Origin of the sequence: Psychrobacter sp. KCTC 72983, from assembly GCF_014280455.1 — a bacterium.
Lineage (GTDB): Bacteria > Pseudomonadota > Gammaproteobacteria > Pseudomonadales > Moraxellaceae > Psychrobacter > Psychrobacter pacificensis.
This window is the reverse complement of the sequence record NZ_CP060390.1, coordinates 1,499,459-1,614,801: the sequence shown is the minus strand read 5'-3', so window position 1 is coordinate 1,614,801 and position 115,343 is coordinate 1,499,459. Positions and strand designations below refer to the sequence as shown.

Sequence of the window (115,343 nt, the reverse complement as noted above, 5' to 3'; positions counted from 1 at the left end):
ACTTCAGGATAGTAGTCATCAGGCAATGTGCGCTCACGTTTGCTCAGCGTTGCCTCTTCAGCTGACAACCCATACCGGTTTTGAATCGCTTCTGTTAACTGAACACCGCCAAACAATTGCTCGCGACTATAAATAAACTCACCATTCTTTGCGATATATAAAGTGGTTTGATTATGGCCGATATCAACCAAAGCGACCAGTTCTGGCATATTTGGCAGATTGTCTGCCATCAGTCCAAAAGCGCGCTCTATTGCATGTGACTCGATATCCATAACCTTGGTTTGCATACCACCAAAGGCCAACGCATCAACACGCTGATCAACGTTTTCTGAGCGAGAGGCCGCAAGCAGTACTTGTACCATATCCTCACTCACTAAAGATGGACCTAGCACCTCAAAATCTAAATTGACATCTTCTAATGGATAAGGCACATATTGATCAGCATCCAAACGTATTTGTGCTTCACGCTCAACATCGCTTAGCATCATATCCATATCAATAATTTTGGTGATGACGGCAGATCCTGATACGGCGGTTGCAGCATTACTGCCCGCAACTTGGCAACGTCTTGCTAGACTCGTTATAATGTTGCCAACCGCCTCTGTATCAACTAGGAGTTTGTCGACGACTACACCTTCCGGTAGTCTCTCAATACCGTAAGATTTTAGGTGGAACATGCCTTGTTGACGCTGTATGTCCACTATTTTTACTGAAGTGGCACAAATATCCACACCAATCAAATGTCGACTTTTTGAAGTAAATAGCCTCACAAACTCTATACCTTATATTAAGTGTACAATCTGATAGTTATTTGTAATAATTGAGTACAATACTTTACTTAATTGATAGATTCAAGCGTCTAAAAATATATTAAGGCCTACTTACACATTTATTATGACCTGTTGATTTTGTTCAATGTATAATAAGTTATCCGCTACAAATTCTAATGAATAAGTCTTATTATGGCCAAAAAAAATGCTACCGCTCGTCTCATTCATTTCTTGGTGGGACTTTTCGTCGCTTGCCTAGCATTGGCAGTTATCTTAGCGCTTGCTGTACCTATTGGTTTTTATGGGATGGCGATGTATTTATCGCCAACTTTGCCAAGTATTCAAGAGATAAAAACTGCCAATTTAGAAATGCCATTGCAGATTTATAGTAGCGATGACAAATTAATTGGCCAATACGGCAATCGTTTATCGTTACCAGTCACATTTGATGAAATTCCTGAAGATTTGACTCACGCTTTTTTAGCGGCAGAAGATGCTTCTTTCTTTCAGCATAGTGGCATCAGTATCAAAGGTCTTGGACGCGCGGTCACTGAAGTGGTGACTGATGATGACAGTCAGACTGGTGGCTCAACTATTACAATGCAGGTCGCCAAAAATTATTTTTTAAGTCCTGAGCGCACACTAAACCGCAAACTGACAGAGCTGTTTGTGGCGCGAAAAATGGAAGATGAGCTTAGCAAAAATGAGATCCTTAATCTCTATGTCAATAAGATTTATTTGGGTGAAGGCGCTTATGGTATCCGCGCTGCTGCCAAAAAATACTATAGTAAATCACTAGATAATCTTACTATTGCTGAAATCGCAATGCTTGCCGGTTTACCAAAAGCCCCTTCTAAATACAATCCTGTTGCCAATCCTAGCCGCGCGTTGACTCGGCGTAACTGGATCATTGGCCGTATGCATGAGCTTGGCTATATTACTCAAGCTCAGTATGATGAGGCCGTTAACTCCCCCGTTGGCATTAAGCTATATCAAGAAAAACTCGACGTTAATATGCCCTATTTAGCAGAAATGACGCGTGCGACCTTAGTTGAACGCTATGGGGAGCAAGTCATGCACAGTGGTTGGCGCGTTCGTCTCACGGTCGATAGCAAGGCACAAACGGCGGCAGAGGCTGCCATATTAACTGGGCTGATTGCTTACGAGCATCGTCATGGTTGGCGCGGCGCAGAGGCAAATGACGAGCCTCTCGAAAACTTTCAACACTATAGCAATATGTCTCCTGCCAAAGTTACCAAAGTCAACTCTCGTAGTTTTGAAGCGATATTACAGTCTGGTGAAAGTGTAACGGTCAATTGGTCTGGCATGAGCTGGGCACGCAAATACATCTCTGCCAATCGTATCGGTTACTACCCTAATAATGCTAGCCAAATAGTGAGCAAAAACGATATTGTCCGCGTGATACCTACCGCAAATGGTAATTGGCAACTAGGGCAGATACCCAAAATACAAGGTAGTCTGGTTTCATTAAATCCAGAAACCGGCGCGGTTAATGCATTAGTAGGTGGTTTTGATTTCAAACACAGTAAATTCAACCGAGCCTTACAAGGATGGCGCCAACCTGGCTCAACCATCAAACCATTAGTCTATACCGCCGCTTTGGAAAAAGGCTACCGCCCAGACAGTATTGTTTCAGATCGCCCTATTCAAGTAGGCGACTGGAAACCTAAAAACTCTGATGAACGTTTCTTAGGTGACATTACCTTACGTCGTGGTTTGTATTTATCTCGCAACTTGGTTTCTATCCGTCTCCTACAAGCCATTGGTATCTCTGATGCGCGCAACCTCTTAGATGAGTTCGGCCTAGATAAAGAAAAACTACCAACAACTTTATCGTTGGCTCTAGGGGCAGGACAAGCAACCCCATTGCAAATGGCAACGGCGTATTCAACCTTTGCTAATGGTGGTCACCGCGTACAACCTTACTTTATTGAGCAAATTTATAACTATAAAAACGAGTTATTATTTCAGGCCAATCCACTTCAGGCTTGCGCCTTATGCTTCAATGAGCAACTTGAAGCGGTTAATAAAAACCTGATAGAAGAATATAACAAATCATTAGAAGACGAAAACAGTACTACTGAAGAATCAGCTAACGAGAGCACAGAGCTAGAAAATAGTGAAAATGTAGAAGAAACGGATGAAGCAATCGATCTTACTGTCTATGACGCTGGTCCACAATCAGATCGCCTAAAAGCACCTGTCGTACAATACATAGCAGCCAAACAAGCACCAAGAATATTAAAGCCTAGAGTAGCATTTGAAATGGCAGATATTTTACGTGATGTGGTGCAGCGTGGTACTGCAGTACGAGCAAAAGCCTTAGGCCGTGATGATATTGGCGGCAAAACCGGTACAACCAACGAAGCCAAAGACGCTTGGTTTGCAGGGTTTCATCCTACCAATGCAACGGTTGTATGGATGGGGTTTGATCAGCCAACATCTATGGGTCGCAGAGAGTATGGTGGTGTGGCTGCCCTGCCCGTCTGGATGGACTTTATGAAAGCTCAGCTCAAAAACACACCAAACCAATGGGTGTCTATCAATAACCGCTCAAAATCTAAAAAGCAGCAACAGCAAATTATAGAAATGACCGATGATGGTATTATAACTGATGATGACGACATCTCTGACAATAGCGCACCAGCAAAACCGGTCAAAACTCAAATTCAGCAGCGTAAGCCGACCCTACCTGAACCAACTGCAGATACTAGCAACTCAGCAGCTCAAGCAAACAATAGCCGTAGTAACGATAGCGTGCCGCAAAACCCTTTATCGGTCACGCCGGTCCAGCGTATGCCCCCGATGCCAGAGTAATCTACTGGTATCTCTAGCTACCGATATAATAAAAGGCTTGTTCAGTCATCACTGAATAAGCCTTTTTTGTAGATATTATATTTCAGATAGACTCATCCTGCTAAAACTCAACCATCCCTGCACGTAGTTGCTCGATCAGCTCTAAAAGCTGATTACGCCATTCTCTTATCGTTGCCTCATCAGGTAACCATTGATTTGACAAAGTAACGACATTCACAATAAGGTCGGGCGCGGCTAAATCGCTACTTGGTTTTTCATCCACCACCGTATCTGGTGGTACCGCATAGAGGCAACGCTCATAAGCGCGCTCTATATTTGCAATAAAGCCTTGCTGCTGCAATTGCTGCAAGCGCTGAATCTCAGGAGATACCTGCGTGCGCTCGCCTAGTGCTTGCTCAATATCTGACAAAGTTGGTGCGGTCATATTTAAGCTATAAAAATGACCCAACTCTTGAATAAATGCCAACAATGCCCCGTATAAATGAAAAATAGCCGTTTCACAATGAGCCTGATATAGCTGCTTATCATTGGTGCTGCCTGCTGCTTGACAAGAGAGACGGCAGAAATAGAGTTTTTGATTGGTACGATCTGCTTGATATTTGGCAACGCGAGTTTTACCTGCCATGTGCGACTTATCCTTCTATAGATAGTAAATTGAGGCTTATTTTCCAGTGTACTATTTTTTTAGATAATAGCACCATGCCTTTCTCAGTTTTTATACACACAAAAAAGCCAGCGACTTAGGCTGGCTTTTTCTTAAATTGGGAATGAAACAAAATACTCAATACGATTAATTATTTTGATTTAACTCTTGAGCAAAGGCCTCATCAAAGCTTGCAAAGTCTTTGCTATCAGTGCTTGCAGTCATATCAAACGCTGCATTTAGATCACTGTCTTGTAGCTTCTGATCCGCTGTCTCTTTGCGTGCCTTGTGATAAGCAAGACCCGTACCTGCAGGAATCAAGCGACCAACCACCACGTTTTCTTTCAGACCACGTAGCTCATCCACTTTACCAGTCACAGCCGCCGCCGTTAGTACACGGGTTGTTTCTTGGAAAGACGCCGCTGAGATAAAGCTTTCAGTTGCAAGACTTGCCTTAGTGATACCTAATAATTGACGCTCAAACTGTACTGGGAATTTGTCTTCCGCTTCTAGTTTCGCATTCAACGCTTTGATATCTGCATACTCGACCTGATCACCTTTGAAGTGGCTTGAATCGCCGCCATCAGTGATTTCAACTTTACGCAGCATCTGACGAATAATAACTTCGATGTGCTTATCGTTGATTTTTACACCCTGCAAGCGATAAACGTCCTGTACTTCGTTGACGATATAATCAGCAAGTGCAGTCTGACCTTTCAAACGCAAGATATCATGCGGGTTTTGTGGACCATCTGCAATAATCTCACCACGTGCTACCGTCTCGTTTTCAAAGACGTTGATTTGACGCCATTTCGGAATCAGCTCTTCATGTACTTCGCCATCTTCATTGGTAATAATGAAGCGGTTCTTACCTTTGGTCTCTTTACCAAAGCTTACGACACCTGTCATTTCTGCCATGATGGCGTGATCTTTTGGACGACGTGCTTCAAATAGATCAGCAACACGTGGTAGACCACCGGTAATATCTTTTGTACCAGAAGAGGCTTGTGGGACACGGCCTAGAATCGAACCTGCTGCTACTTTTTCACCATCGCTCACGCGAATGATCGTTTCAGCTGGTAAGAAGTAAACCACTTCTTTGCCTTCGTCAGTGTTCAAAATAATGGCAGGACGTAAGTCTTTTGCTGAACTTGAACGGTCACGAGTCGCTAGAATCTCAAACGAGCTCATACCAGTGGCATCATCAACCTTAACGGTCGCCGTTGAACCATCAACGATATCACTGAAACGTGCTGTACCAGCAAATTCTGTGATAATTGGATGGGTATGCGGATCCCATTTAGCGATGGTTTGACCGCTTTCAACCTGCTCTTCGTCTTTCACAAGAACGCTTGAACCGTACGGTACTTTATAGCGCTCACGCTCACGGCCAAGCTCATCAGTCAACGCGATTTCAGCTGAACGCGATACGATGACTAAGTGACCATCAGTATGCTGTACCGTTTTCATGTTTTCAAAGTGCGCTTGACCAGCATTACGTACAGAGATGCTGTTGTCCACAGATGCTGAACTCGCGGCCCCGCCCACGTGGAACGTACGCATGGTCAACTGAGTACCTGGCTCACCGATAGACTGAGCGGCCATAACACCAACTGACTCGCCGATATTCACTTTGTGACCACGTGCAAGGTCACGACCATAGCATTGTGAACACACACCATGTTCGATATCACAAGTAATCACCGAACGTACCCAGATATCATCGATTGCGTTGTTATCAAGGACATTAACCCAATACTCATCAATCAAAGTACCCGCTGGAATCAATACTTTATCAGCATCATCGTTATACGTCACATCACGTGCAGTCACACGACCAAGTACGAGATCACCTAGCTTCTCAATGATTTCACCACCTTGGATATGTGGCTTCATGAGCAAGCCTTCTTCGGTACCACAGTCTTCGCTGGTCACAACCAAATCTTGCGCCACATCGACCAAGCGACGGGTTAGGTAACCTGAGTTAGCCGTTTTTAGTGCTGTATCCGCTAGACCTTTACGTGCACCATGCGTTGAGATGAAGTACTGTAGTACGGTCAAACCTTCGCGGAAGTTCGCTTTAATTGGTGTCTCAATGATTGAGCCATCTGGTTTCGCCATCAAACCACGCATACCGGCCAACTGACGAATCTGTGCCGCACTACCACGAGCGCCAGAATCCGACATGATAAAGATCGAGTTGAATGACTTCTGCTCGTCTTCTTCGCCTTGGGCGTTGATAACTTTATCTGTTGCCAAATTATCCATCATCGCCTTAGCGACTTTGTCATTGGTACGTGACCAGATATCAACGACTTTGTTATAGCGCTCACCAGCGGTCACAAAGCCTTGCTCAAATTGATCTTCGATTTCGCGAACTTCGCCTTCTGCCATTTCGATGATTTGTTTTTTCAGTGGTGGAATGACCATATCATCGATACCGATAGACACACCAGATAGCGTTGCTTGAGCAAAACCAAGATACATCAATTGGTCAGCAAACATAACGCTTTCTTTGACGCCCACTTTACGGTAGCAAGAGTTGATCAAACGAGAGATATTTTTCTTCGTCATCTCTTGGTTACACTCATCAAACGTCATACCTTTAGGCATGATGTTCCAGATAAGTAGACGACCAGCAACCGTATCTTTGATACTGGTTTCTTTGGTCTCGTTACCGTCTTCGTCAATTTGCGTTTCAGTGACACGCACTTTGATCTTCGCGTTTACATGCAAATCATTTGAACCAATTGCACGCAAAGCTTCATTGACGGTCGAAAATATCATGCCTTCGCCTTTGGCATTGATAGACGAGCGACTGATGTAATATATACCTAGTACAACATCCTGTGAGGGTACGATGATCGGATCACCGTTCGCAGGTGACAAGATGTTGTTAGTAGACATCATCAAGGCGCGTGATTCAAGCTGTGCTTCAAGGGTCAATGGCACGTGAACGGCCATTTGGTCACCATCGAAATCGGCGTTGAATGCAGTACAAACAAGCGGATGCAACTGGATTGCTTTACCTTCGATCAATACTGGCTCAAATGCCTGTAAACCCAAACGGTGAAGTGTTGGCGCACGGTTGAGAAGTACTGGATGCTCACGGATAACCATGGCCAGCATATCCCATACTTGTGGCTCTTCACGCTCTACCATCTTTTTGGCAGCTTTAATCGTAGTCGCTAAACCATGAGACAATAGTTTGTTATAAGTAAATGGCTTGAATAATTCTAGAGCCATTTTCTTCGGTAGACCACACTGATGTAAACGTAATGTTGGGCCTACAACGATAACCGAACGACCAGAGTAATCGACACGTTTACCAAGCAAGTTCTGACGGAAACGACCTTGCTTACCTTTGATCATATCAGCCAAAGATTTCAATGGACGCTTGTTACTACCAGTGATGGCACGACCGCGACGACCGTTATCAAGCAACGCATCCACTGATTCTTGCAACATACGTTTTTCGTTACGTACGATGATATCAGGTGCGCTCAGCTCAAGCAGACGCTTAAGACGGTTGTTACGGTTGATCACACGGCGATATAGATCGTTTAGATCTGACGTCGCAAAACGACCACCTTCTAGCGGTACTAACGGGCGCAAATCTGGTGGTAGTACTGGCAAGATATTCATTACCATCCACTCAGGCTTGTTATTAGAGTCACGGAATGCTTCTAATAATTTAAGACGCTTAGACATCTTCTTAAGCTTGGTCTCAGAACCTGTTTGTGGAATCGCTTCACGCAGCTCATCAATCTCAAGATCCATATCGATATCTTTCAATAGGTCTTGGACAGCTTCCGCACCCATCTTGGCAGTGAACTCGTCGCCAAACTCTTCAAGTGCTTTGTAATAATCTTCATCATCAAGCAACTGATACTTTTCTAAAGAAGTCAGACCAGGATCAGTCACGATGTAGCTTTCAAAATACAGGACGCGCTCAATATCGCGCAATGTCATGTCTAGCAATAGACCGATGCGGCTTGGTAGTGATTTTAGGAACCAAATGTGCGCCACAGGACTGGCTAGGTCAATATGACCCATGCGGTCACGACGAACTTTCGCAGTGGTGACTTCAACACCACATTTTTCGCAGATAACGCCTTGGAACTTACGGCGCTTATATTTACCACATAGACATTCAAAATCTTTTACTGGGCCAAAGATTTTGGCACAAAAAAGACCATCACGCTCAGGTTTGAACGTGCGATAGTTGATGGTTTCAGGTTTTTTTACTTCGCCATGCGACCATGACTTGATGACGTCAGGTGAGGCTAGAGTAATTTGAATGCTATCAAACTCTGTATTACCGTTGCCGGTAGGGCTTTGCATGATATCGAGTAAATCTTTCAAGTTGCTTCTCCGTTATCTTTATAATCATCTGACAGCGTACCATTGACGCAGATAAGATGAATGAAGGCAATGAATAGGGTTGAGACAAATCACTAAAAGCAGCAGCAATAAAGCAGACTGCCTTTAGTGGACAACTAAGTTAAACAACGGGCTAGTTGCTTTGTTTTAACTCAATATTAATACCCAATGATTTGATTTCTTTGGTCAGTACGTTGAACGACTCAGGCATGCCTGGATCCATATACTGCTCACCATCAACGATGTTTTTGTACATACGAGTACGGCCTTCAACGTCATCCGACTTCACCGTTAGCATTTCTTGCAACGTATAAGTCGCGCCGTATGCTTCTAGTGCCCACACTTCCATCTCACCGAAGCGCTGACCACCAAACTGCGCTTTACCGCCGAGTGGCTGCTGCGTGACTAGAGAGTAAGAACCCGTTGAACGCGCATGCATTTTGTCATCAACCAAATGGTTAAGCTTGAGCATGTACATGTAACCCACGGTCACTTTACGGTCAAATTTCTGACCTGTACGACCATCATATAACGTCTGCTGACCATCGCGATCCATACCAGCAAGCTCAAGCAAATCTTTGACTTGGCTTTCTTTTGCGCCGTCAAATACTGCTGTGCCCATTGGTACACCGCCACGTAAGTTGTCTGCTAGCGCCATGATGTCATCATCACTTAAGCTATCAAGATCAACTTGCTCACCGCCTACTTGGTTATAGATTTTATCCAAGAAGTCACGTAGCTCTTTGATCGCTGCTTGAGATTTGAGCATACCATCAATCTTCTCGCCCAATCCTTTCGCTGCCATACCCAAATGCGTCTCTAGAACCTGACCAATGTTCATACGAGATGGTACACCAAGTGGGTTCAATACGATGTCAACGGTATTACCATTTTCATCATAAGGCATGTCTTCAACTGGCATGATGCGCGATACCACACCTTTGTTACCATGACGACCAGCCATCTTATCACCAGGCTGAATACGACGCTTAACCGCTAGATATACTTTAACGATTTTTTGTACGCCATGTTGCAAGTCATCACCAGCAGTCAATTTGCGTTTTTTCTCAGCAAACTTCACATCGATGTCTTTTTGCTTATCAACCAAGTAATCAGCGATTTGCGTTAGACGCTCAGAGATTTCTTCTTCTACTGGTTGAATATCAAGCAAGGTCTCAAGGCTCATATCTTTCATATCAGCCAATGCCATAACCGTACCAGCTTTTAGACCAGCACCGCCGCTGACTTTTTGGCCATCTAAGAGATTACCAATACGGCCACGTGCTGCTTCTTCAAAGATACGTAGCTCTTCTTTCAAATCTTTGCGATAGCTATCAAGCTGCGATTTTTCAATCGCTCTTGCGCGTGCGTCTTTTTCAACGCCATCACGGGTGAAGACCTGTACATCAATAACCGTACCTTTACTTGAAGTTGGTACGCGTAGTGAAGTGTCTTTTACATCAGCAGCTTTTTCACCAAAGATAGCGCGTAGTAGTTTCTCTTCTGGCGTTAGCTGCGTTTCACCTTTTGGCGTCACTTTACCAACGAGAATATCACCAGCATCAACTTCAGCACCGATATAGACGATACCTGCTTCATCAAGACTTGATAGTGCTGCTTCACCAACGTTTGGAATATCAGCCGTGATCTCTTCTGTACCTAGTTTGGTATCACGAGCCACACAAGTCAATTCTTGGATATGAATCGTAGTGAAACGATCTTCTTTTACGACTTTTTCAGATAGTAAGATTGAATCTTCAAAGTTGTAACCATTCCACGGCATAAATGCGATGCGGATGTTCTGACCAAGTGCTAGCTCACCAAGATCCGTTGATGGACCATCAGCCAAGATATCACCCAAAGCAATCTCGTCACCTTGGTTAACGATGATACGTTGGTTGATACAAGTATTTTGGTTAGAGCGCGTGTATTTGATCAAGTTATAGATATCAATACCCGCTTCACCAGCAACCATCTCGTCTTCGTTGACACGAACCACGATACGTGATGCATCAACATCTTCAATCACACCGCCACGCTTAGCGATGACACACACACCTGAGTCACGAGCAACGTGTCGCTCCATACCGGTACCTACCAATGGCTTATCAGCACGTAGGGTAGGAACCGCCTGACGCTGCATGTTCGAGCCCATCAAGGCACGGTTAGCATCATCATGCTCTAGGAACGGAATCAGACCTGCTGCAACCGATACGACCTGACTTGGTGATACATCCATATGCGTCACTTTTTCTGGCGGCATACGAACAAATTCACCATAGCTACGCACACTGACCATCTCGTCAGATAACGCGCCATCCTCAGTCATCGGAGAGTCAGCCTGTGCAATAACAGTACCGACTTCTTCGATTGCTGATAGATATTCAATATCATCAGTCACTTTACCATCAACCACACGGCGATATGGCGTTTCTAAGAAGCCAAAGCTGTTGGTTTTAGCAAATGTCGCTAGTGAGTTGATCAGACCAATATTTGGACCTTCAGGAGTCTCAATAGGACATACACGGCCATAATGCGTATCATGTACGTCACGTACTTCAAAGCCTGCTCGTTCACGAGTTAGACCACCAGGTCCTAACGCTGATACACGGCGCTTATGGGTAACTTCAGACAATGGGTTGTTCTGATCCATAAACTGTGACAACTGGCTTGAACCAAAGAACTCTTTAACCGCCGCCGCTACTGGCTTAGAGTTAATCAAATCTTGTGGTGACAAGTTGTCTGATTCTGCTGAGCTTAAACGCTCTTTTACCGCACGCTCAACACGTACTAAACCAACACGGAATTGGTTTTCTGCCATCTCGCCTACTGAACGAATACGGCGGTTACCTAGATGGTCAATATCATCGACATCGCCGCGACCGTTACGAATTTCGATAAGTTCTTTTAGAACATTAACGATATCATCGTTGGTTAATACACTGCGCTCGCGCTGTACGTCTGGATCATCGGTGTTTTCAAATGGCAGACCAAGACGACGGTTGAACTTCATACGGCCGACGTTAGATAAGTCATAACGATCTGCGTTGAAGAACATGCTCTCAAACAGTTTCTCAGCCGTTTCAACCGTTGGTGGCTCACCTGGACGCATGACTTTATAGATTTCGATCAATGCTTCTTCACGGCTTGAGGTGCTATCAGCACGTAGCGTATCGGCGATATAACTACCTTGGTCGATATCGTTAGTGAACAGAATGCTGAACTCTTTGATGGCACCACTGGCTTCAAATGAGTTCAATTTCACCAATAACTCGTGGTCGATTGGCGTGTTCGCTTTAGCGATGATTTCATCATTAACAATGATGTCTTCAGCTAAAATACGCTCATATAGATATTCATCAGGCACAGCAATTTTCGTCATACCTGCTTCTTCAAGCTGACGGATACGGCGTGCGTTAATACGTTTGCCCTGCTCTACAATAACGTCACCTTCAGGTGATACGATATCAAACTGCGCCATTTCGCCACGTAGACGATCAGCAACTAGATCAATTTCAAACGTCTCTTCAGTTTTATAAACAGCGACTTTATCAAAGAACAAATCTAAAATTTCAGATGTAGTCAGGCCAAGTGCACGTAGAATGATAGAAGCCAATAGCTTACGGCGACGGTCAATACGAGCAAAGACTAAGTCCTTTGCATCAAATTCAAAGTCTAACCATGAGCCACGATAAGGGATGATACGCGCGTTATAAAGCACTTTACCACTTGAATGCGACTTACCTTTATCATGGTCAAAGAACACACCAGGTGAACGATGTAGCTGAGAGACGATAACACGCTCAGTACCATTAATAATGAAAGTACCGTTAGCAGTCATCAAAGGCATCTCGCCCATATAAACGCTTTGCTCACGGATATCTTTGATAGCGGCTTTGCTATCTTTGTCTTTGCTATCTTTATCTTTGATGATCAAGCGAATTTTGACACGCATCGGCGCCGCAAACGTTGAACCACGTAAAATACACTCACGCTCATCAAATTCAGGCGTACCTAAATAGTACTCAACAAATTGCAACTCCGCGTTACCAGAGTGACTCTCAATTGGGAAAATAGAGGAATACGCAGCTTGCAAACCAGTATTCTCACGAGCTTTTGGCTTTTTATGCTCTTGCAAAAATTGCTCATAAGAATCTACTTGAATAGACAGTAAATAGGGAACGTCCATTACAGTGGGCAATTCAGCAAAACTTTTGCGAATACGCTTTTTTTCAGTATAAGAATATGCCATCGAGAGTCCTTACAGTAAACGTGGAAACAAATTAAAAGCGTGGCCAGTATGCATAAATACGATGCACACTTAGCGACGTAAACGATAATATAAAACGGGTTTTCGTGTTCAGTTCATGTCTTTTCTTTCAATTACTACTTTACTCATCAGTGCTTACCTAGCACACTTCACTTAATCTCGTCGTTGCTTGCTAAATTCATGGTAAGTGAATCAATCTATATGACTGTTGCAACCAAAAAATTCAATATTATATAATCTATAATGCATTGCCTATGAGGCTTAATTTACAAATACATTGCTGGAAAATAACGTCTATTAAGATTGCATATAAGCCACTTGCCATCTAGACTGCTTATTACCGAACTATGTTCCCTACACATACAAACTGTCTATAAGGCTTAATAACGACAGTCATGCCACACCAAGTAGGCAACTTATGATCAACAGCTTTTTCAGAATACCGCTTTTTTCAGGATTAATAATCGGGGTAACTATAACTTTAAGAATCAGTATAAACTATAGTGTTGATAGGAAAGCATGCAGACACAAAAAAATGCCAAACATCTACAGACGTTTAGCTGATATTAACTGATTTTAAAAACTGGTATGTGTACTTGCATGTATATCGTCTGTCCTTTTGATGGGTATCCACCGTTAATGCATACGTATGTTGGCAGACACAAAAGGTCAAGCTACGAATTATAATAAAAAAAAGCTGGCAATGCAAGGCATTACCAGCTTTTTTTCTGTACAGTGTTAAACTTATTTTAGTTCAACAGTTGCACCAGCTTCTTCAAGTTTCTTTTTCAACTCTTCAGCTTCAGCTTTAGATGCGCCTTCTTTGATTGGAGCTGGAGCGCCTTCAACCAAATCTTTCGCTTCTTTTAGGCCAAGACCAGTTGCTTCACGTACGGCTTTAATTACGCCAACTTTCTTGTCGCCGAAGCTAGCAAGAACTACGTCAAACTCGTCTTTTTCTTCAGCAGCAGCAGCGCCACCAGCAGCAGCAGCAGGTGCAGCAGCAGCAACAGCAGCAGTTACGCCGAATTTTTCTTCCATATCGCTGATTAGCTCAACGATATCCATTACTGACATTTCAGCGATTGCGTTTAACACATCTTCTTTAGATAGTGCCATGAGAACTCTCCGTTATCTGATAAAAATTAATTGATTTTAATATCGCTTTGATCGTTTGCCAAATATACAAATAGAATTGGCAATACAGTACAACCAGCGATGTCAAAGTTACGTTAAAACAAGCAATTAAGCAGCTTCTTTTGCGTCTTTGATTGCCGCTACAGTGCGAACGAACTTGCCAGGAACAGCATTCATAGTCTGGACAAGCTTGGTCACTGGTGCATTCATAGTAGCCATCAAGATAGAGATTGCTTCGTCGCGAGTTGGTAGCTTCGATACGCGCTCTAGCTCTTCTGGACCATAAACTTCACCACCGACTGATACTAATTTGGTCTCTAAAGCTTTGTTATCTTTGCTAAAGTCGAAAACGACTCGTGCTGCAGATCCCAAATCTTCCATAGAGAAAGCCAAAAGTAGTGGACCAGTCATACGGTCTGACATGCTCTCAAACTTAGTGCCTTCAAAAGCGCGTTTTGCAAGGGTATTTTTTACCACTTTCAAAACAACACCTTTATCACGAGCTTGTTCGCGAAGCTGAGTAAGCTGTGCAACACCAATTCCGTGATACTCGGCAGCTACTGCTGAGTAAGCATTAGCAGCAACTTCAGACACTTCAGCCACAACTTGTTGTTTTTGCTCTAGCGTTAATGCCATAAGTTGACTCCTTTAATCTTATCAATCTGCTTATCATAAAAGCGCTAAAAATCGAAATTTCTGCAAGCTTAAATTTTAAGCTGGGACTGACTTGATACGACACATTACCAGAGGATTCAATTAATGAAAAAAGCATCTACTGGTAACGACTGATTACGGCACCGTTATCAGAATGACGTTGAGTAATAGTTTGAAGATTATATAAATAACCTTACCGCCCTATTCGCTCGTGTCTTAAACTGTGTGGGCCACCGTCTGCGTAGGACAACTAAGATTTTCATCTGTCGTCGATTAACAAAAGTGACTCAGTATCATATTTAACCATTCGAAAATTGTTACTTATGACGCTAAACCACTCTCTACCTACGGTCTTAGACAGCGTAGCAAATACTACGCTGACCTAATATTTTAAATATAGTATGTGCTCATCATTCAAAATACTTGAAGTTCAAGTACTCAAAAATAAAGACTTTAATTATTTTGCAGTACGATAAGGAACAGCGTCGATCGTTAGACCAGGGCCCATCGTGCTAGACAAGGTAATTTTCTTAATAAAAGTACCTTTAGAAGTAGCAGGCTTAGCACGCTTTAGATCAGAAAGAATCGCTTGCGCGTTTTGCTCGATTTGATCAGCAGTGAAACCAACTTGGCCGATAGTTGCATGGATGATACCAGCTTTATCAACACGGTACTGGGCTTGACCCGCTTTCGCGTTGGTCACAGCTTCAGCAACGTTTGGCGTTACCGTACCAACTTTTGGGTTAGGCATTAGACCACGTGGGCCTAGGATCGTACCCAATTGACCAACAACACGCATAGCATCTGGAGCTGCGATAACAACATCAAAGTCCATGTTCCCGGCTTTGATTTGCTCTGCTAGGTCTTCAAAACCAACGATGTCTGCACCAGCTTCTTTGGCGGCTTCAGCAGCAGCGCCTTGAGCAAATACAGCAACGCGTTTGGTTTTACCAGTACCAGCAGGTAGATTGGTTGCACCGCGAACGACTTGGTCAGATTTACGTGGGTCAACGCCCAAGTTTACTGCAATGTCGATAGACTCTTTGAATTTTAGCGCTGGCAAATCGTTTAGGATTTGAACGGCTTCTTCTAGCGTGTATTGTTTTTCGTTATCAACACGGCTTTGAATTTCTTTTTGACGTTTGGTTAGCTTAGACATTATACACCCTCCACGGTAATACCCATTGAACGTGCAGTACCAGCGATGGTACGGACAGCAGCGTCAAGATCAGCAGCCGTTAAGTCTGCATTCTTAGTCTTAACGATTTCTTCTAGTTGTGCACGGTCCACTTTACCGACTTTAGCAGTGTTCGGTGTACCTGAACCTTTAGCGATGCCAGCAGCTTTACGTAGTAAGTACGCAGCTGGTGGTGACTTCATGATGAAGGTAAAAGATTTATCGTTATATACTGTGATCTCAGTTGGGATCGGTAGACCTGGCTCCTGGCCTGAGGTCGCAGCGTTAAATTCTTTACAGAACGCCATGATGTTCACGCCTTTTTGACCCAAAGCTGGACCAATCGGTGGTGAAGGATTTGCTTTGCCTGCAGGCACTTGCAGTTTGATGTAACCATCAATCTTCTTAGCCATGATACTCTCCTAAATGGGTGATAGCGCCAAATCAACGTGATATGACATATACCTGGTTGACTAACAGCTCCCCGGTTGATTAACTTTTTGCTGATTTAGTCTAGTTTTTCAACTTTACTAAACTCAAGCTCAACCTGCGTAGGTCGATTAAATACGTTTACCGTTAAATGTAGTTTAGACTTCTCATAATCCACTTTTTCTACCAACCCTTTAAAGTCAGTAAATGGACCATCGATAACCAATAACTCTTCGCCTGGCTCAAATAGAGTCTTAGGACGTGGGTCAGTTTCAGTCTGGTTCAAACGGTTTAAAATGCGATCAGCTTCTACTTGCGTAATCGGTGCAGGCATCTCAGGCGTACCACCGACGAAACCCATAATACGAGGGCAATCTTTTACGATGTGCCAAGTATTATCGTTCATCTCCATTTGAATCAATACATAACCTGGAAAGAATTTACGCTCACTCTTACGCTTTTTGCCGTCTTTCATTTCGACGACTTCTTCAGTAGGAACCAGTACATCACCGAATGACTCAGCAAAGTCACTACGGTTAATACGATCAGTTAACGAACGTTGTACTTGTTTTTCATATCCTGAAAACGCTTGGACAATATACCAACGCATATCACGCTCCTGATCATTATAAATAAGTCGTTATAAGTAAATCTCTCGTTAATAGTCACTAATACGTGCTATTAACCGATAAAGATACCAACGAACCAATTAAAGAAATTATCTAATAACCAAATAAAAAACCCAACAATTCCGATCACGACAATGACTTGCCATGTGTATTGAAAGGTTTCGTCTTTACCTGGCCATGTCACTCGGCGAAGCTCAACACCTGCGTCTCTTAATAATATTTTAAAAGCACGACCTTGATGCGTCAGCGCCAAGCAAATTAATGCAAATACAACAAGTGCAACAATAATACCAATACGTACCCAGACATCGTTGGCAGGTTGCCAATAGCCTGGTAAATATTGATTAACGAGAGTCGCACCGATCAAAACAATTGCGGCAAGTAGCCACAAAATCAAATCTTTGATTGAGCCAGTCTTAGCAACTTCAACAGCAGAAGTACCGCTCGCTGAGATGTGCTTATTTTTAGACAGCATTCCACCAGCAACCGCCTTGGCATCAGATAACTTAGTCTCGAGGTTATCTTGATTATTGCTCATAAAGAACTCGCTTCGGAGATGATGGGGTACAACAAAGATGAGATAAGAAGATGGCAGGCGATGTAGGACTCGAACCTACAACCCTCGGTTTTGGAGACCGATGCTCTACCAATTGAGCCAATCGCCTATGGATGTAAAGGACAGCATTATACAATATCCAGCATAGAATGCAAGCCTTTGGCGGTAAAATTGTTAATTTTTACCTGATATTACATCTATCAAAAGTCACTATATTAATTATAGGCTTTCTCGTTATGGTTTAGATTAACCATACACGTTAAATGCAGCGCTAATATAGCAAGCTATGCGGCAAATTACAATACAGTGCACTATAAATAAATAGCCAGTATCAAATCAAAAGTCACTCCATCAAAAGAACCATTCTACCAAAGCTTAGATCTAATGCTGCAAATACCCCTATTTATCTCCAAAAAAAAAGCCACCCTAGATAGGATGGCTTTTTTATGACTAATTCATAATCTCATTACTGAGACTTAAGTCTTAGTTCAATACGTTAGCAACAACACCAGCGCCTACAGTACGGCCACCTTCACGAATTGCGAAGCGTAGACCTTTGTCCATAGCGATTGGGTGGATAAGCTCTACGCCCATCTCAACGTTATCACCAGGCATGACCATTTCAGTACCGTCTTGTAATTGGATTGCGCCAGTTACGTCAGTGGTACGGAAGTAGAACTGTGGACGATAGCCGTTTAGGAATGGTGTGTGACGTCCACCCTCTTCTTTTGACAGTACGTATACTTCTGCGTCAAATTTGGTGTGAGGCGTGATTGAACCTGGCTTCGCTAGTACTTGGCCACGTTGTACGTCTTCACGCTTAGTACCACGTAGTAGTACGCCACAGTTTTCGCCAGCACGACCTTCGTCAAGCAGTTTACGGAACATCTCTACACCTGTACAGGTGGTTTTTTGAGTGTCACGGATACCAACGATTTCGATTTCGTCACCAACTTTTACGACACCAGATTCAACACGGCCAGTTACTACGGTACCACGACCTGAGATTGAGAATACGTCTTCGATTGGCATTAGGAATGCTTTGTCAACGTCACGCTCTGGCTCTGGGATGTAGGTGTCTAGTACGTTTAGTAGTTCTACAACGGCTGGTTGGCCGTATTTTTCTTGTGAGCCTTTTAGGGCTTCAGTAGCAGAACCGTGGATGATTGGGGTGTCATCACCTGGGAAGTCATAGTCGTTCAATAGTTCACGAACTTCCATTTCTACTAGTTCTAGTAGTTCTTCGTCATCTACCATGTCACATTTGTTCATGAATACGATGATGTATGGTACGCCAACCTGACGTGATAGCAAGATGTGCTCACGAGTCTGTGGCATTGGGCCGTCAGTTGCTGATACAACTAAGATTGCGCCGTCCATCTGAGCGGCACCGGTGATCATGTTTTTAACATAGTCAGCGTGACCTGGGCAGTCTACGTGTGCGTAGTGACGTGTGTCTGTGTCATATTCTACGTGTGAGGTGTTGATGGTGATACCACGTGCTTTTTCTTCTGGTGCTGAGTCAATAGACGCGTAGTCTTTTGCTTCGCCACCAGAGGTGATTGCAGCTACGGTTGCGATTGCAGCGGTAAGGGTGGTTTTACCATGGTCAACGTGTCCGATGGTACCGACGTTGACGTGTGGCTTGCTACGTTCAAACTTGGCCTTTGCCATGGGTATTTCCTCTTTTTTTTGGTTCCAAGGCTTAATTCATATAAATATGACAATTAAGAAAATCTTGGTCACCTTAAGATAATTGTTAAAAGGTTACACATACTAATGTGCAGATATTATAAGAAAATTGCGACCAATAACAAGTCTTTTAACAAGTTATTGGCCGATTCTTTAGTGACAATACACAGAGATACTCTATATTGTCACCTTTAGTAAGTTTTATTTACTCGTCATCATCTTTAGAGTTGTACTTAGAGATGATTTCAGCAGCAACTGATTTTGGAATTTCAACGTACTTTTGGAATTCCATTGAGTAAGTTGCACGGCCTTGTGACATAGAGCGCATTTGAGTGGCATAACCAAACATTTCCGCTAATGGTACTTCAGCACGAATCTGTTTAGTGCCACCAGGTAGGTCTTCCATACCCTGTACCAAACCACGACGACGGTTAAGATCACCCATGATGTCGCCCATGTAGTCTTCAGGTGTTTCAACTTCTACTTTCATCACTGGCTCAAGTAGCGCTGGATCAGCTGCTAAGAAACCTTTTCTGAAGGCCATAGAACCTGCCATCTTAAATGACAATTCATCAGAGTCAACGTCATGATAAGAACCATCATACAAAGTCGCTTTTACGCCAACAACTGGGTAGCCTGCAAGTACGCCGTTTTTCATGCGCTCTTGGATACCTTTATCAACAGCACCGTGGAATTCTTTTGGTACCACACCGCCAACAACTTCTTCAGCGAATTCATATTCAGTGTCGCCAGCTGGATCAAGTGGTTCAAGACGTAACCATACGTGACCAAACTTACCACGACCACCTGTTTGACGTACGAATTTGCCTTCTTGTTCAACAGTGTTACGAATCGTCTCACGATAAGCAACCTGAGGTGCACCGATGTTTGCTTCAACGTTGAATTCACGCTTCATACGGTCAACAAGAATCTCTAGATGCAGCTCACCCATACCACTGATAATCGTCTGACCAGATTCTTCGTCAGTGTGTACACGGAACGATGGATCTTCTTTTGCCAAACGGCCAAGCGCGATTGACATTTTTTCTTGGTCAGCTTTGGTCTTTGGCTCAACCGCTAGAGAGATAACTGGTTCTGGGAATTCCATACGCTCAAGCGTGATCACGTTGTCTTCGTCACATAGCGTATCACCAGTCGTTACATCTTTCATGCCGACTAGGGCTGCGATATCACCTGTACGAATCTCTGCAAGCTCTTCTTGAGAGTTTGCCATCATCTGTACAATACGGCCAACACGCTCACGCTTCATTTTAACTGGGTTATAAACACTGCTACCCTGCTTCATGACACCAGAATAAACACGTACGAAGGTTAAGTTACCAACGAACTTGTCGTTCATGATTTTGAACGCTAGTGCTGAGAAAGGTGCTTCATCTGATGCTTCACGGCTGCCTTCGCTTTCGTCTTTGTCATCAAGAATACCTTTAATAGCAGGTACGTCAATTGGTGCTGGTAGATACTGGATAACCGCATCTAGCATCTTTTGTACGCCTTTGTTTTTAAAGGCAGTACCACAAAGAAGTGGGATGATTTCGTTATCAATAGTCAACTGACGAATAGCACTGTGGATCTGCTCTTCAGTCAATTCACCGTTTTCTAGATATTCGTTCATCAACTCTTCATTGGCTTCAGCAGCACTTTCTACAAGGTACTCGCGATACTCGTCCGCTTTGTCTTGTAGTTCAGTTGGGATATCACGCTCATCATACTGCATACCTTGAGACGCTTCGTCCCAATAGATAGCTTTCATAGTCACTAGATCAACAACGCCTTCGAAGTCATCTTCTTTGCCAATTGGAATAACCAATGGTACTGGCTTACCGCCAAGACGGGTTTTGATCTGTTCGATAACACGATAGAAATCAGCACCAACACGGTCCATTTTGTTTACAAATGCAAGACGTGGTACTTTGTATTTGTTCGCTTGACGCCATACGGTCTCAGACTGTGGCTGAACGCCGCCTACTGCACAGTAAACCATGCAAGCGCCATCAAGTACGCGCATAGAACGTTCAACTTCGATCGTGAAGTCAACGTGACCTGGGGTATCGATGATGTTGATACGGTGTTCGTCAAACTGTTTAGCCATACCTGACCAAAAACAAGTTGTTGCTGCTGAGGTAATAGTAATACCACGCTCTTGTTCTTGCTCCATCCAGTCCATAGTGGCTGCGCCATCATGTACTTCGCCAATTTTGTGGCTAACACCGGTATAGAATAAAACACGCTCAGTAGTGGTCGTTTTACCAGCATCGATGTGCGCTGAAATACCAATATTGCGATAGCGTTTTAGGGGAGTTTTACGAGCCATAGTGTTTTCCTAGGAAAAGTCGTGTATATAATAATGTATTGTGTCTCTACCTCATACTCTATGACAAAGCGTTCAGCTTCGTAATATTACTTACTGATTATTGAGCCTAATACGGACAAAAAAAGAGCAAATACTAAGAATAGTGTGGCATCAAATTTGGGATGTTCTCTAATGAAAGGATGAAAGTCATACTTGTTAAGAGAGACATCTTGATAGATGTCCGCCACCCCAGTCATTAATAAATAACATTTATATATGACCGAATGATGATGGCGGCAATCAATAGAATAAACAACAATGTAAGATTAATGAGTATGAGCTATTAATCTCAAGCTACTGTTAAAAAGTAGCTTAGAAACGGTAATGAGAGAATGCTTTGTTAGCATCTGCCATGCGGTGAACTTCGTCACGCTTTTTCATAGCAGCGCCTTTGCCATCAGCAGCATCATTCAATTCACCAGCTAAACGCAAAGCCATTGATTTTTCAGAACGCTTAGCAGCAGCTTCAGCTAACCAACGCATAGCCAAGGCAGTACGACGGGAGGGGCGTACTTCCATTGGTACTTGATAGGTTGCACCGCCAACGCGGCGAGCTTTTACTTCTACCATTGGGCGTACATTTTCAAGCACTTCTTCGAAGAAAGATACTGGATCTTCAACTTTACGCTTCTCACTTACTGTCTCAAGTGCACCGTAAACGATACGCTCAGCAGTAGATTTTTTACCATCACTCATTACATGGTTGATGAATTTTGCAACAGTTTGGCTACCAAACTTAGGATCCGGTAGGATCTCACGGGCAGCAACGACGCGACGTCTTGGCATAATAAATTTCCTTATCTTCAGGAGTGTCTAACATTCACAACATCGACTACTCATCATTAGGGTATAGCAGCGAGTTATCAGTTAGCCTTACTGCATGGTGGTATGTTTTAAGAGCAAATCACTTATATAAAAGTAATATGACTACTGACACCAAACCCATGCACAGTTATTGGGTAGTACAAAAAGCTTTGTTAATAACGTTTAGTTATTAAACTTTAGGCTTCTTAGCACCGTACTTAGAGCGACCTTGCTTACGGTCTTTAACGCCTGCACAATCTAATGCACCGCGAACAGTGTGATAACGTACACCTGGTAGATCTTTCACACGACCACCACGGATTAGAACAACACTGTGCTCTTGTAGGTTATGACCTTCGCCGCCGATATAGCTTGATACTTCATAGCCTGAAGTCAAACGTACACGACATACTTTACGCATGGCAGAGTTAGGTTTTTTTGGCGTGGTAGTATATACACGAGTACATACACCGCGACGCTGTGGGCACGCTTCCAACGCAGGAACTTTTGACTTTTCCTTGATGGTTTTGCGACCTTTACGAATCAATTGGTTAGTTGTTGCCATAAGGCATCCTTCTCCCGTTTGGTATAAAACAAAAAAATGGGCCAATGCACCATCTATCTGACAATAATTGCAGATTTCTGGGCACCCATTTTTAGGACAGTGTATTATAAAGAGTTGTTGCTGCTATTTCAACCACTTATGAATGGTTTCGCTTTACAACATTTGATAGATATGCATTCATCCTCGCATTATATCACTTTATCGTTTTTTCGCCGAAAAACAGCGTCATAAATAAAGTAAACAAGGCAACCTCAAGCATCATTAAGAAAAAATATTCGAATATAAATGCTACTTGATAGTAACTAAGTGGTGGTATTTATCCTGATTTCAAGTCACCCTACTCAACCGAACCAAAATAAATACCATTTTGCTTATTAATATACAACCTAACTAGCAAATAATATGTCTATTACTTGGCTTTTTTATCAGACGTTTGCTTGTCTGAGTCTTTTTTGCTACTGGTTTCTTCTGTATCGCTATTTTCTTCTGTCTTTTCTGTGTCTTTCTGCGCATCGTTATTACTGGCTTTTTTTACTTCAGCCTCGCTACTACTGTCATCAGTAATGGCACGATTGGCAAGTTTTGCCTCTGGCGCAAAAGTCGCTTTAGCAACGCCAATCACTTCATCAATCAACTGACTGTTATAATGTACGCCGATGGCTACTGCTGTAACGGGAATAAAACGGCGAACCCATAATAGGTTTATTTTGTCCAAATCAATTCCTACTTGTCTAGCAATACTGTCTATTTGCTCAGCATAGTAGTTTACGTTTTGATTTTTTAGACCCAAGTTCTTCAGCTCGCTATGCAACCCGTGGCTCTGAGCATTATCCAGCAAACCTTTACCGATACCCATACCTGCTAGCAATGCTTGTTTTTCTTGCATTTTGCTTAGATCGGCACTTGAGAGCAATTCGTATGCCATTTTCACACCTTGTTTACCTGTGAGCGGCTTATTGTATATAGCTGCAATTTGGTAGACAGTGCGTAGAGATACCAATAATAGCCATAAGGTATCAGCAAGTAGACCTGGCAGTCCTGCTAAACCCGTAAGGCCGCCCATTGCTGCAAGTGCACGGTTTTGGTTAGCGATGTCAGTTGCAAGTGCATAACGCTCTTCATCATCTAAACTAGCAATATTGGCAAAGCGATGCTCGTTCGGTAAGTCTAATTGACTCCAGTTTGATGCAAGTTTCGCAACTTGAGCAAACGCGCTATCTACTGTCGATTGAAAAAAGCTGTTTGGTACGACTTTTTTGGCATATTTGCCATAAGTAGCAAAACGTGGACCTAATAATTGCTGCGTAGCCTTTAAGGTTTGCTCACGAAATAAGTCTTGTTGATAATCCTCATCGCCTAAATCTACCGCTTTGTATTGGCGCGGTTTGCCTGTTTTGGCATTCATGCTATCAATCATGGAGCCCACGCGCTCTAGGTTGTTGCGTGTGAAAGAGCCAATAGTATTGATACTTTTTGAAAGAGTGCTAGGCTTTGCCATTGTGATGTCCTTAATATGATGAATAATAATGTGATGAATAATTTTTTTAGTAATAGTGATATGAATGTGTTTAATCTTCAAGCTGTCAGTGTAATAAGTCAAGGCCGTTCCTGTCAGTGCGAACAATGTTATCGCAATCACAAATTTTGTATCTAAAAGTACAACTTAATTTTTGTCCGACTTAACCATAGCCTTTAGCTTGCCCACATTGTTTTTCATAAACAATAAAGCGATTGCTCAAACAACAAGGTTTCATAGCCACTCAATTTCTCATTACCTTGTAGCGATAGAGGCTATTTCGCCATTATTTTACACTTGTCCAAAGATTTTCACTGCTTGATACGTTATCATGTGCCGTAAGTGAGAGCATAATTGTACACTGAAATGACATTGTCTTTAATAGTCTGGCGTTAGCTAAATTCATGCTATCGTTATCTACATAGGCTGTTTTTTCATTATAATGCTCAAATTCATTCATCGTTAAACATTACATATAGATTTACAACGATTATTGCAACCAATTGCTAGCAAGTCGTTACTCATAAGGAATAGCATATGCGCCGCGTCGTCATCACTGGAGCAGGGATTGTCTCTTGTATCGGACATGATCTAGACACTGTCACTACCGCTCTCAAAGAAGGGCAATCTGGTATCACATATAATGATTCTTACGCTGAGCACGAGTTTAAATCACACGTGAGCGGTAGTATCAATCAATCAGAACTGGATACTAGTGGTATCGATCGTAAACTCAAACGCTTTTTTAGTGATGCCAGTCTGTACGCTTATGTCAGTGCACTAAACGCCATTGAACATTCAGGACTGTCACTTGACACCATTAATAACAATCCACGTGTGGGTGTGGTCGCAAGCTCAGGCGGTGCGTCAACAGAAAACATCGTGAACGCTGTGGATGCCATGCGTGAAAAAGGTCTACGCGGTGTCGGTGCGATGGCTGTACCTAAAACCATGGGCAGCTCAGTATCAGCAGCCCTAGCCACTGGTCTAAAAATCCAAGGTGTCTCCTACTCGCTTTCCTCTGCTTGCGCGACCTCGACTCATTGTATCGGTCATGCCGCTGAGCTTATCCAACTGGGTAAAGCTGATGTAATATTGGCTGGTGGTAGTGAAGCTGAGCATTGGACACAGTCTTGTATGTTTGATGCGATGGGTGCAGTGAGCACTCAATATAACGACACGCCAACACTCGCTTCAAGAGCTTATGATAAAGATCGCGACGGGTTTGTGATTGCTGCTGGTGGCGCGATGGTTGTGGTAGAAAGTTTAGAGCATGCTCAAGCACGTGGCGCCAATATCTTGGCTGAAATCGTGGGTTACGGTGCTACCTCTGATGGTGCCGAGATGGTTGCCCCAAGTGGCGAAGGCGCTGTACGCTGTATGCAACAAGCCTTAGCTGAAGCTGGCTTAAAAAGCGTAGATTATATCAATAGCCACGGCACCAGCACACCGCTGGGCGATATCACAGAACTCAAAGCGATTGCCAAAGTCTTTGATAATGATGTCAGTAAAGTACCTGCTATCAGCTCAACCAAATCGATGACAGGTCATAGCTTAGGCGCTGTTGGTGCGCAAGAGCTGATTTACTGCCTACTTATGCTACAAGACGGCTTTATTGCCCCAAGTATCAACGTTGACAACCTAGATCCTGCAGCTGAAGGTTTCGATATTGTTACCCAGATGCGCGAATCAAACCTTGAAACCTTGATGAGCAATAGCTTCGGCTTTGGTGGTACTAACGCCACGCTCATCATCAAAAAATTCGACGCTTAAATGATGCCTGTACCAAATTCTAATATAACTGGGCAGACAGATTCTGCGCCATCGCCAGCTAGTAAATCTAGCTGGCGTTTTGGTGATTTGTCAGCGGCTGAATTAATGCCACAGCTAAGACGCCATTTACTTAACCAAGATGATGCAGCAAATTGGCAATTGGCTTGGTTAAATAATGATGGACGACCAGTAATTGGTTTGCTGCCTAAAGTCAGCTGGTCGGTTTATCCAACTGATCAAAAACCTGCTAAAGATTCAGTCAATACTTATAGAGTGGTTAAAAACTGCCGTGATAACTGCTCTACTCATAGCGAAAATACCATGACAGCCTATATGAGTTATCTAGAATGGCAAAATGAGCTTATTGCTTATAGCAAAGCTTATGATACCGATAATAATAGCTCAAATAACGTAAACCCGAAAAGCACAAAACCCTGTTATCATCATGGTCTGATTGGTTTTATCGGTTACGATATCGCTGCTTATGAGTTAAGTCCTGCAGACAGAATCGAATTGGCAAATCAGCCTTGTGCCTTGTTAGGGCATTATGATATCTATCTAACACCTGCTGCCGTTACTGATACCGGTTGGGAGCTAAAAAGTATTCAAACCAATAGTAGCTCTAATGAGGCTGTCGGCAACAAGTCAAAAGATGAGTTCATAGTTGCTCTGACATCCTACCTAGATGAACTGGATAAAAAGCTATCCGACAAATATCTCAATCAAGCACAATCTAAGCACACATCACATACTATACCTGTCGTCCTAACGGCACGATGGAGTAAGCGTGATTATCAGCAAGCATTTGATCGTACTCAAGACTATCTAGAGCAAGGCGATTGCTATCAAATCAACCTGACGCAAACGTGGTCGGGCTACTTGCCGCGTAAGGATGATGCCAATCAACAGCCTTTAGCGCTTATCGATTATCTGCCTGCGCTACATCATAATACCAAAGCACCTTTTGCAGGCTATTTGAGCGTTGATGGTGCAAGCGTTGAGCACGTTGATACCTTTAACCACAGTTTTGAGTTATTAAGCTGCTCGCCTGAGCTGTTTTTTACTTTTACCAAAGACAAGGCTACTAATAAACACTATATCCTGACCAAGCCAATCAAAGGCACTATGCCTCGTGGCTCCACTGACAAGCAAGATGAATCGTATAAGCAACAACTGGTCGATAGCGAAAAAGACCGTGCCGAAAATGTCATGATTGTGGATTTACTACGCAATGATTTGGGTAAATATGCCAAGATCGGTAGCGTAAAAGTGCCGCAACTGTTTGCGATTGAAAGCTTTAGTAACGTGCATCATATGGTCAGTACCATCACTGCTGAGCTAAAAACTGACACTCACCCATTGGCTGTCCTGTTTGGTAGTTTGCCTGCTGGGTCTATCACTGGCACACCAAAAAAACGAGCCGTCGAAATTATTGCCGAACTCGAATCCACACCGCGCGGTGCTTATTGCGGCACCATGGGTTATATGAATTTTGATGGCAGTGGTCAATGGAATGTGTTAATTCGCACACTACAGGCCAATGGTTCGTCAAATAATGCATCGGTCAAAGAGAGACCTATCAATCTATGGGCTGGTGGCGGTATTACGGTTGCCTCAGACTGTGATGCTGAATATCAAGAGTGCCTAGACAAAGTAGGTAATTTGCTGGCGGTGTTAGCGCAAAAAGTATAAGCGCCTGCAAAAATTATCCGACATTATACAGAAAAAAAAGCCTGCTCAACGCCACGTTAAGCAGGCTTTTTATACTAACTGGCATCACCAAAATGAGTAAATCATCACTCAGCGGAGATACTCGTCTCTGTATGCAGCTCTTTTAGCGTATCAATCAAGCGCTCATGCTGCTCGGCGGTACCAACAGTAATACGCAAATACTCATTAATGCGCGGCTTATCAAAATGGCGAACGATAATCCCTTGATCACGCAATGCACTCGCCACAGCACTTGCATTACCATCTTTTGGACGGGCAAAGATAAAGTTGGCATGCGAGGGCAATACTTTATAGCCCAGCGTCGTCAACTCTTCGGTCAATGACGTACGCAAACCAATGACTTGCTGACGAGTCTGCTCAAAGTAATCTACATCTAGCACACTTGCCGTCGCACCAGCTTGCGCTAGCTTATCCAGTGGATAGCTATTAAAGCTATTTTTCATACGCGTTAATGCTTCAATCAACGAAGCACTACCAAAGGCCATACCGACACGCAGACCAGCAAGTGACCGTGATTTTGAAAAGGTCTGCGTCACGATAACGTTGTCACACTCATTGATTAAGCTGACCGCTGAGACTTGCGAGCCTGTACTGTTTGCATCAGCCTGAGCAAAATCAATATATGCCTCGTCAATTACAATCACGGCATTAGAATGCTCGCTGGCTAGCTTACGGATATCAGCAAGTGATAGAAGTAAACCTGTTGGCGCATTTGGGTTGGCAATGATGATACCGCTACAAGGCTGGCGATAAGCATCAGGATCAATACTAAAATCGTCTTCTAATGGGATTTTGACGAGATGCACACCAAAAGTCTGTGCATAGACAGGATAAAAGCTGTAGCCAATATCAGGTGATAAAAGCGGACGCTCTTTTAGGAAGAAACTGGCAAATATAAGCGCCAATACTTCATCTGAGCCATTACCGACAAACACTTGGCTGACATCAAGGTCATATGCTTGTGCCAATGCAGCACGCAGGTCATTGGACTCAGGTGCCGGATACAAACGCAGCTCTTGCGCTTGCTGGGTGAGTACTTTAGCGATTGCCTCTCCTACTTTTGGCGAGGGCGGAAATGGGTTTTCATTGGTGTTCAGTTTGCATAAATTGTCGTGCTTTGGCTGCTCACCCGGTACATAGGGTGATAAGTTGCGTGCTTTAGACGACCACAGCCTATTATCTATCTTTGACTCACTCATAAATTATCCTACTAATTAGCCATACAGACTATTAAAAATATCTATCAAAAGTAAAAATGAAGACGCTCAAAATATCTTACTGATAACGATAACGGGCTGAGCGCGCATGGGCTTCTAAGTCCTCTCGCTGCGCTAAAATATCAGCCGTCTCAGCCAATGGCTTGCTGCCGGATTCACTGCAATAAATAATTGATGATTTCTTCTGAAAGTCATAGACACCTAAAGGTGAAGAAAAGCGCGCAGTACCAGAGGTTGGCAATACATGGTTCGGTCCTGCACAGTAATCGCCAATCGCTTCGGGCGTGTGACGACCCATAAAGATAGCACCCGCATGACGAATATCCTCTAACAATGCATCAGGGTTATCAACGGATAACTCCAAATGCTCAGGGGCAATACGATTAATCAGTGCCATACCCTCGCTACGATCTTTTACCAAAATAAGTGCACCACGATTTTGCAGCGAGTCACGCGCGATATCTGCTTTTGGCAGCTCAGCGAGTGCTCTTTCTATCTCTAACTCGACTTCTTTTAACTGCTCTTCACTGGTCGTCACAAAGATAGCTTGAGCGATACGGTCGTGCTCTGCTTGCGATAACAAATCCATCGCGAGCCAATCAGCTCGATCTTGCGCTTCACCCTCTGCATATACCAACACTTCTGAGGGGCCTGCAATCATATCAATGCCGACTTGTCCAAATACTGCGCGTTTGGCTGCCGCGACATACTTGTTACCCGGCCCTGTGATTTTATCCACCGCTGGAATGGTTTCGGTACCGTAGGCTAAAGCTGCTACCGCCTGTGCGCCGCCAATGGTAAAGACACGGTCAACTTGAGCCAAATGAGCGGCTGCTAATACCAATGGATTAAGCACGCCTTTAGGTGCTGGTACGACCATGATAACTTCAGTAACCCCAGCTACTTTGGCAGGAATAGCATTCATCAATACTGATGATGGATAAGATGCCAAACCACCCGGCACATAAATACCAACGCGATCAAGTGGCGTGACTTTTTGACCTAAGCGATTGCCTAGCTCATCTTCATATTGCCACGTTTCTTGTACTTGGCGCTCATGAAAAGTCTGTACCCGAGTAGCTGCTGTGGTCAATGCCGTTTTTACATTCTCATCCAGATTGGCAAATGCATCGGCAAGTGCTTCTTTAGACAGCTCTAACTCTTGCATCGTTGTCGCTGGATGCTGATCGAATTGCTGAGTTAATGCCAATACGACGCTATCACCATCCGCACGTACTTGTGCGATGATATCGTCAACGGTATGCAATAATTCAGCATCATTGACGGTTTCAAAGGCAAGCAGTTGTGTCAATTGATTGTCAAAATCGGCATCTTGGGTACTTAACTGGCGCATGACCTAATCCTATATCTGAGCATAAAATACTGCTGAAAATAAACGGCGTGAATATAACTAAAGTATGCCTAATGTCCACAGAAATATCGATGGATACGGGCGTCTTATTGCTAATATTTTATAATGATTTTATTTTTCGCAAGCTAAGACAATAAAACCAGTTTAGCACGCTATATCACTCATAGCCTGCTAAACTGGTTTAAAAATTCGTATCACCATGCTTTATATTACCAATGATTAACACTGGCTGACTAGGCATTGGCAATACTGTTTTTAAAGCTATCTAAAATGGGTTCTAGTAACGCAAATTTGCGCTTATAGCTGACTTGATTGACGATAAGACGTGATGATACATCACAAATATGATCGCGTGCTTCAAGTCCATTCGCGCGTAGGGTATTACCCGTATCAACCACATCGACAATCAAATCGCCCAAGCCCACCAATGGCGCAAGCTCCATTGAACCGTAAAGCTTGATGACATCAACTTGCTGACCTTGGCTCGCAAAATAAGCGCGCGCTACATTGACATATTTGGTCGCGATACGCAGACGACGATTGGGCAGTGGTGCGTCTTTTACGCCAGCGGTCATCAATTTGCATTGAGCGATTTTTAAATCAAGCAGTTCATACACGTGGTTGGCGCCATGCTCAAGCAGCACATCTTTACCCGCTACACCAAAATCAGCCGCGCCGTGTTCGACGTAGGTCGGTACGTCGCTTGCACGCAAAATTAATACACGTACATTTGGGTTTGAGGTTGGAAAAATAAGTTTGCGCGAGGCTTCAGGGTCTTCTAAAAGATCAACACCCGCTGCACGTAGCAGTGGCATCGTCTCTTCTAAAATACGGCCTTTTGATAACGCCAACGTTAGACCTGAAAACGCATCGTTTACTTCGTTTAGTAGACCGTCGGCTGGTGCAGGTTTGCTTGTCTCAGTCATAATGACATCGTGTCCATATGCAGTTAGCTTCCCCATTCAAGGGAAGTTTTAATGTATAACGTAATTCATGTATAAACTACGGTTGACCTATCAGTATTAGCCGTTGGTATTGACACGCTGGATATTCACACCAAGGCTACGCAGCTTGTCTTCGACATGCTCATAACCACGGTCAATATGATAAATGCGGTCAATCAAGCTCTCGCCTTCTGCCGTTGCAGCCGCCATTACAAGTGACATAGAAGCACGTAAATCTGTTGCCATAACTGGTGCCGCCGTAAAGTTCTCGACGCCTCTGATCACCGCTGTATGCCCATCCACTTGGATAGAAGCCCCTAAACGATTAAGTTCAGGTACGTGCATATAGCGGTTTTCAAAGATGTTTTCGATAATGGTACTGGTCCCATCAGCCAGACAGCAAATCGCCATCAACTGAGCTTGCATGTCTGTTGGAAAACCTGGATGTGGCTGAGTCCGAATATCCACTGGCTTTGGACGACCTTTCATCTGCGCGCGAATCCAGTCATCACCTGTCGTAATCACCGCACCCATCGCTTCAAACTTCTCAAGCACTGGATACAATAAAGAGGCTGTAGTTTTTTTGGTCAACACATCCCCTTGAGTCATCAAGGCTCCCGCAAGATATGAGCCTGTCTCAATACGATCCGGTACCACTGAATACTCACAACCGTGTAGACGTTCGACCCCTTCAATGGTCATGGTTGAGGTACCGATACCGCTGATTTTGGCGCCCATCGCAACCAGCATATTGGCTAAATCGACTACTTCTGGCTCTAATGCACAGTTAGCCAAAACGGTCGTGCCTTTAGCCAATGCCGCTGCCATGATGACGTTTTCCGTACCGCCAACTGTCACCATATCAAATGAGAAGTGGCAACCAATCAGCTTACCACCTTTAGGCGCTTGCGCTTTCACGTAACCGTTCTCTACGCTGATTACCGCACCCATCGCTTCAAACGCTTTTAGATGCTGATCAACAGGACGTGAACCAATCGCACAGCCACCTGGCAACGACACTTCAGCTTCGCCAAAACGGGCCAGTAACGGCCCTAATACCAAAATTGACGCGCGCATGGTTTTTACCAAATCATACGGCGCATAAAAGTTATCAATAGTTTTGGTATCACAAGTGACCGTATCGCCCTGCTTTTGGATATCAATCCCCATGCCACTGATCAATTCAATCAATGTTCGTACGTCTTTTAATGACGGTACATTGTGCAATGTCGTTGGCGTCTCAGCCAATATCATCGCGGCAAGCAATGGCAAGGCGGCATTTTTGGCGCCTGAGATAGTAATTTCCCCTGCGATACGACTACTACCAGTGATTAAAAATTGATCCATAAAGGTGACAACCTAGCGATGAGTATAGAAAATGGTGAAAACGAGCAGTAAAGAATCCTTATGTCTGTTAAACGAACTCTTCGATTGCCAGTTAGATAGATAGCTATATAATTAGCCTTTTGATTGAGCGTCCCACTCAGCAGGCGTTAGCGCTTGAATATTGAGGGCGTGAATATCGCCACTCGCAATCTTATCATTAACCAGCGCATAAATGGCTTGCTGACGTTGAACGGCGCGTTTGCCTTCAAAGCTTGCATCAACCACGCGCACGTCAAATTTATTGCCTTGATTGGCAGCTTGGATAAAAGCGTCTGGGAAGTGAGTCTGTAAAAATGCGATCAAATCGTCAGCGTTCATGCTCATAAAATAGTCTGCCTTAACGTTTAGAATAGGGTATAGATTTAAAGTGATGACATTATAACAAGAGTTTGCCTATCTTACAGTACTGTCTTGCTCAAGTGTATTTGAGGACTGAAACCGTATCGAAAAATAAGTAGTCAAAAGCCCGTGATATAAATAACAACAAGCTATTTGAGCATTGTGTCTAGATACGTCACTACTTGCGCACGCACATCATTGACCCAGCGTAGCGGTGGTGCCATTGCTCCAATGATAGTTGCGTGACTCGCGCCTTCGATCTCACCCGTCTGCACCGTTACCCCTGCCTCTTTCAATGCTTGCGTCATTTTGAGTGCATTGGTTGGATGCACCACTTTATCTTTTTCTGCGGTTAATAACAAATATGGTGGCTGTGCCCCTTTGATCTGACGGTCAGGCATGACTTGATCAGGTGTGGCATCCGAGGGAAAAGCTGACGCACTACTAAACTTACGGAAGTCATAACTGTAAGGCCCTGCAATACCGATAACCGTCGCAATGTCTGTCGGCTTAATACCATAGGGCGCTAAAAAGTCTTCGTTGGCGACGGCTGCGACTGCATTAAACGCGCCAGCAGAGTGGCCCATGACAGCAACACGTGACGGATCAGCATGCAAACTGGTCGCATTCTCGATACTCCAAGCAATCGCTTGGGCCGTATCATTGACATAATCAGGGTAGACATGCTCGGGCACCTTACGATAATTAATCACTGCGGTGACATAACCTGCCTGCGCTAAGCTTTGACCGACAAAGGCATATTGATCTTTATTACCACTCTCCCAAGAACCGCCATGCACGAATACCACCATAGGGTAGTCATTATTGATAGCGCTTTGGGCTTTCATTGCCTGTGCCAAGGGCTTTGGATAGTAAATATCTAAATCTTGCAAAGGCTCATCACCGTATAAGATATCTTTACTTACCCCTACGCCGCCACTAGAAGTAATGCCATTGACAAAGCCTAGCGGTGATAATGCCTGTGCACTTTGGGTGGCAAGCGCGATGCTGCCTAGCGCCAATGCTGCCGCTCCTACAACCCTTAGTCTGCGCGGGTGTTTACCAAAAGAATTATGATCAAAGTTCTTGCAGTTGTTCGCACCTGTCTTTTGTTTTATGTGATTTACCGAATCCTGCATTGCCAATACCTTGTTACAGTTATAGATCTTATAGATATGCATCTTATAGTTATGAATCATGCCTAACATCGTGAGCACTCTATGGTCTCATTAGAACCTCTGATTCTGCTACTTTTCACTATTGATATAGTACTCACTGGCTGAGGATTTCTCGTGCTTTTACTGTTATATCTATTTAGGCTTATTGTGATTAATATCAAAAAAAGCTACTAGCATCCTATGATGTGACGGGTATCACATATAGCGAAGTAGCTATTATACAAGCTCTTATTTATCGTCAATCATTGCTTGGTAGACTCAGCTTGGCAAACTCAGTAGTTTTACTGATTTTGATAAAGATCGATATATGGGCTTGATGATGGTTGCGCCGTAGTAGCCTCTTCTTCCGTTATTACTATCGGCGTTGCGGTACTGACAGCAGTACCTTGGACAGCTGGTGCGACTGCCGGATTGGCTAAGTTATTCTCGTACATAATATCATCATCGTTTATCTTTACACCTCTATCATCGACAACGGTCGTCAGCAGTACCAGCTCGGTCACCCCAACAGTGCTGTTCGCAACATCAATTAAGTTACTTTGTTGGGTGGGTGTCATGCGACCCATAATATAGACCACGCCATTGTTGGTGACTGCTTTGATTTGTGAGGTTTTGACGCCATCGCTGGCGGCTATTTTTGCCAGTAGTTTTGAGGTGATATAACCATCATGAACCGTTGAGCTATAGCCTTTTGAAGCACTTACTTCCATCTCGTTGTAGACGCGGCGTACATCTGGCATGGAGCTGACGACCTTTTCTACTTCTGCTTTGAGCGCTTCAGACGGTACTTCCCCTGTGAGCAGCACTTCGCTATTGAAGCTATCGATACCCATACGGCTGGTCTGCTGCAAGTCTTCTTTTAGCCCATACACGTTGATTTTGGCAGTATGCTCGATACTACGATCTAGTAGACGCTGCGGAATGGTGCGCTCAGTCATTGGCACACCGTAAGTTCCTTCTGTACTGTTGGTCAGATAGTTGGTGGCACAGCCTGTACTGACCACACAAGCAGCAAGCATAATGCCCGTCGTAATACAGCGTGATGAACCAAAAATAGCAGTGCGCAAATGCATCCGTGTCATTGTTTACCTCTTAGAGCATGGTGGTGACGGTGTTATAAATTCAATGAATTGAGTCAATTTTTATCTAGCAGTGATAAGACAAGTTTTGTTAACAGCTACTTTACTTAATTTTGGCCAGCAGCGGTTAGGTTTTTGGTAACGAGTATTGCGCGCTAGATTCAGTCAGGCGCGCGAGTCATCCCGTATTTGCGTTATATATTTACTACCATGCACTGGCTACAAAGGCACCTTTAAGCCATTGCAGCTCATCACTCAACGGATTCTCTTTTGAGCTGAGCTTACCTGCCGTATTATAAGCAATGACATCAAAGCGGCAGTCATAATGAGCGTACTCAGGATGCTGCTGCAAAAAACATTGTGCCGCTTTAATCACTTTACGCTGCTTGCTTGTCGTCACGCTGAGTGCTGCATCGCCATAGATTGACCGCTTGCGTTGACGAACTTCGATAAATACTAGCGTTGACCATGCGGGTCCTGCTTCCATCATAATCAGATCTAGCTCACCTATTTTTGGCTGTTGCCAGTTTTGCGCCACCAACCGTAACCCTTGTGTTTGTAAATACTCACACGCCTGCTGTTCAAACAAGCTGCCTTGGCGTTGTTTCGGTGAGGTTAAGATCAAGGGTTTGTGATTCGCCATAAGGTCAATTCGTCTGCTTAACATTTGAGAATTATCATAGCACAACATGCTAAACTAGCCACTTCTGCGCGTTATGCTCTCAAAATCTATCGATTTATTCACTCACTATTTGACTGAAAAATCATAGATAACGACTGGATATAATGGCGCACTATTATTGTTAATGACCCGAGGTTTTCATGTCTACCCCTACTGCGATGCCAGCTTGTCTCTATATCGTTGCCACGCCGATTGGCAACTTGACCGACATGACGCCACACGCGATTGATGTTTTAAAGCAGGTCGCGATCATTGCCTGTGAAGATACTCGCACTTCAGGTAAGCTGTTGTCGCACTTTGGTATTGATACTAAAGGAAGCAAAACAGATGAGGCAAAAAGCTTAGAGACCCATCATGCCACAAGTAGTGTAGAAGAAGATGATGAGGCTACAACGAAGCAAAAAGGTCATAACAAGCTATGGGCTTATCACGAACACAATAGCGCTATTCAAACGCCTAAAATCATTGAAATGATTGAGCAAGGTCATTCGGTTGCCTTGATTAGTGACGCTGGTACGCCACTGGTCAGTGACCCAGGTTATCAATTGGTACAGGCTGCACATGAAGCTGGCGTGACCGTATCTCCTATCGTTGGGGCTTCTGCTGCTATTGGCGCATTGTCAGTGGCAGGGTTGCCATCAGATCGATTTAGCTTTATTGGGTTTTTACCAGCCAAAACTCACGGCCGTCAAAAACAACTGAACGATTTGATCGCACGTACCGAAACTCTGATATTTTATGAAGCGCCGCATCGCATCGTATCTAGCCTGGAAGATATGGCGACGATATTTGGTGCAGGCCGTGCAGTGACTTTTTGTCGTGAATTGACCAAAACGTTTGAAACCATACATAAGAGCACCCTTGGCGATTTGGTCGAGTTTGTCAAAGCAGATGACAATCAGCAACGCGGTGAGATCGTCGTGGTCGTCGCTGGCGCCGGTATGGCAAAGGATACTGACGACATCAGTACTCATGATAAATTGCTACAGCGTTTGCTAGAGGATCTATCGGTCAAAAAAGCAGCCGCGCTGGCCTCTGATATCACTGGTGTAAAAAAGAATGCACTTTATCAGCGTCTACTAGAGCTGCAAGCTGACTAGGGCGTGTTGAACATTCGACCATGACACTGACAGCGACTATTTTTTAGGCGATTCGATGTTAAAAATAATAAGCTTAGTCACTCTAAGCGCTTATTTTTAACGATGAAGCGGCAAAAAAGAGTCCTGTCCCCTGCTTTTATCGTTGGGGCTGATGCTAAAATTGCCCCATACTGCGTTACAAATCTCGTTAAGGCATCTGCATTATCGTCGCTTTGTGCCTTGTCTGGAACAATTTTAGCGATCAGCAGTGCCTATTTGCGAATGTTCAACACGCCCTAGTTTTTAACAATAAGAAAGATAACTGTTTATAAATTAATTGAAGAGAGGTAAGCAATGTACGATGTAATGGCGATAGGTAATGCGTTGGTTGATCACGAGTATGTGCTGTCAGATGCGGCACTAGAAGAGACCGAGCTGACCAAAGGTAATATGACATTAGCAGAGTTTGAGGAGCAGCAGCAACTACTGGCTTACTTTAAGCTGGCTGAGATTGAGCCATCAAAACAAGCCGGCGGTGGCTCAGCAGCCAATACAATGTTTACCTTTGCTAGCCTCGGCGGTAAGCCGTTTTATGCTTGCCGCGTCGGTGATGACGATCAAGGGGTGTTTTACCTCAGAGACTTGCACGAAGCAGGCGTCACAACCTCAGACAAATCTATCCATGAAGGCGGTGTGACCGGCTCCTGCGTGGTGGCTGTCACCGAAGATGGCGAGCGTACCATGCAGACCTATCTTGGCACCTCAAGCGAAATCGCAGCTGACAATGTTGATTTTGATGCGTTGACGCAAGCAGACTGGCTATATTTAGAAGGCTATTTGGCCATGTCTGAAAGCATCCAACCAGCAATGACTCAACTGCGCCAACAAGCCGGTATTCATAATGCAAAAATTGCCGTGAGTTTTGCGGATCCTGCTGTAGTGAAATTTGCCAAAGACGGCCTGCTTAACATGCTCGGCAATAAAGTTGCCGTGATATTCTGTAATAGCGAAGAAGCCAAGCTATTCACCGATAAAAAACAAGTCAAAGCCGCTGCCCGTGCCCTGCTTGAGCATTGCCAAACAGCGGTCGTCACTGATGGTGCCAACGGTGCGGTCATTGCCCACAAACCTGATGACGAGTCGGAAATCGAAGTTTACGACGTGGCAACGCCAGTAGTAACGAGTGTCATCGATACCAATGGCGCAGGTGATAACTACGCGGGTGCCTTCTTGTATGCGCTATCACAGCATTATAGCTTGCCAGAGTGTGGACGTCTTGCCAGCGAAATATCGTCACAAGTCATCCAGCAGTTTGGACCACGTCTTGCCTCGCAGGATTACCGAGATATCGCTCAGCGTGTCCTATCTGCTTAAATGCTGAATATGTATATTTAACGCAAATAAAAAGCCCATATCAAGTCGATATGGGCTTTTTTGTTTATAGATTATAATCACTCAAATAATTTTCCTAAATGAGCACGCTTTTATATTAGGGCGTGTTGAACATTCGCAAATAGGCACTGTTGATCGCTAAAATTGTTCCAGACAAGGCACAAGGCGACGATAATGCAGATGCCTTAGCGAGATTTGTAACGCAGTATGGGGCAATTTTAGCATCAGCCCCAACGATAAAAAGCAGGGGACAGGACTCTTTTTTGCCGCTTCATCGTTAAAAATAAGCGCTTAGAATGACTAAACTTATTATTTTTAACATCGAATCGCCTAAAAAATAGTCGCTGTTAGTGCCATGGTCGAATGTTCAACACGCCCTAAGCAGTAGCTAATGCTTGCGCAAGATCGGCTTTGATGTCTTCAATGTGCTCGATACCAATAGACAAACGTACCATATCTTCACTAACGCCAGCCTGCTCAAGCTCCTGCCCATTTAACTGACGATGCGTCGTCGAGGCAGGATGACAGGCCAATGACTTGGCATCACCGATATTCACCAAGCGCGTAATCAGCTGTAGCGCATCGATAAAGCGCGACCCTGCCTCCAAACCGCCTTTTACGCCAAAGGTCAAAATAGCAGAAGGCGTGCCTTTCATGTACTTTTGGGCAAGCTCATGCTCAGGATGGTCAGACAGGCCTGCATATTTTACCCAAGCGACCTTGTCATGGTCACGTAAGTATTCTGCAACCGCTTGTGCGTTCTGTACATGACGCTCCATCCGTAGGCTCAGCGTCTGCATCCCTTGCAAGATACTAAACGCATTAAGCGGACTAAGCGCCGCGCCCGTATTGCGTAGCGGTGCGACACGAGCACGCGCGATAAAGGCAGGCGCGCCCACGTCTTTGACAAAATTCACCCCATGATAACTGGCATCTGGCGTGTTCAGTAATGGGAAACGCTCAGGATAATCGCCCCACGCAAACGTACCACTATCGATAATCGCACCACCAATCGACGTCCCCGTACCGCTCATATACTTAGTCAATGAATGCACCACAATGTCCGCACCAAACTCAAACGGACGGCATAGCGCAGGCGTGGCAACGGTATTGTCAATCACGACAGGCACACCGTACTCGTGAGCAATATCACTGAGCGCCTGAATATCTACGATATTACCTAGTGGGTTACCGATACTCTCGGCAAAGACCATTTTAGTCTTATCATCGATTAAATCACGAATCGCTTCTGGATTTTTGTGGTCAAAAAAGCGCACCTCGATACCTTGACGCGGCAATGCATGCGCAAACAAATTGTAAGTCCCGCCATACAGAGTCGATACCGCAACGATATTGTCACCTGCTTCACAAATGGTCTGGATCGCATAAGTGATAGCAGCCATACCAGAGGCGGCCGCAAGCGCACCGATACCACCTTCAAGCGCAGCAACGCGCTCTTCTAGCACCGCATTGGTCGGGTTCATAATACGCGTATAGATATTGCCCGCGACCTTTAAGTCAAACAGATCAGCACCATGCTGAGTGTTATCAAACGCATAGGAGCTGGTATGGTAGATAGGTACGGCGACGGATTTGGTGGTCGGCTCCACGCTATAGCCAGCATGAATCGCCAAGGTCTCAAGACGCTGGTTGTTCTTTAATTCTTGGGCTGCTTGTTCATCACTCATCGTACATTCCTTTGTATGGATCAAATGTATTGATCAAGATTTACTGATTCAAGAGTTCGCGTTTAAAAACTATCTCAAAAAGCTGTCTGCTAAATCATAGCAATAAAAAAAGCTGAGTTCATCATAACTCAGCTTCTTTATTAAAAGAATAGCAAAATACTAATTGTTTAATGACAAACATGCATAAGCGTTTTTTATAACCGCTATGCTGCTTTTATTGGTTTTTTGCATTTATTTATAATAAGCATTTTCTGTGCGCGTATGGTCGGTATCATCAACCACTTGCGTCAGTTCTGGTATTTGCTGCTTAAGCTGTACTTCAACGCCTTGACGCAGTGTCATATCAACAGCTGAACAGCCTTGGCAACCACCGCCAAACTTCAAGACCGCGGTCAGGCCAATACCTTCTTCTTCAATCAATTCAAGCAACTGTACGTCACCGCCATGCGCTGCCAAGCCAGGGTTAATCTCCGACTGCAAGACATAGTTAATACGCTCTTCGACACTGGCATCAGCGCCCACTTTGGGTACTTTAGAGTTTGGCGCGCGGAAGGTCAGCTGACCACCAAAACGATCTTTATTGTAATCAATGACCGCATCTTCTAGATAAGGCACCGAGGCCGCTTCGATAAAGGCTGAAAAATCATCATAGGTCAAACACAAATCAGCGCTGTCTTCTTCGCCTGGTTGGTTGTAAGCCATGCAGCACTCCGCACGCGGCGTACCAGGATGCTCAACGAAGATACGCACACCGATGCCATCAGTGTCTTGCTTGGCTAACAAGTCTGCCAAATAGCCTTGAGCAGACTCAGTGATGGTGATATTGCTTTTTGCTTCAACTTGCTCAGTATCTAATGCTGACTCATAGTCAGCGGCTTGATTTTGCTCACTCATAATGTTTCCTATGCGTTATGACACAAGCGCAATATCTATTATGGCGACCGTGTCGTGAATTTGAATCTTAAAATGGTTATGGCTTATATCAGTTTGCAAGCCATCAGTGCTTGAGGTTTATTATTGTAATGCACTGGCAGCAATAGTCATAAAATTTAATCCGTCTATAATGGCCATTATACCTGAAACAAGGAGTAATTCCGACCGCGCTACTGTGAATTGAACCGTGACCGCTGCAAATGGTTGTCATTGGTTTTTTCAATGGCACTACAAGTCAATAGATTAGGCATTGTTTATATAATGACTGATAAGCTACCCTCTATATAAAGACAGCTGCGTTATTTATCAAGCAGACTAAATACAAATAATGCCTACTAAGGATACACCCCTAAACATCTTTCTACTTGTCAGAAAGTCACAGGCTGTGTCAGTATTAGCGTCATTAATTTTTTATCAATAAAAATAAATTGTAGGAAATTGGCGTCTATGAGTGAATTATCAGAGCAAGCTTCAGATAAGCAAAACCCCGAGCAAAAAAACAGTACACACTACCGTTATTTGGTTTTTATCGGGCGTTTCCAGCCATTTCATTGTGGGCACAAGGCAGTCATTGACGAAGCGCTCAAACGCTCTGATGAAGTGATTATGCTGATTGGTTCGGCCAATCTACCACGCAGCTTACGTAATCCGTTTAGCGTCGCTGAACGCGCTGCGATGATCAAGGGCGCTTACTCAGCAGAAGACGCCGCTCGTATCCATTGCGTCGGTCTAGACGATGCACTATATAACGACACGCGCTGGCTACAATACGTCCAAGCAGGCGTCAAATCGGTCACGGGTGATTTGCAAACGGATATTGGCTTGATTGGTCACTCAAAAGACAGCTCATCATATTACTTATCACTGTTCCCTAACTGGGCATCGGTGTCAGTACCTAATTATCATAATCTATCAGCCACGCCTATTCGCGACAGCTATCTGATGGGCGCAACGCCAACGCCTGAGCGCACGCCTGAGTCAACGCGCAACGTCCTCGATGCATTCAAAAAAACGGACGATTATCATCAACTGCATGAAGAAGCGGACTTTATTGATAAATACAAAAGACAGTGGCAATCTGCCCCCTATCCACCAACCTTCATGACGGCTGATGCGTTGATTGTACAGTCGGGGCACATCTTACTAGTCGAGCGACGTAGTATGCCGGGACGCGGATTATGGGCCTTACCGGGTGGATTTTTAAACCCAAAAGAGACGCTGTTTGACGCTTGTATTCGTGAGCTGCGTGAAGAGACGCGCCTGAAAGTTCCTGAGCCTGTATTGCGCGGTTCTTGCCACAGTCAGCATACCTTTGATGACCCGTATCGTTCAGCACGCGGACGCACCATTACCCAAGCGTTTTACTTCCAGCTTAAAAACGATCCGAAAGGATTACCAAAAGTAAAAGGCGGCGATGACGCAACCAAGGCTTTTTGGCTGCCATTGGCAGAGCTTGATGCCAAAATGATGTTTGAAGATCATTATGCGATTATTACCAAAATGGTTGGGTTGTAGTTTTTCGTTATTAAACGGATGATCAGGTCATGGTCAAATCAACCCTCACTGATATCTACACAATGTATTTTTTAACTTTTTATACCAGTGCCGATAGACGGCACTCAACCGCCGCCACTGTTCTTTCGAGGCAGCTGCGGCAGCTCAAAGCAGAGGAGTTCTGTGATGTACACCAGTAATCTAAACAATTTAATCTTAAATAGTGACAGCTATAAAACCTCACATTGGGTGCAATATCCAAGTGGTAGTGAGTATCTGTCCAGCTACATTGAAGCGCGCAAAGGCGACTATGATGTGGTGTTCTTTGGTCTGCAGGCCTTTATCAAAGAGTACCTAAGCACTCCTATCACGCATCAAGATATCGACGAAGCCGAAAAAGTGATTAAAGCGCATGGCTTAACCTTTAATCGTGCGGGCTGGGAACACTTGATTGAAAAACACAACGGCTATTTGCCACTGCGTATTCAAGCCGTTCCTGAGGGCAGCATCGCTCCGGCATCAAATGTAGTCTGCCAAGTTATCAACACTGATCCTGAGTTTTATTGGCTACCAAGTTATATCGAAACAGCGCTATTACGCGCGATTTGGTATCCGTCAACGGTCGCTAGTGTCTCTCGCTATTGCAAAGAGATTATCCGTCAAGCGCTAGAAAAGTCAGCGGACAATACAGAGTCGCTACCTTTTCGCTTACATGACTTTGGCGCACGTGGTGCGTCCAGTCAAGAAACCGTTGCGCTCGGTAGTTTGGCACATTTGGTCAACTTTGCTGGTACCGATTCAATGACAGCACTTATTGCATCCAGTCGCTGGTATCAGATGGGTGATGACATGCCTGCGTTCTCTATCCCAGCGGCGGAGCACAGCACAATGACGGCTTGGGGACGTGATGATGAGAAAGCGGCTTTTCATAATATGATTAAGCAGTTCGGCGGCACAGACAAAGCGTTTTCAGTTGTGTCTGACAGCTACGACTTATGGAATGCGATCGACAATATCTGGGGCGACGCCTTAAAAGATGAGGTCGAAAATATGGGTGGCACTTTGGTTATTCGTCCAGACAGCGGTGAGCCGACTAAAGTCGTCCGTGAAGCGCTAGAGCGCTTGGCGGTGAAGTTTGGCACGACGGTAAACAGCAAAGGCTATAAAGTGCTGCCTAATTATGTGCGCATCATCCAAGGTGACGGCATCAGCCCAAACACTTTGGGCAGCATTATCGATGTGGTGCTAAAGGCTGGGTTTAGCGCGGATAACATCACCTTTGGTATGGGCGGTGGTTTATTGCAACAAGTTAACCGTGACACCATGAGCTGGGCAATGAAATCGAGCGCTATCTGTATCGATGGCACATGGAAAGATATTTATAAAGACCCTATCACCAGCCGCTCAAAACGATCGAAAAAAGGACGATTGGCACTGGTACAAGATGGCAATGGTCAGATCAAAACCATAAAAGAGCAAGCATTGAGTGCTCAAACGGACAATCTATTGCGTGATGTCTATGTCGATGGTCAATTATTGATTGAGGACAGTCTCACGATTATTAGGGAGCGTGCAGGATGGTAGACACCAACAAACTGACATCTATAGCAAAAGATGTCCTACTTGCCCCTGTATATCTTTATCAGGGTCGTAAAATCAAGCGTGAAACCGTTCGTTTGCCGGAGCCAAACGGCGAAAGACATGGTATGGTTGAGCTATCAAAAGCAGATGATGGACTGTCATTTAAAAGCCAAGAGACGCTTAATTTGATGGTCGTGGGCGACTCAGCAGCAGCAGGTGTCGGCAGTCAGATTCAGCAAGAAGCGCTGGTTGGTAAGCTGATTCCGATATTGGAACAGAATGCCGTTATTCGATCGAACTTTGCACAGCTCAATTGGTCATTACAAGCGACGACTGGTCATACTAGCTTTGATATTTTGCGCAGATTATATGTTCTCCCTACTCCTGACCAACCTATCGATGTGATGTTGCTGAGCGTTGGGGTCAACGATACGACGTCCAATGTGGCAGTCCACAAATGGCAACAGCAGATCGAAGACATCATCCATATTGCACAGCGCAAGTTTGGTGTCCGCGAATTGATTTTTTTGAGCTTACCACCGATGGCGCAGATGCCTGCGATTCCCTCCCCACTCAATAATTTTGTTGGGGCAAAGGCCTCAATACTTGATGAGATATTGCAAAAAGTCTGCGCTGCTCATGACGGTGTCAACTATATGGCAACTGACTTTGCACGCATGATAAAAGAGCATGGCAATGGTCAGCCTATTGATATTGCCGTGATGTTCGCCAGTGATGGCTTTCATCCTAGCAGCCTAATGTACGGTTATTGGGCACAGCAAATTGTAGAAAACACTACGCAGTTATTGGCTCCATCTGCCATTCAGGCTGATGACCAAACACACTCAAGTGTTAGTGCCTAAAAACACATGTGTTTAAAAACAAAAAAAACCGCTGAATAGTCAGCGGTTTTTTATTGCTTGGCAGTATATATTTACACCATAAGGGTAAATTACTCAGCAGCGTCAGCAGCTTTCTTGCTACGGCCACCAAATGCACCAAAGCGTTTGTTGAAGCTTGCAACACGGCCTTCAGTAGACGTTTTACGTTGCTCACCAGTATAGAATGGATGCGACGCACTTGAGATATCAAGTGGGTAGTATGGGTATTCTTTACCTTCGTATTCACGAGTCGCTTTAGTCTTAGCCGTTGAGCGAGTCAAAAAGAACACGTCAGCGTTAGTGTCGTGGAATAAAACTTCTTGATAGTTAGGATGGATATCTTTACGCATAATATACTCTCTAGGTCCGATGTATGTAGGGCAGTGTCAATCAACATCATAATTGATGTCTCAAACAAGCGAACACATACGTAACTGAGGCACTAAGGACATTACAAGTATGGCAACTGCATCACTGGCTTATTCCAGCACCCAATACCACGCCTCTGCTCACTTAGCCTTTCCCCAGCGGGAAAATTAAACCGCGATTTTAACGCTTTTTTGACGCGGACGCAAGCTGCAGTTGTGATAGAGATATGTGATAAGTTGTCAATAATATAGCTACGGTCTTGAGATAATCAATGTAATTCAGTACAATTATTTAGTTAATAAAATTAATCTTTAATACAAAATACTGTAGTTTATCTAAATAAATATGCTATGACTATGTCATTTATACTTAGCATATTAAACTACACAACTATGCGATATTGATCAGGTCTACAGGAAGTATCGCTCTACTCATTTATAGACAAGCTTAGATTTATAATCAAGCATGGAAAACAAATACTCAATAAGGATTATTCAATGATAAGTATGACAATGAAAACTACTGCTAAAGCGTTATTCGTCAGCTCGGCACTTGCTATCACTACTATGGCCAGTGCGGCACTACCAACTCAGTGGGAGTTAGATGATTCACATACTCGTGTCGGATTTTCTGTGAGCCATATGGGATTCTCGACCACAATGGGACATTTTGGTGATATTGAGGGCGTGGTGAATTACGATATGAAAGCACCAAATCAAGCCAGCATGGAATTTACTATTGCAACTGATAGTATCGATACCAATTGGGATGCTCGTGATAAACATCTAAAAACCGATGAGTTTTTTAATGTCGAAAAGTACCCAACCATGACGTTCAAATCGACCCAAGTTAAATTTATCAACCCACAGCAAGCTAAAGTAACTGGCGACTTTACCTTACTCGGTCAGACCAAACCGCTAACATTGGATGTTACGTTAAATAAAATCGATAACAGCCCACTGACTAAAGAGCCCGTTGCTGGTTTTCGCGCTACTGGTACGATCGATCGCGCCGCTTATGGTATGACTGCTTATGCTAGCGGTATTACGACCAACGTCCCTATCCAAATCGACGGTGAACTGGTAGAGAAAAAATAAAGACAGACTTTGCTGAATATCTACGTTCGTCCTAAATATCAATTTTTATTCGACGGTAACAAAAAAGCAGCACCTATATAGGCGCTGCTTTTTTATGTCTATATCAAACTATCGTAGATTATTTTGTTGGGATCACGTGCCAAACGTCAAGCTTATCGTCGCCATCTTTATCACCCATTTTGGTGTCGTTGGCGTAGAAGTATAAAGGCTTACCATTCATGGCCCACTGATACTTACCATCTTCACGTTTGAATGCTGCAAACTGACCAGAAGCTTTGGCATTGCTTGGTGCTTGAAATATCGGCCACACAACTTGGCAGGCGGTGCCGCAAGCTGACATGTTCATTGAATCTTTGTCAAAAGTATATAGTGTCATGTGATTGGTTGCGTCGACCAATACGCCGTTTTTACTAGCGACTGGTGCAGTATTATTGCTAGTGGCTTGCACCTCATGTGTACCTGACATGTCATTACCGACGACGCTCTTTAGTGTCGTACAGCCTGTCAGAGCCAAAACACCTGTTAGAGCAGATAACATCATGATATTTCTCATAGTAACTTCCTTGTCATTTTGATAATTGTAATAGTAAATTTTATGAGCCGTTTTTGTTTTCTGATATAAAAACTGGGCTTTAACCTCACTTGAGCGAAATAAATATAGCACACAGTTTTTGGCTATAACGGTCATCCATATACAAACTTACAAAAGTGGCTGAATCTTACAAAATGCTTAAACACAGGCCTTTTTGGCTACAGAAAACTGACCTTATCCCCATTCTCCAGATGTTGCACTCGACTTCGCCTATTAGAAACTGCCCAAGGCCACCTCACCTCGTTGACAAAACTCATGCATCTACTTACGTATTTGTCATCATATTGTCTGTAGTTCTTCGTAAAATGAACTTATAGAAATGAAGTATTACTACACAATAGAAAATACCTCTGTTGTGGCTTATAAATAAATATTGAACTTAGCGACCTTCGCACGCATATCAATAGTTACAAGACATTTAACGATGATACCAGCATGGCCTGATGCAAATGCTACTAAGGATATAATGACGACAATGACTCAGTCTTCTAATAAAAATCACGCTCATTCTGTCAAACAAGATGATTCTTCTGATTCTTCTAAGGTGCTGTCTTATGGAGATCATCAAAACTTGCCCACCAAACGTCCTACTAAACGCGTCGGTATTTTGGGCGGCGGTACTGCAGGCTCAACGATTGCTATTCGCCTTGCCGCACTAGGGCTTGAGACTTATTTGTTTGAGAAGAAAAAATCACTCATTGATGGCCCACCAATGTGTCACTTGCATGCTGGCGGCAACTTGTACCGCGAGATACCTGATGAAGATTGTGTGGCGCTCCTCAAGCAATGTATTGACATATTACGTCTCTATCCTTATACCATCGACGTTCGTCCTACTGTATTTGCGGTGCCGACACGCGATGAAGGACTGCCTGAAGACTTGCTACCGCGTTTGGATATTTTGACAGAAGCTTATCAAGATCTGATTGAGCAAGATGTCAACAATAAAGTACTTGGCGAACCTGAGGATTACTATCAGCTCTATAGCCATGAGCAATTGCTTGAGTTGTCTGAGCGTGAGCAAGTTGAAGTACCAAGTACGGTTGATGAGTGGATGATACCCGTTGCCAAATACTTAGACTTAAATAAGGTAAAATTTCCACTGATTGTCGTACAAGAATATGGCTGGAATATATTTCGCTTGGCGGCTTCTGCGCAGTTGGCGCTTGAAGAATATGATCATGCCCATGTCTTTACTGACACCACAGTACAAAAAGTAGTCCCTGTGGATTGTGAAAACTGCACCAATGCCGATCACCATGTTACCAAATGGCGCATTGACTATCAGCAAGCAAACGACTCTCAAGCTGAATCTATCGAAGTCGATTATTTGGTCAATGCTTGCGGTTTTCGCACTGGTGTCATCGATGACATGGTCGGTGTTGAAGTCACGCGTATGGTTGAGTTTAAATCCTCTTATGTCACCCATTGGGGCGATGCAGGTGGACAGATACCTGAGATTATTGTGTATGGTCAACGAGGTACACCCGAAGGCATGGCGCAGTTAACCCCCTATCCGGGTGGGTATTTTCAGATACATGGCATGAGTAAAGCCATTACCTTATTTGATGACGGTCTGGTCGCATCTAGCTCAGATAGCGCTCAGCCTAAACTACCACAGCAATACGTACACTATATCGAGGATGGCTGGGACAAAGCGCCGCTACAAGCGCGTAGCCAGCAGGCGATTGAATATGTGGCTGAGTTTGTACCGACATTCAATAGTGCACGCACTGTTGGCAATGCGCTATATGGTGGGCAGCAAATTCCTGGAGAAGATGATACGTTGCGAGTGGCTGACGTAAGCTTGTATTCTAATATACGTTACGCTCGTGCAGAAAATGTCAAAGCATCTTCAACCTTGATCGCTGCTGATCAGATAGTGAATGAGCTGACGACGCTCGGATTGATACAGAACGATACGCCAATGAATCGTAGCCGCTACGCACACGAATGGTCGTACTTGACACATAACGATGGTCTGGCTGTTGATAAGGTTGCACGTGTACTCGCTGAGCAGCGTGGATTTCCAATAGTAATGGCAGATGTCAATCATAGTATTCGTGAAGCAGCACTGGCTGATCTCTCACCCGCTGGTGTATAGCAAGTATTAGTCATTTCTAGCGTTTACGGTTAGCTTTATGAATATAAAACTGACTATAAAAAAGGAGCGGACAACCAATAATCGGTTATCTGCTCCTTTTTTATGTGATTGCTTTTAATTGCTCGATTTTATAAAGCTTAGCTGTTGCTACCAGCCATTTTTTCTGTATCTACATGATCATTGATGGTCACGACGGTCTGTAGCATCTCGATTGCCTCGTTGATGGTATTGCACACCACCAAACGATCTAAATCTTGCTGCTTCATAAACCCTTGCTCGGTGGTATATTTTAGATGCTCAATCATACGGTCATAAAAACCATTGATATTGAGAATAATCATTGGCTTTTCATGTTGATACAGCTGACGCCATGTGGCGATTTCCATAATTTCTTCTAGTGTACCCAGTCCGCCCGGCAAGGTAATAAAAGCATCAGCATACTCTGCCATAACGGTCTTACGCGTGTGCATGGTATCGGTCAAATGCAAGCGAGTCAGCTGCTCATGAGCGATTTCGTGCTTGAGCATAAAGGTTGGAATGACGCCTACCGCCTCAGCGCCGCCTTTGATGACCTCATCTGCGACCGCGCCCATGAGACCAATGCTAGCACCGCCATATACCAGTCCCATACCATTATCTGCCAACGCACTGCCAAGCTCGCGTGCTGCCTGCTCATACACATCATTGTTGCCCAAGCGTGAACCGCAATATACGGCCACTAGCGGCATCGTTAGTGTTGATTTATCCACGGCTTTTTCTATATTGGTGATGTCTTTGCTCGTAATTACATCATAAGTATCATCGTTGATTTTCATTTGCATATGGTTTCCTTAATTTATCGATCATTTTTTATTGAGTGTTTGTTATTAGTAAAGGTCAAATACCACACGTTTCATTTATAGTGTTATGCACGCCATTTATAGAATGAGTTCAACCAAGTCAGACAAAACTTGAAAGTCATATTTGAGTACCTGTCTCGCTAGTATTTATCTTAACATAAGCAATGCTACCACATAGTCACAACGATTTATCACTACGCAACAACTACATTTTAAAGATGGGAATTGATGACTCATCGCAGTTTAATAATCACTATCTACTCATAAAAGACATGAAGGTATCAAGATGGATAATCACAACGCTGTTTCTGCCGCAGAGTATGCAGAAAGTATTATTAACAATCCTTTGATTAGTCCTAATATTGCTGATGGCGCAACCAATATCGACACGTACTCGTTGAGCATCATGACCGATCGCAATCGAGTGTTGGCCGCGACCGTCTATCGTCCTAAAGAGGGAACGACAACAGCGATTATGATCGCGCCCGCCACAGGAATCAGACGTCATTTTTATCATAGCTTTGCTATCTATTTAGCAGAGAGCGGCTTTGGCGTACTGACTTTTGATAATGAAGGGATTGGTGAGTCGCTTTCGACCAATCTGGCAAAGTGTGATGCTTCGCTCATCAGTTGGGGGCGACACGATATGCCTGCCGTACTTGATGCGCTGCAAGATGAGTTTCCTGAGGCGTCTTACCACCTTATCGGTCATAGTGCAGGTGGCCAGCTTATCGGTTTGATGCCAAATTATCAGGCGATTACGTCCGTATTCAATGTCGCGTGCTCTTCAGGCCGCATCAAAAACATGGGCATGCCTTATAAGCTCAAAGCCATGGGATTTATGGATGCCTTTATCCCACTATCAAACTTAACCTTAGGGTACACACCATCAGACAAAATCGGCATGGGCGAGCCACTACCGCGCGGCGTGGCTCGTCAATGGCGTGAATGGTGTAATGGCGCAGGCTATATCAAGACTGCTTTTGGTAAAAGTATACACACCCATTTTTACGATGCACTCAGCATGCCAGCATTGTGGCTTGGCTTTAGTGATGATGATATTGCCAATAGCGAAAACATGGATGACATGATACGCGTATTTACGAACATGCCCGTCGAAAAGCGGTTTTTAAATCCTGAAGATTTCGGATTAAATCATATCGGTCACATGCGCTACTTTAGCAGTAAAACCAATGCTAAAGCGCCTGAGCTGTGGCAAATGGCAGTAGATTGGTTTAGTAAAGGTGAATAGCGCTGTTCATCCATCAGTATAAGAGGCCGTCGCGACTGATATCATTTATTTGTATCAATACACAAAGTCGGTAAATGCGCTTTTATTACTTAGCATTGTTTGTTTTTTCTGCTTCTATCCGCTTCTTTAGGGCAGAATACAGTGACGGCTGCATATTATGAATATTGCCTATCATCCATTTAACATAGCTGATAGGCACCTCTTTGATTGGCTTGCCTTTGTGTTTGCCAAATGGCATCTTGCTCACAGGCGTCGCTTTATTTGAGATAGCATGTGCCGCTGCAAAATCGGTCGGTGCAATCTCTAAACGCTCGCAGCAAGCTTGGTAAAGTAGATAACACATCCGTGCATCCCCTAGCGCGTCATGAGCGGCAATCGTCATCGTGCTCGCCTCGCCCTTACCCAATAATTGCTCGATACACTTAGACTGACCATAAGCGCGCCACTCTGGAAAGGCAGCACGCGCGAGTCTCACAGTACAAATCAGCTTAGCAGAAGGGCTGCCAATTACTCGCCAATCAAAGCGTACATTATGACCAATCAAATACTCTGGCAGCTCAAACTGATCCAACTCAAAACGCTCAAGACCAGCCACGTCAGCATCAGTAATACCATGCACCTTGATGACGGCAGGGGATATAGAGCGGCCGCTATTGAAGTACTTCATCCATTCAAATCCAGTTGCCACGTTGATCGTCGCCACTTGAATGGGTCTCGGATCACGGCCTTGATCGGTTTCAGTATCGATGACAAGCGCTGTTTCAGCCATAGTAGCCGTATCTGTCATGTCAGCGGTGTTCAAAGCATCATTCATAAAAAATTAACCATCCATAGCACCATCATCGCTCAACCGAAGCGTTAAGTAGATAAAGTTATATTTGCTGTGCTTGTATTTAACCACACCTGTATTTATGGGGATAAAAGCCATAGATAACAATGCGATACATACCTTAGCAGATAGGGCTTTTATAATATTAGCTCATATAATATAAAACAGATAAGAGATATCAATGCTAGCAGATGGAAAAAACCAACCACCGAAGCCTTCTTTGGTCAGCCGCATATTGAGCGTTCTGATTAGGGCAGTTGTATTGCTAGGATTCTTATTTGTCTTTGATAAGCTGCTACCCAGCATTAGCGAGCAGACCCAATCATTTGTGGTCGCCAAGTGGCAACAGCTGAGTCTATTACAGCAAGAGCTGCCTACAGAAAGCAGTCTCCCCAGTCCACTGCCAGAGAAAAACCTGACGGACACTTGGGGTGCGGCACGCAGTCAAGGGCGCTCACATGAAGGCATCGATATCTTTGCAGAACGTGGCACGCCGATACAGTCAACCACGCAGGGAATTGTGAGTAAGGTTGGTGAGAATAACTTGGGTGGGCGCGTGGTCGTCGTGGTAGGGCCTGGCGGTGCTGGACATTATTATGCCCATCTAGAGGATTATGCCGATATTGCGCCCAATGATTGGGTCAATCAAGGCGATATTATCGGTTATGTGGGTGATAGCGGTAACGCAAAAGGGACACCGCCACATGTACATTACGGTATTTATATCAATGGCAGTGCCGTCAACCCTTACCCGCTGTTGCAAAAAGACTAGGTATACTAAATTAGGCATGCTAAATAAATCCGCATGACGAGTCTAAACAATATGGGGCAAGGCCTGTACTAATTTGTCGCAGCCGATCTCACATACGCGGCTGGAAATACCACGCTAAATGTCGACCCCTCTCCCTCTATTGAGTCAATCTGCAACTGCGCTTCGTGCTGATGCAAAACGTGCTTCACGATAGCCAGCCCTAATCCTGTACCGCCTGTGGCACGACTACGCCCTTTATCAATACGATAAAAGCGCTCCGTCAAACGCGCAATATGCTCTGGTGCGATACCAAGTCCATCGTCCTCAACGGCAAATCGGCACCCATCCGATGTCTGCGTCCAACTGATGGTAATATTACCGCCTTTTGGTGTATATTTAATCGCATTGATGACTAAGTTGGACAAGGCGCTGATCAAGTACACCTCCGACCCATATAACCCGTCATAGGTATCTATGTGCAAATGAATGGTGTGCTTGTACGCTTGGTTATATGCCTGTGCATCATCATAGATATTGGTGAGGAGTTTGGTCATATCGACATCATTAAACTCATGCGTCTCTTCGATTTCAATCTTGGAGAGCAGTAATAAGTCATTTACGATTCGATTCATACGGGCTGTTTGCTGGGTCATCAGCTCAAAACCGCGACGCCACTGTGGCGGCATGTCTGGTTGGTGAGAGAAGTTCTCCAAATAGCCCATCATCACTGTCAGCGGCGTGCGTAGCTCGTGCGAGACATTCGCCACGAAGTCTTGGCGCATTTGCTCTAAATGCTGTACGCGGGTCACATCATAAATAAACAATAGCTTCTCGTCACCAAAAGGCGTGAGCTCACACTTTAGATAACGACTGGGATCGCGCCACGATTCTATATGAATACCATCATTCGGCAGGGTGGTGTTTTGATAGTACTGGCGAAACTCGGGCACAATGATAAAGTCAAACACACTTTGGCCTTTGTCAGCTGGCTGCAGTGACAAGAGATCCTGCGCCGCCTGATTCCACCACTCTAACCCATCATCTTCATTCAGTAAGATGACCGCATCTCGCAATGCTCGCAGCGCACTTCTGATTTTCTCTAATTGCTCCGCCGCATTTTGGCTAGCGATTTGTGCTGGCGCATCTTGCTGGTCATTATTATAGTTATGGTCTTTTTTCTTTTTTGCTGGCGCTATCTTGTTCATTTCTTATCCTTACCACTATCCGCTATTTTATTTATTGTTATGGTGGCATTGTTCATACAAGATCAAGTTATCAAAAATCAACTTATATAAGATTAGCTTGGCTCAATAAGACTAGAGAACCGATAACCTGTACCGCGCACCGTTTGTATCAATGTATCACAATCATAAGGGCGCAATAGTTTACGTAGACGCTTGATATGTACATCAATGGTTCGATCTTCGATATAAACGTTACCGCCCCAAACCTGATCGAGCAGCTGCGTTCTTGTGTAAGCGCGCTCTGGGTGACTCATAAAAAATGCTAATAAGCGATATTCTGTTGGGCCGACCTCAATGACTTTTCCTGCGGCTGTCACGCGCTGGCTTTTGGTATCGAGACTCAGCTGACCAATTTCGATAGGCTTGTCGCTACTCATCGCGCTACTACGGCGCAAGACGGCTTTGATTCTGGAAATCAGCTCGCGCGTCGAAAAAGGCTTGGTCATGTAATCATCTGCACCTGCATCGAGGCCGTGAACCTTGCTGTCTTCTTCGCTTTTGGCCGTTAGCATAATGACGGGTATCTCAGAGAGCATCTCATCGCTTTTGAGCATACGACAAAAATCAACACCGCTCTTGTCTCCGGGCAACATCCAATCTAATAATATTAATGACGGTCTATGATCGACCACTTGCTGATGCGCTTCTGATACGTCAGCCGCTTGTAGGCTATCAAACCCAGCCATTTCTAGCGTCATCACAACCATTTCACGAATCGCAGGTTCATCTTCAACAATCAAAATTTTCTCATTATACATAGGACATTCTCGGTGTTAGCGGACAAAATCTGGCATATAAAAAGGCGATAAATACTCACCAGTCTCTATCTATTAAACGGATTAATTATGACAGCCTGATGACACTCTGATGTCAGATCTCCAATAGAAAATTAAGTGGTCCATCATTGATGCTTTCAACTTGCATATCAGCGCCAAACTGACCAGTGGCTACATTCGGATACTGGGTTTTGGCATAGTCGATGAGTTGCTCGAACAGCGCTTGGGCCGCATCAGGTGCCATCGCGCCACCAAAGTCAGGGCGGCGACCTTTATCCGTTTTTGCCATCAGCGTAAATTGTGACACTAATAACAATCCGCCGCCGACTTGCTGGACGTTTTTATCCAGTTTACCAAATTTGGCAGGATCGTCGTCATTTTCAAAAATGCGATAGGTCAATATTTTGTCAATCATACGCTTGGCGGCGGCAAAATCATCATCATGACCCAACCCAATATAGGCCAATATCCCATGATCAATTTTGCCAACACAATGCTCATCGATAGTGACGCTGGCACGGCTCACTCGTTGTATCAGTGCTTTCATTTACGACCTTCTTTATTTATAAATGGCTTACAGTTTATGGTCAGACAATAATACGCTGTCCATGATAAAATATGGCCATTAACTTGCCTATGCAATAATGACATCACATCCTATTTTGGTAGCCTTATTATGAATGTATTTACCACCTTACAACAGTTGGTACCGCAGCAAAAGCTCAGTAAAGTCGCTGGACGTTTGGCAGCCAGTCGTCATCCATATGTCAAACGCACCTTTATCCGTGGTTTTGCCAAAGCTTATAATATCAGCCTAGATGAGTATGAGCGCCAGAGCCTTAATGCTTATGAGAGTTTTAATGACTTTTTTACCCGTGAACTAAAAGAAGATGCTCGCACCATCGATACCACCGCAAACGGCATCGTTAGTCCTGCTGACGGTATCATCTCTCAGCTTGGGCAAATTAAAGATCATAAAATGCTACAAGCCAAAGGGCGTCACTATGACGTTGGCCAATTGCTGGCTGATAGCGAAGATGGCCGTTATTTTGCCGATGGTAGTTTTGCGACAATCTACCTAGCACCTAGCAATTACCACCGTGTTCATATGCCATTTGCCGGTACGCTGACCAAGACTCGCTATGTCCCTGGTACGCTGTTTTCGGTCAACAATACCACGGCAGCTAATGTGCCGGACTTGTTTGCACGTAATGAGCGTTTGGTCTGCATGTTTGATACCAAGTATGGCAAAGCGGCCGTTGTCATGGTAGGCGCTATGATTGTCGCTGGTATCGAAACCGTCGCCACTGGCAAAATTACCCGCACGGATGATATACAAGAAGCGGATCACGATATGCAGTTTGCGGCAGGCGAAGAGCTTGGTCGTTTTTATTTAGGATCAACGGCTATCGTAGTGTTGCCAAAAGCAGCAAAAGCCGACTGGCAAGAGACCATGAAAGCCAATAGTTTTGTAAAAATGGGTCAATTACTGGGTGTCACGAAACCGTAATTTATTTCTAATATAATAAAAAATAAAAGCCCAGTGAAGCGTATATCACAATGCTCAACTGGGCTTTTTTATACCTAGCGTTTTTATAGATTTACGCGTCGATCAACCATCCTTGCTGGGTCGCATAGTCAATATTGTGTGATAGCCATTTATGAATAGGAGCAAAGCTGTCTTGAATGAACGCATGTGCACCTGCGACTTGACTACGTGTCACTCCAAGCTCACGCCACGTTTTGCCTTCAGTATTTAAGTTGAGCAAAAATGGCAGTAAGCGATCGACCACTTTGAGTAGCGCAGTCTCTTTACTACTGCCTGTCTCTTGCGCCTCCCAAATCTCACTCAAATTGCCAATCCCATTGCCGCGTTCGCCTTGCAATCTGGCGATACCCGCTCGCTCCTCAACATGTGCATCATGACGCGAGTCGGCGTACAAAAACGTATCGCCCGCATCAATCTCGCCCAAATCATGTACCAGTGCCATCTTTAGCAATTGTTCATGATTGACATCCAGCTCAAACAACTCAGCGATCGACCAGCATGCCATTGCTAAGTGCCAAGAATGTTCGGCAGAGTTTTCTCTGCGATCGGTCTCAGTCACGTAACTACGGCGATTCACGCGTTTGAGCGCATCTAGCTCTAGTAAGAAATGAGTGACGTCCTCTATATCGATAGTTGTAGCAGATTTTTGATCGGTCAATGACGTCAGTGTGTTTGAAGACATATTTCTCTCTGATTTTTTGATAATTTTACACATTACGGTGTGGCTAACAACAAAATAGCGCTGATGTTATCAAGCGCTATCTCTTATAAGTCATTGGGTCAAATGACTGAGCACCCTATTATATAACCATCTACTTAATCAAATTCAGAATGGTTTTGAAGGCAGGGTCTTCACTGCTACGGCACAACTCAAACAAAATGGTTTCTACTGTCGAGATTATCCCACCTGCACGGCGAATACGGCGAATGGCTTGTTTTTTGTCGTATGGAAAACGCGAGCCAACAGCATCGCCAATAATGACCGGTTGCATCCCATTGTCTAGCAAATCAAGCGCGGTCTGTAGCACACAGACGTGTGCCTCAACTCCGATAAGCAATACGGTACTACGGTTTTGCTGCGCTAAATGATGCCATGTGTCATTGTTATCGCAGGCACTAAATGTGACTTTTTCAAAGCTCTTTGCATTGTCGCCCTCTAGCACATCACGAAGCTCTGGCAAGCTATCGCCCAATCCTTTTTTATACTGCTCGTTGAGCATGATGGGGATACCAAGCGCTTGCAGTCCTTTGATTATGGTCACTGTTTTTTTGACGATATTTTCGTGATCATAGATATGCGGCGTTAAGCGCTCTTGTACATCGATAATCATCGCTTGGGTATTTTCACGAACGATTCGGTAAGTGCGGTCGGTAATCATGGTAGACATAGTACACTCCTTGTACGGCTGATATTTATTATAAAAAGCTATTTTAAAATGACCATCATTAGAATTTTCATCAATAATAGTCTTAGCTCAGCTCACCCTTATTTAGTCACAGTTTCTTGAATGCGTCAATGGAGATAATTTTCATACGTACCTGTGTGCTCTTTACTACGCCAAGCATTAACTCGCTCATTATATTCACAAAAAACCCCCAGCCATCACGGCTAGGGGTCATTATTAGAATATTTTTAATCAACAAATGTTACAAACTGGTTGCCGATTTTAAAATTAAACACGCTCGATAATAGTCGCGATACCTTGACCCAGACCGATACACATCGTCGCTAGACCGATTTCGGTATCTGACTGCTCCATTGCATTGAGCAATGTCACTGTGATACGAGCACCTGAACATCCTAGTGGATGACCTAGAGCAATCGCGCCACCGTTGATGTTGACGATATCTTGCTTGTCCGTCAAGTTCAACGCTTTTAAGACTGATAGGCCTTGTGCGGCAAAGGCTTCGTTTAACTCGATGGTTTGCATGTCATCGATGCTCATGCCAGCACGCTTCAAGGCTTTGTTGGTGGCTGGTACAGGACCATAACCCATAATCGCTGCGTCACAACCAGCGACAGCCATGCTACGAATACGAGCGCGCGGCTTTAGACCAAGATCTTTGGCTTTTTGCGCGCTCATGACTAGCATCGCTGACGCACCGTCAGAGAGTGCAGATGACGTTGCCGCTGTGACGGTACCGCCTTTAGGGTCAAAGGCTGGGCGCAGTTTTTGCATTTGCTCCATCGTCGCATCTGGGCGAATCACTTCATCGACGGTACATAGCTGCAGGCGGCCATCTGCATCATGACCTTCGATGCCGATGATTTCATTATCAAAACGGCCTTCAGTGGTCGCAGCCCATGCACGGCGATGCGATTCAAGACCAAACGCATCTTGCTCTTCACGCGTAATGCCATTCATACGGCCTAGCATCTCAGCGGTCAAGCCCATCATATTTGAGGCTTTTGCATAGTGCTTAGAAGCGGCAGGGTTTAGATCAATACCATGCATCATGCCGACGTGACCCATGTGCTCAACACCGCCAATGATAAACACATCACCTTGGTTGGTCATGATTTGTGCAGCTGCGGTATGTAGTGCCTGCATAGATGAGCCGCACAGACGGTTAACCGTTTGTCCACCAGCAGTCTTTGGAATACCTGCCAATAGGCCAATGTTACGACCGATGTTCATGCCCTGCTCTAGTGTCTGGTTGACACAGCCCCAAATAATATCTTCGATGTCATTGGTGTCAAAGTCATTACGTTCGACCAACGCGCGTACCAGTTCAGCGGATATGGTATCCGCACGTACATGGCGGAACATACCGTTTTTAGATCTTCCCATCGCCGAGCGTACGCCATCTACGATGACCACATCTTTTGGACTTAAAGTTGTCATACTATCTTCCTTTTCAATTTTTATTGTCAGTGTTGTCGATTTAATCGGGCTCTATAGCCATCTATCACGCGATCCGTACATCAGTACGATAACTATCTAGATGTTTTCGCGCTGGATATTATCGCGGCAGGCCAGACCTGATAAAACCGACCAAAACGGTGTGTCTGCTATTTTTTTATCACCGATAGCGACGTCAGCAAACGCACCCCACTTATCCTAATACGGTATGCTCGTTACGCTGTGGCGTAAAAAGTCTCGCCAGCGGCTGCCATGTCGCGAATCTTTTGCGGCGCTTCATAAGCTTTGCCAAGGTGTGCGTATTTTTCGCATAGTGCCAAGTAGTTATCGAGACCCATTTGGTCGATATAACGACAAGGACCACCGCGGAATGGCGGGAAACCGACACCCATAATCATTGCCATGTCAGCCTCGGCAGGCGTGCTCACGATGTTGTCTTCTAGGCAGCGAACCGTTTCGTTGCAGAAAGCCAGCATAGTGCGGTCGATGATCGCTTGATCGTCGAATTCTTGCTTCTCACTGTCAGTCGTGGCTTTTAGTAACTCGTAAGTGGCTTCATCGGCAACTTTCTTTGGCTTACCGCGCTTGTCAGTTTCATACTTATAGAAACCTACGCCGTTTTTCTGACCGAGACGCTCATTCTCATATAGATGCTGGATCGCGCCTTTATAATCAGGCTTCATGCGGTCAGGGAATCCTTCTGCCATCACTTCTGCGCCATGTACGCCCGTGTCTAAACCGACGACGTCGATTAGGTATGCAGGGCCCATTGGCCAGCCGAATTTTTCCATGACTTTATCAACATGAGCAAAGTCAGCACCTTGCTTGAGCAATAAATCAAACGCGCCAAAGTATGGGAACAAGACACGGTTGACCAAGAAACCTGGGCAGTCGTTGACCACAACTGGCACTTTACCCATTTTTGAGGCGAGTGCTACGGTAGTCGCGATGGCTTCTTCAGAAGATTTTTCACCGCGAATCACTTCAACGAGTGGCATGCGATGTACTGGGTTGAAGAAATGCATACCCACGAAGTTTTCTGGACGCTCAAGCGCTTCTGCTAGGAACGTAATAGAGATAGTCGAGGTGTTTGATGCTAGGATGCAATCGTCTTTTACTAGCCCTTCTACTTCTTTTAGAACTGCACGCTTCACATTTGGATTTTCTACGACCGCTTCGATAACGATATCAGTCTCGCTAAAGTCACCATAGTTCAAAGTAGGACGGATGCGGCTTAAGGTTTCACCCATTTTCGCTGGGGTCATCTTCTTACGTTCAACCATTTTACCAAGCAGTTTGCTGGCTTCGCCCATACCAAGATCTAATTGCTCAGACTTGATATCTTTCATGATAATTGGCAAGCCTTTGCTGGCCGCTTGATACGCGATACCGCCACCCATGATACCAGCGCCTAGCACAGCGGCTTCATTGATATCATGTGCAAGCTTGCTGTGTTTTTTGGCCAGTTTTTTGACTAGCTGATCGTTTAAGAATAGACCAACCAAGCTCTCTGCTTGTGGCGTTTTGGCCGCTTTGGCAAAGCCAGCAGCTTCTACTTCAATCGCTTTGTCACGTGGTAGGTTGACGTGCTTTTCAATCGCTTCAATAGCAAGAGCTGGTGCTGGGTACTGCTTAGGATTGGCTTTAGCGAAAATAGCACCTTTGGCACTATTAAATGCCATAGCTTGCTCAAGCTGGTTTAGCTTAACAGGAGCCAGTTTTTCTTCACGTTTTGCTTGCCAATCAAGCTCACCTGAGATACATTTTTTGACCAAATCAATGGCTGCATCTTGCAAGTCGTCAGCTGGTACGGTTGCATCAACCAAGCCGAGTTTTAGCGCATCAAGTGGTTTTTTTGGTGTGCCAGTGGCGATAAGCTCAAGCGCGTTATCGATACCAATGATACGCGTACTACGAACCGTACCACCGAAGCCTGGGAAGATACCTAGCTGAGTTTCTGGTAGACCGATAATCGCTTTGTCACTCATGACGCGGTATTCACAAACCAAGGTCATCTCACAGCCGCCGCCCATTGCCGCGCCATTGATGGCAGCCACTTTCGGGAATGGCAAATCTTCAAAACGATTGAAAGCGTCATTGACATGAACGACCCAATCTTTGATCTCGCTTTCTGATTTTTTGAAAGAAGCCACAAACTCTGTGATATCAGCCCCAGCGATAAATACGCCTTTGCCTGAAGTGACGATAAGACCTTTGACGTCGTCCGCTTTTTCTAAAGCAGTAACGGCTTCACCAAACTGCTTGTTGGTTTCGGCATCAAATTTGTTCACGCTCTCATTTTCGGCGTTGTAGTGCATGTTGGCGATGCCATCCTCTAGCATTGTCACCGTGATGCGATTTCCTTGGTATACCATTTGAAACTCCTTTCTATATAACGAAAGCTACGTTTTGAATTAAAATAAATAGCCAGTTACTGTTAGTAAAATGGGTAATAGCACTGTGCGCCGCCTTCAAGACAAACATCGTCATAAAGACAAACACATAGAGGGCGCATCAGTGAAGGTGTCTTTATTATCCAGCGCACATGATTTGATACTTATTTTGACGTCTCTTGTACCCCATCACACGGCGCTTCATTTATATGTTGCAAATACCGCTATTAAAATACTGACTGAGACATGGTCTAACACTGACAATTGCTGAATTAATACGCTCAGTAAAAACCCATTACGGTCAACATCAGACCATTTTCACGTCAATTAGTGTAGGGGATTATGCCCCCAACTGTCACAAGCTAATGCCATACTCGCAAGTCACTCTTAAATCACCTGTAGGCATTTACCTTATGCGCAAAGTGTTTTAGTGAATACTTGTATACTGAGCTGCTATTTTGAATGTATTCCGTCTTGCTCGTCTTTACGGTCTACCATCTCAAGTGTGATAAACCGTTGGTGTAGCCCAATTAATATAACTTACTTAGCTTGCGCTTTTATCAGACCATATTCAACCAGCAAGTGACATCAGCGATGCGTAACCAAGACTTGTTGTAAGATTACGATTGTACTGCCTCGTTTTTGGATAAATCAGAGCTATAAAATGCAAAAAACAAACGATTGATACCGTGTCTCACACGAGCAATATGGCCTATCATGCTACACTAATACCGTTTTTACCTTGTCCTTAATAAGTTTTCATTGTATCCCTGATAAATGGTTGGATTATGACGGTTTCCCTTACTTCTAGCGCTACCTCTTCTGGCTTTGCCCCTTTTAACGCTGTCTCTTTTCAAAGCACTGAGCAATTTCATGGTGCTGTGCGCGCGCAACTGGCAAAAGATATTGAGGTCTTATTTGCTTATGCCAAGCTGCCTAGTCCACTGGTAGATGCCTGTCGTTATGTCATGACTGGACAAGGTAAATTGGTGCGCCCATTGATGGTTGCCAGTGCTTTTGCCAGTATTAATAGCGGTAATAGTGAACGTACAGACGAGCGCAATGACGACATCGACATGCTCAATGCTGATCTAGACTCATTGCTAGAAAATGACTCAGACTATGATATGTCGCGCCGTGCTGCATTGGCCGTAGAGCTACTACATACCTATTCGTTGGTGCATGATGATTTGCCATGTATGGATGATGACGAGCTGCGCCGTGGGCAACCGACTGCTCATATTGCCTTTGATGAAGCGACGGCACTGCTAGCAGGAGATGTATTGCAGACGCTCGCGTTTGAAGTATTGACCGCGGAAATGCCAACCTTTGCGCCATTCGATGCGCATATTGCAAGTCAGCTATTGGCCATATTTGCCCCGCGCGCACGTCGCATGGTATCTGGGCAAATGCTGGATCTCAATGCCGAAGCCAGTGCCAGTATCGCGCAGGATGATTTAGAAGCCATCCACCGTGATAAAACAGGGGCATTGATAGAAGCGGCGATGCTCATGGGCGGCGTCTGTGCCGGCGCAACGGCGCCACAGCGCATGGCATTGCAAGAGTGCGCCCAATATATCGGTCTTGCCTTTCAAGTCCAAGACGACGTGCTAGACGTCACCATGACGACTGATACGCTTGGCAAGCCTGCTGGCAGCGATGAAAAACTAGACAAATCTACCTATGTCAAACTGATGGGGGTCGATGAGGCAACGAGCTACGCCCAGTCTTTATTCATTGAGGGACGCGCGGCCATCTCTCGTGAGCTGATCCGTGCTGAGCCAAGCGATGATGAGATACCTAGTAGCACTGACGATAATGTCGATACCCATAACGATGCACTACTGGCACTAATTGAATGGCTCTGGTCGCGTAAAAAATAGCGCAGCAAAATTTATCTTTTAAACGGCAGTGAGTGGTCAACATGGACAGTAACCCTACCCCGCGCATTTACCTCGGCACTGGTGGCTATAGCGACACTGACTTGCTCGGTACGCTGTACCCACAAGGCACCAAAAAGACCGACTTTTTACGTGAGTACGCTAAGCAATATGGCGCGGTCGAGATCAATAGCACCTTTTACGCGCCCATCGGCCAAAAAGCCTTTGCTGGTATGATCGACAAAGCCTATGTACAAGCCGATAGCGAGTTGAAGTTTGCGGTAAAGCTGCATCAAGACTTTACCCATGCGCGCAAAGGCACAAGCGAGCATGCACAAGCATTTTTAAACGCCCTATCCCCACTCATCGAAGCCGATGCGCTCGCGCCTCTACTATTGCAATTCCCCCATGGCTTTGATCGTACTCGTGAGCATCGGCTATATCTGGCCAATCTGGTCAGCTGGTTTGGCGATTATCCGCTAGCAGTCGAGTTTCGTCATAACGCATGGCACACCCCGCAAGTAGTCGATAGCTTTAAACAGCAAGGTCTCATTTGGTGCAGCGTTGACTATCCTAAAGTCAGCGGTCTACCGCCATCACGATTGATATTCACCGAGCGCACCGGCTACCTGCGCATGCATGGCAATAATCTGAACTGGTGGGATGCGATGAGCGCCAGCGATCGTCATGATTATCGCTACTCTGAGGCGGAGATGCAGGACTGGGCGCAAGCGATTGGCAATCAGCGCCAGCATTTTGATGTGCTATATATCTTTTTTCAAAACACGGTGAAGGCGCACGCGTATTATAATATTGCGATGCTGCGTGAGGCGCTAATAGCGCATAACTTTGACGTACTGTAGTTAACCTAAACCCTAATTTAATAAGAGCGCTATGGATTCACTCAGTCAAATCGTCTTAGGTGCGAGCGTCCAAGGGGCATTACTTGGCAAATATCAGGGTCGCAAAGCCTACCTATACGGCGCAATACTGGGCACGCTGCCTGATTTGGATGTCCTGATTAGCTACCCTGACCCCATCAGCGACATGACCTACCATCGTAGCTTTAGTCATTCCTTATTTGTCCTGAGCGCAGTAGGTATCATCGGCGCTTGGCTGATTAGCCGCTATCACCACTGGCGCGATATGCCGCTCCCTTATTCAACGCGGCGCTTAGCACTCGCCATGACGTTGGTGTTGACCACCCACCCTATCTTGGACAGCTTTACCGTCTACGGTACGCAGCTTTTTTGGCCGCTACAAGACCCGTTGCAGATAACCCCAATCAGTATTGCCTCCGTCTTTATCATTGATCCACTCTATACCTTACCGCTACTGATAGCGGTAATCGTGGGCATTATAAAAGGGTGCAAGCTTGCGGTATTCAAAGCAGGACTGCTGATGAACTGTCAACGCCTTGCGGTTTGGATGCTGCTCCTCAGTAGCAGCTATTTATTATTGGGCTTAGGACTAAAATACCACGCACAGTCGCAAGCGGAGCAAACTTTGGCAGCAGCTAATATCCATACCACGCGCATCAAAACCATGCCTGTGTTGCCAACAATCCTTATGTGGCGTACCGTTGCCGAAGATAATGAGCATAGACTGATTGAACTCAGAGGCAGTGTCTTAGATAGCCGCTTGCCTGAATATCGCTATCTGACGCAGTACGACAACGCGCAGACATTACGGGCAAACCTGCCAGCGCAAAGCCGACCCTATGCCCAGCGTCTTGACTGGTTCTCTGGTCACTGGACAGGGTATCGCGTCCAAATGCTACCCGCCGCTTCTACTACTGGCGATGCAGGCGAACAGCTGGTCGTTGATGATTTGCGTATGATGGCAGGTAACACGGCGTTCTTTAGTTTTGTATTAGCGGATAAAACCAATGACAATGCGCAATGGCAAGCCCTCACTCCGATAGACGCCCCTGTAATTAGAGCAGACAACGAGCCTACACCGTCACGCTTTGAGCTGATTCAGCAAGGCTTTAAAAGGGTGTTTGATGAGTCGATGGTAGATGGTGATAGTGGCTGGAAAGTGGTTGAATAAAGTTGGTTATTATTGGTGACAGGGATTGGGGTTTTGGGGTAAAGTCGGTGTAGATACTTATTATAATATTGCGATGCTGCGTGAGGCGTTGTTTAGGTTTGGGTTTGAGGTGGTCTAACAGAGTTTATGGACCTAATTAAAAACCAACCTATTTTCATAGAACTCAGACTATTGCTAATTTTGAAATATAAGGACATAGCGTGTATACAATAATAACTGAAAATGATGAATCCGCTTGGGCCGATGAAACTGGTGTTCTTTATCATTTCCCAAAAAGATACCAAAAGCACCTCAAACCAGGTACGAAAGTCATTTATTACAAAGGAACATTGAAGAACAAAAAATTTTCTAGTAAAAGGTTATCTGACGCGCCACACTATTTTGCTATCGCTAAAATCGGTAAAACCTACCCCGACAAAGAAAGTAGTAAAAATGATTTTTTTGCCACTATTACTGATTTCATACCCTTTAAAGAAGCTGTTTTAGCAAAATATGATTCAAAATACTTGGAAACAATCCCTGATTCGAGAAAATCCAATTATTGGCGCGATGGGGTAAGAGCTATCGATGAGGGTACTTATCAGCTGATTATATCTAAAGGCATGGTTAATAAGGTTTCAGAGCAAAAAACGGCTTATATCTCAGATAAGAATGCAGAAAATTACCAGGATTCGCTTGAATCTTTCAGTGAAGGTAAAGCATCAAAGCGCTATGTAACTACATACGAAAGAAATCCTAAATATAGAAAACAAGCAATTGCTATCCACGGTGACTCTTGTACTGCTTGCGGATTTAACTTTGGTGAGTTTTATGGAGAACATGCAGAAGGCTTTATTCATATTCATCATATAGTTCCGGTTTCAGAATTTGAAACACCTAAAGAGATAGACCCTGAAACCGACTTAGTTCCTCTATGCGCAAACTGCCACTGTATCGTTCATAGAAAGAAAGACAAGACACTATCAATCCATGAAATAAGAAAGTTAATAGCTGACAACTCTAAGTAAAAGATATAAATAGTCATTGTAAAGTGAAGCTGTATTAACAGCAGCAGAACATAAAAGAGTAGCCAAAAAAAGGACGCCTCTCAGCGTCCTCTTTTTACTTACAAATCAAAAGCTAGGTAGCTTATTTACTCTTCAACGCCTGCGTCTTGACCTTTATATTTTGCGTTTGCGTAGTCCCAGTTTACGAGCTTGTCTAGGAAGGTATCTACGTAGTCAGGACGACGGTTACGGTAGTCGATGTAGTACGCGTGTTCCCATACGTCACAAGTCAATACAGCCACTTGGTCGTGTGCCAATGGGGTATCAGCGTTAGCAGTTTTGGCGATTGATAGTTTGCCACCCACTTTATCAGCGACTAGCCATGCCCAGCCTGAACCGAACTGTGAAGTTGCCGCATTTTTGAACTCTTCACGGAACTTGTCATAGCTGCCAAAATCTTCTTCGATTTTCGCTTTTAGGTCGCCGGTAGGTTCGCCGCCGCCGTTGGTTGGCGTCATGCAGTTCCAGTAGAACGTGTGGTTCCATACTTGAGCGGCTTGGTTGAACATACCTTGCTTGCTGTCATCTTTAGCAGTCGCTTTGATGATTTCTGGTAAGGTTTTGTCTTCTAGACCAGAACCTGGTAGTAGCTCATTTAACTTGTTTACGTAAGCAGCATGATGCTTATCATGATGATATTCTAGCGTCTCGGCACTGATATGTGGCTCTAGCGCGTCTTTTGCATATGGGAGATCTGGTAAAGTAATATTTGACATAATTATTTTATCCTTGCTTATTTGGCCACTCATACTACTGTCTCTCTAAATACAGACATACCTAAAATAGATACGCCTTAAGAATAGAAACACTTGGTATCGAGCTAAATTGGCTGAGTTGATTGTTTGAAGTGAATGTTATCGCTTAATACACGTGATTGCTTAACACTGTATCACGTATTATTATGAATCCAAAATTAACCTAGCTGTTATTGTTCGTCCAAAAGCCAAGTGTTTGACTCTATAGACTTTTATTAACTTAATATTCACAAGCTATAAGATATATTTCACTGTAGCTTGGTCACTATTATAACAACAGCCCCTAATAATATCAGTTACCAAATGTTATAGCTCGTATATTCTGCATCGTCACTGGTTATTTATTCAACGATGACCTTTTACCTCGTCAAACCCTATGCCATCAGTACTAACATCGTTATCGAGCTCGATCTATATAGCATCTATAAAAATACCAAAAGTTAAAGCTCGGCTAATTCATTCATATTTTTTATATAACGGAACGACCCTATGAGCACTACCGATACCGTACAACTCGCTCCCCAATCAACCTCTGATAACCAGTGGGTGCTCGCCAGTAATAACAAAGGCAAACTGGCTGAGTTTAAACGGCTATTTGCCGAAGCGAACTTGGACGTGACGATTGTCCCGCAAGGTCAGCTCAATATCGACGATGCGATAGAAGATGGGCTCAGCTTTGTCGAAAACGCCATTATCAAAGCCCGTCATGCCAGCCGTCTGAGCGGACTGCCTGCGATTGCTGATGACTCAGGACTGTGCGTGCCTGTACTCGGTAATGCCCCCGGCATCTACTCGGCGCGCTATGCTGGCGAGCACGGTAACGATGACAAAAACAACGCCAAGCTCATTGCTGACTTGCAACCATTACGCACGACCCAGCCTGACACACCGATTGAGGGTATGTTCGTTTGCGTGCTGGCTATGGTGCGTCATGCAGATGACCCGCTACCCATTATTGCTCAAGGCTTATGGCGCGGTGAGATCTTAGACGCACCGCATGGCGACGGCGGTTTTGGCTATGATCCATTGTTTTGGTTGCCTAATCTACAAGCCAGTGCGGCAAGCCTAAGCGCGGCTGATAAAAATCGTCTCAGTCATCGGGGGCAGGCTATTCAGCAATTATTGGCACAACTGCCTTTATAGATTCTCTTATAAAAATTTTATAGGTTCTCTTGTAAAATAAGTGCGCTTGTCATCGCAAAAAACCTTAGAAACCCTGCCGTCAAAGAGATAATTTTTACTTTAATAAGCAGATAGATTATACTGTTCTACTTTTAAAATTTTGTTGAAGGCCGTTATTTGCCTGTATAATTCACCAAAAAGCGTTATTATGCGGTGCATTAACGGTTTATAACTGATATTTGGTAACCCTGACAACTTCGACAGTGTCACCCTTTAGTATCAGCGGCGATTGCTACTGGTGCTGATTTTGAAGTGGCGGGCTTATCATTATCCCCTATTTATTCCAGCGGCAACCGTCGTACACGCCCGTAATTTGAGGCACGGTTTGTCTATTACCATTTAACCCTAAGTACTATCTCATTAATCAAACGTACTACTTAATCCTAAAGGTGTAATGAACATGGCTACAGATTTGCAAGTCACAACCAACAAGCTATCTAATAAAGAGACTCAGCTGACGGTTAAAGTACCCGTTGAAAAAATTCAAAACAAAGTAGAAGGCCGCATCAGCCAAGTGGCGAAAACCGCTAAAATCGACGGTTTCCGTAAAGGCAAAGTGCCAATGTCGCACATCCGCTCACAGTACGGTGCGGGCATCCAGCAAGAAGTGATCAACGATGTGATCCGTGATACGGTCTTTGAAGCGATCAAATCTGAAGACATCCGCGCGGTTGGCATGCCAAACATCGACGACGTCAAACTTGAAGACGATTTCTTGGTATATCAAGCCACCGTTGAAATCTTCCCAGAAATCGACGTACAAGGTATCGATGAAATCGAAGTTGAGCGTCACACGGCAACCGTCAGCGACGAAGACGTCGACACCATGATCGAAAACCTGCAAAAGCAGCGTCAAGAGTACGTTGAGAAAAAAGGTAAAGCGACTAAAGATACTCAGGTCACTTTCGACTTTGAAGGTTCAATCGACGGCGAGAAGTTTGAAGGCGGTAGCGCTGAAGACTTCAAACTAGTCATCGGTAGCGGCCAGATGATTCCAGGCTTTGAAGACGGTATCAAAGGCATGAAAGCTGGCGAAGAAAAAATTATCGATGTGACTTTCCCAGAAGATTATCAAGCCGAAAACTTAGCAGGTAAAGAAGCTCAGTTCAAGATCAACGTAAAATTGGTTGAAAAACCTAAGTTACCTGAGATCGATGAAGAGTTCCTTGAGCTATTTGGCGTGACTGAAGGCGGCGTAGACAAACTAAAAGAAGATGTGCGCAAAAATATGGAACGCGAAATCAAGAACGCCGCGCGTAGCCAAGTGAAGCAAGCGACTTTTGATGCATTGCTAGAAAAGAACGAGTTTGACGTACCAAGCGCCATGCTAGAGCAAGAAATCGAGCGTCAACGCAATATGATGATGCAACGTTTTTCTCAGCAGTTTGGTGCGAGCGCTGATAGCTTTGATAAAGACATGCTGCCAAATGAGCTGTTTGAAGAGCAAGCGCTACGTGCAGCCCGTCTTGGTATCATCGTTGCCCGTGTTATCGACACCGAAGGTCTAGAAGTGGATCAAGAGCGTGTTGAAACCTTCATCAAAGAAGCGGCTGAAAACTACGAAGATCCAGCGGAAGTGATCGAGTACTACACCAATGACAAGCAGCAACGCGCTAACATTGAGTCTGTGGTACTAGAAGACCAAGTAGTAGATTACTTGATCAGCCAAGGCAAAGTGACTGACAAAGAAGTCAGCTACCAAGATTTGCTAGCGGCTCAGCAGCAACAGCAGCAAGGTATGTAATCTAGACTGAGCGCTGTATGCTGTTAAACCATAACACCACACAGCACGCTTGTTCTACATATCAAAAAATACGGCCCCGATTGATGATCGGGGCCGTATTTTTTTGTGCACGCTCAATGGCTTTTTTGATTAACCAATCGCTAGCATGGTCGTTACGCAAGACGTATCAGCTAAGACTACGCTCAAAGTCTTGCAATAATACACCCTATACTAGAGCAGGTACAAACACTGCACCCAGTCCAAGTACGACCAGACCACGCTGTAACCATAAGTTATCACCTAGGCGCTGCTGTAGCTGCTGGCTGACCAACGTACCAACTGCATATAGCGCCAGCATCGTCACTAGCATCCCTGCATAAAAACCCAACTGACCACTTACGCCAGCATTCGCTGGTACTTCAAGGGCATGTGCCAATCCGTGAAAGACCGCCAAACCACCAAAACCAAACAACGATAGTTGCTGGATGCTTGGCGTATGCGCTGGCTGCGTACGCGCTGAAAAAGCTTCTTGTCGACTCTTATCACTCATCAAAATCAGAGCCAATACGACCACTGATAGCGATATGGCAATCTCAATCCATCCAGATGATGCCACAAATCCAACACCGCCAACCAACACCCCAATAGTGCCCAAAACGGCCCCTAGTGATAATCCAGTTGTCAGTGACATCATACCTAGGCGCTGCTTTTGTAGTCCATAAAACAACATGCCCATACCGACTGCCAAAAACAGATGATCAAGACCAGTCACTGGATGCATCAGTCCCGCTTGCAATGTGCCCAAAAACGAGGGCGCTTGTATAGTAGCCGAGTGAAGATGACCCGAATGTGCCTGCGCCAACGACGGTACCATCGTAAAGGTTGCAAGCGTCATTGAAGCCGCTGCTATTTTTCGAGAAGATAAAGCCTGTGAAAAATGGGATTTATGACTGTGATGCTCTTTTGTATGTTGTGTCATGGGGTTGACTCCTTATGATGAATATTTTAATGATTGATGAGGGGCTATTGGTTAAGCGAGCATCATACCGTGCTCTTTGATAAAGGCAATAATTTCATCCAGACCATCACCGGTTTTCATATTGCTAAAGACAAAAGGCTTATCGCCACGCATTTTTTTGGCATCGCGCTCCATCACCTCAAGCGATGCGCCAACCATTGGGGCAAGATCCGTTTTATTGATGATTAATAAATCTGACTTGGTGATACCAGGGCCTCCTTTACGAGGTATCTTATCACCCGCTGAGACGTCAATGACATATAAGGTCAAATCAGACAGCTCTGGGCTAAAGGTCGCGGCAAGATTGTCACCACCCGACTCAATGATAATCAATTCTAGGCCCTCAAAGGTTTCTTGCAACTCGGCAATGGTCGTCAGGTTGATCGACGCATCTTCACGAATCGCAGTATGCGGACAGCCGCCCGTTTCTACGCCGCGAATACGTTCAGCGGGCATCGCATTATTGCGTGTCAAAAACTGCGAATCTTCTTTGGTATAAATATCATTGGTGACAACTGCCATATTGATCGTATCACGCAAGTTTTGACACAATTTTAGGGTCAAAGCGGTCTTACCACTACCGACTGGCCCGCCGATGCCGAGGCGTAAGCAGGATAAAGAAGCAGGCGGATTTGACTGGTCATTATCAATATGTGAGTCAGGTGTAGATTGGGTGCTTTTTGGTTTGATCGGGGTTAGAGACATGGTAAGCTCCTTAAATGTTTCATATAGGAATAGTGATAAATAGAGATAAAGGTACAGTTATGAGCGGAACAACCGGCTGTATTGCTCCTCATGCATACTTGAGAGAATCGCCAAATTGGGCAAGCTATTAGAAATATTGAGCCTGTCATAGAGGTCTTCGCACAGCTTTTGACAACCCTGATGTTCACTCATATTGAGCGTGTCGGTCGCTTTTGATGACGTGATTACATCCTCAAAGGCTTGCTGTATGCTATCGCTCAGCGCTCCAACTTCAGAGCCAAGATCACTTTGCAGCTGCCACAAGATACGCTGACCCGCCATTTGCCCGAGTGGTACGGTCTTGACAGCAGCGAGCACCATATTTTCCAATTGAGCAAATCCATAGGTGGTCATCGACTGCATGAGTGGCAGCTGCCAATGCTGGGCAATGTGAGCAAAAAGTGGTAAATAACCATCATCAGGTATCTCAGCAGGTATACCAAGATTCAGTACCTCGTTGAGCCAAGATACCATTGCTTGTGCCAACTGCTGCGACTCTAGTATAAACTCTTTACTCTCAAGGCCTGCATGATAATCATGTGCCAGATTTGCCGCTAGCGCTTCATGACCTTGATCAAGCGCACACATGATCAGTGCCAATATAGGTAGCTCGTAGCCAATGATAGCCAGCGCAAGATAGTCTTGCATAAAGGTAAGCGTACTGACTTCATGAGAGATAATGCCTGACTCAATCGCTGACTCTACGCCTTGCGAGTAGGTATAGCTACCAATCGGCAAGTTACTAGAGGCCAGCATCAACATCTGCCCAAGTTGGACAGACTGAGTAGGCTGAGTACTGCCATCAACCCTCATTTGAATGACCTATAGACACATTATGTTGGCTGTGGCTGTCATCATGGTTATGATTGTGATTGTGATTGTGGTTGTTGTCATGGTCATCATCATGGTTATGCGCGTCATTATGCGAATGCGTATGAGCGTGAGAATGGCTATGCGAATGCCCGTGTCCTGTCTGATAAGCGCCTGTTTCAGGCTCAAACGGCACTGATGCAGACTCAGTATGCAGCCCAAGATTTTCTAGCATTTGTGCCAGTACATGATCGTTTTCAAAATACAGCGCGTACCCTGCTGCACTGTGCTCAAACATCAACGGCACATGGCGATTGCCCAAATGATACGCGCCTTTCATTAATAAAAAATCATCGGCTGCCATCACTTTGGTCACCGCTTGCGGCTTGGCAATAACTTGCATTAACTCCCCTGCGGCATTGGTGAGGACGTCATCTCCTTTTAAGACACCAGTACGCGGCAAATCGATACCGACCGCCTCCCCTGAAACTGTCACAGCTCGAAATCGCGAATGCTGACGAGTATCAAAGTCCAAAAGCAGATAGTCATCCGCTTGGCGCTGGGCAGTCAATTGCGCTTGTTGGATATCACTTAAGGTAGGGAGACGGGTATTAAATATTTTCATAAATATAATGCTCTGTTTACTGTGGCTCAAATGATTGAATAATAGTATTGATAATAAAAGTGCCCAAAATGGCTGTCAGCAATCAATGAGAAGATCACGCCAAAACCAGCTCTCTATAAGCCTGTGACACGCTTTTTAAGACAGCCTTTAGCCGTTTGTCTTTAAATCTTAAAATAAAAATCAGAATAAAAAATAACGCTGTGCCATGGGCAGTACCTCAGCAGGCTCACAGGTAAGCGTTTTGCCATCGGCACGTACTTCGTAGGTCTCAGGATTGATGTCCATATCTGGGCAGTAGCTGTTGAGGCGCATATCGCTTTTGCGAATCTCACGTATCCCGTGGACAGGCTGAATCACTTTGGTCAGTCCAAGCTGCTTATCGACTTGTTTGTCTATCGCCGCTTGCGACATAAAAGTGATACTGGTTTGAGCGACTGACTTTGGATACGACGCAAACATAGGACGATAATGCACAGGCTGAGGGGTGGGAATAGAGGCGTTGATATCGCCCATCGGTACCGCAGCGATCAGGCCGCCTTTGATGATGCATTCAGGTTTTACCCCAAAAAACTTGGGCGACCACAGCACCATATCCGCCCATTTACCCACTTCAATGGAGCCGACCATATCGCTAATACCATGCGTAATCGCAGGATTTATCGTATATTTTGCGATATAGCGTTTGATGCGAAAGTTATCATTGTCCGCGCTTTGATCGTAGTCGGTCAGAGTAATATGCTGCGCTTGATGCTCTGTTTGTGCTGTCGCATCTGGAGCCAGATGACCACGCTGAACTTTCATTTTGTGCGCCGTCTGCCATGTGCGAATGACCACTTCACCCACGCGCCCCATCGCTTGTGAGTCACTACTCATCATCGAGATAGCACCCAAATCGTGCAAGATGTCTTCAGCCGCGATGGTTTCTTGACGAATGCGGCTTTCGGCAAATGCTACGTCCTCAGCGATAGCAGGGCTTAAATGATGACAAACCATGAGCATATCGAGGTGCTCGTCAATAGTATTGACGGTATAAGGCCTAGTAGGATTGGTGGAAGATGGCAGCACATGCGACTCGCCAATGGCCTTTAGAATATCAGGCGCATGGCCACCGCCTGCGCCTTCGGTATGAAAGGTATGGATACAGCGGTTTTTAAATGCGCCTAGTGTACTCTCAAGATAGCCACTTTCATTTAACGTGTCAGTATGAATCGCAACTTGCACATCATAATCGTCAGCAACGCTCAGACAATTATCAATAGCTTGCGGCGTCGTACCCCAATCTTCATGTAGCTTTAACCCCACGGCACCCGCTTCGATTTGTTCAGCAATTGGAGTGGGCACACTCACATTGCCTTTACCCAATAGCCCAATATTCATAGGGATACTATCGGTAGATTGTAGCATTGAGGCAATATGATATGCCCCCGGCGTACAAGTAGTCGCGAGCGTACCTTGGGCAGGGCCTGTGCCACCGCCTAGCATCGTGGTCACCCCCGACATCAGCGCCGTCTCACACTGCTGAGGCGCGATAAAGTGAATATGACTATCGACGCCGCCTGCGGTGAGGATTTTGCCTTCACCAGCGATGATTTCGGTCGCGCCGCCAATCGGAATATCGATGGCAGGCTGGATATCAGGATTGCCCGCTTTACCAATCGCGCTGATACGGCCATTTTTGATACCGATATCGGCTTTGTAGATACCCGTATAATCTACAACCAGCGCATTGGTAATCACGGTATCTGCAACCTCAGCCCCCAGCAGTTGCCCTTGACCCATACCATCACGGATGACTTTGCCGCCGCCAAATTTGACTTCTTCACCCTTAATCTCGGTAGTATGGCTAGTACCTTCATCACTTTGTGACGTATTCGCTTGGTCAACAGCAGTATCTTTATGGCTGGTCAAATCCGCCTCAACTTGTAGCCAAAGCTCAGTGTCGGCAAGACGCACTTTATCCCCTGTGGTAGGACCAAAATGCTCTGCATAAATCTGCCGACTCACCCGCTTTTGCGAAGTTTCCAGTTGCTTTTCATCGGTTTTATCTGGTTGAACCGCGCCCATGACACGACCTGCAAAGCCATATACTTCCTGCTTGCCCGCATAAGCCACCAATTCTACCTCTCGCGACTGCCCCGGCTCAAAACGAACTGCCGTGCCGGAGATGATATTTAGGCGATACCCACGGGTCTGCTCTCTATCAAAGCTCAGCGCATCATTGACTTCATAAAAGTGATAGTGCGAGCCGATTTGGATCGGTCTATCGCCAGTATTACTCACACTGATGGTCTGTACTTGTCGTCCTTGGTTTAGGATAATGTCACCATCTTGGATGTTATATTCGCCTGCTTGCATGGGAGCCGCCTTATTTTTGAGTGATCATTTAGTGATAGACAGAACTATACGATGGGATTGTGTACCGTGACCAATTTGGTACCATCAGGGAAGGTCGCCTCAATTTGCACCTCGTCAACCATCTCAGCCACCCCTTCCATGACATCATCGGCAGACAGGTAAGTAGCCCCTTCACTCATTAATTCAGCCACTCTTTTGCCATCTCTAGCCCCTTCCATCAGCAGCATACTGATATAAGCGATGGCTTCGGGGTAATTGAGCTTAACACCGCGGTTTTTGCGGCGCTCAGCCACCATGCCAGCGGTAAATAGCATGAGCTTGTCTTTTTCTGTTGGCGTCAGATGCATGGCAAATCCTTATTTTATTTATTATAAAAGTTATAGCAGATTATCAGGTCGTGTGGCTTAGCTATGAAAAACCGTAGACTTAGGTGTCCCAAATACGCGGACGGCAAGGCTCAAGCTGCCACCAATGATGTCGCAAGCCTTCTCTGATTTGATAAAAAGCTTCAAAACAGCCGCGCACATCTGAACCGATATACCGAATATTAATGGCTTGACCGTTATGAGTACAATAAACCGGTAATCTAGCCTCAGCAATCATATGGCGTAATGCAACGATGGTATTGTCTAAATAGCGAGCTAGGGCCTGCTTCATCGTTGCTAAGGCTGTCTCGTCTGATTGTGCGGCAGAGGCAGGCAGTGCAGCGTTGTCATGTACATCGCTCAAACTTGGCACTGCCCAAAATGACCCATAAATATGCTGATCTGCTAGTCCTAGACTCGATGTAAACCAGCGACTTTGGGCAGCCTGTTTGACACGTTCAGCAACGATAACCTTACCTTCTCGGTAGATATTTAATCCAGTATGATAACGCCCTTGCAAGAACTGCTCATCATATGCTTGCCGCCCAAATACGCTAATCTCCCAAGTCAGCAAGCTAGATGAGTCAGCTAAATCAAAACGGCTCACTGCATGCATATTGGCTTCGTTATAAATAATACTCTCTTGTGGTAGCCATTCTAAGCGAACATGTGCGGCGAGTTTGGCTTGCAGATGTTGGCTTGCATAGGCAGCTATCTTGTCTTGGCTCATACTTTGGTGCGTGTCGTTGTCGTCCGACCGAGCTTTATGTTTTTGGCTGACACCGTCATTACCATACCACTTGCCAGCCCCTGGTGTAGTGATAACAGCATGGCTGCCATTGTCTAAATGCAACTCTATCGTCAGCGTATCACCGCCTGCGATACCTGCTGGCGGATATAACATCAATATATGACAAATGCCTTGCTGCCCACGTGGCTCAGGATATAGGGCACGCTGTACCATAAGCGCGCCCGTGTGCTCACGATGAGATAGCCGCGTCTTAGCGGTAGCAGCCGCAATTTTGGCAATATCTGTGCGCTTAACAGTGTCAAAACTCAATGTTAAAGAAGAAGCCCAACTCATTTTATATACTCATTTGCTCATTTTACTCATTAAATACAATCTAGTAATCTGGTTCCTGACCAAAAAGTCAGTTAATTTCACTGTCTATACAAGCATTATGCCAACTCATATGCAAACACTCTTACATACACTCCACCATCACACCCAACATAATGATTTTACTTTGGTTTTGACTGTATATTTTTTCTTACTAACATGACAAAGCTGGTTTAGCTATTTTTTAATCAGCCTTTTACCGCTGATAACTATTAGATAAATAACGGTTTGCACCAAATTGTGGCGTTTTTCGTTAATATGCACCATTTTTTAGCATTCAAACTTGGACTATTAACACACTATGTCAGGCCGCACTTTCTACTTATAAGAATAACTATGAGTAAATGCGCTTAAGGATTCTTTTGACAACCCACATTTGCACAATTGAATAGTAAGATAGGTAGATTGCAAGGCAGTTAATCAGGTATTCTATGTTAAAAGTATGGTGAGACACTGCTCTATGATATCCATATCGGGGTAAGTTTCTGTGGGATACGCCTGATTTGCAGATAGAATCTGCCTTTTTTGGATATTCTTTCAACTTATATATAAAAATATAGCGGACTCACTTTTTCACCTATTTTATGTACAAACGGGTTTTATAGGCTTGAATAGTGGGCGTAGTCCCCCTATAAACTACCCATTAGCACAAAACATACCAGACAATAAAACCATTTTAACTGTTTTTTATTTTATCCCTTTATCGATAGGACTTTTCTATGACAGATTATGAACGCATCACTGCTAACCCACATTTTGATATGCTAATGAGCGCTCACAAAGAAGTACAAACCACCCAAGCGGCGCTAGTACCAATGGTGGTTGAGCAGTCTTCACGCGGTGAACGCTCGTTTGATATTTTTTCACGCCTATTGCGTGAGCGTGTGATCTTTTTGACAGGCCAAGTCGAAGACCATATGGCCAATCTAATCGTCGCACAGCTGCTATTTCTAGAAGCTGAAAACCCTGACAAAGACATTCATTTGTATATCAATTCACCAGGTGGCTCAGTAAGTGCAGGCTTGGCAATCTTTGATACCATGAACTTTATCAAACCTGAAGTATCCACCATCTGTATGGGCGGTGCTTATAGCATGGGCTCATTCTTGTTGGCCGCGGGTCAAAAAGGCAAGCGCTACTCACTCGCCAATGCTCGCGTGATGATTCACCAGCCATCAGGCGGCGCGCAAGGCCAAGCGACTGATATCGAGATTAATGCTCGTGAAATCCTCAAAATCCGTGATCGCCTAAACCGCATTTTGGCTGAGCGCACCGGCCAGCCACTCGAAAAAATCGAAAAAGACGTCGAGCGCGATTTTTGGTTAGATGCTGAGGAAGCCAAAGAGTACGGTTTGGTTGATGAAGTATTAGAGCGCCGTCCTGAATCTTTGTAATCTCAAATAAGCGCTACGCCTCTCAAACGAGTGCGCCATCATAAGAATAGTTATAGTCTGTTTGTATGGTAAATCAATATGCCGCTCATACCTGATAGATCGTAAGCAGGTATGAGCGTTCAACCAATACAACCATCGATATGTCGCAAATAGACTAACCAGTTTTAAACTTTAGGAGCGCCTTTTATGGCAGAAGATAACACCCCGCATTGTTCGTTTTGTGGTAAAGCCAAAAGTGATGTACAGCAGCTGATTGCTGCTGATGACGCCAATATCTGCAATGAATGTATCGAGCTATGTACTGATCTAATCGCAGACAGTGCAGAACACAGCGATGACGACAGCGACGTAGATACCTCATGGGTCAACAAAAAGCTACCTACCCCAAAAGAGCTGCGTGCCAAGCTTGATGAGTATGTCATCGGTCAGGACGCTGCCAAAAAAGCGTTATCGGTCGCGGTATATAACCATTACAAACGTCTAAAAGTCAGCCAGACACTTGCCAATAACAGCAAAAAAGCCAAAATCGGTGCTGATGACGCGATGGTAGAATTGGCAAAAAGTAACATTTTGCTGATTGGCCCAACGGGTTCTGGTAAGACCTTGCTGGCGCAAACCTTGGCTCGTCTGCTTGATGTGCCATTTGCAATGGCCGATGCCACCACCTTGACCGAAGCAGGGTATGTCGGTGAAGATGTCGAAAACATCGTACAAAAACTACTGCAAGCTTCTGATTATGATGTCAGCAAAGCCGAACAAGGTATCATCTATATCGATGAGATCGACAAAATCAGTAAAAAAGGTGAGAACCTATCGATCACTCGTGATGTCTCAGGCGAAGGCGTTCAGCAAGCACTGCTCAAGCTCATCGAAGGCACAGTTGCTGCTATTCCGCCGCATGGTGGTCGCAAGCATCCACAGCAAGAGCTGATCCAAGTCGATACCAGTAATATCTTGATTATCGTAGGTGGTGCTTTTGCTGGTCTCGATAAAGTCATCCAGCAGCGCACTGAAAAAGGCGGTATCGGTTTCAATGCTGATGTCAGCTCAAAAGACGATAGCCGCCGCAGCTCAGACTTACTACAGCTTGTCGAGCCAGAGGATTTGATTAAGTTTGGCCTGATCCCAGAGCTGATTGGCCGTTTGCCGGTATTAGCCGCATTAGAAGAGCTCGACGAAAATGCGCTCATCCAGATATTGACCGAGCCTAAGAACGCTTTGGTGAAGCAATACGAGTATCTCTTCGATATGGAAGGCGCTAAGATCACCTTTACCGAAAAGGCGCTTGATGCCATTGCCAAAAAAGCCATGGAGCGCAAAACAGGGGCGCGTGGGCTACGTTCTATCGTCGAAAACGCCTTGCTAGAAACTATGTATGAGCTACCATCGATGGAAAATGCTAAGTCAGTCACTGTCGATGATACCGTCATCAACGAAGGCAAAATCCCTAAAATTGCCTAGCTCTTTATTGTTGGCAGTTATAGGCTTATTAAATAATACAAAGGTGTCTAGCATTATGTATGCTAGGCACCTTTTTTTATGCTAAAAGATGACAGCTGCGTATACTGATGGGTTTCAATTGCAAGCCTAAGTCGTGATAAGCTCATATCATGTTCGTTTGTATTTAACGTGTTATTTTATCTATTTAACGCTCGTACTTAATACCTCATTACTTTTATTATTACTCTCATCATTACAAAGGATTGTTACTCATGTTGAACTCTATGACCGCGGCCCTACGCCAGCATTTGCCTGACTCCTTACAACCTCATGCCTCCAATAGCACGCAAAGCGAAGATATCAGCGACTTTTATAGAGGTCACGTCGCCGCGATTACTGGTGCAGGCTCGGGTATGGGCCGCGCGCTTGCTATCCATTTGGCCAAAATGGGCTGTGAGGTGGCGCTCTCAGATATCGGTGCAGAGCCGCTCGCTGAAACGCAAAAACTGCTCGAAGGTTATGATGTTAAAAGCACTATTAGTGTCCTTGATGTTGCGGACAAAGATGCCGTTTATAACTGGGCGGATAGCGTAGTCGCCGACCACGGCAAAGTGAACTTTGTGTTCAATAATGCCGGCGTGGCGCTCTACTCGACGGTCGAAGGTAGTAGTTTAGAGGAGCTAGAATGGGTGATGGATATCAACTTTTGGGGCGTGGTATATGGCACCAAGGCCTTTTTGCCACTGATCAAAAACAGTGTCAAACAAAGCGAGGTGACGAGTGATAATCAAAACGATCAACCCCGCCAGTTTAAAGAACATGGTCATGTGATCAATATCTCCAGCTTGTTTGGTTTGACCGCTCAGCCTTCATATTCTGCTTATAATGCCAGTAAGTTTGCGGTACGCGGCTTTACAGAAAGCCTGCGTCAAGAGCTTAACATTCAGAATTGCGGTGTATCAGCGACCTGTATCCATCCAGGCGGTATCAAAACCAATATTGCCAATAGCGCACGTGGCAATGATAGTACCAGTACGGTCGGTATGCCTACTGGTGATAAAGCCATTAAAAGCTTTAATAAACTGTTGAAATTTGATGCCAGCGAAGCAGCTTGGATTATTTTACATGCCGCTGCGACCAATCAGCAGCGCTGCTTAATTGGGAATGATGCCAAAATGGTTGATGCCATTCAGCGGGTATTCCCATCACATTATAGTGAAGTTATAAACGACATCACTCAGTTATCGCGTAAACTAAAACCAAGACGCAATAACAAGCGTAGTGATAAAACAAGTACCGCACCATAACTAACTGACGCTCCTTAAATAAAAAAGCCCTACTGTTTTTGAACAGCAGGGCTTTTTTGTTGTATGGTCACGAATACAAATTTTTAACCGTTTTTAGGGCAGCTTCATATCACCAGCGACTAGCCAGCCCATACGGCGCATGATGTAAGCGACCAAACCTGCAATCACTGCAGGCAATACAAACATCAGAAGGACAATCGCTGTCCATAATTGGGTCGTACTCATGATTTCTTGTGATGCTTCAATAACGCCGAACACACCAACCAGACCAGCGGTACCCATGCCCGCCCCTGTCGCCGTACAAGCCAAGCCAAATCCGACAGTCGCGATAGGGCCAACGATCGCGCTCGCAATAACGGCAGGCAACAAAACGATAGGTTTTTTTAGCACATTAGGGATTTGCAGCATGCTGGTTCCCAATCCTTGAGATATCACGCCACTGAATCCATTATCCTTAAAACTGGCCACGGCAAAACCAATCATATGCGCGGCACAGCCAACAACTGCGGCACCGCCCGCCAAACCCCCAAGGCCAATCGCAATACAAATGGCAGCGCTCGATGTCGGTAGCGTCAATAAGATACCAACGACGACTGCAATCACGATACCCATCAGCAATGGCTGTAGCTCAGTTGCCGCGTGAATCCCTTGCCCAATCGCATTAACTGCCGCAACAACAGGCGGATTGAGCAGCGCACAGACCAATAGCGCGATACCACACACTGCTAAGGGCACTAATAAAATATCGAGCTTGGTCTTGCCTGCGATCCACGTACCAGCGCGATAAGCGAATACAGACGTCAGATAAGCGCCGATTGGGTTGCCTGGCAGTGCTACAAAGGTCGCAGGGCCACCCTCTTGTGGTATGAATAGCGTTCCTGCCATTAGTGCTTCAGAATGCGCACCCAACATACCTGCTACAAGGCAGCTAAGCATCACGAGTGTTGGCGCTTTTAAATAATAAGCGATACCTACCCCAATGCCCGCCCCCATCAATATTGACGCAAGCTTACCCACGGCGATTAATGCGGGCAAATTCAACCAGCCACCGATTTGCGAGATAATCAAGCCAGCAATTAGTGTGACAAATAGCCCTAACGCCATGCCCGTAAAGGCATCGATAAAGTACTTTTGAAAGAATGCTTTGATAACGCCTGCTTGCGGTACTGCTGAGGGAGATGCTGTCATAACCATACTCTTTATGAATATTTTGATTAAGGAGAAAAGATAATAGAGTGCTTAATAAATTAAAGAGATAAAAAAAGCGTCATGACGACGCTTTTTTATGATCACAAATACTTCTTATATATACCGATTATTACATATAGCGCTTGGACTAACGACGCTGTTCAACGATAATAGAGTCAATACCGTTATTTTGTAGGCGCTGCTGTGCTGTTGTCACTGCCTGACGGTTACTTAACGGACGTGAGATTACCTGATAGATAGGTAAGCCATTGCCTGTCGTATTTTTGACTACTCTGGCATCCACGCCTGCCATCAATACTTGGGCGCGGCGACGATCTGCTTCATCTGCATCACTAAAGCTATTGATCTGCAAAATATAGGTCGCAGCAGGTTTGGCCGCTTGAATACTTGCCGTACCTGCTCCTGCATTGTTGTTACGGGTCGCAGAGTTGCTGGTGTTAGCAGGTGGCGTGCCATCATAAGTTGCGTCCTCTTCAACAACAACAATATCGTCGCCCGCAGCAGTATTACTACCGCCACTGGTCTCGCCTGCAGGACTTTCCACATTACCAAAGCTACCAGCATTATCTATACCATTAGCTGCCGTACTATCCGGCTGGGTCACGACGACATCCGGCTCAAACGCGCCAATATCTCCTATCTGATCGTTATCAATCTCAGCGATATCTTCATCAGGAATGGTTGCCATCTCTTGATTGGGCAAAATATCGTAGAATTCATAATCGCCATTATCGGTATCAGTATCTACGCGCGGCTGCACCTGCCTGTCAGGATCGTTCTCGGCGCTACCATCAGCGGGACTAAAGTTGAATAATGGTGAAAGGTAGATAAATACCCCGATCATAAGGGTCAATACCGCCCCAACAAACATCCACAATAAGCCCGATACGCTACTTGATTTGCGCTTTTCTGTTGCGCCTTTCGGTTTTTTGGCTAGCATGGATCTCGTTCTCCCTACTGAATTTAACGGTCATCATCGAATTAATGCTATTGGCTGTCTATACTCATGTCACATGTTAGAAAATGACTACATAGCAGAAGGTGCTGACAAACCAAGCAGACCAAGGCCGTTCGCCAAGACCTGTCTAACTGCTTTGGACAAGCGCAAACGTGCTTGCATCAATGCCATCTCATCTGAGCTTGGTGTTTCACCTGTCGTGAGACTGACAGGCAAAATGCGATTGGTGTCATACCAACCATGGAACAATGCAGCAAGCTCTTTTAAGTAGTTAGTCAAGACATGCGGCTCGTAGCCAGTCGCTGCACGTAATAGTGTCGCTGGATAACCTGCCAATAGCTTGATTAGCTCATCTTCATTGGGCGCATTAAGCAAATCTTGATGTGCCAAACCAACAGCATCATCTACTGGCAAATCGTAGGTTGCCAGTTTTTCTAATACACGGCAAACGCGCGCATGCGCATACTGAATATAATACACTTGATTGTCTTTACTTTGTGATTTGGCAAGCTCCAAATCAAAGTCAATGTGTACTTCAGGCTTACGCGCGACATAGTAAAAACGCGCCGCATCATTGCCGACTTCTGCACGTAAATCACGCAAAGTAACGAACTGACCTGAGCGTGAAGACATTTGTACTTTTTCACTGCCGCGCCACAATGCCACAAACTGTACCAATACAACATCAAGACGTTCAGCATCAATCCCCAGCGCGAGCAGCGCCGCTTTTACGCGTGGCACATAACCATGGTGGTCGGCGCCCCAAACGTTAATCACTTTGTCAAAACCGCGATCAAACTTGTTTTTATGATAAGCAATATCCGAGGCAAAATACGTCGACTGACCATTAGCACGGCGAACCACGCGGTCTTTTTCATCACCAAAATCGGTCGATTTGAACCAGATGTTGCCGTCTTTTTCGTACAAGTAACCTTTGTCATCGAGTATTTGTAGGACAGGCTCAATCTCGCTATCAATCGATCTTTCACTGAACCAGCACTCGTAGCTCACACCAAAGTCGTTTAAATCGTCTTTGATATCGGCCAAAATACTGCTCAATGCCGCATTCAAAAATAGCGCGTAGCTATCACCAAGCAAGGCTTTGCTACCCGCAATCAAACCATCAATATGCGCTTCTTTATCACCAGACACTAAGGTTTTCTCACCGTCAGCATTGATCTCAAACTTTGCGTCTTCTGGTACGTCTTTGGCAACTTGTGCAAACTCGTGTACGTAGCTGTCACCATGTTGCGTTTTTAATGTCTGTGCGATATCGCGAACGTAGTCGCCTTGATAGGCATTGACTGGGAAAGTGACCTTTTCGCCATGCAATTCTAAATAACGCAAATAGGTACTGGTCGCCAAAATATCCATCTGACGACCCGCATCATTGACATAATACTCGCGAGTGACGTCGTAACCGATGGCTTCTAGCAAGTTTGATACGCTCATACCAAACGCTGCACCGCGTCCGTGACCGACATGCAGGCTTGAGGTCGGATTGGCAGAGACAAACTCGACTTGTACCTTTTGACCATCAAACTGATTACTCAGACCAAAACGATCTTGCTGAGTAAAAATATCGTCCAATACCGCAAACTTAGCCTCTGAGTTTAAAAATACGTTGATAAACCCAGGACCGGCGATTTCTACTTGGCGAATGTCTTGATTCTCAGGGAGTGCATTGACGATTTTTTCGGCAAGTTGGCGTGGATTGGCCTTGGCCGCTTTGGCCGCCGTCAGTGCGATATTGCTGGCAAAATCACCGTGGCTTAAATCTTTCGTACGCGTGATTTGGCTGTTGTTCTGCCAGTCGCTTGGTAGCGTACCATCTGCTTGTAGGGTTTGAATGGCATCATTGAATAGGGATGCAAGCGTATCAATTTGGGCTTGTGACATAGGGATTTGAACTCAATTAAATAAACAACAAAAACGGTGCGAATGCGAGCAGTCGATAACTGCTTATTATAGTGCCGACCGACATTGCAGGGATAAAATAATGCAAAAAGATAAGTAATCTGTAAATATAACAATCTTTGCGCTTTATTGCACCATTTGCGCCAAAATTAGCCCTAAAATCTTACCGTTATGACAACTAATATTGATAATTGGGATTAATATAAATTTTGTTCGCTCGTTTGCTGATGCTTAGTAAAATAAATCTGGTATAAATAATATAAAATCAATGAGCGAATGACTTTGTCAATTGTAGCGTTCCTGTTGCCCGATACTGGGCAGTCGTTTATACCCAACCGCTTACACGTTATAATGATGGTTTATATTGCGCTTCTATGACGCTTTTACGCCATAGAAGACGCGTTATTACCCTATAGGATTACGCTATGTTTGCTATTGCTGCCAGTACGGTCACCAGTTGGGGCTTGTACGTCTTACTGCCGATATTCATCGCTTTCTTATTCTTTATCATGTGGGATATCTCTAAAACTTCTGATGCTGGGCGCGCAGGTACCTTTTGGATCTTTTTGGCCCTTGGCGCAGGCTCTGTTGGTTTCATCCTTAAAATAGTCATGGAAGTCGCTTTCAAAAAATGGCTGATATAATCAGTCATTTTTCGTCATTAAATCCCAAATATTTCTTATCGAGCCTTATCGATAATTGCTTGTGTTTGCTTAGCAGATAGATCATATAATGCAGCGTCACTTCCAGCGGGCTGCAATGTCCCATAGTTTTTATTATTTAACCACAGCTCAGCCTTATCTTTGGATACTTTTGATGCCAACTGAATTTGTGCCTTTGGCAGCGCTACTTTTGGCGATACGGTGAATAGCACTGAAGCAGGCTTATCTATTTAGGCGTCACTTGAGTAGCCTGCCACTCGGCAAGTACGCGTATTATCACAAACCACTTGCCAGTCGTCTTGTACAAAACCTGAATCTTTGGATGATGTCCCGTATCCTGCGAGAGCAGGTAGCGATAGCAAGCTGATGGTAGCTACAATAAAAGTCTTTGATGTCTTCATAATGCTTGCCTTACGTTAGCTACCACCATCAATGCTACTTTTTCGCAATCAAAGTCGCACGCATGGGTGCAGGATATCCTTCGATGGTCTTAGTTGAGTCATTAGGATCTAAGAAGTCTGCTAACGAATGATAGGTCATCCATTCGGTTTTTCGTTGTTCCTTCATTGAGGTGACAGCCACATCGACACAACGCACTTCTGAGAAACCTGCTTTTTCTAGCCAGCCTATCAATGCGGCGACCGATGGTAAAAAATACACGTTATTCATCTGCGCGTAGCGGTCGTGCGGTACTAGGACTGTATTGGCATCGCCTTCGATAACTAACGTCTCAAGCACTAGCTCACCGCCTTTGACCAACTGCCCTTTCAACTGTTGTAAATGCTCGAACGGTGACTGGCGATGATAGAGCACACCCATGCTAAATACGGTGTCAAACAGTTGGCTATGCTCTGGCAAGGCCTCGAGCGGCACAGGAATATAATGCGTACGGTAACGGCCTGTATTATGAGTATGGGCATCCGCGCTACCGACAAAATGACGAATCGCCATAAACTGATGGTAAAACAAGCATGACGGATCAATAATAATGACCGTGTCCGCGCCAGCCCCTGCCATACGCCAACCGTGATAGCCAGAACCTCCGCCCACATCCAATACACGCCGACCATCAAGCCTACTTAAATGCGGCGCAACACGTTGCCATTTCCAATCACTATGCCACTCGGTATCGATCTTAATACCTGACTCATCATCGCCGATTTGACCGCCAATCTGAAATGGGCCTTTACGCCACGGCATCAACTGCTTTAATAACGCCGTTGTTTGTTTGCGCTGAGACTCATTTAGACTTGCCTCAATCGTCAATATATCGCTGTTGAGATCGACGTGATTGACAGCCAATTGTGGTAAACGAGCGACTGACGCTTGATAAGCAGGCGCATGTGCGTAGTTAGCTTTGTCCTTGATGTCATTTAACCATGTTGGCAGTCGCGTCAGCCACTCATAAGCGCTCGGCTGCTGCTGAGCCAGCTCTAATAGGGTTAAATATAGTTCGCGTTCGGCGTGCGTGATGGTGTCGTTTAGCATAGAAGCAGATTACCGTAATGATTAAGAAATAACTGTGTTAAAAGTAAGGATTATTTAAACGCCACAATAGAGACAAAATTTAAAAACTGAAACCACGTCAGATGACGTTTAAAGCCAACCTGATCTAACCGTGCATGATGCTCATCTAGCGTATCGGTAATTAGCACGTTTTCTAATGCATTACGTTTGCCACTGATTTCCATTTCGGTATAGCCATTGGCACGTTTAAAATCATAATAACGCTCAACCAACCACGCATCATACTGCTCATCAAAGGCATGAGTTTTTTCGGTTAATACCAGTATGCCGCCTTCGCTCAAGGCCGCATAAATTTTTTCTAATACTTCGACTCTATCGGCTGCTGGTAAAAACTGTAGCGTTAGGTTTAAAATCACCATGTCGCATGGCTCAAGCTCAACGTCGCGAATGTCTGCAGTAATGACTTCGATATCGTGCTCAGGATAATTGTCACTCAATAACGTCGTGGCTTCGGTCGTCATCGCGGGGGAGATATCAATCGCCTTAATCTGCAAATCTTGCGGATCAAACTCACCAGCCAGCGTCATACTGGCGGCACCAAGCGAGCAGCCCAAGTCATAAACACGGCTAACGCGCTGACCATTATCACTTTGCTGACGATACTTGCAGTGACGACGGGCAAATATGGGCAGCATGGCCAATACCTGACCATAACCGGGTACGCTACGGCGAATCATATCGGGGAAACAAGCCACCACTTGCTCATCAAAAGAAAAACGCGCCGCTTTATCTAATGGCGTGGTAAACGGTTTATCAAAAAGGGTATCATGTTTGATAATGGCAGGCTGGGATTGGCTCATGGGGCGACTCGTATTCTGTGATAATAGAACGTAAATAAGAAAGTACTTGGCAGTTTTGCTCGCGCTATTTATCGATAGCAAATCAACGTAGCAAAAGCCCATTATAACATTACTGTTTGTTACTTATCGCCACCAGATGCCCTGCTAAGCTAAACGACATTGTTTGATAGATAACACCTAGGCAAACAACGATGATTTTATATTTATAAAAATAGGAAAAAATTATGCAAACAATCGTATTAGGCGGTGGCTGCTTTTGGTGCACCGAGTCTGTCTTTTTATCCGTAAAAGGCGTGCAGTCTGTCGTTTCAGGCTATATGGGCGGCGATGCAGTATCAGCCAATTATGAAGCCGTATGCGGTGGTGACACTGGACACGTCGAAGTCATCAAAGTCGAGTTTGATGACTCTGTCGTACCGTTGGAAGTCATCCTCGACGTATTTTTTGCCACGCATGATCCCACAACGATGGATCGTCAAGGCAATGACGTTGGCAGTCAGTATCGCAGCGTGGTCTTTTATACCGAGGAAGATCAAAAACCAACGGTTGATCGCACCATTAATAAGCTGCGTGATATGGGCATCAATGTCGTCACAGAAGTACACCCTGCTGTTGAATTTTACCGCGCAGAAGAGGCGCATCAAGACTTCTTTAACAGAAATCCAGGACAGGCTTATTGCAATTTTGCCATACCACCAAAGCTTGCTAAATTGCGTAAAGAATTTAGTCAATATATGACGAGCTAAACGATTGATTAACAAATCCTGCTTGCTAACAGCCAAATGCTTATAAAATAGGTGTTTGGCTTTTTATTGTGTTCAGCATTTTCAAATAAGACGTTATTATAAAGATATCAACAAATACCTATAGATAGGCGTAAATTATGAATCCCGAATTTTGGCACAAACGCTGGCAAGAAAAGCGTATCGGATTTAATCAGTCAGCTGTTAATCCGTTATTAGTCAATTACTTTGACCAATTAGACTTATCCACGGGTAGTCGCATCTTTGTGCCTCTTTGTGGAAAATCTATCGATATGATTTGGCTCGTGGCACAAGGGTATGATGTGGTGGGCGTTGAGTTGGTTGAGACAGCCGTACAAGCATTCTTTGCTGAACAAAATATCCAACCTATTGTCTCTCAGCATGTAGAAAATCCAGATATTAAATGCTACCAAGGTCAGCTGGTAGATGGTGATGAGCAGCGAACTATTACACTCTGGGCTGCTGATATCTTTGCCTTGACCTCTACAGATCTAGGTACTATCGATGCGATATATGACAAAGCAGCTTTGATTGCTCTGCCAGCTGATATGCGTCCCGACTATAGCGAACAGATACGTAAAGTTAGCGACAATGCGCCACAATTGCTAATAACGCTTAATTACGATCAAAGTAAAAAAGATGGGCCGCCGTTCTCTATCAATCATGAGCAAGTGCAGCAGTATTATGGCAGCCACTATCAGATCTTTCAGCTAGCAAGCGAGCCTAGCTCTATTGGCTCCATGCCTGACCTAAAAGTGACAGAGCAGGTTTGGCTATTGAAATAAGCAACAAAGAATTGGTTTGCGCAGCAATGAGTTAGTACTCAATCACAGAGAAGAAGCACAATGAAAATATTCGTTGGTCTGATAAGTTTGATTGCTGTCTTACTGGTCGTGCTCGCAGGGCCACTTTATAAGTTTGTCATGATCGGTTTAGCGACTGCATTTACAGGGTTTAAATTTGGGGTATTTGCTGGTATCGCGGCATTGATACTACTAGCCATACAGCTATTGTTTAAACGAAACAAGGCGAGTATTGGTAGCGCGTTAATCTCGGCAGTGCTTGCCATCACTGCCATTGCTATCCCTTTAAGCATGATGAATACCGCCAAAAACGTACCGCCCATCCATGATATTTCTACCGACTTGATGAACCCACCTGCATTTGTCGCCATTGCTCCACTACGCGCTGATGCACCCAATCCAGTCGCTTACGATGGTATCGAGACCGCAGAGCAACAGCGTATCGGTTATCCTGAATTACAGACATTACGCTATGACCAAACGCAACCTGAATTGGTTGCGGCAAGCACACAAGCCATTGAGAACTTGGCTGGGAGCTGGTCAATATTGATGCAGACAAAGGTATTATAGAAGCGACGGATACCACTGCTTGGTTCGGTTTTATAGACGACGTCGTCGTCCGTATCACGGATAGCGAGAATGAACGTTTAGTCGATATACGTAGTAAGTCGCGGATTGGTGGCGGCGATTTGATTAAAAATGCGGCGCGGATTCATGGCTTTATTAAAAAGTTGGATAATTTGCTAGCTAAGTAGATAGGTTCTATTTGCTAAAAAATATCTGAAATTTAAATGCTGTCTGACACTTTGAACTTTTAGCTCAACAAAATACTCTCCCAACCTCACGCCATCGTCAATTTATCGTAACCATTCATAATCTTAGTACTTCGACAGCTTTTCTTTACTGTTTAGATTGGTTACTCTACCTTGATACCACTTTTAGTCTTTTGATTTTTGTCTCTTAGCAACCAACTTAACGTTTATAGGATATTTTCATGCGTTTGACTCCTTTTTCTACCTTGTCATTGCTTAGTGTTGCAGTTGGCATTAGCCTTGCGAGCACTGCCCAAGCAGCTCAGCCCCCCGCTCCAGATCTGTCCAATAGTGAATTTCAGCAATGCTTGGATGGCCTAAAAAATTCGAGCAAGTTTCGCGGTGTCAATAGCTATACCTTTAACAACTATCGTCCAAGCCAGCCTGATCCTAGTGTCATTCAGTCACTCAACTATCAGCCAGAGTTTCAAAAAGATGTCTGGGATTATCTATCCGCGCTAGTAGACAAAGAGCGTGTCGAAGATGGTATCCGTGCCAAGCGCCAGTGGCGTGACACGCTGCACCAAATCGAATCGCGCTATGGCGTAAAAGCGGAGCATGTGCTTGGTGTGTGGGGCGTAGAGTCTAACTTTGGTCAGACGCTGGGCAAAAAGCCCTTGTTTGAATCGTTAGCGACGTTGTCTTGTTTTGATCGTCGTCAAAGCTATTTCCAAGGTGAGTATGCCAATGCCCTAAAAATCGTACAAAATGGTGATATCGCGCCCAATGATATGACAGGCTCATGGGCAGGTGCGTTTGGGCAAACGCAGTTTATGCCTAGTACCTTCTTAGAGCTAGCAGTAGATGGTGATGGTGATGGACGTCGTGACCTTGTTAATAGTGTGCCTGATGCGCTCGCCTCTACTGCAAATTTTTTAAACAAACGTGGTTATCGTACGGGCGAGCCTTGGGGTTATGAAGTCAAACTACCTGATGGATTTTGGGCGGCTTCCAACCGTAAAGACAAAAAATCTATCAGCCATTGGCGCAATCAAGGTCTAACGCTGGCTAACCGCAGTCCGCTGCCTTATGACTTGAGTCGTGCGGGTTTATTGCTACCAGCTGGTGTCGATGGTCCTGCGTTTTTGGTTGGTAAAAACTTTGATACGTTCTACTCGTATAACGCTTCAGAAAACTATGCCTTGGCTATCGCCCATTTATCAGATTTGATCACTCGCGAAGACAGTAGCAAAACAGACTTTATCACCGCTTGGCCAACAGACGATCCTGGTATCAGTCGTCAGCAGGCAAAAGATATTCAGCAAGCCTTGTTAAATGCAGGATACGATATTGGCGGTGTGGATGGCATCATTGGGGACAATACCCGTACCGCTATCCAGCAATATCAGACCAGTCGTGGCATTTTCCCAGCAGATGGACGCGCAGGTCAGAAGTTCTATCGTGCTATCGTTGGTAATGCAGCACCCAGTCAAGGGCAGTACGGTCAGCCAGCAAATAGCCGACCTTTGAACCCTGCGCCTGCCGATCGTATGGGACAGCTAATTGAGCAGCAGACCACTACGCCTAATAGCTATTCTTCTCAACCATCGATAAGTCCTTCAACTTCTACTAATACGCGCTATCGCCGTGTTGCTAGTGCCGATGGTACGATCAAGCTAGTTCGCATTGACGAAGGGTCATAATAATGTAACGAATAGTCCTACCGTAAATCATTAAAAAAGCCACGCTATAATTAGCGTGGCTTTTTTATGTTTGATGCCTAGTGAAGACCTTCATCTATCGCATCGATATTTGAAGAAAGATTTAGACAATGGGTGGCGGGTTTGGCTTACCGTTGTCACCGTCCCAGTTCTCACGAGCGTTATCATCTAGATCAGCAGCCGTTTTTGGCTCCCACTTACCATTTTCTTTCCAAGTCGCATCACCCCAGTCTTCATCTTCTGCTTTTCTATCCAAATCTTTGTAGGCTTGGCTTGGATCGATGCCGCGACGTTTCATATCTGCCACTTGTTCTTCTAGTGTATGAAATTGATCAGCGTCATGCATGTTTTTCTCTAGACCATCAAGCTCTCTTAATAACTCGTCATTTTTAGCGTTGCTCATTATGCGCTCTCCTTAATCGATCAATAGTGTAGTACGTTTTATGCATTTTTAATTTTAATACCAATTTTAATATAAATAAGATCAGTATCTGATGGTTCTTATTATCACGAGTCTTGAGTCGATTCACAACCATTGCCGCGTATGCTTTGTATTACAGAACGTAGTCAGGAGCATAAGATGTATTTTTGCCCATATTTTATGAAAAGCTAAAAGGTGAACGTATGCCAAAACCTAATGTCATTCATCTGTTTGAGCGTTTTCAGCTTCTAGTAGGCCTCTGGCATAAAAAGTGAGCTTCCAAAGCTCTTGTGACAAACGTGCACCGTAGGTCGTCAATTGTATCCAGTTTGCGCTTACCAGCTGACGTTGTAAATTATTGAGATCATCTTGAGAGATTTGGCAGCGGGAGACAGCGTGAACGTTTGGCATATCGGTTTTGATATCAAGCTCAGCTTTTGGCGCGATTAAGCGATTGACCGCATTTTGTAACCCATAGCTCGAAAATGTCGACGGTATTTTCATTAAGGTGATTAATACTTCTTGCCAAGATAATATTACTTCTCTGGTAACATCCTTCAAGTTACCACCTTCATAAGCTTGAGCACTATATTGCACATCAAACGTTTGTGTCAATACAATTGGTTTGCTAACATTGTCAGCCGCAAAACCCTCATCAACAGAACGTTCTTTCTTGGTATCAGTATTAGTATTAGTATTAGTATTAGTATTAGTATTAGTATTAGTATTGGTATTGGTATTGGTATTTTTATTCTTAGATAAGAGATCAGCAAGTCTTTCGGCGACCGTTTGTCGACTAAATTTAATCATCTCCTCAGTCGCTCTCACCCAGCCACCTCTCACTTTATGACTGGCTACTGCGCTGTAGTAGGCTTGTACGAGTAACGCTTCGATATCGTCCTCTGTATCATAGTAATAAATCTGATTTTCTTGCCTAGAGACGAGTTTAATCAGTTCTTGTAATTGGCGACTGACACCCGTTTCTTGGTAGTGATTTTTGACCAAAATCAGTAGCGGTTTTAGTTTGGCTTTGGCATTCAAATAACTCAAATGCATTTGGCTTACGCCTGTCTTTTGTACGGCTCCGTAACTGTCTCCAATGATCATCAATGCATAATCACACGAGTCGATACATTGTCGGCCATATAATGAGGCCCTTGGCAGTTTGCTAGATACGTCGTAAGTCAGAAATGCGCGCGCCTGAAAAAATATCGCCACGCTGTCCAAGACCAATAATTGATCATTATCAGCACATATAACATGAATGTGATAGCGGCGATGTGGCACGATTACCTCTGAGCTTAGGTTGCGGCATAAAAGGGGATAAAACGAAATAGAGCACAAATATCTTGTTTTACATCAACTCGCACAGTCTTGCGAAAATACATTCGACGTATTTTAACTAAATCCATACTACAATAAAGGTTTTTGCATAAATATCTTTGCTAAATATTACTCAGAATAGTATTGCAGTATAGTCTCTTGACCAAGTAAGCGTTCAATCAAAGCGCTTAGTCTATCACTATATTTAGTCGCATGGAAAGTTAATGGCTGTCTAATATCGACATTTGTCCTATCGATTGTATTCAAATTATGGATACTTGTCTTGTTCAAAAAAGCCGTGGCGAGTTTATTTTCGCTCAAAAGCTGCTTAACTCGTTCAGCAATAGCTTGCCCAGAGTCAACCACCTGTATGGCCAACTGCTGCTGCGCAATTTCGTCTAATAAAAAAGATTTAAAAAATGGATAATGTGTACAGCCTAGCACGAGATGATCAATTCCTTCATTTGCAAATACTTGTATTTGTTGGCGCAAGCGCTGCGCCGTCTCATCTTGTACTGGCATGCCAGCCTCAACCCAAGGTACCAGCTGTGGATCAAAATATTTTGTCACCACCGTACCATTTGGATTGGCAAAATTGGTAATAACGTCATTAAGCAGCCGGCCATTGAGCGTCGCCTTAGTGGCCAATACCGCGACATGACCGCTGTTGCTTGCCAATATCGCAGGCTTTAACGCTGGTACTAGACCTACAATAGGCATATTCGGATAAGAGCGTCTCGCTGTATCTAGGGCATAAGCTGACGCACTATTACAAGCGATCACAATCAGCTTACAGCCTTGCTTATGCAGCCATTCAACGGCTTTTAGCGTGAGCGACTCGATATCATCGCTCTCGCGGTTGCCATAAGGGACATTTAAAGTGTCTGCATAATATATATAGCGCTCATTAGGTAGTTGCTGGGCTAAATGCAAATAAACCGATAAGCCGCCAATCCCCGAATCGAATAGTCCTATCGGAGCACGCTGGGCATCATCAGTGCTGGTTGCATCGATAACCATTGCATTTATGCCAACGTTGTTAATAGAAGTCTTTGACAGCACATAACTATCCAAAATATTTGTTTGTTCTATATTTGCTTGACTTGTTGTCATCTGATTTGCAGCACTCGCCATCGTTACTTCACCGCCACTTTTAGATACATATCATCATCTCTATATTATCTCTGATTTCTACTCAATCAGAGATATCTGCGTTTCTTGTATTATGACATCTCCACTGATGAAATGGATTTTATTGTCATAATCTATAAATACTGCTGTTGATGTATTAACGTTTAACGGTCTGGCATAGTTATAGAGTAAGACTTCCCACCGCTTTGTAACGTCAACATCGTCTTACCATCATGCTCTGTTAGTTCACCAATCTCCGTCAAATGATAAAAGGTATTTCGTCCAATCAGCGCGTTCAGACCATTTCTTACTGGCATATAAGGGCGTACTTGCGACTCATCTATACGGTCTGCGGCATTATCAGGCTGATATGCTTGTAAGCTAATGGGATGCTCATCGTCCAAGCGCACCACGTCACCGGTGGTGGTCACAAACTCCAACCAGCTCACCTCATTTTCTTTTACGATACCGACATCATTGATCAGCAATGGCACATCTTCTACTTGAATACGAATTTTTTGCACAGGAGTTTTCAAAAAATATTCGGTTACACCGTCGTTCTCTTCTTTCCACAAGATGGTTGCAAAGAGATTGACGAGTGACTGTCTGGTCATTTTCCCACCCTCATGCCACCACTCGCCATTTGCTTTTATCACCAGATCCATATCGGCAATATTTTCTGGATGCCATTTATCAAGCGGCGGTATTGCCCTCCCTTCACGAGTGGCAGCGGTTGATTTGAGATATTGGCTGAGGGCATTCATATTATTTAGACTGGAGGTCTTATTGACTGGGGCTTCCAAATTATTTCCGTTATTCCCATCAGTATAATTGTTATCATTATTCATCGCACAATCCTTTATCTAGTATTCAAAGTTTGGCAAATCTATTATTACTATAAATTTTCGTTTCGGGTATGATGAAGCTTTATCATCTAAACACCCTTATTGTTTCAATATAACCTTAACACCGTTGCTCATAAATGCGTATCGTGTTTGTAGGACTTTTCTTTTATAATGAGTAACGATTTTTTATTGAAATGGTCAAGTGGATTTTGTATTGATGACACATTTTTATCGGGCAGCCATATGTCTGAGTGACGTTAGCGCCGCAAATCTATTATTCGGTTGTTACGCTAATGATGCCCTGAGATAAGCCACTAAAGTTTAGGAGTAGGTATGCAAGAGCAAGACAATCAAGCGCCAGTTGTAGACAGCACTACTGTAGACGCTGACGCACCAGTAGTAACAGAGACGGCAGCGCCAGTCGTAGAGCCGGAACCTGAGATCGAGCGTGAGTCCATGGAGTTCGATGTCATCATCGTTGGTGGTGGACCTGCAGGTCTCTCTGCGGCTATTCGTTTACGTCAGCTCGCTATTGAAGCCGGTAACGATGAGTTTATGGTGTGTGTGGTCGAAAAAGGCTCCGAATTTGGTGCCCATACCTTATCAGGTGCAGTCATCGAACCACGCGCCTTGAATGAGCTGATTCCAGACTGGAAGGACAAAGGCGCTCCACTTAACGTACCAGCGACGGAAGATCGGTTTTATTATCTAAACTCTGCCACACGTTCAACTCAAGTACCGCACTCATTGATTCCAGGCCCAATGCATAATGACGGTAACTACATTGTCTCATTAGGCAATGTGGTTCGTTGGTTGGCTGTACAGGCAGAAGAGCTTGAAGTGATGATGTTCCCAGGATTCCCTGCCGATGACATCTTATACAATGACGATGGTTCGGTAAAAGGGATTTTGACTGGTGATATGGGTGTGGCTGCCAATGGCGAAGCCAAGCCAAGCTTCGAGCCTGGCTATGAGCTGCTGGCCAAATACACTATTTTTGCCGAAGGCAGCCGTGGACACTTGGGCAAACGCTTAATCAGTCGTTTTGATCTAGATAAAGACTCTGATCCTCAGCATTACGGTATCGGTCTAAAAGAATTGTGGGAAGTCGAGCCTGACAAGCATGAGCAAGGCGTGGTCATGCACGGTCTTGGCTGGCCGTTGACCGAAACTGGCTCAACTGGCGGATGGTGGTTGTACTTCGATGAAAACAACCAAGTAAGCTTTGGCTTAGTGGCGGATCTGTCTTATCACAACCCTTACATGTCGCCATTTGATGAGATGCAGCGCTTGAAGACCCATCCTGTTATCAAGCGTGTTCTAGAAGGTGGTAAGCGTATTTCTTATGGTGCCCGAGCGTTGACTAAAGGCGGGCTTAACTCATTACCAAAATTCACATTCCCAGGCGGTGTGTTGGTGGGTGATGATGCTGGTTTCTTGAACCCCGCAAAAATCAAAGGCACCCATACCTCGATGAAGTCAGGCATGCTCGCCGCCGAAGCGATCTTTGAAGCGCTACAGGCAGAGCGTCAGCATGACGAAGTAGTGGCTTATAGCACCATGTACAAAGAATCATGGCTCTATCAAGACAACTATGAGGCACGCAACTTCTCTCCTGCAATCCACCGCATGGGTCTGTTTATGGGCGGTGCTTTCACCTTTATCGAGCACAACTTATTAAAAGGCAAAATGCCGCTGACCTTGCATGATAATGTACCAGATTACGATCAGTTAGAGCGCGCCAATCATGCTTATCAGCCGACTTATCCCAAGCCTGATGGCAAGCTGGTATTTGATAAATTGTCATCGGTATTCATCTCAAATACCAACCACGCAGAGGATCAACCAACGCATCTGAAGCTGACTGATCCAACCGTGCCTATCTCAATCAACTTACCGCTCTATGCTGAGCCTGCACGCTTGTATTGTCCAGCGGGTGTATATGAAGTGGTCAAAGATGCTGAAGGCGCCAAATTCGTCATCAATGCGCAGAACTGCGTGCATTGTAAAACATGTGACATCAAGGACCCATCACAGAACATCACGTGGGTAACCCCAGAAGGTGGCGGTGGCCCTAACTATCCAAACATGTAAAAGATGATGTAACATCATAAAGATCAATAAAAACCGCTCTTCTCTATATAAAGAGAAGAGCGGTTTTTTCGTTTAAGCAGACTATAGTCAATCAATATTAAAAGTGGTACAAGGCAGACGAGTGCAAGTACTACAGTAGTAGGCTAAACGAGTCTAACGCTGTAACGCTTTAATAGTGGTTCGACTATATGTTGACCTACTACTTATAACTCTAAACTCTCTGAGAGTAGAATCTAATCCATCCAAGCATGACGATTGGCCTCGTCTTTCGGCTTCACGCAGCTGTCAGGATTAAAGATGGTTTTCCGTTCTATAAGCTGATTTTACAATCAGCACAATCGCTGCTGAGAGTTGGCTACAGTGAGCCATGTCTTAAAAACATCATGATGACTGCTTGATGGTTATTGTTCGCTGCACAAAGACGAAGGCCATCGCTGAAGTACAGTCTAGCGATAAGTGACGGTATTTTGACTAAAGCGCGGCTATTTCGTTCAGCTTATATCTTTTTTTACCTATTCTATGAACCATAAAATCTATACATTCAATTTATTGCTGCCATTTTATAACCGTATTCATTTGTATCCATACGCAATAATTAACTTTTGTTTTATTAAATAGTGGATATCACCTTTATTTCAATTAAAAATACGATATTAGTAATAATTTGCCTACAATGTCCGATTACCGTTATACTCGAATCCACATGAGGACAAGATCATTATTGGGATAAAAAATATTAGCAATCAGCCATATTTTTTAGCATTTTACATCACCATGAAGGTTGTGGATTTAACAAAATTGACGTATAACTTTCCATATATCGGATATTTATTTATGTGAGTAAAACATTACCTGTTTGATACTGAGTAGTTGTATTTATACATATTTTGTTACAAAAAGCTTGTGAAATATACTTATTGTGAATTACTGAGATTTTGTATATATTCCCAATAGGGTTTAGATGATTGATGCTTATAGTATCGATATAACCCTATTATGGCGTACACGTTTGGATCATTACCCAATGACGTTCCACCATAACCATCATGGTGATATAACCACCATGTGAACGAGCCATACTCTCTTTTGTCAAGAAGACAAGAGTTAAAAAAGACAGCGGATTGTCTCTCTTCGGCACCACTCCCTCTTTTTTTCATGATGATGGCAATAGCGTTAAGCACTGACTGGCCAATCGCCGCATGTTTACGCGTAATAATGACCATGTACGACCTGTAATCGTTTGTCTATCTACTGTTTTTAGTCACCACAAGTGTGCTAAAAATATAACAAGCGTTATCCACCTGTTGGTTTGATCGGCCATTTGATCGCTTGGTTTGTATCTAATCTATATACCGTTAATAGCTTCTACAATCAGATTGGGTGTTATTAACAAAGTATTGGTACACATCATCATTGAATGGCTATCGCCAACCACTCACCCTGTTTTATGTAAGACAAAAGGAGTTGTCCTATGAAAAACCATGATGATCCCTCTGGATATTGGCGTGCCAATGTGCGGCTGATTTTAGGTTGCCTAGTCGTTTGGGCGCTGTGTTCCTATGGCTTTGCTATTTTGCTACGGCCTTTATTGGCGGGCATCGCCATTGGCGGTACTGATCTGGGCTTCTGGTTTGCGCAGCAAGGCTCTATTGCGATCTTTATTATCATCATCTTTTTTTACGCGTGGCGTATGAATAAGTTGGATAAACAATATGGCCTAGACGAGGAATAGCCTTATGAGTCAATTTGTAATTAATATTATCTTTGTGGGGCTGTCTTTCGCGCTATATTTTGGGATTGCGATTTGGGCGCGTGCAGGGTCGACCAGCGATTTTTATGTGGCAGGTGGCGGTGTACACCCCGTACTCAATGGTATGGCAACAGGCGCAGACTGGATGAGTGCAGCGTCATTTATTTCTATGGCAGGTCTACTCGCGGCAGGCGGCTACGGTGCGTCTTCTTATTTGATGGGTTGGACAGGTGGCTATGTGCTACTGGCCATGCTACTGGCACCTTACTTGCGCAAGTTTGGTAAATTTACGGTTCCTGATTTTATTGGGGACCGTTTTTATTCTAAGACCGCAGCCATGGTAGCAGTTGCTTGTTTGATTATTGCGTCAACCACCTATGTTATCGGTCAGATGACGGGTGCAGGCGTGGCATTTTCGCGCTTTTTGGAAGTCGATAACAACACAGGTTTGATTATTGCAGCATTTGTGGTGTTCTTTTACGCGGTACTTGGCGGTATGAAAGGGATTACCTATACGCAGGTAGCGCAGTATGTGGTGTTAATTATCGCCTATACCATTCCTGCGGTCTTTATCTCGCTTGAATTGACCGGCAACCCGATCCCTGGGTTTGGTATGTTCTCAACTCATACAGAATCAGGCTTACCGCTATTGACCAAACTTGATCAAGTGGTGACAGATTTAGGCTTTGCCTCGTATACCGCTGATGTGCCCAATAAGCTAAATATGGTGCTGTTTACGTTGTCATTGATGATTGGTACAGCAGGTTTGCCGCACGTCATCATTCGCTTTTTTACCGTACCCAAAGTGGCCGATGCGCGCTGGTCAGCGGGTTGGGCATTGGTCTTTATTGCCCTGCTCTACTTCACTGCGCCTGCGGTAGGCTCTATGGCACGTTTGAACTTACTTGATACCATCTACCCACAAGGCGTGAATGAGCCTGCGCTCGAGTATGACCAACGTCCAGATTGGATGCGTACATGGGAGCAAACAGGTCTAATCAAATATAACGATCTAAACGGCGATGGCCGCATTCAGATGTATAACGATAGTGGCCTTGGCGCAGCGGAGCTGGCTTTAACCAATGCCGAAACCGAAGGTGGTGATGTTGGCGCGGCTACTACGGCGGTTGACGCCGCTCGCGTCTTACACGATCTTGAAGCTGAAGGCCGCTTTGCTGATGCAGGCTGGGCAGGTAACGAGCTAGATGTCAATAACGATATCTTAGTATTGGCAAACCCAGAGATTGCGCAGCTACCACCATGGGTGGTTGGTCTGATCGCAGCAGGTGGTCTGGCCGCGGCCCTATCAACCGCCGCAGGTCTACTGCTCGCCATCTCATCAGCCATCAGTCATGATTTGATCAAAGGTCACTTTAACCCCAATATCACGGATAAAGGCGAGCTGATGGCGGCGCGTATCTCAATGGGTGTCGCGATTGTGGTCGCTACATGGTTGGGTATGAACCCACCAGGCTTTGCTGCTCAGGTGGTGGCACTGGCCTTTGGTATCGCAGGGGCGTCGCTCTTCCCTGCCTTGATGATGGGTATTTTCTCAAAACGCATCAATAATGTCGGCGCGATTGCCGGTATGCTCACAGGCCTAATTACCACCTTGGTCTATATCTTTATGTACAAAGGCTGGTTCTTTATCGCTGGTACGGCCAACCTACCTGATACGGCTGAATACTGGATTCTTGGTGTCTCGCCACTGTCATTCGGTGCGATTGGAGCGCTATTGAACTTTGCAGTTGCCTTTGCAGTCTCTTACGGTACCAAAGCGCCTCCAAGAGAGATTCAAGAGTTGGTCGAAAGTGTCCGTTACCCACGCGGCGCAGGTGGTGCGGTTGATCATTAAGCCGACTTTCGTTTTTATCTGTTAAGATGACCATCACTCATGAGCCACAGCTGCTTGTGGGTGATTTTTTATGGTATCACTGCTTGATTGATGAATTAACCAACTGACACATTGACCCACCGCTTTGAGGATTTATTTTATGATTTATGAATTTATTGCGACCATCGCTGCTGGGTTTGGTATGGCTGGGTTGGCTCTGATTATCACACATTTGAGCAAACTGGCAGGAAAGCGTGCGCCCAAGTGGCTGATTCCATTGTTTGCTGCCATCGGTATTTTTGCGTTTCAGATTCATCAAGAATACAACTGGTACGATCAGCAAGTGGCTCAGCTGCCAGAGGGTGTCACCGTCATCAAAAAAATCGAGGATACCGCTTGGTTTCGACCTTGGTCTTACCTAAAGCCTCAGACCGTGCGCTTTATGGCTGTTGACAACGAACGTGCCCGCAGTGCCGATCAGGGTCTATATTTGGTCAATTTATATTTGTTTGAGCGGCGTATGAGTGTACAGCAGATGCCACAAGTGATTGACTGCCGTGCGCCTGCACGTGCCGATTATAGGATACCTGTAGCCAAAGACCGTGAGCTTGGCTTGAGAGAATATGTGGCAAATACCACCCAATGGCGACCGCTAACTACTGACGATCCTTTGTTTTTGAGTATTTGTCAGTAAAACCAGCAAAACCACACCATGACAAGATGGTTAAATCAGCAGCCTTAAGCACTTATTGATGGCGACTGACACTGGTATAGTGATGCTTGGAAGTTGCCCCCAGCAGTAACCCTGCGCACAATCCCCCAAAATGTGCGGCAAAAGAGACTCCCGGCTGCGGCATCAGACCTTGCTTGATGGTCAGCCAGTAACCTGTTCCCATGATAATACAGGCCAATAAATATCCCCAACGCCGCGCAAATAATGCGCCGCCTATCATGTAACCAAACATCGCAAAACACAACCCTGATGCCCCGATATGAATAGAGGATGGTGACCCAATCACCCAAGTAACCAATCCTGAAGCGATGACCAGTTTGATAATGGTACGGTAAGCGTTTTTCTCAAATAATCCGAACAAAAACAAAATTTGTAGTAGTGTTACTGTGTTGCCAATTAAGTGTGACAAGTTGCCATGCATCGTCCATGAGGCGAATACTCCGATCATGCTACCCACATCTAACGCGCGCGGTACAACTCCAAAGATATTCCACAGTCCAAATAGCACGCTTTCATTCAGAAAAAACATGCCCCACATCGGTATGAGTACAAAAGCGTATAAACCAACAACCTGCTTTATTCGCGCCACAATCAAGTTGAGCAATTGCTGCCAATTCATATACCATCCTATTGTTTAAATTTCGCTTATCTGTACATGCTCAATGATTTACTACAAATAGTGGGCGCACAGCAGGCTTGAATGACAATAATGTTGCATCTTTATCGTTAGTTAGATAGCTATCACCGTGCAGTAACGACGTCGAACGATAAGGAACCAAGGCTGTAGGTATAAATCGACGTGCTGCATCGATATGCTTGATTGAATCATCAAAGAATATATGCGGTGCAAATGTCCTAAGCACTGCTGTTTTTTCCAGCCCTCCTAAAAAAAATGCCATATCGACATTCACGCCCCACTCTCGCAGCGTTTTAATAGCGCGCAAATCAGCAGGTGCATTACGGGCGGTCACAAGCGCAATTTTGATTGGCGAATACTGTAAACCAGCCGGTAAACGTTCCTGTAAATTTGACAGTTTGATCAATAGCTCAGCGTAAGGGCCTTTTTCAATCGGTAAATCACGCATTTTTACTTCACGATCGTGAAAAGCTCGTAGCCCCTTTTGCTTATAGAGTAACTCGCCAGAATCATCAAACAATACCGCATCGCCATCGAAGGCAATACGTAGCTGATCCGTATCTAACTTATAGGTATTGACAGGAGTAGCGTCTAATATGGCACAGGCACAGATATTGGCATCCGCCACTTGCTGCGCATCTTCGCGATTGGTCGTCAAAAACAGATCGACATTAAAATCTTTGATATATGGAGCGACAGGACTTCCGGATACAAAGGCGGAACGTGAAATATTCAAACCGTTGTCACGAATGGCATTGAGCACTTGAATGCCAGTATCAGGACTGCTCTTTGAGACGATGACGACTTCCACAAGTGGCGACTCAGTCGTTAAATCCGCTGATAGACAGTCGTTACAGTAATTATTTAGATTGAGCAGTGCTTTGATTAATGGATATCCTGCACCACTATCTAATGGCTGATCTTCACGCTTCGCCATATAATCGCGAAACTCCTTTACTGCCTCGTCAGGGCGCTGCTGTAGTAGCTGTAAAAGGTGGTTCTCAGACTCCGTTAAATCAAACAATGCTGTCGCTGATATAGCCACTATTAAAGTATTGGTTAAATCGACTGCCATATTATCCGTTCTCTATTCTAAGCATGGTATTGGTTAATGCTCATCAGTTTAGCAACTAAACCTCAGTAGGTAAGTAAGATTTTTATTATTGGCTACTCTTTAATAGTAATCCCTTTTGTACTGATAATGTACTGATAATTTATTAAATAATACTTAATTATCGTTATTACCTATTAATATAAATTATATAATACTATTGAAATATACCCCTTTGGCCTCAAATAAATAGCTAAGAGTAATAAATCAATGCTCACCAACAGATATTAAAAAATCAGGAAAGAATAATGAATAATACTGTAGCGAATAGCAAAAAAGACACCGTTACCCAATCGCGTCAAATCGAGCAGCTTTTTGCTGGGGTTGATACCCAAGACGGTGCTGGTGTTAAACTCACTCGCGTACTGACGCAGCAGCTGCAACAGCGCCTCGATCCGTACTTGATGCTAGATAACTTCAAAAGTGACAATCCAGATGATTATGTCGCAGGGTTCCCCAATCACCCGCATCGCGGCTTTGAAACCATTACTTATATGATTACAGGCCGTATGCGTCATCGTGATAGCGCGGGTAACGAAGGGCTATTACAGAACGGCGGCGTGCAGTGGATGACAGCGGCGAGCGGTGTTATTCATTCAGAGCTACCGGAACAAGAAGACGGCGCGATGGAAGGCTTTCAGCTGTGGCTTAATCTACCTGCCAAAGATAAAATGAATAATCCGTGGTATAAAGACTTCCAAAGTGAGGACTTGCCTAAATACACAACTGTAGATGGCGTAGACGTTACGGTAATCGCAGGTAGATCGCATGGCGTAGAAGGTGCAGTCACCCGCGATATTACTGAGCCGACGTATTTGGATATTCATCTACCTGCAGGGACTAGCTTTAACCAAGCCATTCCAGCCGATCACAATGCGTTTGCCTTTGTGTACCGCGGTACGGTGGATATTGCAGGCGAAACCGTGCTGACTAAAAACATGGCTATCTTGAAAAATGACGAAGATGCCGACGGTGTTACAATCACAGCCGATAGTAGTGAGGATACCAAAGTAATCTTAATCACGGGCCGCCCACTACGCGAGCCGATTGTGCAATACGGTCCCTTTGTCATGAACAGTCAGCAAGAAATCATGCAAGCGGTCACTGACTTCCAAAGTGGTAAGTTTGGTGAAGGGGCTTGATGGCTAGGCTAGTTTGTTAGATACTTTACTGGATGTTAAAGCCCATATTAGTTTCCTAATATGGGCTTTTTTGGTGGGAGAGATTCTGGCTTTAGTTATTTATGGTCATTACTAAACGTCAATTATCGTAAGACGTGAATTGAATACTGAATTTCTTAGAACACTGAAGCTAATCGTAGAGAGTAGATAATATACCGATCATATAAAGTAGCTTAAAATACAGCAGTTAGGGTTTAATTTTCAGCTTATTTTTTAGACTTAATGGCTATTTTAAGTTATATGTAAAACTTTCATACTGCATAGTTTCTTTATTTATGCATATCTACTATCTGTATGATCTGCTTTCTGCGCTCATCCGTTATAAACTTACAGTCATTTAGCAGTTTTATTATAGGTAATAACCTACCATGATAATACAAAATCGTTGGCGAGAACTTGCCTGAATGATTGCTACTATAGTCCTGGAGTATTTCTACCATACTTTCTGTAACTTCGGTCAAAGAATAGACATATGACCAAACCACTGAACCCTCTTGTTGTGCAGTATTTACAAACTCTACATAGCTATCACTCCAACTCAAAGGATTATCTAACCGAGCGCTTTCGATACACATATGAAATATTTTCAATCTAGGCTGTGTTCTTTCTTCAGAAATAACACAATCTAATAAGAATGAAATTTGGACTTCTGCATTCGCAAGAACTGATAATGTTTCATTATCTTGAGTTTGCTGTCTCGTCAACTCTAAGTCATCAGCAGCAATTTTTGCTGTTCTCGCTAAGTAAGTAACTGATTCTTTAAATTCCAGTATTTGAGAAGTCAAAGTCTTATATAACATTATAATAGCAAGCAAAGCTATAAGTGGACTTAGAACCCCACCAAAAAAAGAGCCAAATTCAGCCCAAGAAGTATGTTCTAAAGAGAAGTTAGTACCGAAAAAGTAAATATACACAAAAGTTATAATCGTAATTAGTACTAGTCCTGACACGGGAATCCACACTGTATTATTATTTTCCATTTACGAATACATCCTCTTCAAATGAGTAATTTGAACTTATTATATTTATTTTTGATATTTTATCTTTATAGCTTAAAAATTCAGATTGCATTATGCACTGTATAAGATATCTATATAATGTAATATTCAAAACTATTAAGCAATCTTTCTAATCTCTAAACAATCAGATAAAAAAAGCCCCCTTAACAATTAAGTTAAGGGGGCTAATCAGGAATAAGGAGCTGACGATGACCTACTCTCACATGGGCGAACCACACTACCATTGGCGCAACGATGTTTCACTTCTGAGTTCGGGAAGGGATCAGGTGGTGCCATCGCGCTATTGTCGTCAGCAAAGGGGGTTAGATATGAGTCTGTTTGTGTGACTTTTGATAAGTACCACTTACCCTAACTGAATCAAGGTTAACGGTGATATCGAAATGTTCTGTCTGTTTCTATAGCCTGGGCTATACAAGATAGATTAATTAGACTTGATACAAACCACTTGGGTGTTGTATGGTCAAGCCAAACGAGCAATTAGTACAGGTTAGCTACACACATCACTGTGCTTCCACACCCTGCCTATCAACGTCCTAGTCTTGAACGGCTCTTTGGGGAAATCTAATCTTGAGGTGGGCTTCCCGCTTAGATGCTTTCAGCGGTTATCCCATCCGAACGTAGCTACCGGGCAATGCCATTGGCATGACAACCCGAACACCAGTGGTTCGTCCACTCTGGTCCTCTCGTACTAGGAGCAGATCCTCTCAAATTTCCAACGCCCACGGTAGATAGGGACCGAACTGTCTCACGACGTTCTAAACCCAGCTCGCGTACCTCTTTAAATGGCGAACAGCCATACCCTTAGGACCTGCTTCAGCCCTAGGATGAGATGAGCCGACATCGAGGTGCCAAACACCGCCGTCGATATGAACTCTTGGGCGGTATCAGCCTGTTATCCCCAGAGTACCTTTTATCCGTTGAGCGATGGCCCTTCCATACAGAACCACCGGATCACTAAGACCTACTTTCGTACCTGCTCGACTTGTGGGTCTCGCAGTTAAGCGCGCTTTTGCCTTTATACTCTTCGACCGATTTCCGACCGGTCTGAGCGCACCTTCGTACTCCTCCGTTACTCTTTAGGAGGAGACCGCCCCAGTCAAACTACCCACCATACATTGTCCTCGGTATTGTGATACCTGAGTTAGAACCCCAACATGACCAGGGTGGTATTTCAAGGATGGCTCCACCAAGACTGGCGTCTCGGTTTCAAAGCCTCCCACCTATCCTGCACAAGTCAGGTCAAAGTTCAATGTAAAGCTGTAGTAAAGGTTCACGGGGTCTTTCCGTCTAGCCGCGGGTACACAGCATCTTCACTGCGATTTCGATTTCACTGAGTCTCTGCTGGAGACAGCGCTGCCATCATTATGTCATTCGTGCAGGTCGGAACTTACCCGACAAGGAATTTCGCTACCTTAGGACCGTTATAGTTACGGCCGCCGTTTACTGGGGCTTCGATCAAGACCTTCGCTTACGCTAAGCCCATCAATTAACCTTCCAGCACCGGGCAGACATCACACCCTATACGTCCACTTTCGTGTTTGCAGAGTGCTGTGTTTTTAATAAACAGTTGCAGCAGCCTGGTATCTGCGACTGCCAGCAGCTCAAGGAGCAAGTCCTATCACCACCAACAGCGTACCTTCTCCCGAAGTTACGGTACCATTTTGCCTAGTTCCTTCAGCAGAGTTCTCTCAAGCGCCTTGGTATTCTCTACCTGATCACCTGTGTCGGTTTAGGGTACGATTCGTTTATAACTATTGCTTAGAAGCTTTTCCTGGAAGCATGGTATTTGCCACTTCGCTGTACATGTACAGCTTGCTATCAGATCTCGGTATAGAATAGCCCGGATTTACCTAAGCTATAAACCTACATCCTTTCACCTGGACAACCAACGCCAGGCTGACATAACCTTCTCCGTCCCTCCATCGCATTATAAACAAGTATCGGAATATTAACCGATTTCCCATCGACTACGCCTTTCGGCCTCGCCTTAGGGGTCGACTCACCCAGCCCCGATTAACGTTGGACTGGAACCCTTGATCTTCCGGCGTGGATGCTTTTCACACCCATTATCGTTACTCACGTCAGCATTCGCTCTTGTGATACCTCCAGCATGCTTTACAACACACCTTCACAGGCTTACACAACGCTCCCCTACCACTTGAAAACAAATTCAAATCCGCAGCTTCGGCTCCTAGTTTGAGCCCCGTTACATCTTCCGCGCGGGCCGACTCGACTAGTGAGCTATTACGCTTTCTTTAAAGGATGGCTGCTTCTAAGCCAACCTCCTAGCTGTCTATGCCTTCCCACCTCGTTTCCCACTTAACTAGGAATTTGGGGCCTTAGCTGGCGGTCTGGGTTGTTTCCCTCTCCACGATGGACGTTAGCACCCACCGTGTGTCTCCCGGATATCACTCATCGGTATTCGGAGTTTGCATCGGTTTGGTAAGTCGGTATGACCCCCTAGCCGAAACAGTGCTCTACCCCCAATGGTGTTCGTCCGAGGCGCTACCTAAATAGCTTTCGGGGAGAACCAGCTATCACCGAGTTTGATTAGCCTTTCACCCCTATCCACAAGTCATCCCCTGGCTTTTCAACGACAGTGGGTTCGGTCCTCCGGTGCCTGTTACGGCACTTTCAACCTGCTCATGGATAGATCACTCGGTTTCGGGTCTATACCCTGCAACTAGTCGCCCTATTAAGACTCGGTTTCCCTACGGCTCCCCTAAACGGTTAACCTTGCTACAGAATATAAGTCGCTGACCCATTATACAAAAGGTACGCGGTCACCCAACAAGTGGGCTCCCACTGCTTGTACGCACACGGTTTCAGGTTCTATTTCACTCCCCTCACAGGGGTTCTTTTCGCCTTTCCCTCACGGTACTGGTTCACTATCGGTCAGTCAGGAGTATTTAGCCTTGGAGGATGGTCCCCCCATCTTCAAACAGGATTTCTCGTGCCCCGCTCTACTTAATATGTTAACGCTAATGTTTCGAATACAGGACTATCACCTACTATGGTCAGCTTTCCCACGCTGTTCTTCTACATTAGCATTAATCGGCTTCTCCCCGTTCGCTCGCCGCTACTAGGGGAATCTCAATTGATGTCTTTTCCTAAGGGTACTGAGATGTTTCACTTCCCCTCGTTCGCTTCCTAATAAATTAGGATACCTACCTTATGGTAGGTGGGTTTCCCCATTCAGAAATCTCCGGATCACAGGATATTGCCGCCTCCCCGAAGCTTATCGCAGGCTGTCACGTCTTTCATCGCCTCTGACTGCCAAGGCATCCACCATGTGCGCTTCATTACTTGACCATACAACCCCAAGTAGTCTTTCGACTTCTATGTGTCATACAATCTAATTATGATAACGATATCACCTATGTTTATACGCTTGATTCAGTTCTCTTTACTTTTTTAATAACTCACCCCTGGGATAACAAACAATGTCGTTAAGAGGTGAGTTATTAAGGTTAAGATGGGCGCGTGAATACGCTCATCCTAACCCAGACTCATATCTATGTTTTTAAATAGTTCCTATGCTCTCGTCGAGTCATAGTTTTCTGTATAAAACAGAAAGAAGTAATCGTGTGCAAATCACTTGTTTCTATTTGATACCTATTTTATTTAGCACGCTAAGCTTAGCTGTATGTAGTGGTGGAGCCAAACGGAGTCGAACCGTTGACCTCCTGCGTGCAAGGCAGGCGCTCTACCAACTGAGCTATGGCCCCTGAGCGAGGATACAATCGAAGCACTGCTTCGATCCGAGCGCAAGAGGAAATCCCTTAAAGCGGATTTACTTAGGGCTCTTTCACCTACATTAATAATGGTGGGTCTAAGTGGACTCGAACCACTGACCCCCGCGTTATCAACACGGTGCTCTAACCAGCTGAGCTACAGACCCTAATACGTCCTAAAACGTAAGCTTAAACTAAAGAACAACTTGTTGTGAATTCTTGCTGAGCGAATGCTGTCTATAAGGAGGTGATCCAGCCGCAGGTTCCCCTACGGCTACCTTGTTACGACTTCACCCCAGTCATCGACCACACCGTGGTGATCGCCCTCACTAAGTTAGGCTAACCACTTCTGGTGCAATCAACTCCCATGGTGTGACGGGCGGTGTGTACAAGGCCCGGGAACGTATTCACCGCGGCATTCTGATCCGCGATTACTAGCGATTCCTACTTCATGGAGTCGAGTTGCAGACTCCAATCTGGACTACGATAGGCTTTTTGAGATTCGCATCACATCGCTGTGTAGCTGCCCTCTGTACCTACCATTGTAGCACGTGTGTAGCCCTGGTCGTAAGGGCCATGATGACTTGACGTCGTCCCCGCCTTCCTCCAGTTTGTCACTGGCAGTATCCTTAGAGTTCCCACCCGAAGTGCTGGTAACTAAGGACAAGGGTTGCGCTCGTTGCGGGACTTAACCCAACATCTCACGACACGAGCTGACGACAGCCATGCAGCACCTGTATCACAATTCCCGAAGGCACTCTCGTATCTCTACAAGATTCTGTGTATGTCAAGACCAGGTAAGGTTCTTCGCGTTGCATCGAATTAAACCACATGCTCCACCGCTTGTGCGGGCCCCCGTCAATTCATTTGAGTTTTAACCTTGCGGCCGTACTCCCCAGGCGGTCTACTTATTGCGTTAGCTGCGTCACTAAGTCCTCAAGGGACCCAACGACTAGTAGACATCGTTTACGGCGTGGACTACCAGGGTATCTAATCCTGTTTGCTACCCACGCTTTCGAGCCTCAGTGTCAGTATGATGCCAGGAAGCTGCCTTCGCCATCGGTATTCCTTCAGATCTCTACGCATTTCACCGCTACACCTGAAATTCTACTTCCCTCTCACCTACTCTAGCCTAACAGTTTCAGATGCAGTTCCCAGGTTAAGCCCGGGGATTTCACATCTGACTTATCAAGCCACCTACGCTCGCTTTACGCCCAGTAATTCCGATTAACGCTTGCACCCTCTGTATTACCGCGGCTGCTGGCACAGAGTTAGCCGGTGCTTATTCTGCAGCTAATGTCATCGTCCCCGGGTATTAACCGAAGAGTCTTCTTCACTGCTTAAAGTGCTTTACAACCAAAAGGCCTTCTTCACACACGCGGCATGGCTGGATCAGGGTTCCCCCCATTGTCCAATATTCCCCACTGCTGCCTCCCGTAGGAGTCCGGGCCGTGTCTCAGTCCCGGTGTGGCTGATCATCCTCTCAGACCAGCTACAGATCGTCGCCATGGTAGGCCTTTACCCCACCATCTAGCTAATCCGACTTAGGCTCATCTAATAGCGCAAGGTCTAATGATCCCCTGCTTTCTCCCGTAGGACGTATGCGGTATTAATTCGAGTTTCCCCGAGCTATCCCCCACTACTAGGTAGATTCCTAAGTATTACTCACCCGTCCGCCGCTCGACGCCTGATAGCAAGCTATCATCGTTTCCGCTCGACTTGCATGTGTTAAGCCTGCCGCCAGCGTTCAATCTGAGCCATGATCAAACTCTTCAGTTTAATCTTGCTTGAAGTCTTCACTATAAATAGTAAGACGACTTCTAATCTTGGCTCATTTAATCTGGCAAAATCGCTCGTAATTATGTTCGTAATGAATTAACTTTGAGTTTTTCTGCTGTCTTAAATGATAATTTTTATAGTTGGTGTTCTACCGAAAAGATAGTCGACCAACTTTATTTTTTAGCATTCTGAATCAGCAAAAATCCACACAAGTTGTTCTTTAGTTATGCTTTTAAATAGTTTCAATCACTGTCGTCCAGTCATCGATATATAGGGTATTACTTACGCTTTTCGCCTTCCCTGTTGCCAGTTAAGCTATCTAGCGAGCCGACTATCTTATCATATTGATTTGAATTGTCAAGACTTTTTATAATTTGTTTCGCCAGGTTAACTGCGTTATTAATGTGTAATCTACACTTCTCTCACTGCCAGTTCGTCTGATGAGGGCGTATTATAGAGGGTTTAATTTTTGTGTCAACCTGTTTTGTTGATGTTTTTGGACTTATTTTAGCAGAATATAAAAAAGATAGCTTTTTCAATGGGTTGGAGCTGGCTGCTTTAAAAGGAAAGAAAATAGAAGTGTGCTCTGATTGACAGTTTTATCAGATATGTATTGCCGTTTATTATCTTTGAAGTATTTTTACCTCTTTGAATTTGCTTCTACTTCTTCCACCTTCAATATTGATATTACTACAAACATCGCTATACAGAGGGTCAATCGCCAAGTTTTATATAGTTTTGCCAACATTCTGTTTTGAAATGTTCAAAAATAACTTTCGCAGTTTATCTCTTATTGAGCTTAAGGCTCTACCCCTTGCTATCTAGTCTTGGTAGACGGTTTTTGCTATAATCACCCTTTTATTGCATTACTTATTTTTGCTGATTATCTGTATTAGATAGATGACAAAGTTCTGTCTATGATGTCGTTATTGGTTAAACACTCTTGAATAACCAATAAAACCCACAATATATAGCAGTACAAAGCAGTAGCAAGTAATGTGTCACTCTTACTATATATCACAATGATTAGATATAATTGATGCGGTCTTACGGTTATATGATTGATGGTTGCAATCATCACTGCCAACGGACCTAATAACAGGCGAATAGATTATGGTAGCGATTACTTTACCCGATGGTAGCGTGAAAAACTTCGAAGGTCATACAACAGTCATGGAAGTGGCGCAAAGTATTGGGGCAGGGCTCGCTAAAGCGACAGTTGCTGGACGTGTCAATGGTCACCTAGTAGATGCGTACGATCCTATCGTCGCTGATGCCAACGTTGAAATCGTGACACCAAAAGACGATGACGGTGTCGATATCATTCGTCACTCATGCGCTCACTTATTAGGTCATGCAGTTAAACAGCTATATCCTGATGTGAAGATGGTCATTGGTCCTGTTATTGATGATGGTTTTTATTACGATATCTTTAGTGAAACGCCATTTACGCCTGAGCACATGGAAGCTATTGAAAAACGCATGATGGAGCTGATCAAGCAAGATTATGACGTTATCAAAAAAATGACGCCACGTGCCGAAGCAATTGAGATCTTTGAATCACGTAACGAAGACTATAAGCTAAAACTGATTAATGATATGCCAGGTGAAGAAGCTTTTGGTCTGTATCATCATCAAGAATACGTCGATATGTGCCGTGGCCCGCATGTGCCCAATACGCGCTTTTTGAAAGTATTTAAACTGACCAAAATGTCAGGTGCCTATTGGCGCGGTGATGCGAAAAACGAGCAACTGCAACGTATTTATGGTACTGCTTGGGCTGATAAAAAACAGCTAAAAGCCTATATCCAGCGTATTGAAGAAGCAGAAAAACGTGACCATCGTAAAATTGGTAAAGCGTTAAACCTATTTCATATGCAAGAGCAAGCCCCAGGTATGGTGTTCTGGCATGCCAATGGCTGGACAATTTATCAAGTACTTGAGCAATATATGCGTAAAGTACAATACGATAACGGCTACGAAGAGATCAAAACGCCACAAATCGTTGATCGCAGTCTGTGGGAGCGCTCAGGACATTGGGGCAACTACGCAACTAATATGTTCACGACCTCTAGTGAAAATCGTGATTATGCCGTAAAACCAATGAACTGCCCTTGTCATGTGCAAGTGTTCAATCAAGGCTTAAAGTCTTACCGTGATTTGCCACTACGTATGGCAGAATTTGGTTCTTGCCATCGTAACGAGCCATCAGGTTCATTGCACGGTCTGATGCGCGTACGTGGTTTTACGCAAGATGATGCTCATATCTTTTGCACGCAAGCACAGATTCAGCAAGAAGTAGCAGAATTTATCAAGCTAACGCTTGCTGTCTATGAAGATTTTGGCTTCGATAACATTATTATGAAGCTCTCTACTCGTCCCGAAAAACGTGTTGGTAGTGATGAGTCTTGGGACTTTGCAGAAAAGGCGTTAGCAGATGCGCTTGATAGCTCAGGCCTAGACTGGGATTATCTACCTGGCGAAGGCGCTTTCTATGGTCCAAAGATTGAGTTTAGTCTAAAAGACTCGTTAGGTCGTATTTGGCAATGCGGTACCATTCAGGTAGATCCCAATATGCCTGAGCGCCTCGATGCTGAGTTCGTCAATGAGCAGAACGATCGTGAAGTGCCTATTATGTTGCACCGTGCCATCTTAGGGTCATTTGAGCGCTTCATTGGTATTTTGATCGAACACTATGCTGGTTGGATGCCAGTATGGCTAGCACCGCAACAAGTTGTGGTCATGAACATCACTGATAAGCAAGCTGATGCCTGTGAAAACGTGGTTAGTGAGCTCAAAAATGCAGGTTTGCGTGCCGTTAGCGACTTGCGTAACGAAAAGATTGGATTTAAGATACGAGAGAAAACATTAGAACGTATTCCCTATATGCTAGTATTAGGGGATAAAGAAGTGGAATCGGGCAGTGTCAACGTCCGAACGCGCGAAGGTGAGAACCTTGGCGTGATGAGTGTTTCTGAAT

At 44.6% G+C, this 115,343-nt stretch carries 92 protein-coding genes, 3 tRNA genes and 3 rRNA genes (2 of these 98 running past the window's edge); 34 read left to right on the top strand and 64 right to left on the bottom strand.

Annotated features, from left to right (window positions below; genetic code table 11):
* Positions 1–770, bottom strand: the 5' portion of a protein-coding gene (gene pilM / locus PSBA01_RS06910; protein WP_058025415.1) for a type IV pilus assembly protein PilM. Its footprint begins 286 nt before the window's first position; 770 of the gene's 1,056 nt are visible here — the first part of the coding sequence; it begins with the start codon at positions 768–770; its stop codon lies beyond the left edge, outside the window.
* Between the two features lie 192 nt (positions 771–962).
* Between pilM and PSBA01_RS06905 the strand changes: the two genes are divergently transcribed.
* Positions 963–3,608 carry a penicillin-binding protein 1A gene (locus tag PSBA01_RS06905; RefSeq protein WP_186473571.1) on the top strand — a complete coding sequence of 882 codons (2,646 nt, stop codon included), beginning with the start codon at positions 963–965 and terminating at the stop codon, positions 3,606–3,608.
* A 100-nt stretch (positions 3,609–3,708) separates the two neighbouring features.
* Here the strand turns inward: PSBA01_RS06905 and PSBA01_RS06900 are convergent, their stop codons facing one another.
* From PSBA01_RS06900 to PSBA01_RS06830, 15 genes are all read right to left on the bottom strand, one after another.
* Entirely contained in the window at positions 3,709–4,233 is a 525-nt protein-coding gene (locus PSBA01_RS06900; RefSeq protein ID WP_058025417.1) for a DUF6586 family protein, read from the bottom strand.
* Between the two features lie 165 nt (positions 4,234–4,398).
* Positions 4,399–8,616, bottom strand: coding sequence for a DNA-directed RNA polymerase subunit beta' (gene rpoC, locus PSBA01_RS06895; RefSeq protein ID WP_186473569.1), 4,218 nt, complete (start codon positions 8,614–8,616; stop codon positions 4,399–4,401).
* A 151-nt stretch (positions 8,617–8,767) separates the two neighbouring features.
* Positions 8,768–12,886, bottom strand: a complete 4,119-nt coding sequence (rpoB, locus tag PSBA01_RS06890; RefSeq protein WP_186473567.1) for a DNA-directed RNA polymerase subunit beta — start codon at positions 12,884–12,886, stop codon at positions 8,768–8,770.
* 762 nt (positions 12,887–13,648) lie between these two features.
* Positions 13,649–14,023, bottom strand: a complete 375-nt coding sequence (gene rplL, locus PSBA01_RS06885; RefSeq protein WP_058025420.1) for a 50S ribosomal protein L7/L12 — start codon at positions 14,021–14,023, stop codon at positions 13,649–13,651.
* Between the two features lie 126 nt (positions 14,024–14,149).
* The gene (gene rplJ / locus PSBA01_RS06880) at positions 14,150–14,677 is read right to left on the bottom strand and encodes a 50S ribosomal protein L10 (protein WP_186473565.1); all 528 of its coding nucleotides are present in this window, start codon (positions 14,675–14,677) and stop codon (positions 14,150–14,152) included.
* 475 nt (positions 14,678–15,152) lie between these two features.
* Positions 15,153–15,854 carry a 50S ribosomal protein L1 gene (gene rplA, locus PSBA01_RS06875; protein WP_186473563.1) on the bottom strand — a complete coding sequence of 234 codons (702 nt, stop codon included), beginning with the start codon at positions 15,852–15,854 and terminating at the stop codon, positions 15,153–15,155.
* On the bottom strand, positions 15,854–16,285 hold the full coding sequence (gene rplK, locus PSBA01_RS06870) for a 50S ribosomal protein L11 (RefSeq protein WP_071002920.1): 432 nt from the start codon (positions 16,283–16,285) through the stop codon (positions 15,854–15,856). The genes rplA and rplK overlap by 1 nt, the downstream gene beginning before the upstream one ends.
* A 95-nt stretch (positions 16,286–16,380) precedes the next feature.
* Complete coding sequence (nusG, locus tag PSBA01_RS06865; protein ID WP_071002919.1) at positions 16,381–16,911, bottom strand: transcription termination/antitermination protein NusG; 531 nt, start codon at positions 16,909–16,911, stop codon at positions 16,381–16,383.
* A 71-nt stretch (positions 16,912–16,982) separates the two neighbouring features.
* Positions 16,983–17,468 (bottom strand): preprotein translocase subunit SecE, encoded by a 486-nt coding sequence (gene secE / locus PSBA01_RS06860; RefSeq protein WP_093071056.1) that lies wholly within the window; start codon positions 17,466–17,468, stop codon positions 16,983–16,985.
* A gap of 51 nt (positions 17,469–17,519) precedes the next feature.
* A tRNA-Trp gene (locus PSBA01_RS06855) sits at positions 17,520–17,595 on the bottom strand.
* Positions 17,596–17,969: 374 nt separating this feature from the next.
* Positions 17,970–19,160, bottom strand: a complete 1,191-nt coding sequence (gene tuf, locus PSBA01_RS06850; RefSeq protein WP_186473561.1) for an elongation factor Tu — start codon at positions 19,158–19,160, stop codon at positions 17,970–17,972.
* Between the two features lie 223 nt (positions 19,161–19,383).
* Positions 19,384–21,510, bottom strand: a complete 2,127-nt coding sequence (fusA, locus tag PSBA01_RS06845; protein ID WP_186473559.1) for an elongation factor G — start codon at positions 21,508–21,510, stop codon at positions 19,384–19,386.
* Between the two features lie 351 nt (positions 21,511–21,861).
* The gene (gene rpsG, locus PSBA01_RS06840; protein WP_057761735.1) at positions 21,862–22,335 is read right to left on the bottom strand and encodes a 30S ribosomal protein S7; all 474 of its coding nucleotides are present in this window, start codon (positions 22,333–22,335) and stop codon (positions 21,862–21,864) included.
* Between the two features lie 208 nt (positions 22,336–22,543).
* Positions 22,544–22,918 carry a 30S ribosomal protein S12 gene (rpsL, locus tag PSBA01_RS06835; RefSeq protein ID WP_011281154.1) on the bottom strand — a complete coding sequence of 125 codons (375 nt, stop codon included), beginning with the start codon at positions 22,916–22,918 and terminating at the stop codon, positions 22,544–22,546.
* Between the two features lie 409 nt (positions 22,919–23,327).
* Positions 23,328–24,416 (bottom strand): EcsC family protein, encoded by a 1,089-nt coding sequence (locus PSBA01_RS06830; protein ID WP_186473557.1) that lies wholly within the window; start codon positions 24,414–24,416, stop codon positions 23,328–23,330.
* A 555-nt stretch (positions 24,417–24,971) separates the two neighbouring features.
* Between PSBA01_RS06830 and PSBA01_RS06825 the strand changes: the two genes are divergently transcribed.
* Positions 24,972–26,207, top strand: a complete 1,236-nt coding sequence (locus tag PSBA01_RS06825; protein WP_093070362.1) for a beta-ketoacyl-ACP synthase II — start codon at positions 24,972–24,974, stop codon at positions 26,205–26,207.
* A gap of 3 nt (positions 26,208–26,210) precedes the next feature.
* Positions 26,211–27,899 carry an anthranilate synthase component I family protein gene (locus PSBA01_RS06820; RefSeq protein ID WP_186475471.1) on the top strand — a complete coding sequence of 563 codons (1,689 nt, stop codon included), beginning with the start codon at positions 26,211–26,213 and terminating at the stop codon, positions 27,897–27,899.
* 104 nt (positions 27,900–28,003) lie between these two features.
* Here PSBA01_RS06820 and hisC read toward each other — a convergent pair whose 3' ends face one another.
* The 8 genes from hisC to PSBA01_RS06780 all read right to left on the bottom strand — a co-directional run bounded on the left by hisC (position 28,004) and on the right by PSBA01_RS06780 (position 36,144).
* Positions 28,004–29,137 carry a histidinol-phosphate transaminase gene (gene hisC / locus PSBA01_RS06815; protein WP_186473555.1) on the bottom strand — a complete coding sequence of 378 codons (1,134 nt, stop codon included), beginning with the start codon at positions 29,135–29,137 and terminating at the stop codon, positions 28,004–28,006.
* Between the two features lie 76 nt (positions 29,138–29,213).
* Positions 29,214–30,509 carry a histidinol dehydrogenase gene (hisD, locus tag PSBA01_RS06810; protein ID WP_186473553.1) on the bottom strand — a complete coding sequence of 432 codons (1,296 nt, stop codon included), beginning with the start codon at positions 30,507–30,509 and terminating at the stop codon, positions 29,214–29,216.
* A 251-nt stretch (positions 30,510–30,760) separates the two neighbouring features.
* A complete protein-coding gene (hisG, locus tag PSBA01_RS06805) occupies positions 30,761–31,453 on the bottom strand; it encodes an ATP phosphoribosyltransferase (RefSeq protein WP_071002912.1) in 693 nt (230 codons plus the stop codon).
* A gap of 96 nt (positions 31,454–31,549) precedes the next feature.
* Positions 31,550–32,818, bottom strand: a complete 1,269-nt coding sequence (murA, locus tag PSBA01_RS06800; protein ID WP_186473551.1) for a UDP-N-acetylglucosamine 1-carboxyvinyltransferase — start codon at positions 32,816–32,818, stop codon at positions 31,550–31,552.
* A gap of 111 nt (positions 32,819–32,929) precedes the next feature.
* Complete coding sequence (locus PSBA01_RS06795; RefSeq protein WP_058025509.1) at positions 32,930–33,181, bottom strand: BolA family protein; 252 nt, start codon at positions 33,179–33,181, stop codon at positions 32,930–32,932.
* Positions 33,182–33,345: 164 nt separating this feature from the next.
* Positions 33,346–34,335, bottom strand: a complete 990-nt coding sequence (locus PSBA01_RS06790; RefSeq protein ID WP_186473550.1) for an alpha/beta hydrolase — start codon at positions 34,333–34,335, stop codon at positions 33,346–33,348.
* A gap of 320 nt (positions 34,336–34,655) precedes the next feature.
* Positions 34,656–35,456, bottom strand: coding sequence for a BON domain-containing protein (locus PSBA01_RS06785; RefSeq protein ID WP_186473549.1), 801 nt, complete (start codon positions 35,454–35,456; stop codon positions 34,656–34,658).
* Positions 35,457–35,658: 202 nt separating this feature from the next.
* Positions 35,659–36,144: a YraN family protein gene (locus PSBA01_RS06780; RefSeq protein WP_186473548.1), complete on the bottom strand. Its 486-nt coding sequence runs from the start codon at positions 36,142–36,144 to the stop codon at positions 35,659–35,661.
* A gap of 131 nt (positions 36,145–36,275) precedes the next feature.
* Between PSBA01_RS06780 and rsmI the strand changes: the two genes are divergently transcribed.
* The gene (gene rsmI, locus PSBA01_RS06775; protein WP_186473547.1) at positions 36,276–37,235 is read left to right on the top strand and encodes a 16S rRNA (cytidine(1402)-2'-O)-methyltransferase; all 960 of its coding nucleotides are present in this window, start codon (positions 36,276–36,278) and stop codon (positions 37,233–37,235) included.
* A gap of 333 nt (positions 37,236–37,568) precedes the next feature.
* Complete coding sequence (locus PSBA01_RS06770) at positions 37,569–38,588, top strand: adenosine kinase (RefSeq protein WP_186473546.1); 1,020 nt, start codon at positions 37,569–37,571, stop codon at positions 38,586–38,588.
* Between the two features lie 395 nt (positions 38,589–38,983).
* On the opposite strand, the gene PSBA01_RS06765 is transcribed toward PSBA01_RS06770, so the two are convergent.
* Together PSBA01_RS06765 and nfuA are read right to left on the bottom strand one after the other, a co-directional pair.
* On the bottom strand, positions 38,984–40,294 hold the full coding sequence (locus PSBA01_RS06765) for an O-acetylhomoserine aminocarboxypropyltransferase/cysteine synthase family protein (protein WP_186473545.1): 1,311 nt from the start codon (positions 40,292–40,294) through the stop codon (positions 38,984–38,986).
* Positions 40,295–40,525: 231 nt separating this feature from the next.
* Positions 40,526–41,188: a Fe-S biogenesis protein NfuA gene (nfuA, locus tag PSBA01_RS06760; RefSeq protein ID WP_058025134.1), complete on the bottom strand. Its 663-nt coding sequence runs from the start codon at positions 41,186–41,188 to the stop codon at positions 40,526–40,528.
* Between the two features lie 486 nt (positions 41,189–41,674).
* Here nfuA and PSBA01_RS06755 point away from each other — a divergent pair, with 486 nt between their 5' ends.
* The 3 genes from PSBA01_RS06755 to PSBA01_RS06745 all read left to right on the top strand — a co-directional run bounded on the left by PSBA01_RS06755 (position 41,675) and on the right by PSBA01_RS06745 (position 45,165).
* Positions 41,675–42,742 carry a bifunctional nicotinamide-nucleotide adenylyltransferase/Nudix hydroxylase gene (locus PSBA01_RS06755; RefSeq protein WP_186473544.1) on the top strand — a complete coding sequence of 356 codons (1,068 nt, stop codon included), beginning with the start codon at positions 41,675–41,677 and terminating at the stop codon, positions 42,740–42,742.
* A 165-nt stretch (positions 42,743–42,907) separates the two neighbouring features.
* The gene (locus PSBA01_RS06750; RefSeq protein ID WP_186473543.1) at positions 42,908–44,305 is read left to right on the top strand and encodes a nicotinate phosphoribosyltransferase; all 1,398 of its coding nucleotides are present in this window, start codon (positions 42,908–42,910) and stop codon (positions 44,303–44,305) included.
* Entirely contained in the window at positions 44,299–45,165 is an 867-nt protein-coding gene (locus PSBA01_RS06745; RefSeq protein WP_186473542.1) for an SGNH/GDSL hydrolase family protein, read from the top strand. Before PSBA01_RS06750 ends, PSBA01_RS06745 begins: the two co-directional genes overlap by 7 nt.
* Before the next feature lie 89 nt (positions 45,166–45,254).
* Here the strand turns inward: PSBA01_RS06745 and PSBA01_RS06740 are convergent, their stop codons facing one another.
* The gene (locus PSBA01_RS06740) at positions 45,255–45,533 is read right to left on the bottom strand and encodes a type B 50S ribosomal protein L31 (RefSeq protein WP_057761772.1); all 279 of its coding nucleotides are present in this window, start codon (positions 45,531–45,533) and stop codon (positions 45,255–45,257) included.
* A gap of 525 nt (positions 45,534–46,058) precedes the next feature.
* Between PSBA01_RS06740 and PSBA01_RS06735 the strand changes: the two genes are divergently transcribed.
* Entirely contained in the window at positions 46,059–46,649 is a 591-nt protein-coding gene (locus PSBA01_RS06735) for a YceI family protein (protein WP_228724529.1), read from the top strand.
* Positions 46,650–46,767: 118 nt separating this feature from the next.
* Here PSBA01_RS06735 and PSBA01_RS06730 read toward each other — a convergent pair whose 3' ends face one another.
* Complete coding sequence (locus PSBA01_RS06730; protein WP_186473540.1) at positions 46,768–47,202, bottom strand: hypothetical protein; 435 nt, start codon at positions 47,200–47,202, stop codon at positions 46,768–46,770.
* A 505-nt stretch (positions 47,203–47,707) separates the two neighbouring features.
* Between PSBA01_RS06730 and PSBA01_RS06725 the strand changes: the two genes are divergently transcribed.
* On the top strand, positions 47,708–49,345 hold the full coding sequence (locus tag PSBA01_RS06725) for an FAD-dependent oxidoreductase (RefSeq protein ID WP_379542924.1): 1,638 nt from the start codon (positions 47,708–47,710) through the stop codon (positions 49,343–49,345).
* Between the two features lie 137 nt (positions 49,346–49,482).
* Here the strand turns inward: PSBA01_RS06725 and PSBA01_RS06720 are convergent, their stop codons facing one another.
* Entirely contained in the window at positions 49,483–50,166 is a 684-nt protein-coding gene (locus PSBA01_RS06720; RefSeq protein ID WP_075107332.1) for a TIGR00730 family Rossman fold protein, read from the bottom strand.
* A gap of 304 nt (positions 50,167–50,470) precedes the next feature.
* On the opposite strand from PSBA01_RS06720, the gene PSBA01_RS06715 reads away from it, so the two are divergent.
* On the top strand, positions 50,471–51,436 hold the full coding sequence (locus PSBA01_RS06715; protein ID WP_186473539.1) for an alpha/beta fold hydrolase: 966 nt from the start codon (positions 50,471–50,473) through the stop codon (positions 51,434–51,436).
* A gap of 85 nt (positions 51,437–51,521) precedes the next feature.
* Here PSBA01_RS06715 and PSBA01_RS06710 read toward each other — a convergent pair whose 3' ends face one another.
* Positions 51,522–52,250: a putative quorum-sensing-regulated virulence factor gene (locus PSBA01_RS06710; protein WP_227511617.1), complete on the bottom strand. Its 729-nt coding sequence runs from the start codon at positions 52,248–52,250 to the stop codon at positions 51,522–51,524.
* A gap of 196 nt (positions 52,251–52,446) precedes the next feature.
* Between PSBA01_RS06710 and PSBA01_RS06705 the strand changes: the two genes are divergently transcribed.
* On the top strand, positions 52,447–53,037 hold the full coding sequence (locus PSBA01_RS06705) for a M23 family metallopeptidase (protein WP_186473538.1): 591 nt from the start codon (positions 52,447–52,449) through the stop codon (positions 53,035–53,037).
* 68 nt (positions 53,038–53,105) lie between these two features.
* On the opposite strand, the gene phoR is transcribed toward PSBA01_RS06705, so the two are convergent.
* The 3 genes from phoR to dtd form a co-directional block, all read right to left on the bottom strand.
* A complete protein-coding gene (gene phoR / locus PSBA01_RS06700; RefSeq protein WP_093070394.1) occupies positions 53,106–54,221 on the bottom strand; it encodes a phosphate regulon sensor histidine kinase PhoR in 1,116 nt (371 codons plus the stop codon).
* A 92-nt stretch (positions 54,222–54,313) separates the two neighbouring features.
* Complete coding sequence (gene phoB, locus PSBA01_RS06695) at positions 54,314–55,018, bottom strand: phosphate regulon transcriptional regulator PhoB (protein WP_058025125.1); 705 nt, start codon at positions 55,016–55,018, stop codon at positions 54,314–54,316.
* A 112-nt stretch (positions 55,019–55,130) separates the two neighbouring features.
* Positions 55,131–55,583, bottom strand: coding sequence for a D-aminoacyl-tRNA deacylase (gene dtd, locus PSBA01_RS06690; protein ID WP_071002895.1), 453 nt, complete (start codon positions 55,581–55,583; stop codon positions 55,131–55,133).
* Positions 55,584–55,712: 129 nt separating this feature from the next.
* Here dtd and asd point away from each other — a divergent pair, with 129 nt between their 5' ends.
* Positions 55,713–56,546 (top strand): archaetidylserine decarboxylase, encoded by an 834-nt coding sequence (asd, locus tag PSBA01_RS06685; RefSeq protein WP_075107328.1) that lies wholly within the window; start codon positions 55,713–55,715, stop codon positions 56,544–56,546.
* Between the two features lie 91 nt (positions 56,547–56,637).
* On the opposite strand, the gene PSBA01_RS06680 is transcribed toward asd, so the two are convergent.
* From PSBA01_RS06680 to fadB, 4 genes are all read right to left on the bottom strand, one after another.
* Complete coding sequence (locus PSBA01_RS06680) at positions 56,638–57,267, bottom strand: HD domain-containing protein (RefSeq protein WP_186473537.1); 630 nt, start codon at positions 57,265–57,267, stop codon at positions 56,638–56,640.
* Between the two features lie 130 nt (positions 57,268–57,397).
* Entirely contained in the window at positions 57,398–57,973 is a 576-nt protein-coding gene (locus tag PSBA01_RS06675) for an isochorismatase family protein (protein WP_186473536.1), read from the bottom strand.
* Positions 57,974–58,258: 285 nt separating this feature from the next.
* Positions 58,259–59,431 carry an acetyl-CoA C-acyltransferase FadA gene (gene fadA / locus PSBA01_RS06670; RefSeq protein WP_186473535.1) on the bottom strand — a complete coding sequence of 391 codons (1,173 nt, stop codon included), beginning with the start codon at positions 59,429–59,431 and terminating at the stop codon, positions 58,259–58,261.
* A gap of 233 nt (positions 59,432–59,664) precedes the next feature.
* Complete coding sequence (gene fadB, locus PSBA01_RS06665; RefSeq protein ID WP_186473534.1) at positions 59,665–61,824, bottom strand: fatty acid oxidation complex subunit alpha FadB; 2,160 nt, start codon at positions 61,822–61,824, stop codon at positions 59,665–59,667.
* 806 nt (positions 61,825–62,630) lie between these two features.
* Here fadB and PSBA01_RS06660 point away from each other — a divergent pair.
* The 4 genes from PSBA01_RS06660 to PSBA01_RS06645 all read left to right on the top strand — a co-directional run bounded on the left by PSBA01_RS06660 (position 62,631) and on the right by PSBA01_RS06645 (position 66,781).
* Entirely contained in the window at positions 62,631–63,725 is a 1,095-nt protein-coding gene (locus PSBA01_RS06660; protein ID WP_186473533.1) for a polyprenyl synthetase family protein, read from the top strand.
* A gap of 41 nt (positions 63,726–63,766) precedes the next feature.
* Positions 63,767–64,585, top strand: coding sequence for a DUF72 domain-containing protein (locus PSBA01_RS06655; protein WP_186473532.1), 819 nt, complete (start codon positions 63,767–63,769; stop codon positions 64,583–64,585).
* A gap of 31 nt (positions 64,586–64,616) precedes the next feature.
* Positions 64,617–65,774, top strand: coding sequence for a metal-dependent hydrolase (locus PSBA01_RS06650; RefSeq protein WP_058025705.1), 1,158 nt, complete (start codon positions 64,617–64,619; stop codon positions 65,772–65,774).
* A gap of 200 nt (positions 65,775–65,974) precedes the next feature.
* A complete protein-coding gene (locus tag PSBA01_RS06645; RefSeq protein ID WP_186473531.1) occupies positions 65,975–66,781 on the top strand; it encodes an HNH endonuclease in 807 nt (268 codons plus the stop codon).
* A 125-nt stretch (positions 66,782–66,906) separates the two neighbouring features.
* Here the strand turns inward: PSBA01_RS06645 and PSBA01_RS06640 are convergent, their stop codons facing one another.
* A complete protein-coding gene (locus PSBA01_RS06640) occupies positions 66,907–67,536 on the bottom strand; it encodes a superoxide dismutase (protein ID WP_186473530.1) in 630 nt (209 codons plus the stop codon).
* A 528-nt stretch (positions 67,537–68,064) separates the two neighbouring features.
* On the opposite strand from PSBA01_RS06640, the gene rdgB reads away from it, so the two are divergent.
* Together rdgB and tig are read left to right on the top strand one after the other, a co-directional pair.
* Positions 68,065–68,718 (top strand): RdgB/HAM1 family non-canonical purine NTP pyrophosphatase, encoded by a 654-nt coding sequence (gene rdgB, locus PSBA01_RS06635; protein ID WP_186473529.1) that lies wholly within the window; start codon positions 68,065–68,067, stop codon positions 68,716–68,718.
* Between the two features lie 439 nt (positions 68,719–69,157).
* Entirely contained in the window at positions 69,158–70,501 is a 1,344-nt protein-coding gene (gene tig / locus PSBA01_RS06630; RefSeq protein ID WP_186473528.1) for a trigger factor, read from the top strand.
* A 205-nt stretch (positions 70,502–70,706) separates the two neighbouring features.
* Here tig and PSBA01_RS06625 read toward each other — a convergent pair whose 3' ends face one another.
* The 7 genes from PSBA01_RS06625 to PSBA01_RS06595 form a co-directional block, all read right to left on the bottom strand.
* Positions 70,707–71,459, bottom strand: coding sequence for a HupE/UreJ family protein (locus PSBA01_RS06625; protein ID WP_186473527.1), 753 nt, complete (start codon positions 71,457–71,459; stop codon positions 70,707–70,709).
* A 51-nt stretch (positions 71,460–71,510) separates the two neighbouring features.
* Complete coding sequence (gene ureG, locus PSBA01_RS06620) at positions 71,511–72,203, bottom strand: urease accessory protein UreG (protein ID WP_186473526.1); 693 nt, start codon at positions 72,201–72,203, stop codon at positions 71,511–71,513.
* Between the two features lie 57 nt (positions 72,204–72,260).
* Positions 72,261–73,055, bottom strand: a complete 795-nt coding sequence (locus PSBA01_RS06615; RefSeq protein WP_186473525.1) for an urease accessory protein UreF — start codon at positions 73,053–73,055, stop codon at positions 72,261–72,263.
* Positions 73,045–73,677, bottom strand: a complete 633-nt coding sequence (gene ureE / locus PSBA01_RS06610; RefSeq protein ID WP_186473524.1) for an urease accessory protein UreE — start codon at positions 73,675–73,677, stop codon at positions 73,045–73,047. The genes PSBA01_RS06615 and ureE overlap by 11 nt, the downstream gene beginning before the upstream one ends.
* Positions 73,678–73,857: 180 nt before the next feature.
* A complete protein-coding gene (ureC, locus tag PSBA01_RS06605; protein ID WP_186473523.1) occupies positions 73,858–76,032 on the bottom strand; it encodes an urease subunit alpha in 2,175 nt (724 codons plus the stop codon).
* A gap of 44 nt (positions 76,033–76,076) precedes the next feature.
* Complete coding sequence (gene ureA / locus PSBA01_RS06600) at positions 76,077–76,379, bottom strand: urease subunit gamma (protein ID WP_057761815.1); 303 nt, start codon at positions 76,377–76,379, stop codon at positions 76,077–76,079.
* 79 nt (positions 76,380–76,458) lie between these two features.
* Positions 76,459–77,481 (bottom strand): urease accessory protein UreD, encoded by a 1,023-nt coding sequence (locus tag PSBA01_RS06595; RefSeq protein WP_093070425.1) that lies wholly within the window; start codon positions 77,479–77,481, stop codon positions 76,459–76,461.
* An 803-nt stretch (positions 77,482–78,284) separates the two neighbouring features.
* Between PSBA01_RS06595 and clpP the strand changes: the two genes are divergently transcribed.
* The 3 genes from clpP (at position 78,285) to PSBA01_RS06580 (ending at position 81,658) form a co-directional block, all read left to right on the top strand.
* Positions 78,285–78,911, top strand: a complete 627-nt coding sequence (clpP, locus tag PSBA01_RS06590) for an ATP-dependent Clp endopeptidase proteolytic subunit ClpP (protein ID WP_212564481.1) — start codon at positions 78,285–78,287, stop codon at positions 78,909–78,911.
* Between the two features lie 186 nt (positions 78,912–79,097).
* Complete coding sequence (gene clpX / locus PSBA01_RS06585) at positions 79,098–80,372, top strand: ATP-dependent protease ATP-binding subunit ClpX (protein ID WP_186473522.1); 1,275 nt, start codon at positions 79,098–79,100, stop codon at positions 80,370–80,372.
* Between the two features lie 392 nt (positions 80,373–80,764).
* On the top strand, positions 80,765–81,658 hold the full coding sequence (locus tag PSBA01_RS06580) for an SDR family NAD(P)-dependent oxidoreductase (RefSeq protein ID WP_267448896.1): 894 nt from the start codon (positions 80,765–80,767) through the stop codon (positions 81,656–81,658).
* 93 nt (positions 81,659–81,751) lie between these two features.
* Here the strand turns inward: PSBA01_RS06580 and PSBA01_RS06575 are convergent, their stop codons facing one another.
* The 3 genes from PSBA01_RS06575 to argS form a co-directional block, all read right to left on the bottom strand.
* Positions 81,752–82,846 carry a PTS transporter subunit IIC gene (locus PSBA01_RS06575; RefSeq protein ID WP_186473521.1) on the bottom strand — a complete coding sequence of 365 codons (1,095 nt, stop codon included), beginning with the start codon at positions 82,844–82,846 and terminating at the stop codon, positions 81,752–81,754.
* 148 nt (positions 82,847–82,994) lie between these two features.
* Positions 82,995–83,807, bottom strand: a complete 813-nt coding sequence (locus PSBA01_RS06570; RefSeq protein ID WP_071002877.1) for an SPOR domain-containing protein — start codon at positions 83,805–83,807, stop codon at positions 82,995–82,997.
* A gap of 87 nt (positions 83,808–83,894) precedes the next feature.
* Positions 83,895–85,724, bottom strand: a complete 1,830-nt coding sequence (gene argS, locus PSBA01_RS06565; RefSeq protein WP_186473520.1) for an arginine--tRNA ligase — start codon at positions 85,722–85,724, stop codon at positions 83,895–83,897.
* Positions 85,725–86,167: 443 nt separating this feature from the next.
* Here argS and PSBA01_RS06560 point away from each other — a divergent pair, with 443 nt between their 5' ends.
* Complete coding sequence (locus PSBA01_RS06560) at positions 86,168–86,386, top strand: DUF2788 domain-containing protein (RefSeq protein WP_071002875.1); 219 nt, start codon at positions 86,168–86,170, stop codon at positions 86,384–86,386.
* A gap of 35 nt (positions 86,387–86,421) precedes the next feature.
* Here PSBA01_RS06560 and PSBA01_RS06555 read toward each other — a convergent pair whose 3' ends face one another.
* Genes PSBA01_RS06555 through cmoA form a run of 4 tightly spaced genes read right to left on the bottom strand, consistent with a single transcriptional unit; the run spans position 86,422 to position 88,731 of the window.
* A complete protein-coding gene (locus PSBA01_RS06555; protein ID WP_186473519.1) occupies positions 86,422–86,616 on the bottom strand; it encodes a hypothetical protein in 195 nt (64 codons plus the stop codon).
* An 18-nt stretch (positions 86,617–86,634) separates the two neighbouring features.
* Positions 86,635–86,805 carry a hypothetical protein gene (locus PSBA01_RS06550; protein ID WP_186473518.1) on the bottom strand — a complete coding sequence of 57 codons (171 nt, stop codon included), beginning with the start codon at positions 86,803–86,805 and terminating at the stop codon, positions 86,635–86,637.
* A gap of 34 nt (positions 86,806–86,839) precedes the next feature.
* A complete protein-coding gene (gene cmoB, locus PSBA01_RS06545; protein WP_071002873.1) occupies positions 86,840–87,892 on the bottom strand; it encodes a tRNA 5-methoxyuridine(34)/uridine 5-oxyacetic acid(34) synthase CmoB in 1,053 nt (350 codons plus the stop codon).
* 50 nt (positions 87,893–87,942) lie between these two features.
* Complete coding sequence (gene cmoA / locus PSBA01_RS06540; protein ID WP_186473517.1) at positions 87,943–88,731, bottom strand: carboxy-S-adenosyl-L-methionine synthase CmoA; 789 nt, start codon at positions 88,729–88,731, stop codon at positions 87,943–87,945.
* Positions 88,732–88,955: 224 nt separating this feature from the next.
* Between cmoA and msrA the strand changes: the two genes are divergently transcribed.
* The 5 genes from msrA (at position 88,956) to PSBA01_RS06520 (ending at position 92,753) form a co-directional block, all read left to right on the top strand.
* Entirely contained in the window at positions 88,956–89,477 is a 522-nt protein-coding gene (msrA, locus tag PSBA01_RS06535) for a peptide-methionine (S)-S-oxide reductase MsrA (protein ID WP_093070446.1), read from the top strand.
* Between the two features lie 137 nt (positions 89,478–89,614).
* The gene (gene tmpT / locus PSBA01_RS06530; protein ID WP_186473516.1) at positions 89,615–90,280 is read left to right on the top strand and encodes a thiopurine S-methyltransferase; all 666 of its coding nucleotides are present in this window, start codon (positions 89,615–89,617) and stop codon (positions 90,278–90,280) included.
* Between the two features lie 60 nt (positions 90,281–90,340).
* Positions 90,341–90,868, top strand: coding sequence for a DUF1499 domain-containing protein (locus PSBA01_RS06525; protein ID WP_228724527.1), 528 nt, complete (start codon positions 90,341–90,343; stop codon positions 90,866–90,868).
* Positions 90,835–91,053: a DUF1499 domain-containing protein gene (locus PSBA01_RS13275; protein WP_323970241.1), complete on the top strand. Its 219-nt coding sequence runs from the start codon at positions 90,835–90,837 to the stop codon at positions 91,051–91,053. The genes PSBA01_RS06525 and PSBA01_RS13275 overlap by 34 nt, the downstream gene beginning before the upstream one ends.
* A gap of 239 nt (positions 91,054–91,292) precedes the next feature.
* The gene (locus PSBA01_RS06520; RefSeq protein WP_186473515.1) at positions 91,293–92,753 is read left to right on the top strand and encodes a lytic murein transglycosylase; all 1,461 of its coding nucleotides are present in this window, start codon (positions 91,293–91,295) and stop codon (positions 92,751–92,753) included.
* Between the two features lie 121 nt (positions 92,754–92,874).
* Here PSBA01_RS06520 and PSBA01_RS06515 read toward each other — a convergent pair whose 3' ends face one another.
* From PSBA01_RS06515 to PSBA01_RS06500, 4 genes are all read right to left on the bottom strand, one after another.
* Positions 92,875–93,174, bottom strand: a complete 300-nt coding sequence (locus PSBA01_RS06515; protein ID WP_058024783.1) for a hypothetical protein — start codon at positions 93,172–93,174, stop codon at positions 92,875–92,877.
* Positions 93,175–93,411: 237 nt separating this feature from the next.
* Complete coding sequence (locus PSBA01_RS06510; RefSeq protein ID WP_186473514.1) at positions 93,412–94,479, bottom strand: DUF4062 domain-containing protein; 1,068 nt, start codon at positions 94,477–94,479, stop codon at positions 93,412–93,414.
* A 165-nt stretch (positions 94,480–94,644) separates the two neighbouring features.
* Positions 94,645–95,535, bottom strand: a complete 891-nt coding sequence (gene murI / locus PSBA01_RS06505; RefSeq protein ID WP_223335100.1) for a glutamate racemase — start codon at positions 95,533–95,535, stop codon at positions 94,645–94,647.
* Between the two features lie 275 nt (positions 95,536–95,810).
* On the bottom strand, positions 95,811–96,494 hold the full coding sequence (locus PSBA01_RS06500) for a DUF1285 domain-containing protein (protein ID WP_186473513.1): 684 nt from the start codon (positions 96,492–96,494) through the stop codon (positions 95,811–95,813).
* Between the two features lie 453 nt (positions 96,495–96,947).
* On the opposite strand from PSBA01_RS06500, the gene PSBA01_RS06495 reads away from it, so the two are divergent.
* The 4 genes from PSBA01_RS06495 (at position 96,948) to PSBA01_RS06480 (ending at position 102,863) form a co-directional block, all read left to right on the top strand.
* The gene (locus PSBA01_RS06495) at positions 96,948–98,585 is read left to right on the top strand and encodes an electron transfer flavoprotein-ubiquinone oxidoreductase (protein ID WP_186475467.1); all 1,638 of its coding nucleotides are present in this window, start codon (positions 96,948–96,950) and stop codon (positions 98,583–98,585) included.
* Positions 98,586–100,056: 1,471 nt separating this feature from the next.
* Positions 100,057–100,317: a DUF4212 domain-containing protein gene (locus PSBA01_RS06490; protein WP_071002865.1), complete on the top strand. Its 261-nt coding sequence runs from the start codon at positions 100,057–100,059 to the stop codon at positions 100,315–100,317.
* Positions 100,318–100,321: 4 nt separating this feature from the next.
* On the top strand, positions 100,322–102,190 hold the full coding sequence (locus PSBA01_RS06485; RefSeq protein ID WP_186475379.1) for a sodium:solute symporter family protein: 1,869 nt from the start codon (positions 100,322–100,324) through the stop codon (positions 102,188–102,190).
* Positions 102,191–102,329: 139 nt separating this feature from the next.
* Positions 102,330–102,863 carry a hypothetical protein gene (locus tag PSBA01_RS06480; RefSeq protein ID WP_186475378.1) on the top strand — a complete coding sequence of 178 codons (534 nt, stop codon included), beginning with the start codon at positions 102,330–102,332 and terminating at the stop codon, positions 102,861–102,863.
* 52 nt (positions 102,864–102,915) lie between these two features.
* On the opposite strand, the gene PSBA01_RS06475 is transcribed toward PSBA01_RS06480, so the two are convergent.
* The gene (locus tag PSBA01_RS06475) at positions 102,916–103,521 is read right to left on the bottom strand and encodes a rhomboid family intramembrane serine protease (RefSeq protein ID WP_186475377.1); all 606 of its coding nucleotides are present in this window, start codon (positions 103,519–103,521) and stop codon (positions 102,916–102,918) included.
* Between the two features lie 40 nt (positions 103,522–103,561).
* A complete protein-coding gene (locus PSBA01_RS06470) occupies positions 103,562–104,614 on the bottom strand; it encodes a 5'-nucleotidase (protein WP_186475376.1) in 1,053 nt (350 codons plus the stop codon).
* Between the two features lie 284 nt (positions 104,615–104,898).
* On the opposite strand from PSBA01_RS06470, the gene PSBA01_RS06465 reads away from it, so the two are divergent.
* Positions 104,899–105,792 (top strand): pirin family protein, encoded by an 894-nt coding sequence (locus PSBA01_RS06465; RefSeq protein WP_186475375.1) that lies wholly within the window; start codon positions 104,899–104,901, stop codon positions 105,790–105,792.
* Positions 105,793–106,100: 308 nt separating this feature from the next.
* On the opposite strand, the gene PSBA01_RS06460 is transcribed toward PSBA01_RS06465, so the two are convergent.
* From PSBA01_RS06460 to PSBA01_RS06435, 6 genes are all read right to left on the bottom strand, one after another.
* Complete coding sequence (locus PSBA01_RS06460; RefSeq protein ID WP_186475374.1) at positions 106,101–106,811, bottom strand: hypothetical protein; 711 nt, start codon at positions 106,809–106,811, stop codon at positions 106,101–106,103.
* 219 nt (positions 106,812–107,030) lie between these two features.
* Positions 107,031–107,144, bottom strand: a 5S ribosomal RNA gene (gene rrf / locus PSBA01_RS06455).
* Positions 107,145–107,306: 162 nt separating this feature from the next.
* A 23S ribosomal RNA gene (locus PSBA01_RS06450) occupies positions 107,307–110,162 on the bottom strand.
* Positions 110,163–110,502: 340 nt separating this feature from the next.
* A tRNA-Ala gene (locus tag PSBA01_RS06445) sits at positions 110,503–110,578 on the bottom strand.
* Between the two features lie 96 nt (positions 110,579–110,674).
* Positions 110,675–110,751 (bottom strand) — tRNA-Ile (locus tag PSBA01_RS06440).
* A 73-nt stretch (positions 110,752–110,824) separates the two neighbouring features.
* Positions 110,825–112,363, bottom strand: a 16S ribosomal RNA gene (locus PSBA01_RS06435).
* The 16S, 23S and 5S rRNA genes sit together here with 2 tRNA genes alongside, the layout of an rRNA operon.
* Before the next feature lie 1,113 nt (positions 112,364–113,476).
* On the opposite strand from PSBA01_RS06435, the gene thrS reads away from it, so the two are divergent.
* On the top strand, positions 113,477–115,343 hold the 5' portion of the coding sequence (gene thrS, locus PSBA01_RS06430) for a threonine--tRNA ligase (protein ID WP_186475373.1). Its footprint extends 68 nt past the window's final position; the window shows 1,867 of its 1,935 coding nt (coding positions 1–1,867); its start codon is at positions 113,477–113,479; its stop codon lies beyond the right edge, outside the window.

What these genes read in the sequence shown, in the direction of transcription:
- PSBA01_RS06710 (WP_227511617.1), bottom strand. Translation starts at nt 52,250, where the DNA reads ATGAATGATGCTTTGAACACCGCTGACATGACAGATACGGCTACTATG.
- rpoB (WP_186473567.1), bottom strand. Translation starts at nt 12,886, where the DNA reads ATGGCATATTCTTATACTGAAAAAAAGCGTATTCGCAAAAGTTTTGCT.
- PSBA01_RS06830 (WP_186473557.1), bottom strand. Translation starts at nt 24,416, where the DNA reads ATGGCAAAGCCTAGCACTCTTTCAAAAAGTATCAATACTATTGGCTCT.
- fadB (WP_186473534.1), bottom strand. Translation starts at nt 61,824, where the DNA reads ATGGTATACCAAGGAAATCGCATCACGGTGACAATGCTAGAGGATGGC.
- rdgB (WP_186473529.1), top strand. Translation starts at nt 68,065, where the DNA reads ATGAGCACTACCGATACCGTACAACTCGCTCCCCAATCAACCTCTGAT.
- PSBA01_RS06490 (WP_071002865.1), top strand. Translation starts at nt 100,057, where the DNA reads ATGAAAAACCATGATGATCCCTCTGGATATTGGCGTGCCAATGTGCGG.
- rpsG (WP_057761735.1), bottom strand. Translation starts at nt 22,335, where the DNA reads ATGCCAAGACGTCGCGTCGTTGCTGCCCGTGAGATCCTACCGGATCCT.
- PSBA01_RS06580 (WP_267448896.1), top strand. Translation starts at nt 80,765, where the DNA reads ATGGGCCGCGCGCTTGCTATCCATTTGGCCAAAATGGGCTGTGAGGTG.
- PSBA01_RS06660 (WP_186473533.1), top strand. Translation starts at nt 62,631, where the DNA reads ATGACGGTTTCCCTTACTTCTAGCGCTACCTCTTCTGGCTTTGCCCCT.
- phoB (WP_058025125.1), bottom strand. Translation starts at nt 55,018, where the DNA reads ATGTATAATGAGAAAATTTTGATTGTTGAAGATGAACCTGCGATTCGT.
- ureE (WP_186473524.1), bottom strand. Translation starts at nt 73,677, where the DNA reads ATGAAAATATTTAATACCCGTCTCCCTACCTTAAGTGATATCCAACAA.
- PSBA01_RS06790 (WP_186473550.1), bottom strand. Translation starts at nt 34,335, where the DNA reads ATGCAGGATTCGGTAAATCACATAAAACAAAAGACAGGTGCGAACAAC.
- PSBA01_RS06785 (WP_186473549.1), bottom strand. Translation starts at nt 35,456, where the DNA reads ATGACACGGATGCATTTGCGCACTGCTATTTTTGGTTCATCACGCTGT.
- PSBA01_RS06625 (WP_186473527.1), bottom strand. Translation starts at nt 71,459, where the DNA reads ATGACACAACATACAAAAGAGCATCACAGTCATAAATCCCATTTTTCA.
- PSBA01_RS06655 (WP_186473532.1), top strand. Translation starts at nt 63,767, where the DNA reads ATGGACAGTAACCCTACCCCGCGCATTTACCTCGGCACTGGTGGCTAT.
- clpX (WP_186473522.1), top strand. Translation starts at nt 79,098, where the DNA reads ATGGCAGAAGATAACACCCCGCATTGTTCGTTTTGTGGTAAAGCCAAA.
- PSBA01_RS06570 (WP_071002877.1), bottom strand. Translation starts at nt 83,807, where the DNA reads ATGCTAGCCAAAAAACCGAAAGGCGCAACAGAAAAGCGCAAATCAAGT.
- PSBA01_RS06705 (WP_186473538.1), top strand. Translation starts at nt 52,447, where the DNA reads ATGCTAGCAGATGGAAAAAACCAACCACCGAAGCCTTCTTTGGTCAGC.
- PSBA01_RS06485 (WP_186475379.1), top strand. Translation starts at nt 100,322, where the DNA reads ATGAGTCAATTTGTAATTAATATTATCTTTGTGGGGCTGTCTTTCGCG.
- tmpT (WP_186473516.1), top strand. Translation starts at nt 89,615, where the DNA reads ATGAATCCCGAATTTTGGCACAAACGCTGGCAAGAAAAGCGTATCGGA.
- PSBA01_RS06820 (WP_186475471.1), top strand. Translation starts at nt 26,211, where the DNA reads ATGCCTGTACCAAATTCTAATATAACTGGGCAGACAGATTCTGCGCCA.
- PSBA01_RS06740 (WP_057761772.1), bottom strand. Translation starts at nt 45,533, where the DNA reads ATGCGTAAAGATATCCATCCTAACTATCAAGAAGTTTTATTCCACGAC.
- secE (WP_093071056.1), bottom strand. Translation starts at nt 17,468, where the DNA reads ATGAGCAATAATCAAGATAACCTCGAGACTAAGTTATCTGATGCCAAG.
- PSBA01_RS06725 (WP_379542924.1), top strand. Translation starts at nt 47,708, where the DNA reads ATGACGACAATGACTCAGTCTTCTAATAAAAATCACGCTCATTCTGTC.
- ureG (WP_186473526.1), bottom strand. Translation starts at nt 72,203, where the DNA reads ATGTCTCTAACCCCGATCAAACCAAAAAGCACCCAATCTACACCTGAC.
- msrA (WP_093070446.1), top strand. Translation starts at nt 88,956, where the DNA reads ATGCAAACAATCGTATTAGGCGGTGGCTGCTTTTGGTGCACCGAGTCT.
- phoR (WP_093070394.1), bottom strand. Translation starts at nt 54,221, where the DNA reads ATGAACAAGATAGCGCCAGCAAAAAAGAAAAAAGACCATAACTATAAT.
- rplK (WP_071002920.1), bottom strand. Translation starts at nt 16,285, where the DNA reads ATGGCTAAGAAGATTGATGGTTACATCAAACTGCAAGTGCCTGCAGGC.
- murI (WP_223335100.1), bottom strand. Translation starts at nt 95,535, where the DNA reads ATGGTTATCGATGCAACCAGCACTGATGATGCCCAGCGTGCTCCGATA.
- PSBA01_RS06575 (WP_186473521.1), bottom strand. Translation starts at nt 82,846, where the DNA reads ATGACAGCATCTCCCTCAGCAGTACCGCAAGCAGGCGTTATCAAAGCA.
- PSBA01_RS06480 (WP_186475378.1), top strand. Translation starts at nt 102,330, where the DNA reads ATGATTTATGAATTTATTGCGACCATCGCTGCTGGGTTTGGTATGGCT.
- hisD (WP_186473553.1), bottom strand. Translation starts at nt 30,509, where the DNA reads ATGCGCCAGTTAAGTACCCAAGATGCCGATTTTGACAATCAATTGACA.
- hisC (WP_186473555.1), bottom strand. Translation starts at nt 29,137, where the DNA reads ATGAGTGAGTCAAAGATAGATAATAGGCTGTGGTCGTCTAAAGCACGC.
- PSBA01_RS06745 (WP_186473542.1), top strand. Translation starts at nt 44,299, where the DNA reads ATGGTAGACACCAACAAACTGACATCTATAGCAAAAGATGTCCTACTT.
- asd (WP_075107328.1), top strand. Translation starts at nt 55,713, where the DNA reads ATGAATGTATTTACCACCTTACAACAGTTGGTACCGCAGCAAAAGCTC.
- PSBA01_RS06520 (WP_186473515.1), top strand. Translation starts at nt 91,293, where the DNA reads ATGCGTTTGACTCCTTTTTCTACCTTGTCATTGCTTAGTGTTGCAGTT.
- murA (WP_186473551.1), bottom strand. Translation starts at nt 32,818, where the DNA reads ATGGATCAATTTTTAATCACTGGTAGTAGTCGTATCGCAGGGGAAATT.
- PSBA01_RS06780 (WP_186473548.1), bottom strand. Translation starts at nt 36,144, where the DNA reads ATGTTGTGCTATGATAATTCTCAAATGTTAAGCAGACGAATTGACCTT.
- PSBA01_RS06515 (WP_058024783.1), bottom strand. Translation starts at nt 93,174, where the DNA reads ATGAGCAACGCTAAAAATGACGAGTTATTAAGAGAGCTTGATGGTCTA.
- PSBA01_RS06720 (WP_075107332.1), bottom strand. Translation starts at nt 50,166, where the DNA reads ATGCAAATGAAAATCAACGATGATACTTATGATGTAATTACGAGCAAA.
- PSBA01_RS06475 (WP_186475377.1), bottom strand. Translation starts at nt 103,521, where the DNA reads ATGAATTGGCAGCAATTGCTCAACTTGATTGTGGCGCGAATAAAGCAG.
- PSBA01_RS06470 (WP_186475376.1), bottom strand. Translation starts at nt 104,614, where the DNA reads ATGGCAGTCGATTTAACCAATACTTTAATAGTGGCTATATCAGCGACA.
- PSBA01_RS06495 (WP_186475467.1), top strand. Translation starts at nt 96,948, where the DNA reads ATGGAGTTCGATGTCATCATCGTTGGTGGTGGACCTGCAGGTCTCTCT.
- PSBA01_RS06765 (WP_186473545.1), bottom strand. Translation starts at nt 40,294, where the DNA reads ATGAGTGATGAACAAGCAGCCCAAGAATTAAAGAACAACCAGCGTCTT.
- fadA (WP_186473535.1), bottom strand. Translation starts at nt 59,431, where the DNA reads ATGACAACTTTAAGTCCAAAAGATGTGGTCATCGTAGATGGCGTACGC.
- rpsL (WP_011281154.1), bottom strand. Translation starts at nt 22,918, where the DNA reads ATGGCAACAACTAACCAATTGATTCGTAAAGGTCGCAAAACCATCAAG.
- hisG (WP_071002912.1), bottom strand. Translation starts at nt 31,453, where the DNA reads ATGACTGAGACAAGCAAACCTGCACCAGCCGACGGTCTACTAAACGAA.
- PSBA01_RS06715 (WP_186473539.1), top strand. Translation starts at nt 50,471, where the DNA reads ATGGATAATCACAACGCTGTTTCTGCCGCAGAGTATGCAGAAAGTATT.
- tuf (WP_186473561.1), bottom strand. Translation starts at nt 19,160, where the DNA reads ATGGCAAAGGCCAAGTTTGAACGTAGCAAGCCACACGTCAACGTCGGT.
- ureA (WP_057761815.1), bottom strand. Translation starts at nt 76,379, where the DNA reads ATGCATCTGACGCCAACAGAAAAAGACAAGCTCATGCTATTTACCGCT.
- PSBA01_RS06460 (WP_186475374.1), bottom strand. Translation starts at nt 106,811, where the DNA reads ATGGAAAATAATAATACAGTGTGGATTCCCGTGTCAGGACTAGTACTA.
- PSBA01_RS06615 (WP_186473525.1), bottom strand. Translation starts at nt 73,055, where the DNA reads ATGAGGGTTGATGGCAGTACTCAGCCTACTCAGTCTGTCCAACTTGGG.
- clpP (WP_212564481.1), top strand. Translation starts at nt 78,285, where the DNA reads ATGAGCGCTCACAAAGAAGTACAAACCACCCAAGCGGCGCTAGTACCA.
- cmoB (WP_071002873.1), bottom strand. Translation starts at nt 87,892, where the DNA reads ATGCTAAACGACACCATCACGCACGCCGAACGCGAACTATATTTAACC.
- PSBA01_RS06730 (WP_186473540.1), bottom strand. Translation starts at nt 47,202, where the DNA reads ATGAGAAATATCATGATGTTATCTGCTCTAACAGGTGTTTTGGCTCTG.
- nfuA (WP_058025134.1), bottom strand. Translation starts at nt 41,188, where the DNA reads ATGAGTGAGCAAAATCAAGCCGCTGACTATGAGTCAGCATTAGATACT.
- PSBA01_RS06795 (WP_058025509.1), bottom strand. Translation starts at nt 33,181, where the DNA reads ATGAGCATGAACGCTGACGATTTGATCGCATTTTTACAGACTCACTTC.
- argS (WP_186473520.1), bottom strand. Translation starts at nt 85,724, where the DNA reads ATGTCACAAGCCCAAATTGATACGCTTGCATCCCTATTCAATGATGCC.
- PSBA01_RS06900 (WP_058025417.1), bottom strand. Translation starts at nt 4,233, where the DNA reads ATGGCAGGTAAAACTCGCGTTGCCAAATATCAAGCAGATCGTACCAAT.
- rplJ (WP_186473565.1), bottom strand. Translation starts at nt 14,677, where the DNA reads ATGGCATTAACGCTAGAGCAAAAACAACAAGTTGTGGCTGAAGTGTCT.
- PSBA01_RS06500 (WP_186473513.1), bottom strand. Translation starts at nt 96,494, where the DNA reads ATGAATAATGATAACAATTATACTGATGGGAATAACGGAAATAATTTG.
- dtd (WP_071002895.1), bottom strand. Translation starts at nt 55,583, where the DNA reads ATGAAAGCACTGATACAACGAGTGAGCCGTGCCAGCGTCACTATCGAT.
- PSBA01_RS06755 (WP_186473544.1), top strand. Translation starts at nt 41,675, where the DNA reads ATGAGTGAATTATCAGAGCAAGCTTCAGATAAGCAAAACCCCGAGCAA.
- rplL (WP_058025420.1), bottom strand. Translation starts at nt 14,023, where the DNA reads ATGGCACTATCTAAAGAAGATGTGTTAAACGCAATCGCTGAAATGTCA.
- nusG (WP_071002919.1), bottom strand. Translation starts at nt 16,911, where the DNA reads ATGCGTTGGTATATTGTCCAAGCGTTTTCAGGATATGAAAAACAAGTA.
- PSBA01_RS06560 (WP_071002875.1), top strand. Translation starts at nt 86,168, where the DNA reads ATGTTTGCTATTGCTGCCAGTACGGTCACCAGTTGGGGCTTGTACGTC.
- rsmI (WP_186473547.1), top strand. Translation starts at nt 36,276, where the DNA reads ATGTCTACCCCTACTGCGATGCCAGCTTGTCTCTATATCGTTGCCACG.
- PSBA01_RS06750 (WP_186473543.1), top strand. Translation starts at nt 42,908, where the DNA reads ATGTACACCAGTAATCTAAACAATTTAATCTTAAATAGTGACAGCTAT.
- tig (WP_186473528.1), top strand. Translation starts at nt 69,158, where the DNA reads ATGGCTACAGATTTGCAAGTCACAACCAACAAGCTATCTAATAAAGAG.
- PSBA01_RS06675 (WP_186473536.1), bottom strand. Translation starts at nt 57,973, where the DNA reads ATGTCTACCATGATTACCGACCGCACTTACCGAATCGTTCGTGAAAAT.
- PSBA01_RS06680 (WP_186473537.1), bottom strand. Translation starts at nt 57,267, where the DNA reads ATGTCTTCAAACACACTGACGTCATTGACCGATCAAAAATCTGCTACA.
- PSBA01_RS06465 (WP_186475375.1), top strand. Translation starts at nt 104,899, where the DNA reads ATGAATAATACTGTAGCGAATAGCAAAAAAGACACCGTTACCCAATCG.
- PSBA01_RS06825 (WP_093070362.1), top strand. Translation starts at nt 24,972, where the DNA reads ATGCGCCGCGTCGTCATCACTGGAGCAGGGATTGTCTCTTGTATCGGA.
- ureC (WP_186473523.1), bottom strand. Translation starts at nt 76,032, where the DNA reads ATGCAAGCAGGCGAATATAACATCCAAGATGGTGACATTATCCTAAAC.
- PSBA01_RS06735 (WP_228724529.1), top strand. Translation starts at nt 46,059, where the DNA reads ATGACAATGAAAACTACTGCTAAAGCGTTATTCGTCAGCTCGGCACTT.
- cmoA (WP_186473517.1), bottom strand. Translation starts at nt 88,731, where the DNA reads ATGAGCCAATCCCAGCCTGCCATTATCAAACATGATACCCTTTTTGAT.
- PSBA01_RS06595 (WP_093070425.1), bottom strand. Translation starts at nt 77,481, where the DNA reads ATGAGTTGGGCTTCTTCTTTAACATTGAGTTTTGACACTGTTAAGCGC.
- rplA (WP_186473563.1), bottom strand. Translation starts at nt 15,854, where the DNA reads ATGTCTAAGCTAACCAAACGTCAAAAAGAAATTCAAAGCCGTGTTGAT.
- PSBA01_RS06640 (WP_186473530.1), bottom strand. Translation starts at nt 67,536, where the DNA reads ATGTCAAATATTACTTTACCAGATCTCCCATATGCAAAAGACGCGCTA.
- fusA (WP_186473559.1), bottom strand. Translation starts at nt 21,510, where the DNA reads ATGGCTCGTAAAACTCCCCTAAAACGCTATCGCAATATTGGTATTTCA.
- PSBA01_RS06770 (WP_186473546.1), top strand. Translation starts at nt 37,569, where the DNA reads ATGTACGATGTAATGGCGATAGGTAATGCGTTGGTTGATCACGAGTAT.
- PSBA01_RS06550 (WP_186473518.1), bottom strand. Translation starts at nt 86,805, where the DNA reads ATGAAGACATCAAAGACTTTTATTGTAGCTACCATCAGCTTGCTATCG.
- PSBA01_RS06905 (WP_186473571.1), top strand. Translation starts at nt 963, where the DNA reads ATGGCCAAAAAAAATGCTACCGCTCGTCTCATTCATTTCTTGGTGGGA.
- PSBA01_RS06525 (WP_228724527.1), top strand. Translation starts at nt 90,341, where the DNA reads ATGAAAATATTCGTTGGTCTGATAAGTTTGATTGCTGTCTTACTGGTC.
- PSBA01_RS06650 (WP_058025705.1), top strand. Translation starts at nt 64,617, where the DNA reads ATGGATTCACTCAGTCAAATCGTCTTAGGTGCGAGCGTCCAAGGGGCA.